Consider the following 112,235-nt stretch of genomic DNA (forward strand, 5'->3'; position numbering starts at 1 on the left):
TCCATGCACCTCCTTGACCACCAGCTCCGGCAAGTGCGCGAGCACGTGCGAGAGTTCGTCGGGCTTGCGGCACTGCCAGGTCGGCACATTGCTCAGGATGGGTTCCTCGGACAGATAGAACGCGATCATGTCCGGCACGAAGGGATAGATGGACTTGTCGTCGGCCACCCCGGTCCCGATCGCGTTGGCCAGCGTGACGCGGCCCGCGCGGTACACGGACAGCAGCCCCGGCACCCCCAGCGCCGAGTCGGCGCGGAAGGCGATCGGGTCGAGGAAGTCGTCGTCCAGCCGGCGATAGATCACATCCACCCGCCTGGGCCCGCGCGTGGTGCGCATGAAAACGGTGTTGTCGGCAACGAACAGGTCGCTGCCCTGCACCAGTTCGACGCCCATCTGCTGCGCCAGGAACGCGTGTTCGAAGTAGGCGGAATTGAAGATGCCCGGCGTCAGCACGACCACGGTGGGATCGTCCACGCCCATGGGCGCGACCGAACGCAGGTTCTCCAGCAGCAGGTCGGGGTAGTGGGCCACGGGCGCGATCCGGTTCTGCACGAACAGCTCCGGGAAGAGCCGCATCATCATCTTGCGGTTCTCCAGCATGTAGGACACGCCCGACGGTACCCGCAGGTTGTCCTCGAGCACGTAGAACGTGCCGTCGCGGTCGTCGCCGGCCTTGACGATATCAACCCCGGCGATATGGGCATAGATGTCGCGCGGCACGTCCACGTCCTGCATCTCGGGCCGGTACTGGGCATTGGTGTAGACCTGCTCGGCGGGCACCACGCCGGCGCGCACGATGTGGCGTTCGTGGTAGACATCGTGGATGAACATGTTCAGCGCGCGCACCCGCTGGGCCATGCCCCGCTGCAGCAACTGCCATTCGTCCGCGGGGATGATGCGCGGGATCAGGTCGAACGGGATCAGCCGTTCCACGTCGCCGGCATCGCCCCCCAGCGCGAAAGTGATGCCGACCCGCCGGAACACCAGATCGGCCTCCGCTCGCTTGCGCGCCATGGTGTCGCCGCTCTGGCGGTCCAGCCAGGCGCAGAACCGCTGGTAGTGCCGGCGCACGACGCCGGTCTCGAATTGCATCTCGTCGTAGGACAGCATGGGCACCTTCGTTCCTGGCCATATCCGAAGCTGCTCAAGCAAGGGCCGTACCGGGATGGCAATGCACGCGCATCGTGCGCGGACACGTGCCGCGGCGGCAGGGCCGCCGGAAAACGCACCATGCGGAAGAACGCGTGCGCCGATCGGAAACCATGCGGCACCAGGGCGGTGCACGGTGCCTCGCCGCGTCGATCGGCGAGCCATATTCTTATTGATATGGTTGATAAGATAATTTCATATCATTTTGCATACCTCGACGCATACAATGGCCCGGACACGGACGCGGGCATGCCGCGCCACCCTGCCAGACACGGAGACCCCATGCTCGACAAGACCGCTCCCGATGCCGCGCGCCGCGCCTATTACGACCGCATCGCGCAGAAGAACCTGAGCCCCCTCTGGGAATCCCTGCACACCCTCGTCCCGCCCCAGCCGCAGCCGCGATGCGTGCCCGCGATCTGGAAGTACGAGAAGCTGCGCGCCGACGTCATGGAGTCGGGCTCCATCATCAGCGCCGAGGAAGCCGTGCGCCGGGTGTTGATCCTGGAGAACCCCGGCCTGAAGGGCCAGTCGGCCATCACCCAGACGCTGTACGCGGGCCTGCAACTGATCCTGCCCGGCGAGATCGCTCCCAGCCACCGCCACACCCAGTCGGCCCTGCGCTTCATCGTCGAAGGCAAGGGCGCCTACACGGCGGTCAACGGCGAACGCACCACCATGCATCCCGGCGACTTCATCATCACGCCGTCCTGGACCTGGCACGACCACGGCAATCCCGCCGAAGCCGAAGGCGGCGAGCCGGTGGTGTGGCTGGACGGCCTGGACATCCCGCTGCTGCGGTCGCTGGATGCCGGCTTCGCCGAGAACTATCCCGAGGCCTCGCAGCCCGTCATGCGTCCCGAGGGGGACAGCTTCGCGCGCTACGGCTACAACATGGCGCCCGTGCGCCACACCTTCAGCGGCACCTCCTCGCCCATCTTCAACTATCCCTACGAACGCTCGCGCGAAGCCCTCGACCAGTTGGCGCGCCGCGGCGAACTCGACCCCTGGGACGGCGTCAAGCTGCGCTACGTGAACCCCGCCACCGGCGGCTACCCCATGCCCACCATGGCGACCTTCATGCAATGGCTGCCGGCCGGTTTCCAGGGCAAGACCTACCGCACCTCGGACTCCACCGTGTTCAGCGTGGTCGAGGGCCAGGGCAGCGTGCGCATCGGCGACGAAGTCTTCCAGTTCGGACCGCGCGACGTGTTCGCGGTCCCGCCCTGGAAGCCGGTGCAACTGGCCGCGCTCGAAGACGCGGCGCTCTTCAGCTATTCTGATCGTCCGGTGCAGGCCGCGCTGGGGCTGCTGCGCGAAGAGCGCATCGCCTGATCTCCTTTCCCATCCCTACACCCAAAGGTTATCCGCCCATGTCGTACGTATTCCAACCCGAAGCGGTCACCACGCTGCCCGTCGCCGGCAGCAACGAACAGTTCCCCGTGCGCCGCGTCTACTGCGTCGGCCGCAACTACGCCGCCCACGCGCGCGAAATGGGCTTCGACCCCGACCGCGAACCGCCGTTCTTCTTCTGCAAGCCGGCCGACGCCGTGGTGGCCGTGCCCTACGGCACGACGCTGGACCTGCCCTACCCGTCCGAGACCTCGAACTTCCACTACGAGATCGAACTGGTCGCCGCCATCGGCAAGTCCGGCTCCAACATCCCCGTCGAACAGGCGCTGGAATACGTCTGGGGCTACGCCGTCGGGCTGGACATGACCCGCCGCGACCTGCAGATCAAGATGCGCGAGGTCGGCCGTCCCTGGGAACTCGGCAAGGCCTTCGACCAGAGCGCGCCCACCGCTCCCCTGCACAAGGCCTCCGACGTCGGCAACATGGACAACGCCGAGCTGTGGCTCAAGGTGAACGGCCAGGACAAGCAGCGCAGCGATACTTCCAAGCTGATCTGGTCCATCGCCGAGACCGTGGCCTACCTGTCCAAGTACTTCCGCCTGGAACCGGGCGACCTGATCTTCACCGGCACCCCCGAAGGCGTGGGCCCGGTGGTCAAGGGCGACCTGATGGAAGGCGGCGTGGCCGGCCTGGGCGAACTGAAGGTCCGCGTGGTCTGAGGCCGGACGAGCCGACATGGAACTCTACAGTTTCTTCAACAGCTCGACCTCGTACCGGGTCCGCATCGCGCTGGGGCTCAAGGGCCTGGCCTACGAATACCGCGGCGTCAACATCCGCAAGCTGGAACACCGCGCGGCGGACTACGTGGCCAGGAACCCCTCGGCCAACGTCCCACTGCTGGTCGACGGCGAGGTGCAACTGGGGCAGTCGCTGGCCATCATCGACTACCTCGACGCCACCTATCCCGAGCCGCGCCTGATCCCCCAGGACAAGATGCGGCGCGCCCGCGTGCTCGAGGTCGCGCTGGCCATCGCCTGCGACATCCATCCGGTCAACAACCTGCGCATCCTGAAGTACCTCACCGACGTCATCGGCGTCACCGAGGAACAGAAGAAGGCCTGGTACGACCACTGGATCCAGGACGGCCTGGCCGCCGTCGAGCGCCTGCTCCAGGCCCACGGCTCCGGCCCGTACTGCTTCGGCGACGCGCCCACGCTGGCCGACTGCTGCCTGGTCCCCCAGGTCGGCAACGCCCAGCGCATGGGCTGCGACACCTCGGCCTACCCCCGGGTGATGGCCGTGTACGAGCACTGCCAGCAGCAGCCGGCCTTCCAGCAGGCCGCGCCGGCCAAACAGCCGGACTATAGTAGTTAGTTACCCCCCCCTACGCCCTTACGGGCGCCCCCCAGGGGGCGATGCGGGTGGACCGGCGGAGCCGGATCCACCGCATCCTGGGTCTAGTAGGACCATCTTGGGTCGTAGCACGGTTGCTATCGCTGGCTGCCAGCGGTAGCAACGGTGTGGCGTACCAAAAAACCGGTACTAGACCCAGGGCGCCGCGGATCCGGCTTTGCCGGTCCGCTAGTGCCGCCCCCTTGAGGGGGAGCGGCCAAAGGCCGCTTGGGGGTGGGCTTCCCTGACCGGCGGAGCCGGATCCACTGCATCCTGGGTCTAGTGGGACCATCTTGGGTCGTAGCACGGTTGCTATCGCTGGCTGCCAGCGGTAGCAGCGGTGTGGCGTACCAAAAAACCGGTACTAGACCCAGGGCGCCGCGGATCCGGCTTTGCCGGTCCGCTAGTGCCGCCCCTTGAGGGGGAGCGGCCAAAGGCCGCTTGGGGGTGGGCTTCCCTGACCGGCGGAGCCGGATCCACCGCATCCTGGGTCTAGTGGGACCATCTTGGGTCGTAGCACGGTTGCTATCGCTGGCTGCCAGCGGTAGCAGCGGTGTGGCGTACCAAAAAACCGGTACTAGACCCAGGGCGCCGCGGATCCGGCTTTGCCGGTCCGCTAGTGCCGCCCCTTGAGGGGCGCGGCCATAGGCCGCGTGGGGTGGGCTCTCCTGCCGGTCCGCCAGTGCCGCCCCCTTGAGGGGGAGCGGCCGAAGGCCGCTTGGGGGTGGGTTTCCCCGACCGGCGGAGCCGGATCCACCGCATCCTGGGCCGTGGGGCGCTACCGCACGGAGTCGAGCGCCTTGTTCACCACGGAAAACAGCACGCCTATCTGCTCTTCGTCGATGATGAGCGGCGGCGAGAACGCCAGGATGTCGCCGGTGAATCGCACCAGCACTCCCGCCTTCAGGCAGGCCAGGAACGCCTCGTAGGCGCGCGCCCCCGGCTGTCCCGCGCGCGGCTCCAGCTCGATCGCCGCCGCCATCCCGATGTTGCGGATGTCCTTCACGTGCGGCGCTCCCCGCAGGCCGTGCACCGCGGACTCGAACGCCGGCTCCAGGCTGGCCGCGCGCGCGAACAGCCCTTCCTTCTCGTACAGGTCGAGCGTGGCCACCGCGGCCGCCGCCGCGGCGGGGTGTCCCGAATAGGTGTAGCCGTGGAAAAGCTCGATCGCGTTGCCCGGCCCCGCCGCCATGATCGTGTCGTGGATCTCCCGCGACACCGCCACCGCGCCCATGGGGATGACGGCATTGTTGACGCCCTTGGCCATCGTCAGCAGGTCCGGCGTCACCCCGAAGCGCTGCGCCGCGGTGGCCGCGCCCAGCCGGCCGAAGGCGGTGATCACTTCGTCGAAGATCAACGGAATGCCATGGCGCGTGCACAGCTCGCGCAGGCGCTCCAGGTAGCCGACCGGCGGCACGATCACACCCGCCGAACCGGCCATGGGCTCGACGATGACCCCCGCCACCGTGGAAGGATCGTGCAAGGCCAGCAGCCGCTCCAGGTCGTCGGCCAGGTGGGCGCCCCAGGCCGGCTGCCCGCGCGTGAACGCGGCCTGGGCGATGTTCAGCGTGGCCGGCAGGTGGTCCACGCCGGGCATCAGGTTGCCCGCATAGGCCTTGCGGTTGGCGCCGATGCCGCCCACCGACATGCCGCCGAAGCCCACTCCGTGATAGCCGCGTTCGCGGCCGATGAAACGGGTGCGCTGGCCTTCGCCGCGCGCGCGGTGGTAGGCCAGCGCGATCTTGAGCGCGGTATCGACCGATTCGGACCCCGAGTTCGTAAAGAAGATGCGGTCCAGCCCCGGAGGCATCAGCGCGGCCAGCCGGCCGGCGGCCTCGAACGCCAGCGGATGCCCCATCTGGAAAGGCGGCGCATAGTCCAGCGCGCGCATCTGCGCGTGCACGGCTTCGATGATCTCCTCGCGCCCGTGCCCGGCGTTGCAGCACCACAGGCCGGCGGTGCCGTCCAGGACCCGGTGGCCATCGGCATCGGTGTAGTACATGCCCTTGGCCGACACCAGCAGCCTGGGCGCGGCCTTGAACTGGCGATTGGCGGTGAAGGGCATCCAGAGGGATTGCAGGTCGGGCAACTCGGCGGGCATGCGGGGCTCCTGGTTGGGCGGCAAGGGTAAACTTGCCGGGATACCCACGAGGATACTCCGCCATGATGCTGACCCTTCCCGACGTGCTGACGGCCGAGCAGGTGGCGCGCTGCCGGCAGGCGCTGGCGGGCGCCTCCTGGACCGATGGCCGAACCACGGCCGGCCACATGGCGGTCCACGCCAAGCACAACCGGCAACTGGCCGCCGACGACCCGCTGGGCGCGCAACTGGGCAACCTGATCCTGGACGCGCTGGGCGCCAATCCGCTGTTCATTTCCGCCACGCTGCCGCTGAAGGTGCTGCCGCCGGCCTTCAATCGCTACGAAGGCGGCGGCAACTACGGCAATCACATCGACAATGCCATCCGCAGCCTGCCCGGCACCGCGCACCGCGTGCGCACCGACATCTCCGCCACGCTGTTCCTGACGCCGCCCGAGGACTACGACGGCGGCGAGCTCGTGGTCGAGGACACCTACGGCGCCCACCGCGTCAAGCTGCCCGCCGGCCACCTGGTGATCTATCCCGGCACCAGCCTGCACCGGGTCACCCCCGTGACCCGCGGCGCCCGCGTCTCGGCCTTCTTCTGGGTGCAGAGCCTGGTGCGCGACGAAATCCGGCGCGAAACTCTGTATCGAATGGACACGGCCATCCAGCAGTTGTCCCGCGAAGTCCCGGGCAGCGATGCCCTGGTCCAGTTGACCGGCATCTACCACAACCTGCTGCGGCAATGGTCGCAGACCTGACCCGGCGCCCGGGAACCGACATGCCGCTGCCTCCCCTGACGCAGATTCCGCCGCAGATCGCCGCCGTGGCCGACTACGAGGACTATGCGCGCGAGCGCATGAGCGATGCCGCCTGGGCCTATCTGTCGGGCGGCGCTGCCGACGAACACACGCTGCGCGCCAACCGCGAAGCCTATGTCCGCGTGCGCATCCAGCCCCGGGTGCTGCGTGACCTGGCCGGCGGCGGCACCGGACTCGATCTGCTGGGCACGCCGCTGCCCTTCCCCGTCCTGCTCGCCCCGGTGGCCTACCAGAAGCTGGTCCATCCTCAGGGCGAACTGGCCAGCGTGCTGGCGGCATCGGCCATGAAAACCGTGATGGTGGCCAGTACGCAGTCGAGCATCGGCCTCGAGGACATGGCGCGGGCGGCCGAGGCGCCGCTGTGGTTCCAGCTTTATTTCCAGCGCGAGCGCGACGATACCCTGCGGCTGGTCCGGCGCGCCGAGGCCGCCGGGTACCGCGCACTGGTGGTCACCGTGGACGCGCCCATCAACGGCGTGCGCAACCGCGAACAGCGGCTGGGCTTCGGCCTGCCGCCGGACGTGGAAGCCGTCAACCTGCGGGGCATGCGCCCCATGGCGGGCGCCGTGGCGCGGGCCGGCGAAAGCGCCATCTTCGGCAGCGGCGCGCTGGACGGCGCCCCGTCCTGGGACGACATCGCCTGGCTGCGCTCGGCCACCCGGCTGCCCCTGGTGCTCAAGGGCATCCTGGCGCCGGCCGATGCCCGGCTGGCGATCGACGCCGGCGCGGCCGCCATCGTCGTGTCCAATCACGGCGGCCGCGGCCTGGACACGGTGCCCGCCACGCTGGAGGCCCTGCCCTGGGTCGCGGCCGAAGTGGCCGGCCGCCTGCCCGTCCTGATGGATGGCGGCATCCGGCGCGGCACCGACGTCTTCAAGGCACTGGCGCTGGGCGCCACCGCCGTGATGGTGGGCCGGGGCTACGTGCATGGATTGGCGGCGGCCGGTGCCGTCGGCGTCATCCACGTGCTGCACATGCTGCGCACCGAGTTCGAGATCGCGATGGCCCTGGCTGGCTGCCGCACGCTGCAGGACATCGGCCGCAACGCGCTCTGGCCCCACCCGGCCATCGCCTGAAGCCTTACATCGGCTCGATGCCCGCGGCCTTCACGAGCTGGGCGTTCGACTCGATTTCATCCTTGATGTAGGCATCGAACTTCTCGGGCGTCAGCACGAAGGCATCGGCGCCCACCGCGGCGAAGCGCGTCTTGACTTCTTCCGTGGCCAGCGCCTTGGCGACCTCGGCCTGCAGCTTGTTGACGATGGAGCGCGGCGTCTTGGACGGCACCATCATGCCTATCCAGAAGTTGAACTCCGATCCCGGCACGCCCGCTTCCGCGGTGGTCGGCACGTCGGGCAGGATGCTGGAGCGGCGCGGCGACCCGACCGCCAGCGGCACCAGGTGGCCTTCCTTGATCTGGCCGATGACCGGCGCCACCGGCGAGAAGTAATAATCGACGCGGCCGCTGATGACCTCGGCGACGGCCTCGGGCGATCCCTTGAAGGGGATGTGCGTGGCATCGATCTTGGCCTGCAGCCGGAAGCGCTCGGCGTTCAGGTGCGTGGCGCTGCCGGTGCCCGACGATGCGTAGTTGAGCGTGCCCGGGCGGCTGCGCGCGGTGGACAGCAGTTGCGACAAGGACTTGATGTTCTTGGACGGCGCGATCACCAGCACGTTGGGCAGCGTCGAGATCGGTGTCACGCCGGCGAAGTCCTTCACCGTGTCGAAAGGCAGCTTGGCGAAGGTGGACGGGTTGACCGTATGCGACGAGGAGTGGATCAGGATCGTGTAGCCGTCGGGCGTGGCCTGGGCGACCTGGGCCGCGCCTATGGTGCCGCCGGCCCCGGCCCGGTTCTCGACCACCACCGGCTGGCCCAGGCTGGCGCCGAGCTTGTCGGTGATGGCGCGGGCGATGATGTCGGTCGTGCTGCCCGCCGTGAACGGCACGATCACGCGGATGGGCTTGGTCGGGTAGGCGGCATCCTGGGCACCGGCCGGCGCGTGGGCCAGGGCGATCAGGCACGATACCGGAGCGAGTGCTGCGGCGCGGACGAAGTTCATGGTTGTCTCCTGGTGCGGTGTCTTTATACGCATGCGACCGGTGCGGCACGAACGCCGGACCAGCCGTTCGCGCTTAATTCACCTTTTGGTGAATTGCAGGAGAATAATGAAACACGGCGCCCCCAACGTCAATCGTTGGCGGGCGCCGTGGGCCTCGGTACATTCCCTAGGGTGGAGGAAACGCGGGCGCGAGCCCGCGTCCAGGACGGTCAGGCGGCCTTGGGCAACTGGCCGTGCGGATCGATGACGAATTTCTTGGGCGCGCCGGCGTCGAATTCGGCATAGCCCTTGGGCGCCTCGTCCAGCGTGATGACTTCCACGCCGACGACCTCGGCGATCTTGATGCGGTCCCACAGGATGGCCTGCATCAGCGCACGGTTGTACTTCATCACCGGCGTCTGGCCCGTGAAGAAGCTGTGCGACTTGGCCCAGCCCAGGCCCAGGCGGATGCTGAGCGAACCGTGCTGGGCGGCCTTGTCGACGCCGCCGGGATCGTCCGTCACGTACAGGCCGGGAATGCCGATCTTGCCGGCGGCGCGCGTGACTTCCATCAGCGAATTGAGCACGGTGGCCGGCGCCTCGTGGCGAGCACCCTCGTGTCCATGCCCCCGGGCCTCGAAGCCCACCGCGTCGACGGCGCTGTCCACCTCGGGTACGCCCAGGATCTGCGCGATCTGATCGCCCAGCGACGCATCCTGCGAGAGGTCCACGGTTTCGAAGCCCACCTTGCGCGCGTGCACCAGCCGCGCGGGGTTCACGTCACCGACGATCACCACCGCCGCGCCCAGCAGGCGGGCCGAGGCGGCGGCGGCCAGGCCCACCGGCCCCGCGCCGGCCACGTACACCGTACTGCCCGGCCCCACGCCCGCCGTGACCGCCCCGTGATACCCGGTCGGCAGGATGTCCGACAGGCAGGTCAGGTCGCGGATCTTGGCCAGGGCCTGGTCGCGGTCGGGAAACTTCAACAGGTTGAAGTCGGCGTACGGCACCATGACGTATTCGGCCTGCCCACCTATCCACCCGCCCATGTCGACGTAGCCGTACGCGCCGCCGGCGCGCGAGGGATTGACGTTCAGGCAGACGCCGGTCTGCTGTTCCTTGCACAGCCGGCAGCGGCCGCATGCCACGTTGAACGGCACCGAGACGATGTCGCCCTTCTTCAGGGTCTCGACGTCGCGCCCGGCCTCGAGCACCTCGCCGGTGATCTCGTGGCCCAGCACCAGTCCCGCCGGCGCGGTGGTCCGCCCCCGCACCATGTGCTGGTCCGAACCGCAGATGTTGGTGGAGAGAACCTTGAGGATGACTCCATGCTCGATGGACTTGCCGGCCGGATTCACCAGTTTGGGGAAGGCGATGCCTTGCACCTCTACCTTGCCTGGACCTACGTAGACGACACCGCGATTGGACGACATGTGAGTCTCCTCTGTGATGACTTCGCGCCGCGGGCCGCGAGCCGGCCCCGCGCGAAGGGTTGCGAAATCAGTGGCGAACCTCCGACCCCAGCCATTGCGCGAGGGCTTCGTTGACCGCGCCGGGTTGCTCCATCGTGGTCATGTGGCCGGCGTCCTCGATGGCGACCAGCGTCGCGCCCGGGATCGCGGCGGCCAGCGTCTCGTGGCGCGACAAGGGGCTCCAGGTGTCCTGCCGCCCGCACAGCACCAGCGTCGGGCAGGCGATGCCCGCCAGTTGGCCCGAGGCGTCGGGCCGGTTCAGCAGGGCATGGATCTGCGCTTCGAACACCTCGGGGGTACGGCGCTCGATCATGTCCAGCACGGCCTCGAACACCGGGCCGTCCAGCCGGTCGGGATGCACCATGCCGCGTGCCCAGACCCGCCCCATTTCGCGCATGCCCGATTCGCGCGCGGTCTTGAGCAGCGCCAGCCGCCCGGCGCGCTCGGACTCTCCCGCGATGCCCTTGGCCAGGCCCTGGTAGCCGGTATCCATCAACGCCAGGCGCAGCACGCGCTGCGGCGCCAGGCGCGTGACCTCCAGGGCGACGCGCCCGCCCATGGAATGGCCGGCCAGGTTGAACCGCTCGGCCGGCGCATGCCGCAGCACGTGCTCGGCCATCGCCGTGAGCGTATCCAGCGTGCCATAGTCGGGCACCTGGCATTCGCACTGCGCGCCGAAGCGCGCGCGCTGCCCTTCCCAGACAGCGGCATCGCACAGCAGGCCCGGCAGCAGCACCAGGGGCGGATTCGACAGACTGCTCATTGCACTTCCTCCAAACCTATCAACGACGCCAGCCGCTCCGGATCGCCGCGCAGATCGGGGCTGGCGCCCTGCCAGACGATGCGTCCCCGATCCAGTACCACGGCGCGCTCGGTCAGGTCCAGCGCCAGTTCGGCATGCTGCTCGACCAGCACGATGGACAGCGCGCCGCCCTCGCGCAGCTTGCCGAACGCCTCGACCAGCGCATCGACGATCACCGGCGCCAGCCCTTCGAAGGGTTCGTCCAGCAGCAGCACCCTGGGGTTGCCGATCAGCGCGCGGCCGATCGCCAGCATCTGCTGTTCGCCGCCCGACAACTGGTAGCCCAGGTTGCGCCGCCGCTGCGCCAGACGCGGAAACAATTCGTACACCCGCTCCAGGGTCCAGGTTCCCGCCGTCGCCGCCACGGTCAGGTTCTCCTGCACGGTCAACGACGGGAAGATCTCCCGCTCCTGCGGCACCAGCCCCAGGCCCTTGCGCGCGCGCACGTGCGCCGGCCAGGCGGCGATGTCCTGGCCCACGTAGCGCACGCTGCCGCCGTGCACCGTGTTCAGGCCCAGCAGGGTGGTCAGCAGCGTGGTCTTGCCCACGCCGTTGCGGCCCAGCAGCGCCAGCGCCTCGCCGGCGTCCACGTGCAGCGACACGTCCTCCAGCACCACGGTCTCGCCGTAGCCGGCGCACAGGTCGCGCAGTTCCAATACTCGTTCAGTCATGATGCCCCCGCTTGCCCAGGTAGACGTCGCGCACGCGCGGATCCGTCCGGACCTCGTCCACGCCGCCCTCGAGCAGTACCGCTCCCTCGACCAGCACGGTGATGCGCCGCGCGAAACGGAACACCAGGCTCATGTCGTGCTCGATCACCAGCACGGCGACGTCCTGCGGCAGGCGCTCCAAGAGTTCGAACAGACGCTTGCCCTCGGTGGACGGCACGCCCGCCACCGGCTCGTCCAGCAGCAGTACCCGGGGCTTGAGCGCCAGGGCCAGCGCGATCTCGATCTGGCGGCGCTGGCCGTAGGCCAGTTCGCTCACCCGCTTGCCCGCCAGGTCGAGCAGCCCCAGTTCGCGCAGGCATTCCACCGCTTCCTGGACGAATGCCGGGCGCGCCGGCAACGGCCGCCCGATACGGCCGTCCAGGCCGCGATGCGCGGACAGCGCCAGGCCGATGTTCTCGGCGACGGTCAGGTGGTTGAACAGCGAGTTGATCTGGAAGGTTCGCGCCAGCCCGAGCTTGACGCGTTTCTCGGCCGGCATGGCGGTGACGTCCCTGCCCTCCAGCAGGACCTTGCCCGCATTGGGCCGGATCACGCCGGTGATCTGGTGCACCAGCGTGCTCTTGCCGGCGCCGTTGGGGCCGATCAGCGCGTGGCGCGCGCCCGCCTCCAGCGTCAGGTTCACGTCGCGGGTCACGCTCAGCGCGCCGTACTGCTTGCACAAGCCCACGAGTTGCAGCGGAGGGTTACTCATTGCGCGCCCCCCCTGCTCGTCCACCGGGCCAGGCAGCCCGACAGCCCGGTGGGCGCGAAGCGCACCACGACGATCAGCAGCACGCCCAGCGCCGCCAGCCAGTTGGTCGGGTCCAGCGCCGCCGCGCGGTCGGCCAGCAGCATGAAGACGATGGCCCCCAGGAAGGCGCCGTACAGCCGGCCCGTGCCCCCCAGCGCAAGCATGACCAGCACGTTGGCCGACATGGTGAAGCCCAGGCTGTCCAGCCCGACGATGTTGTTGACCTGCGCCGACAGCGCGCCCGCGGCCCCGCCCAGCGCGGCCGAGATCGCATACAGCGTCAGCAGGCGCCGGCGCACCGGCACGCCCAGCAGCGCCATGCGCGTCGGGTTCTCGCGCACGCCCTGCGCGGTGAGACCCAGCGGCGAGCTGACCAGGAACTTGCAAAAGACATAGACCAGCACCAGCACGGCCAGCGCATACCAATAGGCGGTGCGGCCTTCGATGTCGAACTGGAACAGGCCCAGCACCGGGGCGATCGAATAGCCGGTCAGGCCGTCGTCGCCCATGGTGAGCGGCTTGGCCACGTTGGCCAGCTCCAGCAGCAGCGTCGCGCAGACCAGGGTCAGCATGATCTGGGTCAGACCCGCGGTGCGCAGCACCGCCAGGCCGGACAGCAGCCCCACGACGGCGGCCGCCGCCATGCCCACGAACAGGCCAGAGATCGGCTCGGACGAGACGTGCATGGCGTACAGGCCGGCGGCATAGGCGCCGGTGCCGAAGAAGGCCGCGTGGCCCAGGGTCTCGATGCCGCCGTAGCCCTGCGCGATGTCCAGCGACAGCGCGAACACGATCATGATCAGCACGGCGGTGGCCAGGGCCAGGTACAGGTCGGCCAGGAAGAAGGTCGCGACCGCCGCGCCCAGCAGCACCAGGTCCAGCAGGTTGTAGCGATGGCGCGAGAACGCGCGCGCGACGGATGAGTTCAGGGAAGGTGTCGTCATGATCAGTTCGCCACGAGGCCACGGGGGCGCACCAGCAGAATCGCCAGCACCGCCAGGTAGATCACGAAAGCGCCCAGCGCGGGCAGGTAGTAGCGGCCCAATGTGTCGATCAGGCCCAGCAGCAGGGCCGCGTACAGCGAGCCGCGCAGGCTGCCCAGGCCGCCCACGGCCACCACGATCAGCACGATGACCAGATACTTCAGGCCATAGTAGGGCTCGAGCGGCAGCATGGGGCTGCCCAGCGCGCCGCCCAGCGCCGCCAGCCCACAGCCGATGGCGAACGTGACCGAGAACACCGCCGGCACGTTGATGCCCACGCAGCGCGCCATGCGCTGGTTGTCGACCGCGGCGCGCAGGCGCGCGCCGAAAGCCGTGCGTTCGATACCCAGCCACAGCGCGAGCGCGACGGCGGCGCTGGCCACGATCAGGAAGGCGCGATAGACCGACAGGTTGAGCGGCCCCACGCTGAAGTTGCCCTGCAGCGAAGATGGTAGCGGCAGGGATTGCAGCTGCGTGCCGGCCAGGTTCTTGACGATGGCCGTGATGACGAAGGTCAGGCCGATGGTCATCAGCAACTGGCCCAGTCCGTGGGTGCCGTAGACCCAGCGGTACAGCGTGCGTTCCAGCAGCGCGCCGATGGCCATCGTGGCCACGACCGCCAGCGGCACGGCCAGGAAGAAATGGACGCCCGCGCGCTGGATGAACCAGAGCGCGATGTAGCCCCCGATCATGGCGAAGGCCGAATGCGTCAGGTTGACCACGCGCATCACGCCCAGCGTGATGGTCAGGCCGACCGAGATGAGGAACAGCATCATGCCGTAGGCGATACCGTCCACGGCAAGACTCAGGAAAGTGGCGAGCGTCGATGTCATGCGTCATCCGGCGCGAGGAAGGGATGGGGCGGACGCGGCGCCGGGGCCGCGTCCGCGCGGGGAATCACTTGTTGATTTCGTGCCAGGGATCTTTCACGGCGGGATAGGTATGGAACACCTTGTTGCCGAGCTTGCCGTCGATCTTCTCGACCTTGCGCATGTAGACGTTCTGGACGATTTCGCGGGTGCGCGGGTCGATGCTGACCGGGCCGCGCGGGCTATCCCACTTGTAGCCCTTGATGGCGGCCATGGCCTTGTCGCCGTCCTTCGCGCCGTTGGTGGCGCGTACCATCTGGTCGATCAGCCGCATGCCGTCATAGGCCGCCACCGACGCCACGCTCGGCAGCTCGTCCTTGCCATACTTGGCCTTGTAGGCGGTCACGAATTCCTTGTTCAGGGGCGTGTCCAGGTAGGGCGAGTAATGCAGCGCCGAGGTCAGGCCCAGCGCCGCGTCGCCGATCGGGGCGATGTCCTCTTCCTGGGCTTCGTTGGTCACCAGCAGCGTGATGCCGGCCTTGTCCAGTTCACGCTCCTTGAAGCTGCGGATCATGCCGGCCGACATGGGGCCCACCGGCATGAACATGAATACGGCCTGCGGCTTGAGATCGCGCACGCGCTGCAGGTAGCTGGAGAAATCGGTGGTGCCCATGGGCACCTTGATCTCGCCCACCACCTTGCCGCCCAGCTTGGTGAAGGTCTGGCCGAAGGCTTGCAGCGCGTCGTGCCCGGGGGCGTAGTCCGCCGCCAGGATCACGGCGTTCTTCATGCCCTGGTCATAGGCCCACTGCACCAGCGGGATGCTGACCGTCCACTGCGTGAAGCCGGCGCGCACGTAGTATTGCGACTTGTCGGTCACGCTGGAGGTGCCCGAGTTCAGGATGACGTAGGGCGTCTTGGTCTGGTTGATGACATCGACCGCGCCCAGTACCGTGGGCGTGAAGACGCCGCCGATCAGGTACTGCACCTTGTCGCGCACCACCAGTTCCTGCGACAACTGGCGCGCGCGCTGGGGATTGGATCCGGCCTCGTCGCGCGACAGCACCGTGACGGTATGTTCGCCGAACTTGCCGCCGTGCTGCGCCAGGTACAGGTCCACGCCGCGCTGATATTCCCGGCCCCACCAGGTGTAGGCGCCCGAGAACTGGCTCAGCAGTCCGACTTTGATCTCCGCCGCGGCGGCCGTTCCCGCCGCCGTCACGGCAGCGGCCGCGCACAGCAGCCCCGCCACGCGTTTCGCGATTCGCATAGTCTCTCTCCTTGGCGCGCTGCGCCTATCGTCGGTGGTGTTGCGATGTAATGGTGTAGCTAAGGCACAGTGGATCCGGCTCCGCTGGTCCGCCAGTGCCGCCCCCACGGGACCCAGCGCCGGGCCGCCCCAAGGCGGGTCCCGGCCCCCTCGGGGGGCTGCCGCGTAGCGGCTGGGGGCTCACCATGCTGGGCGCGCGAAGCGCGTACGGGGGGACCTCTACCTGGCGTCCGGCACCCGTCTCGTCTTCATGAACGCCTCGAAGCTCTCGCCCCGCATGATGGCGTAGATCTCGAGGTTGGTTTTCTTGACGACCCGGCCGAATTTCTCGAGCACGAAGAAGTTCACGCCGTGCCGGATGAGGCCGAGCCAGTCGCGGGCGCGCACCAGCGCCTTTTCCTCTTCCGTGAGCCCGGCCGCATCCATCGTGCCTTCCTCGTCGGCCACGAAGCGGTCACGCCAGTCGGCGCCTATCATGTTCCAGAAGAAGCGGTTGATCTTCAGCGTGCGGTTGCTGACGCGCAGGTCGAACGCGTAGGTGCCCGGGATCTGCTCGATGCCTTCGAGTTGCGGATTCATCGGATGCTCCTCAGGCCACGGCCGCGGCGGCCGGACCGGTCTGCCGGGCGATGGGCTCGCCTTCCTCGTACAGCACCACGGTCATCGCGGTGGTGGTGGCCAGGTAATAGTTCTGGTGCAGCTTGCGCAGCGGGCCGGTGCCCAGCGCGCCCCGCATGGACAGCCACATGATCTGCTCCACGCTCTCGGCGCCGCCCAGGCGTACGTAGTCGGCGTGTTTCATCCGCATCAAGGCTTCGGGATCTTCTTCCAGCAGGCGCAGGAACTCCATGTCCCACTCGGTATTGTTGAAGCCGGTGCGCTCGCCATGGACCTGGTGGGACAGGCCGCCGGTGCCCACCACCACCACCTTCAGGTCCTCGGGATAGGATTCCACCGCGCGGCGCACGGCCTGCCCCAGGCGATAGCAGCGGCGCGCCGTGGGCAGCGGATATTGCAGCACGTTGATCGCGACGGGCACCACGGTGCCCGGCCAGTCGGGCTGGTGCGGCCAGAGCAGCGGCAGCGGCGACGCACAGCCGTGGTCGATGGGCTTGTCCTGGAAGACGGTGATGTCGAACTCGTCGTTCACCAGGGACTCGGCGATGTGGGCCTGGAAATCGACGTTGCCACGGATGGCGGGCAGGTTGCGCAGGCCCGCGCCCTCGTCGGCGATGGGAAAGCGTTCGCCCACCCCCAGCGCGAACGTGGGATACATGTCGAAGAAAAAGGTCGTGCAGTGGTCGTTGTAGAAGAACACCAGCACGTCGGCCTGCTTCTCGGCCAGCCAGGCAGCCACCGGCTTGTAGCCGTCGAACAGCGGCGCCCAGGCCGGATCGTTCTGCTTGCCCTTGTCGTAGGCGACGCCTATGGTCGGCACGTGCGAGCTGCCGATGCCGCCGATGATTCTTGCCATGATGCGTACTCCGTCTTTAGGAAGCCGGCGCGGCCGCATCGCCATGCGCCACCGACCTTTTTATGCGTAGCGGAGATTATATGGGATCCCAAAATAAAGCAATTAGGGGTTTTTTCGAGGCTCGATGCCCGTTTGGGATCCAATACGGGATCCCAAACGGGTCTTATACTTGCATCCACCTCGTCAACCGCGGGGCGGCCGCATCATCACTCAGGGAGCACGCATGCAGCAGACCACGACCATGCTGCATATTCGTGAAATGATCCTCCGGGGCGAACTCGCGCCGGGAGAACGGGTCCGGGAAGCCGACCTGGCCGAACGGCTGGGCACCTCGCGCACGCCCGTGCGCCAGGCGTTGCCCGCGCTCGCCCAGGAAGGGCTGCTGGTGCCGTCCGGCGCCCGCGGCTTCGCGGTGCGCGCCTTTTCCGCCCGCGAAAGCACGGAGGCCCTGCACGTGCGTGCCGCGCTGGAGGGGCTGGCGGCGCGCGCGCTGGCCACCAACGGCGCCAGCGCCGAACTGCTGGCCGAACTCAAGGACTGCCTGGCCCAGGGCGATCGCATCTTCACCGACCGCCGCCTGTCGGACGACGACGAGATCCGCTACGCGGAAATGAACGCGCGCTTCCATACGCTGATCCTGGAAGGCGCCGACATGCCGCTGCTGGCCAGCCTGGTCAGCCGCTGCAACATCGTGCCGTTCACCGACCCGCTCACGCTGGCGTTCGACACGCAGAGCCGGGACATGATGTTCAATTTCCTGTTCTACGCCCACCGGCAGCATCACGCCATCGTCACCGCCATAGAAAGCGGGCAGGCCGACCGGGCCGAGAACCTTTTCCGCGAGCACGCCTATACCCAGGTCCAGAGCCAGGGCGCGGATTTCGAGAAGGAAGCGGGACTGACCTCGGCCGCCGGAGCCCGGCGCCATCGCCCCGGGCCGAGGCTGGTCTAGAGCCGCGCGTAGACCGCCAGCGCACCGCCCACGGCGAACAGCGCGACGACGGCGCGCCGCGCCACCGGATCCAGCGTCCGGCTCTCGACCAGCCGATGGAAGGCGGCGCCGCCGGCCAAGCTGACGAGCACCGCCACCCCCATGCCGAGGGCGTTGATGCCGGCCTGTTCCGGATAGAAGCGGAACACCAGCGCGCTGACCACCAGGCACAGCGGGAAATGCACCAGGAACACCGAATAGGAGATGCGCGCGAGCCGGCTCAGAAAATCCGGCACGCCGACGGTCTCGAGCCAGCCCGCCTGGCGGGCCGCCCCCAGCAGCAGCATGATGGCCGCCGCCACGACGATGCGTTCGCGGAAGTCCGTGGCCAGCGCCGCGGCCACCACCCCCGCCATGGCCACCAGCAGCAGGCCGCCCCTGGGACGGCCGGTCAGCCAGTAGGCGCAGCATCCCAGGCCGTAGTAGGCGAAGAAATAGAGCGCGGTCTCGTCCCAATAGGGATTGCGGTTGAAGACGAACAGCGACGCCAGCGTCAGCCCGCCTATCGCCGCGGCGCCCAGCCACCCCCAGGCGGGGCGGCGCAGGCTGATCCAGCGCGACAGTCCCAGCAGCAGCGCCATGACGCTGAACAGCTGGAAGTCGATGCCCACGTACCAGACGCCTGCCGACAGCGACTCCTGGCGCAGCAGGCCGTTGCTGAGCAGCATGTGGGCCGCCAGTTGCGGCGCCGTGGGCGAGTCCGGGATGGAATCGTGCTGCATCCAGGCCCGCGCCAGCGCGGCGCAGGCCATGGCCAGCACCAGCGCCGCCATGAAGGGCACGGCCAGCCGGAAATACCGCCGCTTGATCACCGCCAGGGGCTGCTCCACCCGTGACACGCCCGCCGGGGCGAAGGCGCGGGCGGCCAGGAATCCCGACACCACGAAGAACGCCATGACGGCCATCCTGCCGTAATGCATCAGCGCATCCAGCACGCGCGGCATGAGGGGGTGGGCGATGTCGGACATGGGGCCGTAGAAGGCCAGGTGATGAAGCACGATGGACAGGCAGGCGACGGCCTTGATCGCATCGATCAGGGGCATGCGGGGAGTGGCGGTGGACATGGCCAAGGGAGTGGCGAACCGGCGTTCGACGCGACGCGTTTGTTCGGAGGTGGCGCGTATCTTAGCGCCGGCGCCCCGCCCGGATCGGCGAAACGGCTTTTTTACAACACTCTTCGGCCCGGCGGCACGGGGCCGGCATGCGGCTTGCGTCCGTAGCGGCTCCCGCACACGATCAGGGAAACGACATGAAACTCCAGGACAAGATAGCTTGGGTGACCGGCGCCGACAGCGGCATCGGCCAGGCCGTGGCCGCGACGTTCGCCCGGGAAGGCGCCGACGTGCTGGTTCACTATCACCGGGACGAGGAAGGCGCGCGCGCCACGGCCTCGCAGGTGCGCGCGGCGGGACGGCGCGCCGAGATCCTGCAGGCGGATTTCTCGAATCCCTCCAAGACGCAGGCCTTCTTCGAACAGGCGTTCGAAAAAATGGGAGGCCTGCACGTGCTCGTGAACAACGCCGGCGCCGGATCCTCGCGCCAGAACTCGCTGGAGATCCCGCCCGACGAGTTCTCGTGGATGCTGAACATTAATCTTGTGTCGCCCTGGCTGCTGTGCCAGGCCGCCGCGCGCCACATGCAGTCCGAGGGAGGGGGCGCCATCATAAATATTACGTCGGTGCATGAAGAAATTTCCCTGCCCGGCAGCGCGTCCTACGACGCGGCCAAGGCGGGCTTGCGCTCGGTCACGCGGACGCTGGCCCTGGAACTGGCGCCGCGCGGCATCCGCATCAACAATGTCGCCCCCGGCATGATCGCCACGCCCATGACGCAGGATCGCCTGAAGGATCCGGCCCAGGCGCGCGAATCGGCTGCGCAGATTCCGCTGGGCCGCCCGGGCGACCCGCAGGAAGTGGCCAACGTCGTCCTCTTCCTGGCCTCGGACGAGGCCAGCTACGTCACGGGCAGCAGCTACTTCGTGGACGGCGGGCTGATGCGCAACATAGGGGGCACCTGATCCCCGGCGGCGCCGGGCGAGCGGTTCAACGGCGTCCGGGCGGCTCGCCGTCTCCGTCCCGCAAGCCGGCCAGCAGGCCATCCAGCACGTCGTAGGCGCGACGCATGGCCTCGACGCCCAGCAGCGCTTCCAGTTCCTGGTACTTGGCTTCCACCTTGGGCGCGATGGCCTTGGCGATGCGCTTGCCCTGCGCGGTCAGGGACACGCGCAGCCGGCGGCGGTCGCCCGGGACCGGCTGGCGCGCGATCAAACCCATCTCCTCCATCCTGGCCAGCACGCCCGTGATGCTCGGGCTGGATATCTGGCAGCACTCGCCCAGTTGCCTGGGTTCGAGCTCGCCGCTGTCGTACAGCGCGCGAACGATGCGCCATTGCTGGTCGGTCAATCCCTGCTCCTGCAGATAGGGCCGGAACTGGGCCATCAGGGCCTCGCGCGCCTGGAGCATCATGAGCGGAAGATTGCGATGGCGGAAAGGGGCTGGCGGCATGCGGTGAAAGGCGCGCGCGAGCGCACACCGGATTGGGGACCAGCCAATGTTATCACCGGGTAAATACGGGTCCCCCGATGACGCGCGCAAATTGACTTCACTAACATGTTAGTGATTAAATCCAGCCATCGGCGATGCGACAAGAACGAAACCAGGGAGACCTCCGCATGAGGCTGTTCATCGAGGACACGCTGTTCCATGCCGCGGGCGCCCCGCTGCCGCTCGACCTTCCCCACGCGCGGGCATGCGATGCCCTGGCCACGGGCGAGCCGGCGCGGCCCCCCATGGCCGGCACGGTCTACGGCGTGCTGCACAACGACCCGGCGGCGCTGGCCGCGATGGGAGACCGGGTCCTGGCCCCGCCCTACAAGGCAGCCCCCAAGGCCCCCGTGCTCTACATCAAGCCTCGCAACACGCACCTGGGCCATGGCCGCGCCATCCCGCTCCCGCCCGGTGCCGAGGCCGTCCAGGTAGGCGCAGCGCTGGGCGCGGTCATCGGCCGCACCGCCTGCCGCGTCGCCCCCGGCGACGCGCTGGACTACGTGGCCGGCTATACCGTGGTCAACGACGTCACCCTTCCCCACCGCGAGTTCTACCGGCCGTCGCTGCGGCTGCGCGTACGCGACGGCTTCTGCCCCATGGGCCCCTGGGTGCGCGCGGCGCGGCAGGTCGGCAATCCGGACGCGCTCGACCTGCGCGTCTGGATAGACGGCGCCCTGCGCCTGCGGTCGAGCACCCGGGGCTTCCTGCGGCCCCTGCCCCAGCTCATCGCCGACGTGACCGACTTCATGACCCTGCAGCCGGGCGACGTCCTGCTGACCGGCCTGCCCTGGCCGGGCGATTTCGACGGACCGCTGGCGCACGACGGGCAGCGCGTGGCCATCGAGATCGAGAACGTCGGCCGGCTCGAGAACCCGGTCGTCCGCGCGTCGGTCCAGGGAGGTTCGGCATGAAGACCGCCCGCGTCGCCTACTCCGGCGCCATCCACACCGCCACGCCTTACGACGACAGCCGGCTGCGCCTGGCGGACGGCCGCATCGTCCTGCACGACGACGTCGTCTGGCTGCCGCCGTTCGAGGCGGGCACCATCGTCGCGCTCGGCCTGAACTACGCGGAGCATGCCAAGGAACTCAGCTTCGGCGCCCAGCAGGAACCGCTGGCCTTCCTGAAGGGGCCGGGCGCGCTGATCGGCCATCGCGGGCACACGCGCCGCCCGGCCGACGCCACCTTCATGCACTACGAGTGCGAGCTGGCCGTGGTCATCGGCCGCAGCGCCGCCGGCGTCCGCCGCGACTGCGCCATGGATTACGTGGCCGGCTACACCGTGGCCAACGACTACGCCATCCGCGACTACCTGGAAAACTGGTACCGCCCCAACCTGCGCGTCAAGAACCGCGACACGTGCACCGTGCTTGGCCCCTGGTTCGTCGACGCGGCCGACGTGCCCGACCCGCATGCGCTGGCGTTGCGCACCCTGGTCAATGGCGTCGTCACACAGCAGGGCAACACCCGCGACATGGTGTTCGACATCCCCGCGCTGATCGAATACCTGAGCGGCTTCATGACCCTGGCCCCCGGCGACGTCATCCTGACCGGCACGCCGGACGGCGTGGTCGACGTCAAGCCCGGCGACGAAGTCATTACCGAGATAGACGGCATCGGCAGCCTGCGCAACACCATCGTGGGCGACGACGTGTTCGGCCGCTGAACTTCCTTTCCGCCGTTCAACAGGACTCCATCATGTCCCTGCACATTTCCCACCTGATCGATGGCCGCGAGGTCGACAGCGACCAGGCCTTCGACACCGTCAACCCGGCCGACCAGTCCGTGCTGGCCACCGTCGCCTCGGGCGGCGAAGCCGAGGTCCGGGCTGCCGTCGCGGCGGCCCGGGCCGCCTTTCCCCGGTGGGCCGCCACTCCCGCCGCCGATCGCGGCCGCATCATGCGCAAGCTGGGAGAACTGATCCAGCGCCACGTGCCCGAGCTGGCCGATTGGGAAACGCGCGACACGGGCCAGGTCATCGCCCAGACCGGCAAGCAGCTGGTGCCGCGCGCCGCCGACAACTTCAGCTACTTCGCCGAGATGTGCACGCGGGTGGACGGCCACACCTATCCCACGCCCACGCACCTGAACTACACGCTCTACCATCCCGTGGGCGTATGCGCGCTGATCTCCCCGTGGAACGTGCCGTTCATGACGGCCACCTGGAAGATCGCGCCGGCGCTGGCCTTCGGCAATACCGCCGTGCTGAAGATGAGCGAGCTCTCGCCCATCACCGCGTGGCGGCTGGGGCAGCTCGCGCTCGAGGCCGGCGTGCCCCCAGGCGTGCTGAACGTGGTGCACGGCTATGGCAGGACGGCGGGCGAGGCGCTGGTGCGCCACCCGGACGTCGCCGCCATATCGTTCACCGGCAGCACCGCCACCGGCAACCGCATCATCCAGTCCGCGGGCCTGAAGAAGTTCTCGATGGAACTGGGCGGCAAGAGCCCCTTCGTCGTGTTCGAGGACGCCGACTGGGAACGGGCCATGGACGCGGCCGTATTCATGATCTTCTCGAACAACGGCGAACGCTGCACCGCCGGCTCGCGCATCCTGGTCCAGCGGTCGATCTACCGCCGCTTCGCGGAGGAGTTCGCGGCCCGCGCCGCGCGCATCACCGTGGGCGACCCGCTCGATGCCGGCACCATCGTCGGTCCCATGATCTCCCGCGACCACCTGGCCAAGGTCCGCCGCTACATCGAACTGGGCCAGGACGAAGGAGCGGAACTCCTGGCCGGCGGGCTGGACGCGCCCGATCTTCCCGCGGAGGTCCGCGCCGGCAACTTCGTGCGCCCCACGGTGTTCGGCAACGTTGGCAACGACATGAAGATCGCGCAGGACGAGATCTTCGGTCCGGTCGCCTGCCTGATCCCCTTCGACGACGAGGCCCACGCCATCCGCCTGGCCAACGACATCCGCTATGGGCTGTCGTCGTACGTGTGGACCCGGGACCTCGCGCGCGCCCATCGCGTGGCGGCGGCCATCGAGGCCGGCATGTGCTTCGTCAACAGCCAGAACGTGCGCGACCTGCGCCAGCCTTTCGGCGGCACCAAGGCCTCCGGCACCGGCCGCGAGGGCGGCACCTGGAGCTACGAGGTCTTCCTGGAGCCCAAGAACGTCTGCGTCTCGATCACCGACCATCACATCCCGCACTGGGGCCGTTGAGTCCCGGCGCACCCACGACAACCAGGAGACGACATGACCCAAGCCCCCCTCCCCGTGTCCCGCCGCGCCCTGCTCCGGCTCGCGGCGGGCGGCGCCCTGTCGGGCCTCGCCCTGCGCGGCGCGCGCGCCCAGCAATCGTCCTATCCGAACCGGGCGGTGCGCATCATCGTGCCGTTCACGCCCGGCGGCACGACCGACGTGGTCACGCGGCTGGTCGCGGCCGAGCTGGGCCGCCAACTGGGGCAATCCTTCATCGTCGAGAACAAGCCGGGGGCCGGCACGGTCGTGGGCGTGGAAGCCGCGGCCAAGTCCGCCCCCGACGGCTACACCCTGATCACCGTGGCCAACAGCTTCTGCGCCAACACCTCGCTGGTGAAAAAGCTGCCCTACGACCCCGCCGACCTGCGTCCGGTGGCGCTGATGGGCATGTCCGAACACGTGCTGGCGGCCAACCCCAAGAGCGGCCTGCGCAATCTGGCGGACCTCGTCGCCGCCGCGCGCAAGGCGCCCGGCTCGCTCAGCTATGCCTCCTTCGGCAACGGCACCTCGGCCCACCTGGCGGGCGAGATGCTCAAGATGCAGGCCGGCATCGACCTGCTGCACGTGCCCTACAAGGGCCAGGCGCCGGCGCTGAACGACCTGCTGGGCGGGCAGGTGACGGTGATGTTCGGCAACTGGCCGGAATTCCGCGGCCACGTGGACGCCGGCCGGCTGGTGGCGCTGGGCATGGCCACGGCCGAACGCTCCGTGTACGCGCCGCAGGTGCCGACCCTGGCCGAACAGGGCGTGCCGCTGGAATCCAATTCGTGGCAAGGCGTGCTGGCGCCGGCGCGCGTGCCGGAGGCCATCGTGGCGCAGCTCAACGGCGCGATCAATGCCAGCCTGCAGGCCCCCAAGGTCCAGGCAACGATGCGCGACGGCGGCATCGCGTCGATGGCGGGATCGGTGGACCGGTTCGACGCCTTCCTCAAGAGCGAGACCGCCCGATACGCCGAGGTGGTGCGCCGCGCGGGCATCACGGTGGACGTCTGACGAGGCCGGGAGCAGATATGGGAACACTCGCCCTGGCCGCCAAGATCACCCACGTGCCGTCCATGTACCTGTCGGAACTGGACGGGCCGCACAAGGGCTGCCGGCAGGCCGCCATCCACGGGCACGTCGAGATCGGCCGGCGGTGCCGCGAACTGGGCGTGGACACCATCGTGGTGTTCGACGTCCACTGGCTGGTCAACAGCGAATACCACATCAATTGCGCGCCGCGTTTCTCGGGCTGCTACACCAGCAACGAGCTGCCGCACTTCATCAAGAACCTGTCCTACGAGTACCCCGGCAACCCCGAACTGGGCCACCTGATCGCCGACGTCGCCAACGAGATGGGCGTGCCTACTCGCGCGCACAGCGCCACCACGCTTGAACTGGAGTACGGCACGCTGGTTCCCATGCGCTACATGAACGCGGACCGGCACTTCAAGGTCGTGGGCATGTCCGGATGGTGCGTCTGGCACGACCTGGCCGCCAGCGCCCGGCTGGGGCTGGCGGTGCGCCGCGCGATCGAGGAACGCTACGACGGCACGGTGGCCATCTTCGCCAGCGGCTCGCTCAGCCACCATTTCGCGCAGAACGGCATGGCGCCCGAGTTCATGCACAAGGTATGGGATCCGTTCCTGGAGCAGGTGGACCGGCGAGTGGTGGAACTGTGGGAACGGGGAGACTGGCGAACCTTCTGCCCCATGCTGCCCATGTACAACGAGAAGTGCTGGGGCGAAGGCGGCATGCACGACACGGCCATGCTGCTGGGCGCCCTGGGCTGGACCGCCTACGACCAGCCGGTGGAGATCGTCACCCCCTATTTCGGCAGTTCCGGCACCGGCCAGATCAACGCCATCTTCCCGGTGACGCCGCTGCCGCCGGATACCTTCCTCGACACGCCCCCGGGAACCTGACATGCCCCACCTCGTCCTGCTCTACAGCCCGGACATCGAGCGCGATGCCGACATGCCCTCACTGTGCCGCAAGCTGGCCGACACCCTGATCGCCCAACGCGACGAGCAAGGCCGCCAGGTCTTCCCCACCGGCGGCACCCGCGTGCTGGCCTATCCGGCGGCGCATGCCGCCGTCGCCGACGGCGCGGGCGACTATGGCTTCCTGTACGCCAACCTGCGCATGGCGCCGGACCGCAGCCCGGCGGTGCACCGGGCGGTGGGCGACGCGCTGGCCGCCACGCTGCGCGATGCGCTGAACCCGCTGCTGGCGCGCCGCCCGGTCGGCATCACGGTCCAGGTCGACGAAAGCCGCGACCAGGTCTACGACGCCAAGCACAGCAGCCTGCATCCCCTGTTCAACCGGAAATGACCCTCCATGATTAGCGAAACCCGCATCGCCGAGCTGGCGGCCGAATTGCACCAGGCCGAGAAAAGCCGCAGCCAGGTCGGACACTTCTCCAAGCGCTTCCCCGACATGACGATCGAGGACGGCTACGCCGTCTCGCGCGCCTGGGTCCGTACCAAGATCCAGGAAGGCCGCGTCGTGCGCGGTCACAAGATAGGCCTGACCTCGCGCGCCATGCAGTTGTCCAGCCAGATCGACGAGCCCGACTACGGCACGCTGCTGGACGACATGTTCTTCCACGACGGCACCGACATCCCCGCCGAACGCTTCATCGCGCCTCGCATCGAGGTGGAGCTGGGCTTCATCCTGGGCCGTCCCCTGCGCGGACCAGGCGTGACGCTGTTCGACGTGATGGCCGCCACCGATTACGTCGTGCCCGCCGTCGAGATCATCGACGCGCGCATCGAACAGTTCGACCGCGACACGCGCGCGCCGCGCAAGGTGGTGGACACCATTTCCGATAACGCCGCCAATGCCGGCATCGTCACGGGCGGGCGGCCGGTCCGGCCCGACGCGGTGGATCTGCGCTGGGTCGGCGCGCTGCTCTACAAGAACGGCGTGATCGAGGAATCGGGCATCGCCGCCGCCGTCCTGAACCACCCCGGCAACGGCATCGCGTGGCTGGCCAACAAGCTGGCTCCCTGGGGCGAGTCGCTGCAGGCCGGACAGATCGTGCTGGCGGGCTCGTTCACCCGCCCCGTGCCCGCCCGGCCCGGCGACGCCTTCCACGCCGACTACGGGCCCCTGGGCTCCATCGCCTTTCGCATCGCCTGATGCCGGGAGCCGCCATGCAACTGCCCATCAATACCTTCAAGCGCGCGCTGCGCGATGGTCCGCCGCAGATCGGCCTGTGGGTCGGCCTGGCCGACGGCTGCGCCGCCGAGATGCTGGCCGGCGCCGGCTTCGACTGGCTGCTGATCGACTGCGAGCACGCCCCCAACGACGTACGCACGGTGCTGTCGCAATTGCAGGCCGTGGCGCCCTACCCGGTCCATCCCGTGGTGCGGCCGGTGACCGGCGATCCCGCGCTGATCAAGCAATACCTGGACGTCGGCGCCCAGACCCTGCTGGTGCCCATGGTCGAGACCGCCGAACAGGCCGCGCGCATGGTGGCCGCCACGCGCTATCCACCGCACGGTATCCGCGGCGTCGGCAGCGCGCTGGCGCGCGCCTCGCGCTGGAACGGCGTGGAAGGCTACCTACACCGCGCCGACGACGAGATGTGCGTGCTGGTCCAGGTGGAATCCAAGGCCGCGCTGGCCAACCTCGAGGCGATCGCCGCCACCGAGGGCGTGGACGGCGTGTTCTTCGGCCCCTCCGATCTCTCGGCCTCGATGGGGTTCATCGGCCGGCCGGGCGAACCGGAGGTCCAGCGGGCCATCGCCGACGGCATCGCCGCCGTGCGGGCGGCGGGCAAGGCCGCCGGCATCCTGTCGGCCGATCCGGTGCTGGCCAGGCGCTACCTGGAAATGGGCGCGCGCTTCGTCGCCGTGGGCGTGGACATCACCTTGCTGGCCCAGGCCGCGCGCCGCCTGGCCGCAGGTTTCAAGACCGGGCAGCCTCCGGCCGCCTCCGCCGATCCGCCGGCGGGCAGCGTGTACTGAGCGCCCCAACCACCAAGGAGACGACAGATGAAATCCCCCCACCGCGCCCGGCGTGGCGCACTATCGAGGGCGATGGCCGGACTTGCGGCACTGCTGCTGACGGCGCCGCTGGCCTGGGCCCAGGACTCGAGGCCCATCGAATGGGTCGTCGGCATGGCACCCGGCGGTGGCACCGACACCGTCGCGCGCGTGCTGGCCGAGGCCATGGGACGCACGCTGCAACAGAGCATCGTGGTCGTCAACAAACCGGGCGCGGCCCACAACATCGCCACCGACTATGTCGTCCGTTCCAAGGACTACGGCCACGTCATGGTCACCGCCGACTACGCCACCCTGGCCACCAACCCCTTCCTGTACAGCAAGCTCACCAACGATGCCGAGCGCGACCTGCGCCCGGTGGGCATGCTGGTCCGCTTTCCGCTCATCCTGGTCGTGCGCGCCGACTCGCCCATCAAGGACTTCAAGGGCTTCATGGCCTGGGCCCGCACCCAGCAACAGGGCGTCAGCTACGGTTCGCCCGGCCCCGGCACGCCGCATCACCTGGCCACCGAACTCCTGCGCGAGCGCACCGGCCTGAACCTCGTGCACGTGCCGTATCGCGGCGCGGCCCCGGCCATCCAGGACATCATGGCCGGCCAGATCCCGTTCATGTTCGTCGAAAGCGGCAGCGGCATCCCCTACATCACCGGCGGCAAGCTGCGTCCGCTGGCCGTCGCCAGCGCCCGGCGCATCGAGTCGCTGCCGGACACGCCCACGCTGCAGGAGGAAGGGCTGAAGGACTTCGTCGCCTTCGCCTGGCAGGGCCTGTCGGTCCCCACCGGCACGCCGCAGGCCACCATCGACCGCCTGAACCAGGCGCTGGTGGGCGCGCTGCAATCGGCGCCGGTAAAAGCGCGCTTCGAGGCCCTGGGTATCGAGGCCATGCCCACCACCCCGGCCGAGATGGCCAGCTTCTCGCACGCCGAGAAGGAGCGCTGGGGCAAGCTGATACGGCAGATCGGGTTGAAGATCGACTGAGCCCGCCCTAGCCAAGCCCCGCCCCAACTGGCAAGATGGGATCGCCGCAGGGGCGTCGGGCGTTCCAGGCATGGGGGCAGGGACAATGGCAAGGACAAGAACGAGGCACCGGGGCCGGCATGGCCACCCCCGGGCGGCGGCGGTCGCCGCCCTTCTTTTGGCCGGTTGCGGTGGCGGTTCGGACGAGGGCGATACGGCCGCGAGCAAGAACCTGGCCGCCACCACCGTGGCCGTCGCCGCACCCGACTGGCGGGCTTGCGAAACGGTCTTTCCGGACGGCACCGTGCCGTCCCGGGTCGACGGCGAACGCTACGACTGCGCCGTGGTCCGGGTCCCGCTCGACTACGCGGACCCCAAGGGCAAGACCCTGGACCTGGCCCTGCGCCGCCGGCCGGCCGACGACGCACGGAACAGGATAGGCTCGCTCGTCATCGAACCCGGCGGACCGGGCGGCTCCGGCGTCGGCGCCGTCCCGGACTTCGCCGGCAAGCTGTCGGCGCAAGTGCGGCAACGCTTCGACATCGTCGGCTTCGATCCGCGCGGCGTCGGCCACACCCGTCCCACCGGCTCGCCGCCGGACGCGCCCGCCTTGCGCTGCGGCGGCGCGCTGGCGACGTACTTCGCCCACGACCTGGGCGACACCACCGCCGTCGGCGCCAAGGCGCTCGACGCCGCCGCGGCCGCCTACGCCCGCACCTGCCGCGACGACCCCGTTTTCCCCCTGATGGGCACGATGAACGTGGTCCGCGACGTCGAAGTGCTGCGCCGCGCCCTGGGCGACGCCAGGCTGACCTACCTGGGCGTGTCCTACGGTACCGAGGTCGGGATCGTCTACGCCGACCTCTATCCTTCGCACATCCGCGCGATGATCATCGACGGCGTCGTCAATCCCGCCCAGTCCGGGACCACGATACTGGTGAACCAGGCAGTCTCCTGGAACCGGGGGCTGGAGCGATTCTTCTCCTGGTGCGCCGGCAACGCCGGGCAATGTCCGATGCGCGACCAGGCCGAAGGGCAGTTCAGGGAAATGCTGGCCCGGGCGCATGCCGCGCCGGCGCGGATGGATTACAAGGGCACGCCCATCCCGCTTTCCACCGGCTGGCTGACGCTGGTCTCCGTGCTGAGCATCTACGAACCGGTGGCCTATCCGTCCCTGGCCGTCGCCATCGGCGCCGCGGCGCAGACGCCGGCGGACTGGGATCCCATGCGGGCGCAAGCCTCCGGACTGGCGAACAGCGAATCGCTCGGCCCGGCGGTCTGGACGACGTGCATGGACCAGCCCCTGCCGCAGGGCGCGGCGTTCGAGGACATCGTGGCGCAAGCCGCCGCCGCGGCGCCGCTGACCGGCGCGGTACAGGCCAACATCAACCGGCCCTGCGCCCACCTGCCCGTGGCGCCCGATCCCGTGCCCACCAACTACCGGGCGCAGGGCTCGCCCCCCATCATGGTGTGGGGCACGACCGGCGACCCCGCCACCCCGTTCCAGAGCTCCAAGGACGTGGTGGCGCAGCTCGCGAACGCATCGCTGTTCGTCTTCGAAGCGGACCAGCACGTGGCCATGGGAGGAGGTCCCGGCAGGAAGGCCTGCGTGGTCGACGTGCAGTCGGACTACCTGCTGACCGCCACGCTGGTGCCGCAGAAGAACGCCTGCCGGGGAGATTGACCCCGCTTCCGGGTGCGGGCGGCACAAGCCGGCCCCTGCCGCCCGCCCCCGGCAAGAGTGACCATTCCAATAGTACTATTATTAGAACGTTTCCCGCGCTTCCTGCCTAGAATGGCTGGCAATCCATCCCGCGCGAACGGACATCCCGGTCGCCTCGATGCGTCGTCCACGTTCTTTCAAAGGGGGCCAGGGTCATGCTCGAACTCATCGAGACGCTTCATTGGGGCGCCGTCTTCCAGATCATCCTGATCGACATCCTGCTGGGAGGCGACAACGCCATCGTCATCGCCCTGGCCTGCCGCAACCTGCCTCACGGACAACGGATAAAGGGCATCCTGTGGGGCACCGCCGGCGCCATCCTGCTGCGCGTCCTGCTGATCGCCTTCGCGCTGGCGCTGCTCAGCATGCCCTTCCTGAAGATCGTGGGCTGTGCGCTTCTCATCTGGATAGGCATCAAGCTGCTGGCCCAGGAGAAGGACGCGCATGGCGACATCGATGGCGGCACGTCCGTCTTCGGCGCCATCCGGACCATCATCATCGCCGACTTCGCCATGAGCCTGGACAACGTCATCGCCATCGCCGGCGCGGCCGAAAGCGCCCACCTCGGGCACCAGCTGTACTACGTGATCTTCGGCCTGTGCGTCAGCGTACCCGTGATCGTCTGGGGCAGCACGCTGGTGCTCAAGCTGATAGACCGCTTCCCCGTGATCGTCACGCTGGGCGCGGGCATGCTGGGCTGGATCGCCGGCGGCATGCTGATCAGCGACACCTTCGTGCTCGAACACGTGGGCGAACCCGGCCCCATGGTCGAACTCGCGGTGCAGATCGTCGCCGCGCTGTCCGTCATCGCGGTGGGCAAGTGGCTGGTCATGCATCGGCGGCACCAGCCGTCCATCGGCTAGGCCGATCGGCGGCTGTGAGCACAGCACGAACCTACAGGTGGAAATCCCCGGCGGCTTCCGGCTGGTAAAGCACTTTCTCGATGCAGATACGGCGGGTGCGGTCCGAAATCCGCCAATCGATGGCATCTCCCTCCTGGTAGCCCAGGATCGCCGCGCCGACGTCGGAGCACACCGACAGCTTCCCGGCACTGCCGTCCGCGTCCTCGGGGTAGACCAGGGCCACCTCCACTTCCTCGTCGTCCAGATGCAGCAAGGCGCGGGAATTCATCGTGACGACGCTCCGCGCCACTTGCCGCGGATCGACGACGATGGCTCGCTCGATCTCGTGCTCGAGATCGACCACGGCCGGCCCCTGCTCGAGCGCGATCAGGCTGCTGAGCCGGGCCTTGTCGATTTCGGTGATATGGATATCGGTGGAATCGCCCACGGCGTTTTCGCGCAAGAGCCGGAGATAGTGCTCGACAGTCATGGAAAACGACTTCAGCGTCGGCGTTTCGCTTTCAGGCAGGAAGCCGCAGCGCAGGAAGGCTTTCAGCGAACGCGCGTTGTCCGGGTGGATCTTGGCGATGAGTTTCTCGGCCCGCATGTCGAAGAAGGCGAGCTTCATGCCTTCGAGGATGGCGCTGGCGCCGAGCTTGCGACCCCAGTTGTCGCGATCCCCGATGACCAGGACTATCTCGCAGTCCGGCCCCGTCTTGACGAGGCGCACGAAGCCCACCGGCACATCGTGCCGGTCGTAGGCCATGAAGAATCGGCCGCCCTGGTTGAACAGATGGGTCAGGATGGGCAACTGGACCCGGCCGATGACCTGTTCGATGAAGCGGGAGACATGGCGCGAATCGCTCAGATAGCGGATGACGCGCTCATCTTCCAACCAGTCCATCAGAGTCAGCGCGTCTGCCCGAGTGATCTCTGGACATAGCGAAATGAAAGGCTTGTTCATCTTCACCACACGTGGCTGCGAATGAAAGCCCTTCATGGCCACGGCCATGACGGTTCTTTCGACAAAAAACGCACAAAAGAAAAACGCCCTAGGCCGCCGGGCGCCTAAGGCGTCTTTCCTTGCTGAATTCTTGGTGGGCTGTGAGTGGCTCGAACACTCGACCTACGGATTAAGAGTCCGCTGCTCTACCAACTGAGCTAACAGCCCTGCAAAGAAGCAAGATTATAACGACTTTTTTCGACTTGTGCGAATCAAGGCCTGCCGCTCCCTTTCCGGCCGGCATCGACTTCCGCGGCCGCCCCCGCCAAGCCGCCCGCGCGGCTGGGTAGAATCGCCCTATCCCCTCTTCAGACCGCCCCCATGCAGACACGACGCCCACGCCCCTGGACCGCCCTCGCCCTGCTGTGCCTGGCCCTCTGGATGTCGCGGCCGGCCGACGCCGCCGCTCCCGACCCCGCGGCCGTGACGCCGGCCCAGGCGCGCCAGGTCCTGGACCTGCTGCGCGACGACGCCCGGCGGGCGGAACTGGAGCAGACGCTGAGCGTCATCGCCGAGGCGACGGAGCAGCAGGCCGCCCCGCCGGCGGCCGCGCCCGCCGCGCCGGAAGCGCCGGTCGCCCTGGAGAAGGACGGGCTCATCGCCCAGGCCTTCACGCAGGCGGGCAAGTGGGTGGACTCGGCGCTGGGCGAACTGCGGCTGACGGGAGCGACGCTGTGGTCGCTGCGGTCGGCGGGCGCCTGGTGGCAGTACTACCTCGGCACGCCGGAGGCCCGCACGGCGACCTTCCAGGGCCTGGGCACGATTCTGTTGATCCTGGCCGTGGCCCTGGGCGTGGAAGCGGGTATCGGGCGACTGCTGCGCCGGCCGCGCGCGATGCTGCTGGCCTACGCGGAACGCCGGTACATCCCGGATACCGTTCCGCCCTCCGCGCCCGACCCCGACACGGAAACGCCCGCCGAGCCCGACCAGCACCTGCGCATCGTGCGCCGGCTGCCCGCCGCGCTGGCGCATGCCATCCTGGCCCTGGTGCCGCTGGCCGGCTTCCTGGTGGTGGCGACGATACTGATGAGGCTGTTCGGCGCGCCGGCCGCCGGCTTCTATCCGTTCATCCTGCCGCTGATCGGCGCCTACCTCGCCATGCGGCTGACGATGACCGCGCTGCGCCTGCTGACCTCGCCGTCGGGTGCCTGCCTGCGCCTGTCCCGGCTGGGCGACGAATCGGCGCGCTATCTGGACACCTGGCTGCGGCGCGTGGTGGCGGTCGGCGCCTTCGGCGTGGCCGCGACCGAGATCGCCTACCTGCTGGGGGCCGGCGACGATGCGCGCAACGCGCTGTCCAAGCTGGTGGGCCTGGCCGTGCACGCGATGCTGATCGTCATGGTGGTCCAGCGGCGGCGCCAGGTGTCGCGCTGGATACGCGGACAGGAACACGAGGGGCTGCGGGCGGTGCTGGCCAATGTCTGGGCGCCCACCGCCATCGCGGTCATCGCCGGACTCTGGGTGGTATGGGCGCTGGGCACGGCCAGCGGGCTGTCGCAGTTGCTGCACTATGTCTGGCGCACGGCGCTGGTCATGCTGGCGGCTACCGTCCTCAGCATGATCCTGCTGGGGGCGCTGGACCGCGCCTTCTACAGCGACGCCCCCGCGGCGGGCGGCGGCCAGCCGGGCCGGCGGCCCTACCAGACGCTGGCGCAGCGTGTCGTGATGATCCTGGTCTTCGTCGCCACCGCGATCGCGCTGCTGGAGGTCTGGGGCGTGCACGCGCTGGACTGGTTCGAGGCCGGCACGGTGGGCCGCAGGCTGGTCTCGGCCACCGCGACCATCGCGGTGGCCTGCGTCCTCGCGCTGGTCGCCTGGGAAGCCGCCAATCTGTCGATCAACCGCCGAATGGAGCGCTGGACCCGGGCCGGCGATCTCGCCCGCGCCACGCGGCTGCGCACGCTGGTCCCCATCCTGCGCACGACGCTGTTCATCGTAATCGCGCTGATCGTGCTGTTCACCGCGCTCAACGAACTGGGCATCAACATCGCGCCCCTGCTGGCCGGCGCCAGCATCATCGGCGTGGCCATCGGCTTCGGCTCGCAAAAGCTGGTGCAGGATTTCATCACCGGCATCTTCCTGCTGATGGAGAACGCGATGCAGGTGGGCGATTCGGTGACGCTGGCGGGGGTATCGGGCACGGTCGAGTACCTGTCCATACGCACGGTGCGGCTGCGCGCGGGCGACGGCGCCCTGCACGTGGTCCCCTTCAGCGCCGTGGGCACGGTCTCGAACAGCAACCGCGGCATCGGCAACGCCTCCGTGCGGGTCAGCGTCAGCGCCGACTCGGACCTGGACGAGGTCATCGCCGCGATCCGCAACGTGGGCGAGGAAATGCGCAACGACCCCGACCTGGGTCCGCTGATGCTGGCCGACCTGGACCTGTGGGGCGTGGACCAGGTGGACGGCGCCTCGGTCACCCTGGCCGGACAGATCCGCACGCTGGATCGCGGCAAGGCCGCGGTGCAGCGCGGCTTCAACCAGCGTCTCTATCGCCGTTTCAAGCAGTTGGGAATACAGTTTGCAAATCCGCAGGCCAGTTTCGTCCGCCGCCTGGACGGCGACGGACGGCAGGCCGCGGCGCCGCAACCGTCGGCGGGCGGCGGCTCGGAGGCTTGACCCCGGGCATGAGTCTTGCCGACTCGACCACGCGACAATTTGCGGGAGCATCGCATGAAGACTGAACCCAAGAACCGTTCGGAGAAGGACTCGAAGGACAAGGCCAAGCAGTCCGACGAGGGGCTGCCGACCTACCAGGAACTGCTGGACGACTCGCTGGAGGACACTTTCCCGGCCAGCGATCCGATCTCGCCCGGGGCCGCCGCGCATGCCGAAAAGGAAGTCCGTACCGGCAAGGACGACAAGGACTGGAAGCTCAAGCCCAGCCATCCCAAGAAATGACCGATCCTCCGGCGGGTCCGTTTCCTGCTGGAGTCCCGGACCGGGCCCGGTGTGGCCCGGTTCATTCGGACTACCCAGGAGACGAAGATGGCCCGAGATGTGACGACAGTACTGAACGACTTGATCGAGACCTGCAAGGACGGCGAGTACGGCTTTCGGCAAGCTGCCCAGGACGCCCACGATCCCGAGTTGAAGACACTTTTTTCCCGGCGCGCGGGCGACTGCTCGACAGCCGCGGCCCAGTTGCAGGAGCAGGTCGCGGCGCTGGGCGACCAGCCCGAGGAAGGCGGTACCGCGGCCGGCGCGCTGCACCGCGGCTGGCTGGGGCTGAAATCGGCGGTGGCGGGGCGTACGGACCTCGCCATCCTGGAGGAATGCGAACGCGGCGAGGACGTGGCCAAGAGCCGCTACCAGGCTGCCCTGCGCGAGGAACTCCCGCCCCAGCTCCTGGCCCTGGTACAGGTGCAATACGAGGGCGTCGTGCGCAATCACGACCAGGTGAAGGAACTGCGCGACCGGATGCGCGCACACGCGTAGCCGTGGACGGAGGGCGGCCTGCCGGCCGCCTTCCCGCTAGCGCCGCTCCAGGAAAGCGGTTCGCGCCAGGTTGTTTATCAATCCGACCAGTTGCGGAAACTCCACCGGCTTGGCCAGGTAGACCTGGAAGCCCGCCGCCAGCGCGCCGATACGGTCCTCGCACCGGCTGGCCGAGGTCAGGGCGACGGCGGGAGTCGGGGTGGGAAAGCGATCGGGCGCGCCGCGCTCGAGTTCGCGGATCCGGGCCAGCGTATCGCTGCCGTCCATGCCCGGCAGGGTCATGTCGCTGACGATGACATGGGGCAGGCCGTCCGAGTCCGCCCTGCGCAGGTACTCCAGGGCCGACCCGCCGGATTCGCACGCGACGACCTCTCCTCCCGCCTGCTTCAAGGAGTCGGCCAGTTCGCCGCGCGCCTCGGCATGCCCCTCGACCAGGAGGATACGCACGTCGTTCAGGGTCGCGGGTGAGGCCGCTCGCGTGCCGGTCCCCGCGGCCGGCCCGGGCGCCTGGCCTTCGCCGGCCAGCGGCAGGTAGATGGAGAAGAGCGCGCCCTGGCCTTCGCCTCCGCTCTGGGCGGCTACCCTGCCGCCCTGCAGCTCGGCCAGATGCCGCACCAGCGTCAACCCCAGGCCCAGCCCGTCGGGACGGCGGGCACGGAAGGCATCGAGCTGGCGGAACGGATCGAACAGATAAGGCATGACGTCGGCCGCGATGCCCTTGCCGGTGTCCCCGACGGCGATCCTGGCCTCGGTCTGCGTCGCCTCGACCCGTACCGAGACCTGGCCGTCGGGCAGGCTGAACTTGATGGCGTTGTCCAGCAGGTGCCCCACCATCTGCTCGATGCGCTCGGCGCTGCCCCAGACCCGGACCTCGCCGGGCGGCAGCTCGGCGCGCAGGTTCACATTGCGTTCGGCGGCCTTCGGAGCGGCCTGCGCGACCGCGCGTTCGACGATGGGCGCCAGCGCTTCCAGCCTCATCGAAAGCTGGAGGCGGCCCGTCATCGCGTGGGTGGCGTCGAGCAATTCGTCGATCAGCCTGACCTGCTGCTGCACGCCGGTCCTGATGCCCGCCAGCGCTCGCGCCACCGTCGGCACGCCGGCGTCGACGCGGCTCTCGAGCACGTGGGCCCAACTCTGGATGCCGTTGAGCGGGGACCGCAGTTCGTGGGAAACCATGGACAGGAACTGGTCGCGTACCCCGATCGCCGTTTCCGCCTGCGTCCGCGCCGCCTGTTCGCGCAGCAGCAGCGTGTCGAGCTCCACCTGGGCGCGCACCCACGCGCTGACATCCACGGTCGCCGCCAAGGCGCGCCCGCCGGCGCCGTCGGCCACGACGCGGACGCGGAAGTGGCGGGTGGAGGATCCGGTGTCTATGCGATAGTCGAAGGTCTGGGCCTTTCCCGTGGCCAGCGCGTCCGCCACCGCCTGCTCGTAGGCCGACGCGATGTAGGGCGCCACGCCGAGCTCGCGCGCGGTCTTGCCGACAAACGCCACCGGCTCGATGCCGAACAACTCGCCGGCCGCCCGGTTGGCGTACAGATAGCGCAAGGATGCGTCGTAGGCGACGAGGGCATGAGGCAGCAGGTCCAGCAGCCGGCCCTCGTCGGCCTGGTTGCCATCAGGCGGGCGCGCCGCGGCGGACTCGCGCGCGGGCAGGCAGGTGCCGCTGAACCCCACGAATTGCCGGTTGGCCTCCAGGCTGGGGTGGGCCAGGGTATGCGCGTCCACCTGCCGCCGTCGGCGGTGGCCACCCGGTGCGCCACGTCGAAAGGAGCCGCATCGGCGGCTCCCTTGGCGACGGCGGCCCGGACCCGCTCGCGCTGGTCGGCCGGCACGCATGCCAGCCAGCCCCAGCCCAGGGCCGCCTCGGCGGATTGCCCCGTCAGGCGGGTCCAGGCGGGATTCACATACACCCACTCCCCCGTCGTGGAAGCGGACCAGAGCACGCCCGGGGCGTGCTCCGCCAAAATGCGATAGGAAGGACCGGACGGCCCGGCCGCCTGCGAAACGCGTCGTGCAACCATGTTCAACCGCGAAAAAGGCGCTGCATGTTCATCGGTTTTTTTGCCCTCCGCGGTCAGCGGGACCATTCGCCCTCATAGCCCTCTTCCGTCTCCTCGGGGGACCGGACGAAGAAGGTGGCCAGGAACGCTCCCAGCGAAACCAGGAACAGGACGAAGGCGATATTGGCGGCACCGGCCGCGAAATCGCCGAGTCCCACGACGGCAACCAGCAAGGGGATCACGAAAAAGATAGTAGCCCAGCGCAACATGGTTCTTCTCCTTGGCTTTCCCGTAAAGACGCGTCCCGCTGACGGCGGGCTCTGTTCGACGCGTTGGACGTCGTGCCGGATGACGAGCACATTCCGTACCATGCCGCGCTTGCCCTTTGAAAAGCCTGTTGCACTGGGTAATCGGGGGGTCTCTTATAAGATTTGCACGGTGCCCTGTCCCGCCTCAGGTAAGAATTACATGTAAATCTTGCAAGCGATCCGCAGGCTGCCTTCTCCGGCTACAAGTTCTACACTGGAGGCTGACCCGGGAGCCCCTCATGGACCTGTCCGACCTCGCCGCGGTGCTGGCGCGCCGCTATGACGATGAACTGATCCCCCTCTTGGCCGACTACGTGCGCGTGCCCGCCAAGTCGCCCATGTTCGATCCCAATTGGGCCGAGCACGGTCACCTGGCCGCGGTGGTGGACGCGGCGGCGAAGTGGGCGCGCGCTCAGCCGGTCACGGGGCTGCAGGTCGAGATCGTCGCCATCCCGGGCCGCACGCCCTGCCTGTATTTCGAGGCGCCGGCCACCCAGGGCCTGGGGGGCGACCGCACCGTGCTGTTCTACGGCCACCTGGACAAGCAGCCCGAGATGACCGGCTGGCGCCAGGACCTGGGTCCGTGGACGCCGAAGATCGAGGACGGCAAGCTGTACGGTCGCGGCAGCGCGGACGACGGCTACGCCGTCTATGCCGCCCTGGCCACGCTGGCCGCGATGGACGCCCAGGACATACCCCGCCCCCGCTGCGTGGGGCTGATCGAGACCTGCGAGGAAAGCGGCAGCTATGACCTGCCCGCCTACCTGGACCTGCTCGCCCCGCGCATCGGTCCGCCGACGCTGGTGGTGGGCCTGGACTCGGGTTGCGGCAACTACGAGCAACTGTGGGTGACGACCTCGTTGCGCGGACTGACCGGCGGCGTGCTGACGGTCGAGATCCTGGACGAGGGCGTCCATTCGGGCATGGCCAGCGGCCTGGTGCCCTCGTCGTTCCGGATCGCGCGCCAGCTGCTCAACCGGATCGACGACCCGGCCACCGGCCGCGTGCTGCTGCCTGAACTGCATGCCGCCATCCCCGGGGAACGCCTGGCCCAGGCCCGTACCGCCGGCGCCATCCTGGGCGACCAGGTGTGGAAGCAGTTTCCCTGGGTAGGATGCTCGCACGGCGCCGACGGCCACGCCCATGCCCTGCCCACCACCACCGACCCGGTCGAGGGCATCCTGAACCGCACCTGGCGGCCGGCGCTGTCCGTCACCGGCGCGGCCGGCCTGCCGTCCATCGACGCCGCGGGCAACGTGTTGCGCCCCAAGACCTCGCTCAAGCTCAGCATGCGCCTGCCGCCCACGGTGGACGCCGACCGCGCGACGCGGGCGATGAAGGCCGCGCTGGAGCAGGACCCTCCCTACCAGGCCCGGGTCCGGTTCGAAAGCGAGGGTGGCGCCGGCGGCTGGAACGCGCCGCCGACCGCGCCCTGGCTCGCACGCGCCCTGGACGCGGCCTCGCAGTCGGCCTTCGGGCAGGGCACGGCGTGGATAGGCGAAGGCGGCACCATACCCTTCATGGGCATGCTGGGCGCGAAATTCCCCGAGGCCCAGTTCCTGATCACCGGCGTGCTGGGCCCCCGGTCCAACGCCCACGGACCCAACGAGTTCCTGCACATTCCCTACGTGAAGAAGCTGACCGCGGCCGTGGCCCACGTCATCGCCCAGGTCCGCTAGCCCCGCGCGCGTAACAGCCAGCTGGCGCAGAACAGCGCGGGAATCACCAGCAGCCCGTATGCCCAGGCATAGCCGGGCTGGCCGGCCTCGCCCGCCAGCGATGCCACGTAGCTGAACAGGGGTTGGCCCACGAGCACCCCGAAATAGGTGAACAGCAGCGTCCCGCCCGTGGCCGCGCCGGCCTGGCCCGCCGGCGAGCGCCGAGCGACCTCGGCCAGGAACACACCGTTCCAGCCTATCGCTGAAGCGCCGAACACGACGGCGACGGCGGCCACCAGGATCCATGGCGTGGACGCCTGGAGGCAGGCGGTGGCGACGCAGCTTCCCGCCATCGTCAGGGCCAGTCCGCCCAGGACCTTGCGTGGCGGGGCCCAGCGATCGGCCACGATGCCCCACAGGATCCGTCCGGCCACGCCGGCCACCTGGGACAAGGACAGGATGACGCCCGCCGCGATCAGGGTCCATCCCAGCGACAGGTTCAGGTAGGTCACCAGATAGGCGGTGATCGCCAGCTGGATGAAGGAGAACAGCAGCGAACACACGGCCATGAGGCGCAGCGCGGGCGTGCGCCAGACCAGTCCGACCGGCCGCGCCAGGTCTTGCCAGCGCCACGGTGCGGCGGCCTCGCCCGGCGCGTCCAGGCTGCGCCGCACGCTCTGCGCGACCAGCATGCACAGCAGGCAGGCCGCGGCGCATACCCCCAGCGCCCACCGCCAGCCCAGCACGTGCTCGATCTGCGGACTGACGAGCGCGGCCAGCACGCCGCCCAGCGGCACGCCGGTCTGCTTGATCGAGAACACCAGCGACATGCGGTGGGCGGGCGTGCTGCGCATCAAGAGGTAGGAACTCGATGGCGTGATGGGCCCATACCCGGCGCCGATGACCAGGGCCCCGAGGGCGGCGGCCGCGGGTCCGCCGCTGCACAGCAGGCCCATGCCCAGGCCGCACAGCAGCAGGGCCGCCTGGCTGCATCGCACCGCGCCCAGGCGGTTGACCAGGGTGCCGCCGACCACGCTGGTGAACATGGCGCCCAGGTAGACCAGGGCCATGTAGAAACCGATGGCGCTCGAGGGCAGGCCGAGTTCGCGCGTGGCCACCGGGCCGACCACCGCCGGCGCGATGGTCGCCGCCGAGGCCAGGGACTGGATCGCCAGCGTGACGGCCAACACCCACGCCGTGGAAGGTTGGCGCGGGCTATGCTTCATCCATGGCCTTCACGATGTGTTCCAGGACCTTGACCCGGGCGGTGCGCTTGTCGTCGTCGGCGATCACGATCCAGGGCGCGTGCGCGGTGTCCGTGCGCGCGATCATGTCGCGCGCGGCCGACATGTAGTCGTCCCACTTGCGCCGGTTGCGCCAATCGTCCGGCGTGAGCTTGAAGTTCTTGAAGGGGGAATCGCGGCGCTCCTTGAAGCGGCGCAGTTGCTCCTGGCGCGAGACCGACAGCCAGAACTTCAGCACCACCGCGCCGCCGCGGCGCAACTGGTCCTCGAAATCGTTGATCTCGTCATAGGCGCGCCGCCACGTGGCGGGCGGGATCAGGGACTCGACCCGCTCGACCAGCACCCGGCCATACCAGGAGCGATCGAAGATGCACACCCGGCCATGCAGCGGCAGGTGGCGCCAGAACCGCCACAGATACGGATGGGCCAGCTCGTCGTCGCTGGGCGCGGAGATGGGGACGATATCGAAGTCACGCACGTCCAGCGCGTGCGAGACGCGCCGGATCGCGCCGCCCTTGCCCGCGGCATCCACGCCCTCGAACACCAGTACCAGCGAGCGCTTGCGAAAGCGCTTGGCGCGGACCTGCTCCGACAGGCGCGCCTGCCAGCGGGCCAGTTGCCTTTCGTAATCGACCTCGTCCAGCTTGCTGCCGCCCGGCGCGGGCTCCAGCATCGCCCTGGACCGGTCACCATGGCGCGCGGCCTGCAGCGGCGGCCGGCGCGGCGCGCGCGGCAACGGCTCGCGCATCGCCTGCAATACCGCCGCAGCGGTCTCGACGGCGCGCAGCCGGGCATCGGCGCTCGGCACCACCCGCCAGGGCGTATAGGCCGCGTCGGTGGCGCCCAGCACGATCTCGCCAGCCGTGCGCAGCCGGTCGAATTTTTTGCGGACCTTCAGGTCGGCCTCGGACACTCGCCAGGCCGTGGCGGGGTCGGCCAGTTGCGCATCGATGCGGGCGATCTGCGCGCCGCGCGACAGGTGATACCAGAGCTTGAGCATCCGCACCCGCTCGCTGGCCAGCATGGCCTCGAAGCGCAGGATCTCGGCGGCCATCGCCCCGATGCGGTCCATGTCGGGCTTCTTGCGCGCCGCCTCCTTGAAAAGCGGCGCATACCAGGAACCGAAGACGATGCCGGTCTGTCCCAGCGCGGGCAGCGCGTTCCAGTAGCGCCACATGGCCGGCCGCTGTGCCTCGTCCACGCTCGGATCGCCGAAGGCCAGGGTACGGATGTGGCGCGGGTCCATCCACTCGTTGAGCAGGTTGATCGCCGACCCCTTGCCCGCGCCATCGATCCCCGCCACCACGATCAGCACCGCACGGTCGCGTTGCTTCAGGAGCTCGTACTGCTGTTGGAGCAGTTCCGTCCTGAGCACGAGCTCGCGCCGCTCGTACTCCCGCTCGTCCATGGACGGGTCCCGCTCGGCTCGTTCGAACACGAAAAGCTCCCTGGTTCTGGCATCGCTCATCCTTTACCACAGTCGCTTGCAGGGACACAAGCCGATGCGCGCAAGGCTTCTGCTAACCTGGAATCATCCAGGCCCGCAGGCCGGGCCGGGCAGGCAAGGAGATGAACATGCAAACCCGAGTTGAAAAGGACACCTTCGGTCCGATCGACGTTCCCGCCCAGCATTTATGGGGCGCCCAGACCCAGCGATCGCTGCAGTTCTTCGCGATCTCGCACGAGAAGATGCCCGCGCCGCTGATCACGGCCCTGGCCCAGGTCAAGCGCGCCGCCGCCCGCGTCAACGCCGAACTGGGCCTGCTCGACGGCCGTGCGGCCCACGCCATCGAGGCGGCGGCCGACGAAATCATCGCCGGCCGCTGGCCGGACGAATTCCCGCTTAGCGTCTGGCAGACCGGCTCGGGCACGCAGACCAACATGAACGTCAACGAGGTACTGGCCAACCGGGCCTCGGAACTGCTGGGCGGCGAACGGGGCGAGGCGCGCCTGGTCCATCCCAACGATCACGTCAACCGCGGCCAATCCTCCAACGACGTGTTTCCCACGGCCATGCACGTGGCGGCGGCGTTGCAGATCCACGCCCGCCTGCTGCCCGCCCTGGCGCGGCTGCGCAAGACGCTGGGGGACAAGGCTCGGGCCTATGCGGACATCGTCAAGATCGGCCGTACCCACCTGCAGGATGCCACGCCCCTGACCCTGGGGCAGGAACTGTCGGGCCACGAGGCCCAGCTCCTCCTGGCCGAAGAACAGATCCGCCATGCCCAGCGCAGCCTGCTGCAGCTGGCCATAGGCGGCACCGCGGTCGGCACCGGCCTGAACACCCATCCGGAATTCGGCGCGAAGGTGGCCGCCGAACTGGCCCGCGAAACCGGCCTGCCGTTCGAGTCGGCGCCCAACAAGTTCCAGGCGCTGGCCTCGCACGAGGGCCTGCTGTTCTCGCACGGGGCCCTCAAGACCCTGGCGGCCGGCCTGATCAAGCTGGCCAACGACGTGCGCTGGCTCGCCAGCGGCCCGCGCTCCGGGCTGGGCGAGATCAGCATCCCCGAGAACGAGCCCGGCAGCTCCATCATGCCCGGCAAGGTCAACCCGACGCAGTCCGAGGCCCTGACCATGCTCGGCGCCCAGGTCCTGGGCAACGACGTCGCCATCAACATCGGCGGCGCCAGCGGCAACTTCGAGCTGAATGTCTTCAAGCCCATGCTGATCCACAACTTCCTGCAGTCGGTACGCCTGCTGGCCGACGGCATGGAAAGCTTCGAGAAGAACTGCGTGGCCGGCCTGGAACCCAACCGCGACCGCATCGCCGAACTGGTGGAACGCTCCCTGATGCTCGTCACCGCCCTCAATCCCCACATCGGCTACGACAAGGCCGCCCAGATCGCCAAGAAGGCCCACAAGGAAAACCTGTCCCTGCGCGAATCCGCGCTGGCCCTGGGCTACGTGACGAACGAGCAGTTCGACGCCTGGGTCGTCCCGAAAAACATGGTGTAGAGGCGAAGCCCCCCCTACGCCCTTCGGGCGCCCCCCAGGGGGCGAAACCGGCGGACTGGCGGAGCCAGATCCGCGGTTTCCTGGGTCTAGGGAAACTGTCTTGGACTGAATCACCGGTGCTTCACTGGTAGCCAGCGAAGCACCGGCGCCACAACCCAAGACAGCGGTACTAGACCCAGGATGCGGTGGATCCGGCTTTGCCGGTCCACCCGCATCGCCCCCTTGAGGGGGCCCGCGCAAGCGGGTAGGGGGTGGGTTTCCCTTGCGCGCGTCAGCGCGTAGGGGGGGGCTCCCGCCTTCCGCTGACGGCGGAGCCGGCGTTGGCGGAAAGACGGCGGAAGAAAATCACGGACATCATCATCGTGATGCCGATGACCAGGAAGCCGGGGATCACGTCGTAGGCATCGAGCGTGGAGGTGCCGCGCGCGGCCATGCTGACCTTGAGGGCGAAGGCGGCCACGGCCACGCCCAGGCTGATAGCCAGTTGCTGGACCGCGCTGGCCATGCCGGTGGCCCAGCCCATCTGCTCGGGGCCGATGTCTGCATAGGCGAGCGAATTGACGCCGGTCAGCTGTAGCGACCGGAAGAAACCGCCCAGCAGCAGCACGATGATGATGACGGCGTGCGGGGTGGCCGAGGTGAACAGCACGCAGCCGATGATGGACACCCCGGTCAGGAAGGCGTTGACCACCAGGGTACGGCGGAATCCGAAGCGCTTGATGATGGGACTGGCGCTCATCTTCATCATCAGCGCGCCCAGCGCGCCGGCGAAGGTCAGCATCCCCGCGGCGAAGGGCCCCATGCCGAACGCCACCTGCAGCTGCATGGCCAGCAGGAAGGGCACGGCGCCGACCGCCAGCCGGCAAAGGTTGCCGCCCAGCAGCGCGATGGAGAAGGTCGGGATCTTCAGCAGGCGGAAGTCCAGGATGGGATGCGGCGACCGCCCCGCATGCCTGACATACAGCAATCCGCATACGCCCCCCAGCGCCAGCATCGCCAGCACCATGGGCGTCGACAGCACGCCGTGGCCCACGGCCTCGAAGCAGAACACCAGCGTGCCCAGGCAGACGGCGGTCAGCAGGAAGCCGATGATATCCAGCGGCTGCGGCTGGCCCGCCTCGGTATCGTGGATGTAGCGCAGCGCCAGGATCACGCCCAGGACGCCGATGGGCAGGTTCATGAAGAAGATCCAGCGCCAGGATCCGTATTCGACCAGGAAGCCTCCCACGGCCGGCCCGAAGATGGGCCCCAGCAAGGCGGGCATGCTGAGGAAGGACATGGCGCGCACCAGTTCCGACTTGGACACGGTGCGCAGCAGCACGATGCGTCCCACCGGGACCATCATCGCGCCGGCGAACCCCTGCAGCATCCGGCCCGCCACCATCTGGCCCAGGGTCTGCGACAGGCCGCACAGCGTGGAGCTGAGGGTGAACAGGACGATGGCGGAGGCGAACACCTGGCGCGCGCCGAACCGGTCGGCGGCCCAGCCGCAGATGGGCACGAACACGGCGGCGCTGAGCAGGTAGGCGGTGATCGCGACGTTGAGCCTGACCGGATCCTCGCCGAAGGAATGCGCCATCGAGGGCAAGGCCGTGGCGATGACGGTGGAGTCCAGCATCTGCATGAACAGCGCGCAGCCGACGATGAGCGGCACGACCATGGGCCCGAGCCGCTGCGTGATCCGGGCGATGAACGGGGAGTGATCGTTGGTGGACAAGGCCATGTCTTTCACTCCCCAAGGTGCTGCAGGGCTTTGGCCGCGCGGCCAAGCGCGGCGCGGTCGTCGGGATCGAGCTTGGCGATGCGGCCCGCCAGCCAGTCGGTGCGGCGCTTGCGCACCTCGGCCACCAGCCGGCGTCCCTCCGGGGTCACGGCCAGTCCCACGCGGCGCTTGTCCGCGTGCAGGGTCTGGTCGCGCTGGATGTAGCCGGCGGCCTCGAGCTGCTTGATGTGGTTGCTCATGCTGGCGGCGCGCATGTTCTCGCGATTGGCCAGGTCGTTGACGCCTATGCCCGGCTCCTTGTCGATGGCCGACACCAGCATGACCATGAGCGGCGATACGCCGAAGGTCTGGGTCTCGCGCCGCAAGAGCCTGTTCAGCCGCAGGATGGCCGGCCGCAATTGCGCGGCCAGGTCGATCGATTCGTTACCGGTGGGGTCCAACATGATCCTGGCGGGGGCGCACGCATGGGCGCCGCGCCCAATAAGTTAGTTAGTTGAACTAACTATATAGGCGCAGGCCGGCGATTGCAAGTCCCGCCGCGGACCAAGGTCCGCGCCGCGTCACATGACCGAGGAGGCTCCGCCGTCCAGGTTGACGCTGGAGCCGGTCACATAGCTGGCCGCGCCGGAGGCAAGGAAGACGATGACGTTGGCGGCTTCCTCGGCTTCGCCCACCCGTCCCAGAGGAATGTCCTGAGCGAATTCGCGGTACAGGTCGTCGGCATCCCGGCCCTTGGAGGCGGCGGCGCGCTCGTGCTGTCCGGCCTTGATCTTGCCGATGCAGACGGCGTTCACCAGGATGTTGTCGGCCGCGAACTCGCGCGACAGCGCCTTGGTCAGGGCCAGTCCGGCCGCGCGGGAGACCGAGGTCGGCATGGACGTGGCGGCGGGCTGCTTGCCGCCTATGGTCGAGATGTTGACGATGCGGCCGCCCCCTTGTTTCTTCATGTGCTGGACGGCCAGGCGCGAACAGCGGATCGCCCCGTACAGCTTCAGTTCGAGATCGGCATCCCAGTCGGCGTCGCTGACCTTCAGGAACGGGCCGCGCATCGAGGTGCCGGCATTGTTGACCAGGATGTCGATGCGGCCGAAATGATCCGCCACGGCCGTGAAGAAACGCTCGATTTCCTCGGGCCTGGAGATGTCCGTGGCCAGCCCGAAGACGTCGCCGCCCTTGGCGCGCAACAGTTCCACGGTGGCCGCCAGCTTGTCCGCGCTGCGGGCGCAGATCGCCACCCGGGCGCCCTCTTCCACGAATTTCAGCGCGGACGCCAGGCCTATGCCGGCCGTCGCGCCCGTCACCACCGCCACTTTTCCTTTCAATCCCAGATCCACTTGTCGCTCCGTCACATAGAATCCATACAGGACGCGGCACCGCCGCGCCTTGCTCTCTTTCGTTCACCACCGCGGTCCGCACCGCCATCCAGGCCCCAAGCCATGCAGGCAGACTTCCACGACACCGGCATCATTCGCGCATTCCATGCCCATGTCTACTACGACCCCGCCACCACCCGCGACGTCGCCGCGATCGTGCGCGAGGAAGCCGTCGCGCGCTTCCCCCTGCGCGCCGGCCGCTGGCACGACGTACCCGTCGGCCCGCATACCCAGGCCATGTACCAGTTGCTGTTCGACCCCGCCGTCTTCGCCTCGCTCGTACCCTGGCTCATGCTGAACCGGCGCGGCCTGGACGTACTGGTGCATCCGGACACCGGACTTCCGCGCCGCGACCACCTAGTGCATGGGTTCTGGCTGGGCAGGGTGCTGCCGCTGAAGGCCGAGCGCCTGCCCGAGCGGGACGATTGACCCCCCTCACGCCGCGTTTTCCATCCACCCCAGCCGAGCTCCCGCGGCGGCGGTGATCTCGAACGATCGCAGGCGCGCGGCGTGGTCGTAGACCTGCGCGGTCACCATCAGCTCGTCGGCCCCATGCCGGCGCGCGAACTCGTCCAGTCCGGCCTCGACGTCCTCCGACGTTCCCACCACCGCGCAGGACAGCGAGCGCTCGATGTGCGCCTTCTCGGCCCCGCTCCAGATCTCCTCGATGTTGTCCACGGGGGCGTTCAGCTTGCCGGGCGTCCCCCGGATCAGGTTGACGAATTGCAGTTGCAGCGACGTGAACAGGCGGCGCGCCTCGCCCCGGGTGTCCGCGGCGAACACGTTGATGCCCAGCATCACATAGGGTTGGCGCAAGGCCTCGGAAGGCTGGAAGCGCGTGCGGTAGAGGTCCAGCGCCGCCGTGAGGTAGCCCGGCGCGAAGTGCGAGGCGAAGGCGAAGGGCAGCCCCATCTGCGCCGCCAGCTGCGCGCTGAAAAGACTGGATCCGAGCAGCCACAGCGGCACGTCCAGACCGCCGCCGGGCACGGCCTGCACCGCCTGCCCCGGGCTCGGCGCCCGGAAATAGTGCTGCAGCTCGGCCACGTCCTGGGGAAAGCGGTCGGCGGTATCGCCCTGCCCCCGGCGCAGCGCGCGGGCGGTGGCCTGGTCCGAGCCGGGCGCGCGGCCCAGGCCGAGGTCGATGCGGCCCGGGTATAGCGAGGCCAGCGTGCCGAACTGTTCGGCGATGACCAGCGGCGCATGGTTGGGCAGCATGACGCCGCCCGCGCCCACCCGCATGTGCCGCGTCCCGGCGGCCACGTGGGAAATCACGAGGGCCGTTGCGGCGCTGGCGATGCCGGGCATGTTGTGATGCTCGGCCAGCCAGTAGCGGCGATAGCCCCAGCGTTCGGCATGCTGGGCCAGGTCGAGGGTGTTGCGGAACGCGTCGGCGGCGGTGCCGCCGGCGCAGATGGGTGACAGATCCAGTACGGACAGTGCGGTCATTTCGTTCTCGTGCAAGGAATGCGCCCGGCGGGAAAGCGGGCGGTGGCCACGCTGCGTTAACCGAAGGTTGACGAGGCTTGAAAAGACGTCGCTCGTCAGGCGGACAGGCGCTCAATACACTCATCGTACCCTTCACCCCGGACTCCCTTCGATGAAAACCTTACCCGCCATAAGCCTATGGGCCGCGCTGGCCATCGCCCTTGCCCCGGCCGCCCACGCGCAATCCGGCGCTTATCCCTCCCGTCCCGTCAAGATGGTGGTCGGGTGGTCGCCCGGCGGCGCGACCGATCTGCTGGCCCGCATGGTTTCCACGGAACTGAGCCAGCAGCTCGGCCAGCAGGTGGTGGTGGACAACCGGCCCGGCGCCAACGGCACGATCGGCCACGCCCAGGTGGCGGCCGCCCCGGCCGACGGCTACACGCTGATCCTGGCCACCAACAGCACCTACGCCATCGCCGAGCACCTGTACAAATCGCTGCCGTACCGGCACGAACGCGACCTCGCCCCGATCTCGCTGCTGGCCTCGAGCCCGCTTATCCTGGCGGTACGCCCCACGCTGGAGGCCGGCGGCGTGAAGGAATTGCTGGCCCTGGCCCGCAAGCAGCCCGGCCGCCTGAACGTCGCCTCGGGCGGCAACGGCTCGACCAGCCACCTGGCGGCCGAGCTGTTCATGAGCCTGACGGGCATTTCCATGACGCATGTCCCCTACAAGGGCGGCGGTCCGGCCAACAACGCGGTGGCCGCCGGAGAAGTCGACGCGGCCTTCCTGGACCTGGGCGTCGCCCTGCCCTTCGCTTCCGCCGGCCGCCTGAAGGCCATCGCCGTGACGGGCACCGCCCGCTCACCCTTGCTGCCCGAGGTTCCCACCGTGGGCGAATCGGGCGTGCCCAGCTTCGAGTCGACGACCAACTTCGCGCTGTTCGCGCCCGCGGGAACGCCGCGCCCGGTCATCGACCGCCTGCACCAGGCCGTGCACAAGGTGCTGGCGGGCAGCGACCTGCGCGACAAGCTGCGCCGGCAGGGCGTGGAGATCGTCGACAGTTCGCCCGACGAGCTTCGCCGCGCCGCGGCCGCGGAAAGCGCCAAGTGGGCCCGCATCATCCGCGAACGCCACATCTCCCTGGACTAGGATGGCCTCGCATTCCCACCCCGCGCTCGACGTCGCAGTCGTCGGCGCCGGGCCCATCGGCTGCGCCACCGCAGCCTATCTGCTTCGTCACGGACACCGTCCCTTCCTGTGGTCTCCCACCGCATCGCAGCTCGAACGCCGCGGCGGCATGGCGCGCATCGCCTGCACCGGCGCCCTGGACGGCGACGTGGAGATCGAGCTGCTGGCCGCGCCTGAACGGCTGGCCGGGTTCGATACCGTCATCGTCTGCCTGCCGGGCAACGCCTATGCCGACGTGCTGGGACGGCTGGCACCGCTGTGGCGCGACGGCCAGACCGTCATCGTCAGCGGCGCGCTCAGCCTAGCGCCGCTCTGGCTGCGCGAGCGCGCGGCGCGGCGCGGCTGCGAGCTGCATGCCGCGGGCTGGGCCACGACGCCCACGACCGCCCACTTCCTGCCCGACGGCCGGCTGCACGCGAATCCGCTGCGCCATCGCATCGACATGGCCTCGACCGGAGATGGCGGCCGCATCCTGGCGCTTTGCGCCGCCTTGCTGGGCGAGCGCTTCGTCGACGCCGGCGACCTGCTGGCGCCGACGCTGGCCAACATCAACCCCATCGCCCACGCCGCCGAGGTCATCCCCAACCTGACCCGCATGGACCGGGGCGAGGACTGGCCACTGTTCGGCTGCTTCACGCCGGTGGTCGGCCGCCTGGCCGAAGGGCTCGATCGGGAACGCCTGGCCACCGCCGCGGCGCTGGGCTTCGCCCTTCCCACGCTGGCCGAGCATTACAGCCGGTCCTACCATATCGAAGCCGGGCCGCTGCACGAGATGGCCGCGGCCATCCAGGCGCGCGGCATGGGTCCATCGGGCCCCGCCCGCCTGGACCACCGCTACGTGCTGGAGGACGCCCCCTTCGGGCTGGTGTTCCAGGAAGCGCTGGCCCGGGCCGCGGGCGTGGACACGCCGCTGCTGTCGGCCTGCATCGACATCCTGGAATCCGTCTATGCGCGCAACTTCCGGGCCGAGAACTTCCTGGTGGACGAACTGGGACTGGCCTCGGGCGGCGTGGCCGCGCTGCGCAGCCGCTGCGCCGCCTCGCGCAGCGCCGACACGCCCCCGCGATGAGCGCCGCTGAAGCGGTAGACCATCGCGATCGGTACCGGCGCGGGCAGGTCTTCCATGCCGATCTCCACCAGGGTGCCGCGCCGCAGGCGATCCTCGATCACGCAACGCGCCGCCAGGGTCACGCCCAGCGCCTGTTCGGCCAGTTGCAGGTTGGTGATGGCATTGGTGGATTCGATGCGAGGCACGATGGGCGCCAGGCCGTGCTGCAGCATGACCTGCTCGACCATCATGCGGGCATTGGTCGGCCGGGGCGGCAGGATCCACGCTTCGTCGCGCAACGACCGCCACGCGTGGCGCCGCCGGCGGTCCGCGGCCAGCGGATGCTTGGGCGCGCACACCACGGTCCACTCCTCGACTCCTATCTGCTCGATGACGAAACCGTCCGGCCTCAGCCCGCCAAGCTCGGACGGCGTGTTCATCGTGACCAGCACGTCGAGGTCGCCGGCCTCCAGCTTCTGGCACATGTCGGCCAGCCGGCCCTCGACGATGCGCACGGGCGGCAGGCCCCCATGGGCCGCCAGGTCACGCAGCAGCCTGGGTACCAGCGTCCAGGCGATGAAGGGCGGCGCGCCCAGCCGCATGCCCTGGTCGGCCGGCATGCCATGCGCGGCCAGTTCGTCCGCCAGCTGGGCCACCTCGCCCAGCAGCACCCGCGCACGCTGGACGATCAGGTCGCCGGCCGCGGTCGTGACCACGCCGCGCGGCAGGCGATGGAAGATGGCCGTGCCGAACAGCGCCTCCACTTCGCGCAGCCCCTTGCTGACCGCGGCCGTGCTCAGATGCAGCCGCTGGCCCGCCGCCCGCATGTTGCCGGCATCGGCCAGGGTACTGATGAGTTCGAGCTGGCGCATCCTGAGCGCGGCCAGCAGGCGGTGTGTCGCATCGTGCATACGGATAGTCCTGGCAGGGGGGCGCGACTGCGCGTCCCCACGCGAGCATACTCCGCGGAGGCCGCATGACGCGCCGACCCGCCTCCGTGCGCATCGTGGCCACCGGCGGCACCATCGCCGGCGCCGCGCCATCGCCGCGGGACACCAGCGGCTACCGCGCCGGCGCCCTTCCGGCCGCCGCGCTGCTGGCCGACCTTCCCCTTCAGGACGACATCCGCCTGGATGCGCGGCAACTGGCTTCGCTGGACAGCAAGGACGCGCTGCCCGAGTTATGGCAAATGCTGGCGCGGGAACTGGAGCAGGCACAGTCGGACCCCGGCGTCGATGGCGTGGTGCTGACCCACGGCACCGACACCCTGGAGGAGACGGCCTGGTTCCTGCACCTGACCCTGGCCCTGGCCAAGCCGCTGGTCATCACCGGCGCCATGCGCCCCGCCACCGCGATCTCCGCCGACGGTCCCATGAACCTGCTGCAGGCCGTGCAGGTGGCGGCGTGCCCGTGGGTGGCGCGGCACGGCGTCGTTGCCGTCCTGAACGGCCGGGTCCACCACGCCCGCCATCTGCGCAAGGCGCACACGCATCGCGTGGACGCCTTCGATAGCGGGGAAGCCGGCGCCGCCGGCTTCGTCCAGGATGGCTACGTGGGCTGGCTCTCGCCGCCCCGCCGCCGGCCGCCACGTTTCCCGCCGGACACGCCGCTGGCGCCCGTGGACATCCTGTTCGACTACCCCGGCATCTCCACCTCGATGGTCGATGCGGTCCTGCGCGCCGGCGCGCGCGGGCTGGTCTGGGCCGGCTACGGCAACGGTTCCATCAGCGGCCGCATCGAGCCGCTGTTGCGCGAGGCCGGACGCCGCGGCCTGGCGATCGTGCGCGCCACCCGTACCGGCGCCGGCCGGGTGGCACATCCGGGCACCGGCGATTTCATCCAGGCCGCCGGCCTGGACCCATACAAGGCGCGCATCGCGCTGATGCTGGCGCTGGGCGCCGGCACGCCGCCGGCGGCCTTGCAAGCGCTGTTCGACACCCTGTCCTACGAATGAATGAAGCAAGCGGCGCGCCCGGGGTTTTCCCCCAGCGCGCCATCGTTGAAAGCGGCAACTTGTTACGGTATAGTTGATAAAATCCATAGTTGATTTAAGCAACAATCTGGCTTTTCCCCGGCAAGGACGAGAAGTCCTCCGGACAGCCGCCATCGAGGAGACAGCATGAAGACCCGTTTCGCCCTCCGGCTGGGAGCCGTCGCGGCTGCCTTGGCGACGACGCTGCCCGCATGGGCGCAAAGCGAATCCGCGGCCAATTATCCGTCGCGGCCGATACGCATCATCGTTCCCTACACGCCGGGCGCGATCAATGACGTACTGGCGCGCCGCATCGCGCAGCAGTTGTCCGAAGCGCTCAAGCAATCGGTCGTCGTGGAGAACAAACCCGGCGGCGGCACCGTCATCGGCACCGAATACGTCGCACGCGCCGAACCCGACGGCTACACGCTGCTGCAGACGGCAGCCTCGCACTCGATCAATCCGAGCCTGGTTCCCAAGCTGCCCTACGACTCCATCAAGAGCTTCAGCTTCATCACCCTGGTGGGAACCTCCCCCTACGTGATGACCGCCACCCCCAGCCTGCCCGCCAACACGCTCCCCGAGCTGATCGCGCTGGCCAAGTCGCAACCGGGCAAGATCTCGTACGCCTCGACCGGCAACGGCGGCAGCGCCCACCTGATGGGCGAGCTGCTCAAGGACATGGCCCAGATCGACCTGATGCACATTCCCTACAAGGGCCTGGCGCAAGGCCTGAACGACGTCGCCAGCGGACAGGTGCAACTGACGTTCAGCACCTATACGGGCGCGATGGCCTACCTGCAGCCCGGCCGCGTGAAGGCGATTGCCGTCACGGGCAAGGAACGCATGTCGGTGCTGCCCAACGTGCCCACCATCGCCGAAACCCTGCCCGGCTACGATGCCTCGGGCTGGTGGGGCTATGTCGCGCCGGCCGGCACGCCCAAGCCCATCGTCGACAAGCTCAATCGCGAGTTGAACAAGATCGTGCAATCGGCCGACTTCAAGGAGCACTTCAAGTCCCAGGGGGTCGAGATGCTGGGCACCACGCCTGACGAGTTCCGGACCCACGTCGAGCGCGAGATGGAAACCTGGCGCAAGCTGATCAAGAAAGCCAACATCACGATGGGCTGACCCCCTGCCATGAAGATCGCCCGCTGGTCGCTGGACTTCTACCACCTGGCCTATCGCCGCCAGGTGGTCTGGGCCAACGCGATCGAGGACGCCGGCGTCTACGCCCTGCTGCGCATCGAGTCGGACGACGGCCTGGCCGGCATGGCCGAAGGCACAGTCAAGGCGACCTGGTCCGGCGTCTCGCCGGCCTCGCTGGCCGCGGCCTTCCGCGACCTGGTGATGCCTGCGGCGGCGGGCCTGGACGTATCCGACCCGGCCGCGCTGCGCCAGGCGCTGGCTCCCCTGCCGGAGAATCGACTGGCCAAGGGCATGCTGGAGACCGCCTGCTGGATGCTGCGCGCCGCCCGCGCCGGGCAGCCGCTGTGGCAATTCTGGGGCGGCACGCCCGAGGTCGAGGTGACCTGGACCGTGACCCGCCAGCCTCCGGAGGTCATGGCCCGCGAAGCCGCGGGCGCGGCCGAGCGCCATGGCATCCGCGCGTTCAAGATCAAGGGCGGACAGGGGATGGACGTCGACCGGCGGGCGCTGCGCGCCATACGGCGGGCCGTGGGCGACGGCGCGGTCTTCAACGTGGACGCCAACTCGGCCTACGCGCCGGACGAGGCCGCGGCCTACCTGCGCCTGCTCGAGGACGAAGGGGTCGAGACCGCGGAAGATCCCTGCCCGCTGCGCCCGGATGCCCATTTCGAGGCCTTGCAGCGGGGCACCGCCCTGCCCATCCTGGTGGACAGCCCCTGCGCCACGGTCGCCGACGCCGCGCTGTTCCTGGAACGGGGCGCGCGCTCGCTCAGCGCCAAGCCCGGGCGCATAGGCATGACCGAGACGCTGGCCATCGGCGACCTGGCGCGCAAGTACGGAGCCCGGATCGCCACCGGCATCTATGCGGAAAGCGCGCTCGGTACCCTGATCAACCTGCAACAAGCCGGGGCCGTGCCTGCCGCCGACTGCGCCTTCGCCGCGGAACAGACTTTCTTCCTGACCCTGGCCGAGCAGGTCGTGCCGGCCGAACCCGTCATCCGGCGCGGCCGCGTGGCGCTGCCGCCGTCCCCTTGCGTGGACGACTGGATAGACCGCGAGCGGCTGGAGCGGTACCGCCTGCCCGTGTCCGCGTCCTGAGGGATGCGGTCTGCGCCTGCAGCCAGGCGCGAAAATCCGCCAGCACCGGGTCGCCGGCGTTCTCGACCGGATAGGCGAAGTAGTAGGCGCCTTCGCTGCGCACGGCCAGGTCCGACAACACCTTGAGCTTGCCCGAGCGCAGCTGGTCGCCGATCAGGAAACGCGGCAGCAGCGCCACGCCCAGGCCGGCGCAGGCGGCGCTGATCAGCATGGACTGGATCTCGAAGCGCGGCCCCCGCATGACGTTGACGTCGGGCAGGCCAGCCGCCGAGCACCAGTGGCGCCAGGCCTCGGGGCGGGTCATCAGGTGCAGCAGCCGGCAGCCTACGATGTCTCGCGGACCGGGCGCGGCGGCGCCCCGCAGCAATGCCGGGCTGCCCACCGGCAGCAGCACCTCGTCGAACAAGTGGTCGATCCCCGCGCCGGGCCAGTCGGGCGCGCCGAAATACAGGGCGCCGTCCAGCGCGCTTTCGCTGAAGAAGAAGCGCGTGCTGCGCGCGCTGACGTGCACGGTGGCCCCGGGCTGGTCGTCGTAGAACGAGGCCAGCCTGGGCACCAGCCATTGCGATCCCACGGTCGGCAGGGCGGCGATCTCGAGCACCACGCCGCCTCCCTCGTGCCCCATGACTTCCTGCGTATCGCGCTCGATGCGTTCGATGGTCTGCATCACCCGCTCGCCATACATGGCTCCCGCACGCGTGAGCGAGATGCGCTTCTTGATGCGGTGGAACAGCCGCACGCCGAGTTGTTCCTCTAACAGCGAGATCTGGCGCGACACGGCGCTTTCGGTCAGTGACAGCTCGGCCGCCGCGCGGGTGATGCTGAGGTGGCGCGCCGCCGCGTCGAAGGCGGTCAACGCACCGATGCTGGGCAGCCTGCGTCGCATTGGGTCATTCCAAAAACTCAAGATGTCTCCAGAATAAATCGTTTGTCGGACCGCGGACAAGACTCCTAGGATGTGTCCCGTTCCTCCACATTCCTGCATGCCATGACCGCAAACAACGAACGAGTCCTGATCGCCGGCGCCGGCCCCGTGGGCCTGGTGGCCGCCAACGTGCTGGCGGATGCCGGCATCCCCGTGACGGTGTTCGAGGCCGAGGCCAGCCTGCCGCAGACCTTGCGCGCCTCGACCTTCCAGCCTTCCACGCTGGACCTGCTCGCTCGCCTGGATATTTCGAAATTACTCATCAACATGGGCCTGGTGGCCCCGCGCATGCAGTACCGCGACCGCCAGGGCTGGGTGGCAGAGTTCAACTTCGGCGCCATCGGCGACGAGACCGCGCACCCCTATCGCCTCCAGTGCGAGCAGTTCAAGCTGAACGGCCTGCTGGTCGAACGCCTGGCGCGCATCCCGCATGCCGAGGTCCGCTTCGACGCGCGCGCGACCGACGTCCGGCAGGATGCGGACGGCGTCACGCTTACGCTCCAGGGCGCCGACGGCGCCACGACGACGGAACGCGGCACCTGGCTGATCGGCGCCGACGGCGGCCGCAGCGCGGTGCGCGACCTGCTGGGCGTGGTGCTGGAAGGCTTCACCTGGACCGAACGCTTCCTGGTGGCCAGCACCCCTTTCGATTTCGCCGACGTCATCCCCGGCCTGGCCGAAGTCAGCTACTTCGCCGATCCCGAGCAGTGGTTCTTCCTCTTGCGCGTGCCCGGCCTCTGGCGCGTGATGCTGCCGGTGGGCGCGGACGAGACCGATGCCGACATCCTGTCGGACGCCAGCATCCAGCGCCGCCTGCAATGCGTGCACCCGAACCCGGCCGGCTACGCCATCGAGCACCGCACCATCTATTCCGTGCACCAGCGCGTGGCGCCGCGATACCGGGTGGGCCGGGCCTTCCTGGCGGGCGACGCGGCCCACCTGAACAATCCGCTGGGCGGCATGGGCATGAACGGTGGCATACATGATGCTTTCAATCTTGCCGACAAGCTGGCCCGCGTCTGCCTGGGGCAGGCCGGCGAGGCCCTGCTGGACAGGTACGAGGCGGAACGGCGGCCCGTGGCGCTCGACTACGTGAACAAGATCACCATCGCCAACAAGAACAACCTGGAGACGCGGGACGAGGCGCGGCAGAAGACCTGGCGCGAAGAAATGACCCGCACGGCCGGCGACGGGCAACTGGCCAGGGAGTACCTGTTGAAGGTGTCCATGATCAGCAGCCTGCGGCGGCCGGAGATGCACCAGGGCGCGTGACCCGCAGTATGCGCTCCCCTTCCCTACCATCCTCCATCGGGAGTTCAGCATGTTCAGCAAATTCGCACTAGGCAGTATGCTCGCGCTGGTGTCGGCCACGGCTCCGGCCTGGGCCGACTCTTATCCCAGCCGTCCCATCACCATCGTGACGCCGTTCCCCCCGGGCAGCACCAGCGATATCATTCCCCGCCTGCTGGCCCCCCATGTCTCGAAGGCCCTGGGCGCCACGGTGGTCGTCGAGAACCGCGCCGGCGCCAACGGCTCGCTGGGCGCCGCGAAAGTGGCGACCTCGCCGGCCGACGGCTACACGCTGCTGATGGCCACGACCGGCGTGCTGGCCATCAATCCCTGGGTGTACGGCAAGCTGTCGTACGCCCCGGCCAAGGACTTCGATCCCGTCATCAACGCCGCGTCCACCCCCAACCTGCTGGTGGCCCACCCCGGCATCGCGGCCTCCAACCTGAAGGAACTGGTCGACCTGGCGCGCAAGCGTCCCGGCGAGCTGACTTTCGCCTCGGCCGGCAACGGCAGCACCAGCCACCTGTGCGGCGAATCGCTGAAGGCGGCCACCGGCGTGGACCTGGTGCACGTGCCCTACCAGGGACCGGCCCCGGCCATGCAGGACGTCCTGAGCGGCCGCGTCAGCCTGATGTGCGACAACCTCTCGAACGTCCTCCAGTACGTCAAGAGCGGCCGCCTGAAGGCCATCGCGCTGACCGGCAAGGAACGCAGCCCGCAGGCGCCCGACATCCCGACCTCGGCCGAGGCCGGCTACCCCGACGTGCAGGCCGGCAACTGGTACAGCTTCGTCGCGCCCGCGGGCACGCCGCGCTCCATCGTCGACCGGCTGAACACCGAGTTCGCCAAGGCCTTGCACGACCCCGCCGTCACCTCCCGGCTGGAATCGCTGGGGCTGACCATCATCGCCGACAAGCCCGACGAGTTCCGCGCCTTCATCGCGCAGGAATCGGCCCATTGGCAGAAGGTGGTCAAGGCCGCCAATGCCAGGCTGGACTGACGGCCCGCCCGATCCGGCCGCCATGTCCGCATGCGCGGCCGCCACGTTTTCCGATGGATACACGATGCTCCTGAACTTCATCACCGGCGCGGGCACCGCCTCGCGCGACACCGCCATCTCGCACGCAGTCATCGCCGGCTGGACCGGCCGCGACCGCGAGGCCATGGAGAAACACATCGCCGAGCTGGAGGCCCTGGGTGTCCCGCGCCCGGCCGCCACCCCCATGTACTACCGCGTCGCGGCCTCCCGCCTGACCACACGCGACCGCATCGAGGTCTGCGGCACCGACTCCAGCGGCGAGGTCGAGTTCGTCATGCTGCGCGCGGGCGGGCGGTTGTGGGTAGGCATAGGCTCGGACCACACCGACCGCAAGGTCGAGACCATGGGCGTGGCGATCTCCAAGCAGTTGTGCGAGAAACCCGTGGGCGCTGACTGGTGGCTGTTCGACGATGTGGCCGCGCACTGGGACCGGCTGCTGCTGCGCGCCTTCATCGAGGAAGACGGCCGGCGCGTGCCCTACCAGGACGGCCCGGTGACGGCCATGCGCCATCCGCTCGAGCTGATCGCCGGCTATGCCGACGGCGGTGGCGCCCTGCCCGAAGGCGGCGCGATGTTCTGCGGCACGCTGCCCGCCCACGGCGGCATCCGCCACTCGGCCCGCTTCGATTTCGAACTGCACGACCCCGTGCTGGACCGCACGCTGCGCCACGGCTATCTCGCCGAGTCGCTGCCCGTGGCCGGCTGATTCCCTTTCATATCAGGAGTCCCTTTTTATGCCCGTGAACAAACTGCACGACGAATTCCATAACGTGGACATGGAGAACGGCTGGCAATTGCCCGAAGGCTACGACCCCGCCTCCGGCGCCCGCGAGAAGATCCTGGCCGGCGCGCTGGACGTCCTGAACAAGCGGGGCAGCCGCACCCGCCTCCTGCGCTTCCCGCCCGGACTCCACACGCGGGAGGCCATCGTCCATGACCATTGGGAGGAAGTCTTCCTGGTCTCCGGCGACCTCACGGTGGGCAACGACGCCGACGGCAACGGCGGCACGCCGTTCTCCGGCTACACCTACGCGGTGCGCCCGCCCGGCGCCTGGCACGGCCCGTTCAAGTCCAACGGCGGCTGTCTCCTTCTGGAAATACACTACTACGACCCTGCCTGAGGCCCACCCCTACGCCCTTCGGGCGCCCAGCACGCATGGATGATTGATATGACTCCGCCCGACAAGTCCCTAGAACACCTGAGCGCCGAGCTGGACGCCGGCCGCGTCACCAGCCGCGCGCTGGTGGAAGACTGCCTGGCGCGCATCGCCGACCCCTCCGGCGAAGGCGCGCGCGTCTATACCCTGGTGGACGCCGATGGCGCGCGGCGGGCCGCCGACGCGATCGACGCGGCGCGCGCGCGAGGGGAAAGCACCCGGCGCCTGGCGGGTATTCCCATCTCGATCAAGGACTTGTTCGACATCGAAGGCCAGGTCACGACGGCGGGCTCGCGCGTGCTGGCCGAGGCCCCGCCCGCCGCGCGCGACGCCGAGGCGGTCGCCCGCCTGCGCGAGGCGGGCTTCGTCGTCATGGGCCGCACGAACATGACGGAGTTCGCCTATTCGGGGCTGGGACTCAATCCCCACCACGGCACGCCGCTCAACCCCTACGACCGCAAGACCGGCCGGATTCCCGGCGGCTCGTCCTCGGGCGCGGCGGTGTCGGTCACGGACGGCATGGCGGCCGTGGGCCTGGGCACCGATACCGGAGGCTCGTGCCGCATCCCCGCCGCGCTGACCGGCCTGACCGGCTTCAAGCCCACCGCCGCGCGCGTACCCGCCACCGGCGCCTTCCCGCTGTCGACCACGCTGGACAGCATAGGCGGCATCGGCCGCACGGTGAATTGCTGCGCCATCGTCGACGCCATCCTGTCCGGCGATCCGGTTTACCCGAACGAGCGTGCGTCCCTGGCCGGACTGCGCATGGGCGTGCCGCAGACACTGGTGCTGGACGGCATGGACCATGACGTGGCCTCGGCCTTCCAGGACGCGCTGCGGCGGCTGTCGCAAGCCGGCGCGGCCATCGTGGACGTGCCCTTCGCGGAGTTCGCGGAACTGGCCGCCATCAATGCCAAGGGCGGCTACACGGCCGCCGAGTCCTATCCGCTGCACCGGGACATGATGGCCCGGCATGGCGACCTGTACGACCCGCGCGTCAAGGTGCGCATCGAGAAAGGCGCGCAGCTGACCGCGCAGGACCTCGCCGAATTGCACGCCCGCCGCGCCGACTGGATACGGCGCACGAGCCGCCACTTCGAGACGCTGGACGCCATCGCCTGCCCCACGGTGCCCGTGATCGCGCCGGCGCTGGGTGAACTGGCCGACGACGAGGCCTATGGCCGGACCAACCTGCTGGTGCTGCGCAACCCGACCTTCATCAACTTCCTGGACGGGTGCGCCATTTCGCTGCCCTGCCACGCACCGGGCACGGCGCCGGTCGGCCTCATGCTGGCCGCGCCGGGCGGCCAGGACCGCCGCCTGCTGGCGGTGGCGCGCGCCGTCGAGGCCCTGCTCGCGGCGCGCTGAGCCGGCGGCCGCTACTTGCGCCGCGCGAACTCCAGGTACTCCGGGTCGAAGCTCATGCCCCATCCCGGCGCGGTCGGCAGCGTGTAGAACCCATCGACGAACGGCCGGGCCGGCTGGTTCGCGATCAGCTTGTAGAAGAACGGATCGCGCCAGGGAAGCATGACTTCGGCATAGCGGCCGTTGACCACGCCCGCCGACATCATCAGGCCGATCTGCGGCTCCAGGTGCTGCATGACCGAGACGTTGAAGGCCGAGGCCAGCATCGCCACGCGCCGCCACTCGGTCGGACCGCCGCCCCAGCTCGCATCGAAGTTGCAAATGTCGATGGCGCCCGCCGTCAGCAGGTCGCGGCAACCGAAGCGCGACAGCTCGCTCTGCCCCGCGGCCACCGGCACGCCGCCCACGGTCCGCACCACCGCCATGTCGGCGCGGTCGTTGTCCCAGCGGCAGGGCTCCTCGAACCAGGCCAGGTTCAGGTCGCGCGTCCGGCGCACGAACTCCAGCGCCTCTTCGCGGCTCCATCCCTGGTTGGCGTCGCAAGCCAGCACGAAGCCATCGCCGCCGGCCCGGCGCACGGTCTGGGCGCGCAGGGCGTCCTCGGCGGGCGTCTTGCCCCCCAGCTTGAGCTTCAGGCCATGGATGCCGAAGGCCTTCAGTTCGGCCACTTCGTCCGCCAGGGCCTCCAGGTCGCCGCTCTGGCGGTAGTACCCGCCCAGCGCGACCACCGGCACCCGCTCGCGCGCGCCGCCCCACAACAGGTGCAGCGGCAGGCCGGCCAGCTTGCCCACGGCATCGTGCAGCGCGCTGTCCACGCAGGCCTGGGCCCGCAGCGCCACCCGGCGGTCGCGCAGGAAAGGCTCGGTCGCGCGCCGCGTGGCGGCCCAGGCGTCGTCGATGGCCGCCACGCGGCGGCCCTTGAGCAAGGGCTCCAGTTCATCGTGGATCAGCCGGATGATGGCCGGCTGAAGTTCGTCGTCGTTGCCGTTGAAGCACTCGCCCACCACGCCGGCGTCGGTGTGCACGCGCGTGACGATGGTGCAGCGATGGGTCAGCTTCAGGGTCGAACCCGTGGCCGGCCGCTCCAGCTCCACCCTCAGCGGAATGGTCTCGATGCGGGTGATGCGGGCGTCCACCAGGGCAGGCACGCCGCCTTGTCTGATTGCGGAAGTCATATCGCTCCTAGGCCGGGTTCGAGTACGTAGATCCGTTCGCACATGACCCGGCGCGTGTTCTGGAAATGCGGGCGCACGCGGCTGCTCCAGCCGGTCGCGCGCACCGCCAGCCAGGCGGGATCCTGCTGGATGGCGGGCGTGGTCAGGTCGTAGCAGGCCAGCGAGCGCTGGCTGCCGTCGGGATTGTCCGCCACCAGCCGGCGCGCGCGCACGTTGCCCGTCACGGCGGCCAGCCCGGGCAGGTGTTCCTGCCCATACCAGTTCGACAGATCCTCGGCCACATCGGGACGCACGTCGGTCTCGACCACGTAGTGGTGCGTGACCGGCTGGCCCTGCGAGACGCCGGGCAGGTCCTGCACCGGCGACAGCAGCAGGACGTCAGGCGCCTGGCCGGGCAGCAGCCTGCCGGCCCGCTCGGCGATGGCGCCGGCCAGTTCCAGGCCGCCGGGCCGCGCCGACCAGAAGTACAGGTACAGATGGGAGCCATCCAGCGCACGGTTCGCGTCCACGCGCTCGAAGCATCCGGGGTGGGCGGCCACCACCTCGGCCGCCAGTCGTTCGATGGCCGCCAGGTCGGCGGGCACCGGGGAATACCGCAATAACACCGCGGCGGGTCTGCTCATAGATGCATCTTCCAGAAATTGCCTGCCGGACGCGTCAATCGGCCTGGATGCCCAGCCGCTTGATCAGCTCCGCCCACTTGGTCGTCTCGCCGGCCATGAACTTGCCGAAGGGCTCCGGCGACAGATAGGCCACCGACGCGCTCTCGGCCTCCAGGCGCTGGCGCATGTCCGGCTCGGCCAGGATGTCGCCGATGGCCTTGCTCAGCTTGTCGACGATGGCCGGCGGCGTGCCGGCCGGCGCCAGGATGCCCCACCAGTTGTCGCCGTCGTAGCCGGCCAGGCCCGCTTCCTGGACCGTGGGCACCTCGGGCAGCACGGGTTGGCGCTTGGAACCGCTGACGGCCAGCGGCCGCAGGCGGTTGGCCTTGACGTGCGGCAGGGCCTGCAGCACGGTGCCGACGGACACCTGGGCATGGCCCGCGGCAACGTCGGTCAGGGCGGCGCCGGCGCCCTTGTAGGGCACGTGCGTCATCGAGATGCCGGCCCGGATCTCGAACAGTTCGCTGACCAGGTGCTGCGAGCTGCCCACGCCGGACGACACGTAGTTGAGCTTGCCGGGATTGGCCTTGGCGTAGGCGATCAGGTCCGACAGCGTCTTCACGGGCAGGCCCGGATAGACCGAGATCAACAGCGGCGCGGTCGCCAGCCGGGCAACGGGCGAGAAGTCCTTGGCCGGATCGTAGGGCAGCTTCTTGTACAGCGTCGAATTCGCCGTGTGCGGCGTCGAGATCAGCAACAGCGTATAGCCGTCCGGACGGGACTTGGCCACCACTTCGGTGCCGATGGTGCCGCCCGCTCCGCCCCGGTTGTCGACGATGAACGGCTGCCCCAGGCGCTTGGTCAGCTCCTCGCCGATCAGGCGGCCGACGATGTCATTGCTGCCACCGGGCGCGAACGGGATCACGATGCGCACCGGCCGGGCGGGGTAGTCCTCGGCGCGCGCGGCGCCGAGCGTGGAAGCCAGCGCCAGGGCAACGGCCGGGACCAGGAACTTGCGGGACATCTGCATGGGGTCTCCTCGTGCATGCCGCCTTGGCGGAATCCCGCTGGCGGCGTTTAGTCAAGAGGCGGCATTGTGCGCACGCGTGCCATTTTCATCAATAAAATAGCTTCTACATCTGATATCCATAAATCAAATACCATGGACCTGCAGCAGCTGGAATCCTTCGTGCGCGTGGCCGAACTGGGCAGCCTGACCCGCGCCGCGCTGGTGGCGGGCGTCTCCCAGCCCACGCTCAGCCGCCACATCCGCCTGCTGGAACTCGAGCTGAAATCCCATCTGCTGGTCCGCACCGGCCGCGGCGTGGAACTGACCGAATCCGGCAAGTGCCTGCTTTCCTACGGCAACGCCATCCTGAAGCTGACACGGCAGGCCCGCGCCGACATCCAGGCGCTGCGCGAACAGCCCACCGGCAGGCTGACCGTGGGCCTGCCTCCGCGCATCGCGCATGTGCTGACGCCGGAACTCGTCAAGCAATTCCGCCAGCGCTATCCCGAGGCATCGATTTCCGTTTCCGAGGGCCTGAGCGTCGCGCTGCGCGAGGACCTGATACTGGGCAAGATCGAGATCGCGCTGCTGTTCGATCCTCCGCCCAGCCCCCGGCTCGAATACCGCAGCCTGTATCGCGAAGACATGGTGCTGTGCGGCCGCCCCAAGCCCGCCTTTCCGCTGCCGGCGCGGCTGGCGGCACGGGAGCTGGAGCGCTATCCGGTCCTGGTGCCCAGCATTCCGAACGCCGTGCGCAACGTGATCGAGGCCGGCTGCCGGCCCCATGGCATCAAGCTGAACGTCGTGGCCGAGGTCGACGCCGTGCATACCCTGCTCAAGCTCGCGCTGAGCGGACAGGGCTATGCCATCGTGCCGCGCAGCGCGGCGCCCATCGCCAGCACGGTCGAAGGCGGCCCGTTCAGGATCTCCGCCATCGGCTCGCCCCGCATGCGCAACAACCTCGTATTGGCCACCGCCCGCGAGCGGCCGCTGTCGCAGCTCGCGCAGGGAACGGTGGAACTGCTGGCGGCACAGGACATCGGCCGCCTGCTGGACGCCGGGCGGCGCATCAACGGATAGGCATGCCCTAGCGGATGCGTCCCGCCCCGGGTTTGTGGGCCACCACGTCGCCGAACTCTTTCGATTCGAGTATGGCCAGCCGCGCGTCGTCGATGGCGGCGGCATGCTCGCGGGCGCGGCGCCGGCGCTCCAGCAGGATCAGTCGCTTGGTCTGCGCCACCGCCGCCGCGGAATTCGACGCGATGCGCCGCGCAAGCGCCATCGCGGCCGCGAGGCTGTCGGGCACGACCTCGTCCACCAGCCCGATGCGCAGCGCTTCCCGCGGTTCGATCAGCCGGGCCGTCAGCATCAGGTCCAGCGCGCGCGGTTCGCCCACCAGCCCCGGCAGCGTGACGGCGCTGACGCCCGAGAGCATGCCGTGCTGGACTTCGGGGAATCCCAGCTTGCCGGTCTCGGCGGCGATGCGGAAATCGGCATGGATGGCCAGGGTCAGCCCCATGCCTATGGTGAAGCCGTGCAGCGCCGCCACGACCGGCTTGTGCAGCTCCACGCCTATGCCGGGAATCGCGTCCATCAGCGTCGGCGTGTCGACCATGGTGCCGGTCGCCTGCATCTCCTTGATGTCCGAGCCGGCGCAGAAGGCCTTCTCGCCGGCTCCGCGCAGCACCAGTACCGATACGGCGGGGTCCTGCGCCGCGTCGCGCCAGATGCGGCCCAGTTCCCGCTTCGCGGGCACGTCCAGCGCGTTCATGCGCTCCGGGCGGTTGATGACGATCTCGTGGATGCCGCCCTCGAGCGGACGATAGTCGATACCCATGCAGGCCTCTTCCGTTGAATGACGCCGGCGACACGTTGACAGGCCGGTGCCGGCTATGCAAACTATACCGCATATGTGTAAATAGTAAACATTATGTGCATATAATGCACAAACCTAGGACACACCTACTCATGAAAGCCGTCATCCTTTCCGCCTTCGGCGCACCCGATACCCTGGAAATCCGCGAGGTTCCCACCCCCTCCCCCGCGGCCGGCGAAGTGCTGGTCCAGGTCAGGGCAGCCGGCATCTGTCACCACGACGTCCTGCACCGCGCCGGCAAGCTGCCGGGCGCGCGCGCCGGCGTCGTCCTGGGCCACGAGACCGCGGGCGAAGTCGTCGCGGTAGGAGACGGCGTGATCACGCATCGCGTAGGCGACCCCGTGGTCATCTACCAGCGCCAGTTTTGCGGCCTGTGCCGCAACTGCCTGCGCGGCCGGCAGGACATGTGCCGTGCCCTGGGCCTGCCGGCGGTCGATACCGTGGGCGGCTACGCCGAATATGTCTGCGTGCCCGCGCCCATGGCCATTCCCGTGCCGCGCGGCCTGCCCTGGGAGGCCGCGGCGCTGTCGTGCTGCCCGATAGGCACCAGCCTGCGCGCGCTGCGCATCCTGGCCGGCACCAGTCCCGGCGACACGGTCCTCATCACTGGCGCAAGCGGCGGCCTGGGCATGCATCAGATCCAGATCGTGCGCGCCCTGGGTGCCCGCTCCATCGCCGTCACCTCGAGTCCGGCCAAGGCCGCGCACCTGAAATCGCTCGGAGCGGACGAGGTGATCGTGTCGCCCGACCTGAAATTCAGCGCCCAGGCCTGGCAGCTCACCGGCAAGCAGGGCGTGGACATCGCCATCGACAACCTGGGCCTGTCCCTGCCCGAGACCCTGCGCAGCATGGCCCAGGGCGGCACGGTGGTGGTGCTGGGCAACATCGACGGCCAGGCGGTGGACGTGCTGCCCGGCCTGTTGATCGGCCGGCGGATACGCGTCATGGGATCGGGCAGCGGCACGCTGGAGGACATCCGCCAGGCGCTGGCGATGCTGGCTTGCGGCCAGATCCGCCCCGTCATTTCCGCCACCCTGCCCTTCGACGAGATCCGCCGCGCGCACGAGCTACTCGACACCAAGGCCGTGGAGGGCCGCGTGATCATGCAGGGCTGGCTATGAACATCGGTGCCCTGCTTCAACGGTGCGCGCAGCACTGGCCCGGCCGGCCCGCGATCGTGGACGCGCGCGACGGCGGCGTCCTGGACTTCCGCGCATTCGCCGCGCGCGTGTTCGGACTGGGCCACGCGCTGCGCGCGGACGGGCTCGGCGACGGCGACCGCGTCGCCATCCTGGGGGACAACACGCCCGCCTACCTCTTGTGGGACTACGGCGCGATGTCGGCGGGACTGGTCCGCGTGCCGCTCGATCCGGCGCTCAGCGCCGATGAACAAGCCGCGCAACTGATCGACGCCCAGGCCCTCATGCTGGCCCACGGGGCCGAATATGCCGATCGCGCGCGCGAACTGGCCGCCCGCGTGCCGGGCCTGCGGCTGCGCCCGTTGGAGACCGACGCCGGCAGCCGCGAGACCCCGGCGGCCACCCCCGCCGCCCAGGCCATGGCCTCGCTCAACTACACGGGCGGCAGTACCGGGACGCCGAAAGCGGTGGTCATCACCCATGGCAGCCTTACCTCCGCCTTGCAGAACATCGTCTTGGCCCGAGGCCAGCACCCCGGCGACGTCATGCTCAACATGCGGCCACTGTGGCCGATCGCCGCCATCATCGTGCTGGCCCAGCTGGCCGCGGGGGGCACCGTCGTGCTGGCCGGCCGCTTCGAGCCGACGCGCTTCCTGGAGCTGCTGGCGCACTACCGCGCCACGTCCACGTCCCTGGTCCCCACGCACCTGGTGCGGCTGCTGAAGGAAACCCGGCCCGCCGACCACGACCTGGGCGCGCTGCGCAGCATGGACGTAGGCGCCGCCGCCATTCCGCCCGATACCTTCCTGGCCGCCATCCAGGCGTTCGGACCTCGCTTCGGCATTCTGTACGGGCTGACCGAAGCCTCGTGGAGCTGCTACCAGCCGCCACAGGTGCTGGCCGATCCGGCCACCCGGGCCCAGGCCATACGCAGCGTGGGCCGTCCGCTGTTCGGCTGCGAAATCCGCATCGAAAGCGAGGGGGAAACCGCGCCGGCAGGCACCGAAGGCGAAGTGCTGATACGCGGCGCCCACGTCGCGGCGGGCTACTGGCGGCAACCGGAACTGACCGCCGGGGTCTTCCGCGACGGCTGGTTCCGCACCGGGGATCTCGGCATCCTGGATGCCTCGGGCGTGCTGCGCATCACCGGCCGCCTGAAGGAAGTGATACGCAGCGGCGGCAAGTCCATTCTGCCGGACGAGGTGGAGCGCGCGCTGTGCAGCCACCCGGCCGTGGCCGAAGCGGCCGCCGCCGGCCTGCCCGATCCCGAGTGGGGCGAGATCGTCGGCGCCGCCGTCGTGCTGCGCGCGGGCGCGGCGGCCACGGCCGAGGAACTGATGGAACACTGCCGCCGGTCGCTCTCGGGCTTCAAGAAGCCGCGCGTGATCCGCTTCGCTCCGGCCATCCCCAAGTCCCACTACGGCAAGGTGCAGCGGGCCAAGGTACGGGCCTTGCTCGCGGAGCCGGCCTGAGAGCCGGACTTCCCGTCACTGCTCGGCGATGTTGGCCAGCTTCACGATCTCGCGCGACTTGGCCGTTTCCTGGTCGATGAAGGCCCGGAAGCGGGCGCCCGACACGCCCGAAGGCTCGAGCCCCTGGCGCTCGAACCAGGCGCGCGTGTCGGGCTCCGCCACGAAGCGCTTGACGGCGGCCTCCAGCTTGTCCACCACCGAGGCCGGCAATCCCGCCGGCCCCCACAAGCCATACCAGGTCGAGAAGTTGACCTCGGGATAGCCCGCTTCGGCGAACGTCGGCACGTCGGGAGCCAGCGCGCTGCGCTTGCTCCCCGTGATGGCCAGCGCCTTGAGCTTGCCGGCCTTGACCGGCGGCAGCGACGACAGCAGCGGATCGATCATGCCGCTGACCTGGCCGCCCATCAGGTCGACCAGCGCCGGCCCGGTGCCCTTGTAGAGCACGGTGGGCACGGCCAGGCCGGCCCGGTACTTGAAGGACTCCACCGCCAGGTGGCCCGCCGCGCCGAAACCGCCTACCGCGAAGCTGAACCGGTCGGGCGTTGCCTTGACCTTGGCCACGAAATCCTGGACCGATTCGGCCGGCGCGGACGCGGGCGTGACGAACAGCAGCGGTCCGGACGCGACCAGCGCCAGATGCGTCAGGTCCCTGGCCGGATCGAAAGGCGGCTTGTCCTTCATGATCAGCGGATTGACGACCAGGGTCGAAGCCGTGAACAGCAGCGTGTAGCCGTCGGCCGGTGCCCTGACCACCGCCTCGGCGCCGATGTTGCCCGAGGCGCCGGCGCGGTTCTCGACCACCACCTTCTGCGAGAACTGTTCGGACAGCCGGAGCGCCAGCGTACGCGCGACCGCGTCCACCGCGCCGCCGGCCGCGAAGGGCACGACCAGCCTGACCGGCCGGGAGGGATATCCATCCGCCGCGGCGGCGGAGGCCGTAGCCAGCAGGAGAAACGACGCAAACCAGGAAACACGCAGGGACGACATGGCGACAACCTCTCATGACCGTTGGTTATGTGCATATTACGCACATAAAGCTTGTAATACGCACTTGGAGATTAGCGATACCATGTCGCGACGTCAACGATTCCCGCGACCTTTTCCATGCCCCGCCCGTCCATCCCTTCCGCAGCTCCGCCCGGCAATCGGGTGCAGGTCATCGACCGGGCCATGCTCCTGCTCGACGTGCTGATGCGGATGCCGCGAGGCGCGACGGCGCTCGAACTGGCACAGGCGACGGAACTGGACCGCACCACGGTCCATCGCGTGCTCCGCACCCTGGCCTTCTGGGGCATGGTGCAGGCACGGGAAGGGGTCTATGCGCTGGGACCCAAGTGCCTGGTGCTGGGAACGGCCCAGCACGACCGGCTCGGCATACGGCGCGCCGCCCTGCCGCATGCGATCGAGCTCCAGGAAAAAGGCGTGGGCAAGCGCCGCGCGATCGTCTCCATCTCCGTGCCGGCGCTGGACGAGGTGGTCATCATCGAACGCATCTGGGCTCCGTCGGTGCCGCTGAACATCATCACCGACATCGGTACCCATTTCCCGCTGGACGCCAGCGTGAGCGGGCGCGCCATCCTGGCCGCGTGGCCGCGCGAACAGGGCATCGCGCACGTGGGCGAGGAACGCTACGCGGCCGTCTCGGAACGGCTGGAAGCGATACGCGCGGCCCGGGGCCTGTCGTTCGGCCTGAGCGAGATGCGGCCGGGGGTGGGCACGCTCGCCTGCCCGGTGTTCGGCCGTGGCGGCGAAGCCGTGGCCGCGCTGATCGTGGCCGGGCTGGCGCTGGAAGAAGAACTGGATCCGGAAGCCCCGCTGGCCCAGCACGCGCTGCGCAGCGCGGCCAGCATCTCGGCCGTGCTGCGCGCGAGCTGACCGCGCACCGTCCTGCCGGGAAAGCCCCTCCTTTTCGGGTTAGTATTTCGGGCTCATGACCGTACTGACCTTTCTGCTATTCCTCGCCTGCGTGGGCCTGTCGGCCTACTGCCAGAACCTCACCGGCTTTGCCTTCGCCCTGCTGCTGCTCGGCATGGTCGGCGCCTTCGGCCTCATGCCCATTCCCGAGGCGGCCAATGTCGCCAGCGTCCTGAGCCTGGCCAACGCCTGGGCCTACTGGCGCTACAACCGGGTCACCTTCGACTGGACGCTGCTGCGGCCCATACTGACCAGCAGTCTCCTGGGCGTGCTGGGCGGCGTCGCGCTGCTGGCCTGGCTCAGCACGAATGCGGTGACGACGCTGCGGCTGCTGCTGGGGGTGGCCATCATCGGCTGTTCCGTCCTGCTGCTGGTGCAGAGCGCCCCCCGCGCCCAGCCGTCGGGCAAGCCGGCGCTGTGGTTCTTCGGCGTGCTGTCGGGCCTGCTCGGCGGGCTCTTCTCCACGTCGGGACCGCCCATGGTCTATCACCTGTACCGGCAGCCCCTGGATCGCAACCTGGTGCGCGAATGCCTGTTCATGATGTTCGCCGCCAGCGCCGCCCTGCGCCTGGTACTGGTGGCCGCCAGCGGCCATTTCGAATGGAGCTCGCTGCTGCTGGGCGTCTGCGCCGTTCCCGTCGTCGCGGGCGTGTCGTGGTGGCAGGCCCGCCATCCGCCTCCTATTTCCCGGCGCGCCATCAAATGGCTGGTCTGCGGGCTGCTCATGCTGGCGGGCGCCAGCCTGATATGGGCCAGCCTGGGCGGTTGAAACCGCCCATTGTGCAACGCACAACAAAAATCGGGCCTTAACCCCTTTTTCCCCTCAGTTGTAAGCAACTTCCCGTCCAGACGTGCGAATCTGGTGTCACCGCTGCGATATCCGCAACGGCCATACCGTCCCACTCTTACAAGGAAGTCCAAATGTCTTACGACAACACTCTGTCCACCCGGTCCGGCCTGCTGCTGCCGCTTTCCGAGCAAACCCCGGAGAACCTGCCCTTCACCGTCCGCATCGCGCGGGACGGCGAGGCGATGGAAAAAGCCATCACCATGCGCCAGTCGGCCTATGGCCGCCACGTGCCGGAAATCGCCCGCAACCTGGGCGAGCCGGAACTGCACGACACCGATCCCGGCTCGGTCGTGCTGCTGGCCGAATCCAAGTTCGATGGCGCGCCGCTGGGCACCATGCGCGTCCAGACCAACATGTGCGGCCCGCTGTGGCTGGAACAGTCGGTCACGCTGCCCGATTGGCTCTCGGGCTATGCGCTGGCCGAGGCCACCCGGCTGGGCGTGGCCAGCGAACGCATGGGCCGCGTGGCGAAAACCGCCCTTTTCAAGGCCTATTTCCTCTTTTGCGTGCAGGCTGGCATAGACTGGATGGTCATTGCCGGACGGTCCCCGCTCGACCGCCAGTACGAGGCGCTGATGTTCCGCGAAGTGTTCCCCGGCCAAGGTTTCATGCCGATGCGGCACGCCGGCAACATTCCCCACCGCGTGCTGGCCTTCGAGATCGCGACGGCGGAAAAGCGGTGGCGCGAGGGCAGCCATCCTTTGTATCAGTTTGTGTTCAAGACCCATCATCCGGACATTCGCATCGATGGGAATTTGATTAACATTGACGCGCTGCGCAGCGCTTCGCGGGAACGGGAAGAACTCCTCCAACCGCAGGCCTGATACGGCACGATCAGCGGCCCATCCGGGGGGGCGGGCCGCCCGCGGACCGACAAGCCCCCCCTCCTTCACAAGGCGAACATGCAGCCCCCTTCGGCGGAACCCTCTACCCGCATAGCCTGGGTTACAGCCAAGATCGACTGGTTCTTAAGCAACTTCTCGTACTACCTCGTACCGGCCGCGATCTTCGTCTTCTCGCTGGTGGCGCTCACGCTGGAACACAGCATCTACGACACCAACGACAATCGCACCCTGCCCTTCGCGGTGGTCGCCGACAAGAACGGCCAGACCCCTTCCGAAGCGCTGGCCGCCCTTGCGTCCGCGCCCGCGGTCCGGTTCCACGACACCCGCCTGGCCGAGACGCCGTTCTGGTTCCGCTTCACCGTTCCCCCTTCGAACACGCCGCAAAGCGTCGAGCTCCCCTCTCGCCATGCGCAGGAAATCTCGTGCTGGAACGCCGCCGGGCTGGCCCCCGTGGGCGCGGCCACGCGCAGCGGCACGTCGGGCATCCTGCAATCGGTGAAGTCCGGTTTCGCGCTGGACCTGGGCGTGCACGCCCAACCCCGCGACCTGCTGTGCCGCGCCCACTTCTCGGGCCCCGCCCGCATCACCGTCGAGGCCTGGCCGGAATCCGAGCTGGCCCTGTCGCATCTCGCCTACCACCACGCCACCGGCGTGCTCGAGGGCGGGCTGCTGACCCTGGCCGTCCTGACGCTGATGACGGCGCTGATCAACCGCGATGCGCGCTACCTCTTGTTCGCGATCTGGCTGGTCGGCAACCTGCGCCTGGGCGGCATCACCATGGGGTTCGACACCCAATGGCTGGAGCGCGCCATCCCCAACGAATGGATGGCGATGACCCGCAAGCTGACCATTGCCGCCTACTACATCGTCACCTACACGCTGTTCGCCCAGTTCATGCGCACCGAGCTCAGCCGCGTGGGCTATGCCTGGCTGCTGCGCGCCGGCGCGCGCGCCGGCCTGGTGCTGCTGGTCCTGGCCCTCTTCCTGAGCTTCGCCGCCTTCCTCCCCGCCATGTGGGTGGTGGCCTCGTTCGGCATCTTCGTCGTCATCTTCTTCCTCGCCCGCATCGTCATCGTCACGCGTTCGCGCATCGCGCTCTGGTACGCCGCGGCGCTGGGCATTGTGCTGTTCTCCACCTTCTCCGAGGTCATCGCCGCGGCGTTCGACTTCAAGGCCCTGGTCGGCGCCCTCAACAGCGTCACCGCCGCCCTGGCGTCCAGCCTGGTGGCCGCGTTCGCGTTCGCCGAGCAGATACGCGTGGAACGGGTCGAGCGCGAACATGCCGAGGCCGAACTGCAACGCGCCTATGAAGTCACGCCCGTGGGGCTGTTCACGCTGGAACCCGATGGACGCTTCGTGCGCGCCAATACCGCCATGCAGGAGAAGCTCGGCCTGGAAGGCCGGCCGCTGCACGAATTGCGCTGGCAGAACTACTTCGAGCCGGGCGCGCTGGCCCGGCTCAAGGAGATCGCCGACCGCGGCGGCGAGGCCGAAATCCAGGCCCAGCCCATAGGCGGCATGGAGCCGCGCTGGTACCTGGCCAAGGCCACGCTGGCCCACACCCGCATCGAGGGCTCGCTGCAGGACATCACCGAACGGCGCAAGGCCACGGAACGGCTGCGCTTCCTGGCCAACAACGACACCCTGACCGGCGCGCTGAACCGCCGCGGCATCGAACACATCCTCGAAACCTCGCTGAAGCACTTCGATCCGGCCCATCCCATCGCCCTGGCCTACCTGGACCTGGACCGCTTCAAGCTGATCAACGACCTGTACGGCCACCAGACCGGCGACGAAGTCCTCAAGCAGGTCTGCCAGCGGGTCAAGTGGTCGCTGGGAGACCACCACCACATCGGGCGCATCGGCGGGGACGAGTTCATCCTCGTACTGCGCGACACCGCCATGCTGCCGGCCACCGACCTGTGCCGCCGCATCATCAGCGACATCTGCGACATGCCCTTCCAGTTGCGCCGGCGTTCGTTCCAGGTCAAGGTATCCATCGGGCTGATCGAGATCACGCCCGAGATGCGCGTCCAGGATGCCGTCTCGGCGGCCGACCGCGCCTGCCGCGAAGCCAAGAAGGGCAAGCACGGCCACCTGGTCATCTACAAGGAAAACGCGCCGGCCTTCCAGGAACGCGCCGAAGAGCTGCGGCTGATCGAGGAACTCGGCAGCACCTTCACGCCCACCGGCCTGTCGCTGGTCATGCAGCCCATCATGTCGCTGCGCGCGCCCGAGGCCTCGCTGGATTTCGAAGTGCTGATCCGCATGCAGGACTCGTCCGGCGCGATGGTGCCGGCCGGCAAGATCATCGCGGCGGCCGAGGCCAACGGCACCATCGGTGAACTGGACAAGTGGGTGCTGACCTCGACGCTGGTGTGGCTGACCGAGAACCTGCCGCGCCTGCCCAACACGCGCTTCGTCTGCGTCAACCTGAGCGGCGCGTCGCTGAACGACGAGGCTTTCATCGAGGACACCTTCCGCATCCTCTCGCGCTTCGGACCGGTGGTGAAGTACCTGTGCATGGAGATCACCGAAAGCGTGGCCCTGCACGACATCGCCAACTCCCGCCGCTTCATCGACCGGCTCAAGTCCTGCGGCGCCAAGATCGCGCTCGACGACTTCGGCGCGGGCTACACCTCGTTCTCGTACCTGAAGGAGTTCGCCGCCGACGCGCTCAAGATCGATGGCGGTTTCATCAAGCGCATGCACGAGCATCCGGCCAACTATGCCATCGTCGAGGCCATCGTCGAGCTGGCGCGCAACCTCGGCATGCGCAGCATCGCCGAATGGGTGGAGGACTATGCCACGGTGGAAGCGCTGGCGGAGCTGGGGGTAGACTATGTACAGGGCTGGGCCATCGCCAAGCCCATGGCGCCCGAGGACATCCTGCGCGCCAGCTCTGCCGCGAGCTTCATCACCGACGAACAGGTCCGGGCCTTCATCGCCGGCGGTTCCCAGCCGGGGCTGCCGGACGGCATGTCCGCCTGGGGCCCGCATTGACGCGGACAGGAAACCGTATGTTCCGACTCTTGCTCAACTCGACCTGGCCGCTGCTGGCGGCCTTCTGCGTGGCCTGCACGCCCGCGCCGCGATCCCCGTCCGATTCCGCCCAAGGCGGCAGCGGCATCAGCGTCTATGGCACCATAGACGCGGGCGTGGTCGTCAACCGCTAGAACCGTTCCTAGGCCCGCCGGGCCGGCGCCAGCGCGGCATCGTCGCGCCCGATGTGGTGCGCGGCCCGGTGCAGGTGGGTGATCAGGTGCCGCATCAGCGGCGAGGGCAGCGAATCGCTGCGCAGCATGGCGCCCACCGTCAGGTCGTAGCCCTTCTCTTCCACGTCGATCACCGACATGAACTGGGACGCCAGCGGCTGCATGGCGATCTGGCGCGGCATCAGGCCCACATAGTCGCCCGCCGCCAGCAAGGACAGCAGCGCCAGGGTCGAATTGGCCACCGCGGCCACCGCCGGCGGTTCCAGCCCGTGCTGCTCGAACAAGGGCCGGGCATAGCCCGATTCCCCGTCGGCACCGGTGAACACCCAGCGGGCGCCCTGCAGATCGGCCAGCGTGCGCGCCTTCAGCCACGGGCTGCCCCGGCGCGCGGTGGGTACCATGGTCGTGCGGATCAGCGGCTCGATATGGAAACTCGCCCGCCGACAGGTCTTCCGGTATCCCCCCCAGGGTCACGTCCACCTCGTGGGCCCGCAGTTTCTGCAATTGCGCGACATAGAGCTCTTCGCTCACGCGCAGCCGGATGCCGGGGAATTCCTGGCCGAAGGTCCTCAGCGCCTCGGGCACCAGCAACATGACCGCCACCGGCACCGCGCCCAGGTGCAGCTCGCCCACCATGGAGCCGGACATCTGCCGGATCTCGTCCACCGCCAGGTTCAGTTCGCGGCGTGCCTTGACCGAGCGTTCGTACAGGACGCGGCCCTGGGCCGTGGGCACGACGCCGCGCGAGGTCCGCTGCAACAGCGTCACGCCCAGTTCGAGCTCCAGTTCCCTGACCATCTTGGTCAATGCCGGCTGCGACGTGCCCACCCGCCTCGCCGCTCCGCGCAGACTGCCTTCTTCCACCGCCGCGACCAGCGCGTTCAGGGTCGTGAGCTTCACCAAATCTCCCTATGGCGATCCGCCGTGCAGGCCACGGGACATGCAGGCGGCTTGCCGGTATTTTGCACCCGGAGGCCGCCGCCCTTCCAGTGCGCGAGCGGCCGGCTCGCCGCTACGGGGTCTGCCCGGGAAACAAGCTCTTCAGGAAGCGCAGTACCGGCGCGCTCAGCGACTCGTCGCCGGTGTTCACCGAATAGACCTGGCTCAGGTGGTTGTGCCCCCGCACGACATTGAGTTCCGGCGCGAAGCCGTGCCGGGTCACCAGCCGGGCGAACAGTTCGCCGGCCTGCACCTGCATCTGCATGGGGTCCATCTCGGCGTAGCTGATCAGCACCGGAAAGGGCGCCGCGTCGACCAGGTCCACGGTCGACATGGCACCCCATTGCGCGCGGTCCGGCCCGAAGTACGCCTCGTTGCGGGGATCCGGCGTCGGGATGCCGAACTGGCGCCGCGCCATTCCCTCCAGCCGTGCATCGTAGACGCCCGAGATGAACACCGCGCCGGCGATTCTGAGTCCTTCGGCGGGATGGAACCGCCGGACCAGCGTCGCAGCCGCGGCATGGGCCGCCCCCGCCGACTCCCCCATCAGCACGATGCGTTCGGGGTCGCCGCCGAGCCCGGCCGCGTGGGTCCTGGCCCAGGCCAGTACGGACGAGATGTCCTGGGCGCCGGCCGGCCACCGGTGGGCGGGCCCGAGCCGGTAGTTGGGCACCACGACCACGTAGCCCTGGCGCGCATAGAAATAGCCCTGGTTGGCGCTGTCCGACTTGTCGCCCCGGACGAAGCCGCCGCCGTGGACGAACACCAGGACGGGCCGGCGCGAGGCGGCCTCGGCCGGCGCGTAGACGTCCAGCCTGTGCCGCTCGTCCGGGCCGTAGGGAAGACCGGCCTCGACCTTGACCCCATCGCGCGGTTGCGCGGCCAGCAGCGGCTGGTACAGCCCCTTGGTCGCCGGCACGTCGATGACCGGCCCCATCTGCCGCAACCTGGCCTGCAATTCGGGCGGCACGCCCCCCTCCGCCGCCAGGACCGGTCCCGCGCCCAGCGGCAGCATGCCGCAAGCCACCGCGCACCACCAGCGTTGCCAGAAACGATTCATTGCCGTCCCTCCGGGGATTTGTGGAACCGGCCATCCTTCATGATCGCGGACAGCCGGGACTTGTCCTGCAGGATCGCCACATCCTGGCACGGATCGCCGTCGACCAGCAACAGGTCGGCCAGGAAGCCCTTGCGCACCATCCCCAGTTCGCCGTCCAGGCCCATGATCTGCCCGCCAAGCATGGTCGCCGCCGACAACGCTTCGGCGGGGGTATAGCCCAGGTGGCGCACGAACAGCTCCAGGTCGCGCGCGTTGCGTCCATTGGGATTGAAGGGGAAACCGTAGTCGCCTCCCGGCAGCACCCGCACGCCGCGCCGCCGCAACTCCGGCACCAGCCGTCGCTGGCGCTCCAGCACGATGGCGGCATCCTCCTTCATGTGGCGCATGTCGAAATGCGGCGGCGGCACGGCATCCAGTGTCGCCTGCACGATGCCCAGCGTGGGCGCGACGAATATCTCGTCCTTGCGCGCCTCCATCATGTCCAGCGCCTCCTCGTCCGCGTAGGTGCAGTGGTACAGCACGCGAAAGCCATGGCGCAGGCCCATCTTCACCGCCTCGGCGGCGTGCGCGTGGGCGGTCAGCCAGACGTCCGACTCGCGTGCCTGCTCGCCCGCCGCCCGCGCCTCGTCCTCGGTGTAGAGCAGCTCCATGGAGGCGCCGGGCTTGAGCGCGCTTTCCCCCGACAACAGGAACTTGAGCGATTTCGCGCCCAGCGCCGCGCAGCCCTTCACGAAGGCACGGACCGCCTCGGGCCCTCGCCCGTGTTCGTCCACCTTGCCCGGGTCCATCATCGCCGACTCGATGGGCGGCTCGCGCTCGACCGAGGAAGGAACCAGGCGCGGCCCCGGCATGCCCCCCGCGTCGATGGCCGCCTTGAGCGTGATTTCCACGGTCCTGTCCAACGCCCCCGCCGAATAGGCGCTGGTAAAGCCATGATCGAGCAGGATGCGGGCATTGCGCGCGGTATTGAGCACGAGGTCCTGTTCCGGCAGGGACATGCCGGGCACGAAGCGCTCCACCGACGTGGGCCAGGACAGATGGGCGTGGGCCTCGACCAGGCCCGGCATCAGCACGCCGCCGCGGCCGTCGACGATGCGGGCGCCTTCGCGCGGCACCGCCGCCTCGCGCGCCACCTGGACGATGCGCTCGCCCTCGACCCGGACCTCGGCCGGGAATGGCGGCGTACCCGAGCCATCGAAGACACGGACGCCGGTGAATACGGTTGCACTCATGGAGATCTCTCTTTTCTCAGAATCGTTGCAGGTCGCTGGCGATGCGCACCGGCCCCATGAAGGCCGGCTGAATGCCGCGGACATAGCCGGACAGGTCGCGCTCCCCATCCTCGCCCGGGGCCAGGTGCGTGAGCACGACTTCCTTGACCCCCGCCGCCGTGGCCAGCTTGCCGATCTCGACGGGCGTCAGGTGGTTCTGCTCCATGTGCCTGATCATGGAAGGCAGCATCGCCGGTTTCAGGTCCGGGGCGCGCTTGAGAATTCCGACCATGCTGTCCAGGTTGATCACTTCGCTCACCAGTACGTCTGCCCCCCGCGCCAGGCGCTCCACGTTCTTGGACGGGCCGGTATCGCCCGTGAAGACATAGACCCGTCCGGGCGTCTCGATGCGGAAGGCATACGACCGCGAGAACGCCGCCTGCGGACTGCCTGGCGGGAAGTGATAGTGCGTGTTCGTCACGGCCAGCACGCGGAGGTTGGCGTCGCGATAGATCTCGGCCGGCTCGTCCATCTCGGCGTCCAGGTCCGCCGCCTTGACCGTCGAAGCCAGCGGCGGCTTGCCGCCGGGGCCGCCGCCTATGGGCGCCAGTTCCACCGTACGGGCGGCGGCGACCAGGTCGGCCACCATGCGCGCGGTGCCCGGCGGCCCGATCACCGGCAACGGCTGGTAGCTGTTGAACATCCAGCGGCTGGCGAGGATCTGGCCCAGGTCGGCGTTGTGATCGATATGGTGGTGGGAAACGAAAACGGCCTTGACCTTGTGCATGGACAGCCCCGCCGCCACCATCTGGCGCTCGGTGCCCGCCCCCACGTCGAACAGATAGACGCTGTCGCCCACCACCACCGCATTCGCCGGTTCCGCGCGTTCACGCCGGATGACCGGACCTCCGCCCGTCCCCAGCGTCACGAATGCAGCCGCCGGCGCGACATCCGCGGCCAGGACGGCGGGAGGCACGGCCGCGGTCACCATCGCGGCGGCCATCATCCAGAGAATCTTCATCCCTTTCTCCATGTTCAGAAACGATCCAGATCGCGCGCCACGAAGACGTCGCCGCCGAAGGTCGTCCGGGCACCGGCCGCCAGCGCCGGCGCGGACTGCTGGAACGCCGCGGCGATGCCCAGGTGCGTGAAGACCAGGCGCCGCGCGCCCGCCTCGGCCGCGATGGCGCCGGCCTGCGCCGGTGTCAGGTGATGCTTCTTCAGGTGGTCGATCAAGGCGGGCCGCACCTGCGGCGGCATGGGCGAAGCCGGGCCGTTGAGGTTGGCGACGATGCCGTCCAGGTCGATGACCTCGCTCACCATCAGCTCTACCCCCTTGAACAGCCGAGCGACCGCGGCGCTCTCGCCGGTATCCCCCGTGTAGCCGATGCCCTGCCCATCCAGGTCGAAGCGCAGCGACAGCGACTCGGTGCCTATCCTGGCCACCGGGCCGTCGAAATGGGAATTGCGCGCCGCGCGCACGCCCTCCACGTCCACGTCACTGCCGTCCTTCAGAATCACCACCCTGACGGTATCGGCCGGCGTACGCGCGCCCCGGCCGCCGCCCACATCCTCGGCGCTGACGAGGTGGGACGGCTGCAAGGAGCGCAGGATGCCGTCGACCACTTCATCCGTGCCCGGCGGACCGTAGATGGTCAGCGTTCCCGGCGCCACCTGCATCCAGCGCAGGCCGATCACGCCTTGCAGGCCGCCGACGTGGTCCTGATGCAGATGGCTGATGAATACCGCCCCCACCCGGGAGGGCTGGTAGCCCGCGGCGGCCAGGCGCTCCAGCGCGCCATCTCCGCAATCGACCAGCCAGACCCGCTGGCCGGCGGTCAGCAGATTGGCGGGCTGCGAACGGTCGGCGTGGATGATGGGGCCGCCCGCCGTGCCCAGGGTCGTCCAGGCCATGGGCCGCTCCGCCCGCGCATCGGCGGCAGCCGCCCATTGCGGCGCGCCGCTGGCCAATGCGGCGGCCAGCAAGAACACAAAGGGAAATTTCATGGGTGTCTCCGTAGGAAATGTTCAGGTGCGCGCCAGCGTGCGCGCGGAAGGCAGGCGGCGGCAGGCCAGGTGGAAGGCGAGCACCGCCGCGCCGGCGATGCCCACCGCCGCCCAGCCCAGCGCGCCATAGCCGGCGGACTTGACCAGCGTGCCGCCCAGGAAAGGCCCGATGGCCGAACCGGTCATCAGCATGGCGGGGGTGGCGGCCACCAGCCGGCCGCTCGGTTCCAGCCGGGCCAGCACGCCGAAGGCAAAGGTATGGGTGAAGATCATCGCCGCCGAGAAGAACAGGGCTCCGGCCGCGTAGGGCGGGAACGCCGTGCCCTGCGCGATCAGCAACGCCAGCGACGCCTGGACCAGCGGCCCCCAGCACAGCACAGCCCGGGCCGGCCAACGCTGCTCCAGCACCGCGGCCAGCGGAGCGGGAAACAGGTTCACGATGCCCAGCGCGATCAACACGGCGGTCACCGCGCCGGCGCCGAATCCCCGGTCCATGCCCATGCGCTCCAGGAAGCTGAAGACCATGGCTTGCACCAGGGCCATGGCGGCCACGCCCGCCGACAGGCCGGCGCGGCGATAGGTCAGCAGGGCCGCCCGGGTATGCCTGGCGGTACCGGGACCGACGACTTGCGGCGCGCCGGGATTGGGGGCCACCGGGGCGTTCTCGCCCGATGCGAACGCCAGGGCCAGCGCGAAGCCGCCCACCGTCGGCGACCAGTAGCTGGCCACGTTGTCCAGCGATGTCTGGCTGAGATCCGATAGTTGCATCGCCAGCGCCGGCGAATACGGCGAGAAATGATCGGGGTCGTAGGGCGCCAGCGCCCCCTGCATCAGGGACAGCTGGCGCCCCAGCCGCACTTCCCCCCATTGCCGCGAGCCCAGGCCCACATAGGCGGAGCGTCCGAACATGCGGCCACCCTGCAGCAGGCTGCCGCTGTCCAGGCCCAGGCCGCTTTCCAGTTCGAAACGCGCCTGCATGCCGTTGCCGAGGTCTTCCCTGCCGCGCAACCCCACCCGCGACGGCACGTGGCCGGTCTGCTTCATCAGCGACGCGTGCTGTCCCGTGCTGGAACGCAGGTGCTCCACGGCGGTATCCAGCACGCCATAGATCTCCACCGCCGACCGTGCCGGCGCCGCTCCGACCGCGCCACCCAGCCCGATCATGGCGGCAGCCAATGTCGTCATCTTCATGTTCTTCGTTCGTCTCCTCGTATGGACGCCGGCTTCTCCCGCGCATCGCGTCGCCCCCATGCACGGTTGAACGCATCCCGCGCCGCGCCTGGCACAGGCACACGCATGAAACACATGGGGAAGGAATACCCGCCGCTCAGGCGGGAAGCGCGGGGCGGGCCCTCAGGGGCTCGCTGGGTGCGAAGGGCAGGCTGGCATCCGGGTCTCCTGCGAGCCGGCTTTCTTTTGCGAGACGCAGTTTATGATCGGGTTCTCCATTTCTCCAGATTATTCAGCCAATACACTGCATCCAAAAAATGGATTGGAAAGCCATAGACCTGAATCTGCTGGTCGTATTCCAGGCCATCCTGGACCAGCGCGGCGTGACGCGTGCCGGCGAGAAGCTGGGATTGAGCCAGCCCGCCATGAGCGCGGCGCTGGCGAGGCTGAGGGACCTGTTCGGCGACCCGCTGTTCGTGCGATCCGGCCTGGAGATGAGGCCGACGCCGCGCGCGCTGGAGCTGGCCGGGCCGGTCGGAAGCGTGCTGGCCTCGATCGCGACGGACGTCCTCCAGCGCGCCGGCTTCGATCCGGCCACGACCCGGAAGACGTTCACCATCGTCACGCCCGACGTGGGCGAAGTGCATTTTCTTCCGCCGCTCCTGGCCAGGATGTCGCGCGACGCTCCCCACGCCAGCCTGCGCACGATCGCCCGGCCCGCCGTAGAGACCGCGTCGGCGCTGATATCCGGCGAAGCCGACCTGGCGCTGGGCTATTTCCCCGACCTGCACAAGGCCGGTTTCTTCCAGCAGAAGCTGCTGGAGATCCCCGTCGTCTGCCTGGTCCGCAAGAACCATCCCACCATCGGCCAGCGCATGACGCTGAAGGAATACCTGTCCGCGCCGCATGCGCTGGTCCGGCCGGACGGACGCGGCGAGGAACTCGATCGCATGTTCGCGCCGCGGCATACGCCGCGCCGGGTGGTGGTGGAGGTCTACCACGTCATGAGCCTGCTGCCCATACTCGAGTCCTCGGACCTGATCGCGGTCGTGCCCCGCGATGTGGCGCACACCTGTGCGCGCTATGCGAACCTGCGCATCGTGGAGTTGCCTTTCGCCGGCCCTTCCATCACGGTGCACCAGTTCTGGCACGAGCGCTTCCACAAGGATCCCGCCAATTGCTGGCTGCGCAGCGCGATCCACGAGATGTGCGCGGCGCTACGCGACTGACCGGCCCTATTCCCGCGCGGCCTTGATCTTGCGCCACAGCGTGGTACGGCTGATGCCCAGCCGCCGCGCGGCTTCCTGGTGGTTGCCCTCGCACTCGGCCAGCACGGCGCGGGCATGGGCGGCCTCCTGGCTGGCGCGCACCGCCGACAGGCTGCGCGCCGCGGGCGCCTGGCGCCGGGCCGGCGCGTCGGCCAGCATGGCCCGCACCTCGCGGCGCGACAGCGGCCGGCCCTCGGTCAGGCAGGCCATGGTCAGGCGCTCCGAGACGTTTTCCAGTTCCCGGACGTTGCCACGCCATGCGCCTTCCTTGAGCACCGGCAACGCCGCCTCCAGCATGGGGGCCACGGCCTCCTGCAAGCCCGCGCGCCCCAGCGCCGCCGGCAGCAGCCGCCGCGCCAGCGCCTCGATGTCCTCGGGCCGGTCGCGCAGCGGCGGCACCACCACCTGCAGGATGTTCAGGCGGTAGTACAAGTCCTCGCGGAAGGCGCCCGCCCTGACCATCGCCAGCAGGTCGCGATGGGTGGCGGCCACGATGCGCACGTCCACCGGAATGGTATCGACGCTGCCCACGCGCGTGATTTCCTTCTCCTGCAAGGCGCGCAGCAGCCGGGTCTGCAGCGGCAGCGGCATCTCGCCGATCTCGTCCAGGAACAGCGTGCCTTCGTTCGCCGACTCGAACAGGCCCGGCTTGCCCTGCCTGCGCGCGCCGGTGAAGGCGCCCTCGTCATAGCCGAACAGCTCGCTCTCCAGCAGCGTCTCGGTAAAGGCGCCGCAGTTGATGGCGATGAAGGGATGCCGGCGCCGCCGGCTCGCGTTGTGCAGGCCCTGGGCCAGCAGTTCCTTGCCGGTGCCGCTTTCGCCGTGGATCAGCACGGCCGCGTCGCTGTGCTCGGCGAATACCCGGCACTGCGCGATCACCTGGCGCATGGCGGCGGACTCGGCCACCACGTCGTCCAGCCGGTACCGGGCCACGCGCGAGCGCCGGTGCGTATGCGCCCGCAGCTTGCTGACGGCGCGCTCCAGCTCGCTGGATGCATGCAGCGTGAAGATGGCGCCGGTCTGCATGCCTTCGTCCAGCAGCGGGACGCGATCGACCACGACCGACTTGCCGCCCATCTCCTGTACCGTCCCGATCTCGCCCGCTCCGCGCGTCATGACCTGCCCCGGCTCGAGGTCGGGCAGCACCTGGCGCAGCGGCTGGCCCAGGGCCTCGCGCACGCGGCGTCCGGTCAGCTTGTCCACCGACGGATTGGCGGCGACGATGCGGCCGGCCATGTCCACCGCGATGACGCCGTCGTTCAGGTGATACAGCACCGAATCGAGCTGGGTGCGGCGCGATTTCTCGGCCTTCTGCGCGGCTGCGATCTCGATCGCGTCGTCGAAGGCGGCGCGCACCGAATCCAGCGAATAGACCAGGATGCCCGTCAATCCGGCCTCGTCGGCCAGGTTGGCGATCAGGCCCGGACCGACCACCACCTCGATGCCGGCCGCGGCCAGTTCCTGGATGCAGTGCCGGGCGTCCTCGGCGGTCTGGTAGGCACGGATCTGCATGGGCAGCGAGAACAGCGTCGCGAAGCGGTTCAGCGCGGGCGGCACGCGCCGGTGCATGACCATGGCGATACGGTCCGAGAACTGCCGCGCCTTGCAGATCGCCGCCATCAGGTCGAAGCCCCCCACCTTGACGAAGGCCACGGGAATGCCGACGTTCTGGCGCAGATAGGCGCCATGGGCGCCCGCCGCGACGATGACGTCGCAGGCCCGCTTTTCGCTGCGCCGGGCGATCTCGGCGATGGCGTCGTCGAAGCCTTTGTCGATGATCTCGATGGCGGCGCGGTCGGCCAGCTCGGGGCTGACGGTGCGGAAGACCTCGGTCAGCCGGTGGGCGCTGATGGCCCAGATCAGGGGCCGGCGGTCATCGGATGCGGCGATGCTCATGTTCACTCCTTTTCAATATTGAAACATGAACACGCACCAGGTGAAACACACGCCTCCCATCGCCTTGCGGCGCCGCGGCCCCCATCGATCGCGCCCGCTGGCATGCGCCTTGCAAGAAGCGGCCATTCCACTCGGAGACTTCGATGCCTCAAGCAGCCTATCCTGCCGTCTACATGCGCGGCGGCACCAGCCGCGCCCTGGTCTTCCACGACCGCGACCTGCCCGCCGGCCGCGACGCCCGCGACCGCATCTTCCTCGCCACGCTGGGCAGCCCCGATCCCGGCAAGCGGCAACTGGACGGGCTGGGCGGCGGCATCTCGTCGCTGTCGAAGATCGCCGTGGTGGGCGCGCCTTCGCGCGCCGATGCCGACGTGGACTACACCTTCGGCCAGGTCGCGATCGACGCGCCGCTGGTCCAGTACCGGGGCAATTGCGGCAACATCTCGGCGGCCATCGGCCCCTACGCGGTGGACGAAGGGCTGGTGCGGGCATCGGGCGACCACGCATCGGTCCGCATCCACAACACCAATACCGGCAAGATCATCGTAGCCGACTTCGCCCTCAGCGACGGCCGCGCCGCGGTCGCCGGCGATTTCGCGCTGCCCGGCGTGGCCGGCACCGGCTCGCCCATCCGGCTGTCCTTCCTGGACCCGGGCGGCGCCACGACGGGCAAGCTGTTCCCCACCGGCGCCGCCCGCGACACCGTGACGATCCCGGACGTCGGCACGATCGAGATCTCGTGCGTCGACGTCTCCAACCCGACCGTCTTCGCGCGCGCCGCGGACTTCGGCCTGTCCGGCACGGAGTCGGCGGCGCAGATCGACGCCCGGCCGGACGTGGTCCGGCAATGCGAGGAGCTGCGCGTCGCGGCCGCCGTCCTGATGGGGCTCGCCACCGAGGACGAAGCGCGCACCCGCCTGCGCAACCTGCCGCTGGTCTGCTTGCTGTCGCCGCCCGCGGACGTGGCGTTTGCGTCGGGCGCCTCGTTGCGGGCCCAGGACGTGGACATCACCGCCCGCATGTTCTCGGCGGGCCAGCCGCACCGGGCAACGCCGCTGACGGGCGCGATGTGCCTGGCCGCCTGCGTGCGCCTGCCCGGCACCCTGGGCGCCGAACTGGGCCGCGTCCCCACGGACGGCCGCGACATCGTCATCGGCCATGCCTCGGGCTCGCTGCCCGTGGGCGCCGCCGTCGGCGGCGGGCAGCAGCCGCGCGTGGAAAGCGCCACCGTCACGCGCACCGCGCGCCGGCTGATGCGCGGCGAGGTCTATGCCCCCACCGGACGGTGACGCCGTTTCGTAGAAACGCGTTACATTATTGAAACACCACCAGTGTTCCGACGCGCGGCCGCCCGACGGTCGCGCCTGGAAATCCTCATACGAATCAATGGCTTGGATCGGGATCCGCGATAGCACCCGCCGCATGGCACGCACCTTGCTCGACAGTCCTCCATTCAGACACAAGAACCGTCCCCGGAGACCCCCATGACGTACCCCCTTACGCCTCGCGCCGGCTCGGCGTTCAAGGCCTTCCGCCGCACCCTCCTGTCCGCGATCGTGGGCACGCTGGCCGCCGCTTCCTGGCAGGCCGCGCAGGCGTCCGACTATCCGACCAAGCCCATCAAGCTGATCGTGCCCTTCGCCCCCGGCGGCGGCAACGACGCCATCGCCCGCACCCTGGGCCGGCGCCTGGGCGACGCGCTGGGCCAGCCGGTGGTGATCGAGAACCGCGCCGGAGCCGGCGGCAAGCTGGGCGTGGAAGCCGGCGTGAAGGCCGACCCCGACGGCTACACGCTCACCCTCATTTCCAACAGCTATTCGGTCAACCCCAGCCTCTATCCCATCAAGTTCGACCCGATCAAGGACATCACGCCCATCGGCATGATCGCGCGCGGCCCGCTCCTGATCTCCGTGCCGACCACGCTGCCGGTCAACAACCTGGCCGACCTGATCCAGCTCGCCAAGACCAGGAAAGGCGGGCTGACCTACGCGTCGTCCGGCCAGGGCGGCATCTCCCACCTGGCCACGGAACTGTTCCAGCGCACCGCCGGCATCGAGATGACCCACGTGCCCTATCGCGGCACGGCTCCAGCCCTGACCGACACCGTCGCGGGCCAGACCGACGTCTTCTTCAGCACGGCCGGCGCCGCCTTTCCCTACATGAAGAGCGGCCGGCTGAAGGTCGTGGCCGAGACGCTGCCCAAGCGCATCCAGGCCGAGCCGTCCATCCCCACCGTGGCCGAGGCCGGCGTGCCCGGCTATGAAGTGATCGTCTGGTACGGGCTGATTGCCCCCAAGGGCCTGCCCGCCGACATCCAGCAACGGCTGAACAAGGAAATGAACATCGCGCTGGCCCTGCCTGAAACCGTGGAGCAGTTGAAGGCCAACGGCGAGGAGCCCGCCGTCGGCAAGCCCGAACAGTTGATGGCGCAGATCCAGAAGGAGTTGACCCTCTGGAAACGCGTCGTGACCGATGCCAAGATCCAGGTGGAATGACCATGCAGACGAAAATACCGTGCGTCATGATGCGAGGCGGGACCTCGCGCGGACCGTTCTTTCTTGCCTCCGACCTTCCGGCCGATCCGGCGCGGCGCGACGAGGTGCTGCTGGCCGCCATGGGGTCGCCGCATTCCTACCAGGTGGACGGCATCGGCGGCGCCACGCCGTTCACCAGCAAGGTCGCCATCATCAGCCCCTCGCGGCGTCCGGGCATAGACGTCGACTATCTGTTCGCCCAGGTCCTGGTGAACGAACGCATGGTCGACACGCGCCCGAACTGCGGCAACATCCTGGGCGCGGTCGGCCCGTTCGCCATCGACGCCGGACTGGTGCCGGCGCAGGGCGACGAGACGACGGTGCGCATCTTCAACGTCAACACCCAGGCCGAAGTCCACGCCATCGTACAGACGCCGGGCGGCTCGGTGACCTACTCCGGCGACGCGGCGATCGACGGCGTGCCCGGCACCGCCGCCCCGGTCAAGCTGAATTTCCGCAGCGCCATCGGTTCCATCACGGGCAAGCTGCTGCCCACCGGCCGGCCGCTGGACGTGATCGACGGCATCGAGGTCAGCTGCGTGGACGTCGCCATGCCCATGGTGCTGTTCTCGGCGACGCAACTGGGCAAGACCGGCCATGAAAGCGCCGAGGAGCTCGATGCCGACACCGCCCTGATCGCCAGGATGGAAGCCATCCGGCGCAAGGCGGGCGAATTGATGGGCCTGGGCGACGTCAGCGGATCGGTCGTGCCCAAGATCGGGCTGCTGGCCGAACCGCAGCACGGCGGCACGATATCGTCGCGTTACTTCGTGCCCTATTCCTGCCACCGCGCGCACGCCGTCACCGGCGCCTTGTGCGTGGCCTCGGCCTGCGCCGTGCCGGGCACCATCGCGTCCCGGCTCTCGGGCCTGGACAGCGCACCGCCGCAAGGCGTGGTGCGCATCGAGCATCCGTCCGGCACGATCTCCATCGACCTCGACGTGGACCTGGTCAGCGCCACGCCGGTCATCCGCCGCGCCGCGGTGATACGCACCGCCCGCCGGCTGTTCGAGGGCAGCGTGCTGATTCCGTCCGAGGTCTGGCAGGACGGTTGACCGCGCGCGTCCGCGCGCACGGCCCCGCCTGAAGGTCCCCACGGGGCCCTGCCGGCGGGGCCGTTTTCATTTCGTGGTGGTACAGTCCACATATCTGCAACATCGTGTTACCGCCCGTGCCCCGGCGCGCAGTCCGGGGCACGCCGCGCCGCTTCACCATGACCGATCTTCCCCTTTCCGCACCGGTCCTCGTCGTCGAAGACGAGCCCTCGATGCGACAGCGGATCCTGCGTCTCCTGACCGGGCTCGGCTACCCCTCCGGCACGCTGGTCTCGTGCGCTTCGCTGGCAGAGACCCGCTTCCACCTCGACAGCGACGTCCGCTTCGCGCTCGCGCTGATCGACCTCGGCCTGCCCGACGGCAACGGCCTGGACCTGATCGAGGCGCTGCACGCGCGCGGCCATGGGACCGCGATCCTGGTGATCTCGGCCTGCTCCACCGAAGACATGATCCTGGCCGCACTGAAGCTGGGCGCCACCGGCTACGTCCTCAAGGAACGCGACGACCAGGAAATCGCGATGTCCCTGCGCAGCGCGCTGCGGGGCGGCGCGCCCATCGACCCGTTCATCGCCCGGCGCCTGCTGGCGCTGCTGCCTGCCCCCGCGTCGCCGCCCCGGGCCCAGGCCGAGGCGACGCTCAGCAAGCGCGAGCTGGAAATCCTCGAACTGGTCGCCCAGGGCCACACCAATCGAGAGATCGCCGAGCAGTTGTTCGTCTCCCCCCACACCGCCGCATGCCACATCAAGAACATCTACCGGAAACTGGCGGTCACGTCCCGCACGCGCGCGATCCACGAAGCACGTTCGCTTGGCTTGCTGTAGTCCTGGCGCTCTGGCTGTGCCTGCCGGAGACGGCCCGCGCGGACGCATGCCGCCCGGCGATTTCCTCCATCAGCGCCGCCCGCGCGAACGAGTCCCCGGACACGCCGCCCGCCACGGGCTGGGAGGCCGTCGCCCTGCCCGACATCTGGTCGACGCGCTGGCCCGGCCACGACGGCACGGTCTGGTACCGCGTCGAATGGACGCATTGCCCCGGCCAGCCCGTGGCGCTGTTCCTCGAATATCTTTCGATGGCGGGCGCGGGACGGCTCAACGACGACCCGCTCTGGGCAGACGCCAGCCTGGTCGAACCCCTGACGCGCAGCTGGAACCTGCCGCGCTATTCCCTGCTGCCGCCCTCGGCGCTGCGCGCCGGCATCAACACCTTGTGGATCAGGGTGGCGGGCTACGACCTCTACAGTTCCGGGCTGGGCGGGGTGCACATCGGCCCGCCCGACGAGGTCCGTCCGCGCTACGAACGAGAATGGCTGCTGCGGCGCGTCCTGCCGCAGGCCAACCTGATCATTTCGATCACGCTGGGCTGCTTCTTCCTGATGGTCTGGCTCCTGCGGCGCAACGAGCAGGCCTACGGATGGTATGCGCTGACGTCGCTGGCCTGGCTGCTGTTCGGCCTGAACTCGGCCGTCACCTCCCCCTGGCCGTTCGCCACCACGCACGGCTGGTCCACGTGGATCACCCTGGTCTTCACCATCTATTGCAGCGCCTTCTCGATGTTCGCCTGGCGGTTCGGCGGCCAGCGCTTCCCCCGCCTGGAAAAGGCGCTGTGGACCGTCACGGGAGCGGTGTGCGCGGCGCTGCTGGCACTGGGGCCGGCCCAGCCCAAGGCCGTGTTCTACCTGGTGGCGGTGGGCTATGCCGCCGTGTTCGTCGGAACCTGCGTGCAATTCCAGTTCCGCGCCGCGCGCACGCGCCAGCCCGAGCACCTGTTCCTGGCGGCCTGCATGCTGGGTTTCCTGGTGGCTGCCATCCACGACATCCTGGCCTTCCTGCGCATCATCGACGACGTGCACGGCTACACGGCCGCCACCGCGCCGCTGATCATGATAGGCATGGCCCTGGTCCTGGCCTGGAGCTTCACCTCCACCCTCGGGCGCGTGGAGCGGTTCAATCGTGAACTGGCCGACCATGTCGAGGAAGCCCGGCGGGAACTCGCCCATACGCTGGGCCGGCAACACGAGCTGGAAGTGGCCAACGCCCGGCTGAGCGAACGGCTGCGGATTTCCCACGACCTCCACGACGGCCTGGGCAGTTCGCTGGTACGGTCCATCGTCATGGCGGAAAAGGGCGACGCCACGCTGCCGCCGCAGCACTACGTGTCGGTCCTGAAAAGCCTGCGGGACGACCTGCGACAGGTCCTGGACCACAGCTTCGCGGCGGTCGCGGCGACGGCGGCCTCGCCCGCCGACTGGATCGCGCCGTTGCGCCGCCGCTTCGGCGACCTCTTCGACGATCAGGGCGTCCGGTGCGTCTGGCGAGTCGCCCCGGAATGGCCCGCGGAACCGGATACGGCCCGCCTGCTCGCGCTGGCCCGCTTCCTGGAGGAAGCCTTGACCAACGTGATCAAGCACAGCCGCGCGAATACGGTCGCCGTGACCCTGGCCGATGCCGGCAACGGAGCCCTGGAACTGAGCGTCGAAGACGACGGCGCGGGATTCGACGTCGAGCTGGCGGACCGGTCGATGGCCGGCATCGGGCTGCGCAGCATGCGGGCGCGCATCGCGCGCATCGGTGGGCGTCTGGCGGTCGAATCGGGCATGGGCGGCACCCGCCTGCGAGCCCACCTGCCTGCGGCGGCTCCATAGCTTTTTCCACTGCGCCCCATTCACATATACGATTTTCCAAACCCCGGCGGCGCTCTTAACATCACGTCTGCAACAGTCCAAGGAGACCCGCGCATGTTGTGGAAGCGCCTATCCATCCATCTCGGGGTCGCGGCGGCCCTGCTGGCCTGGCTCTCGTCGCCGGCGAACGGCGCCAGCCTGGATGCCCGGCTGCGCGCCGCCGCCGAACGCGGAACCGCCGCCGAGATCCGGGCCCTGATCAGCCAGGGAGCGGACATCGAAGCGCGCGATGCCGCGGGCGCCACACCCCTGCTCGCCGCCACCCACCGCAACAACGTGGACGCTGCCCGCGCTCTGATCGAAGCGGGCGCCGACGTCAACGCCAAGGACAAGATCAACGACAGCCCCTATCTGTATGCGGGCGCGCGGGGACACGACGAGATCCTGCGAATGACGCTGGCGCACGGTGCCGACCTGAAAAGCACCAACCGCTACGGCGGCACGGCGCTGATCCCCGCCGCCGAGCGCGGCCACGTCGAGACGGTCCGCACGCTGATCGAGGCGGGCGTGGACGTGAACCACGTCAACAACCTGCACTGGACCGCGCTGCTCGAAGCCATCATCCTGGGCACGGGCGGCGCCCGCCACACGGACATCGTGCGCCTGCTGGTGGATGCGCATGCCGACGTGAACCTGGCCGACGGCAACGGCGTCACCCCGCTGCAGCATGCCCGCCAGCGCGGGTTCACCGCCATCGAACGCATCCTGCTGCAGGCCGGCGCGCGCTAGCCGCGCCGGTCAGAACTCGGTCTGCCGGCCCGGATCCGGCACGTCCCGGCGCATGCCGGCGCTGGCCTGGCGCACCGCCGCCAGGAAGCGCCCATGCGTGTCGTTCTCGCCGCTGTCCTCGCGCACGATGGCCGCGATGGGCGGCAGGCTCCAGGCGATGGAATACGGAACGATGGCCACGCCCGCCACGTGCACCAGTTCCTCAGCGATGTCGGCGGGCAGCAGCGAGACCGCGCGCTCGGAAGCGGCGATGATCTCGCCGATGAGCTTGGCGGAATAGCCCTCGGTGACAGGCACGGGTGGCGTCACGCCCGCCTGGATGAACAGGCCGGCGACCTGCTCGCGCAGCGCGGTGCGGGGCTCTCCCAGGACCCAGTCGAGTTCGGCCAGCCGCGGCCATGATAGCGGCGCCCGGCCCAGTTGCGCCGCCAGGCGCCGGTTGCTGATCAGCCGGGCCTGCTGGCGGTACAACGGCTCGAACACCAGGCCTTGCAGGTCCAGCGTGGGGCTCGCCCGCGCGATGACCACGTCCAGCGCATGATCGCGCAGTTCCCGCAGCAGGCTTTCGCTCGTGCCGTCGTGGATACGCACGGCCAGCCGCCTCGGCCCCGCCTGGACGGCGGATACGGCTTCGGCCACCAGCCGCCCGGAGACGAAGGGCGTCACCCCCACGTGCAGGCGGGCGGCCAGGCCCGCGCCGGACGCTTCCATGTCGCGCACCAGATGCCCCAGGTCCTGCAACATGGCCCGCGCCCGCCCCGCCACGACCCGCCCGATGTCGGTGGGCGCCATGCCCCGCGCCGTGCGGACGAACAGCGGCACGCCGAACATGGACTCCAGTTCCGACAAGGCGTTGGTCACCGCCGGCTGGCTGGTCGCCATCAGTTCGGCCACCCGCGTCAGGGAGCCGAGCCGGTGGACCTGCACGATCAGCTGCAGGTGGCGCATCTTCAGCCGCGAAACCAGCCGGCGGACGACGTCATCGGAGGGAAATGCGGAATCCGGCATATCTGCGGCAGCCAAGATATCAGCTAAACATTATGGATACATCGTCAATCAGAATATTTCAATGATAACCGCCGCCTAGAATGCCTGGATCTTGACGCAACCCTGTGCCCGCTGGCACGGAAGGACAGGAAGATGAGCACCACGATTCGCCAGGCCGCCCTCGACTATCACGAGTTCCCCGTTCCCGGAAAAGTGTCGGTCTACCCGACCAAGCCGCTGGTCACGCAGCGCGATCTCGCCCTGGCCTATACCCCGGGCGTCGCCGCCGCCTGCGAGGAAATCGTCGCCGACCCGGCCAACGCCTTCCGCTACACCGCGCGCGGCAACCTGGTGGGCGTGATCTCCAACGGCACCGCCGTGCTGGGCCTGGGCAACATCGGCCCGCTGGCCTCCAAGCCGGTCATGGAAGGCAAGGCCGTGCTGTTCAAGAAATTCGCCGGCATCGACGTGTTCGACATCGAGATCGACGAGACCGACCCGGACAAGCTCGTGGACATCATCGCCTCGCTGGGTCCGACCTTCGGCGGCATCAACCTCGAGGACATCAAGGCGCCCGAATGCTTCGCCGTCGAGCGCAAGCTGCGCGAGCGCATGACGATCCCGGTCTTCCACGACGACCAGCACGGCACCGCCATCACGGTCAGCGCCGCGTTCATCAACGGCCTGAAGGTGGTCGGCAAGGACATCGCCCAGGTCAAGGTCGTGACCTCCGGAGCGGGCGCCGCGGCGCTGGCCTGCCTGGAACTGATGCTGGACCTGGGCCTGCCGCGCAAGAACATCTGGGTCACCGACATCGAAGGCGTGGTGTACGAAGGGCGCACGGTGCTGATGGACGAACAGAAGGCGGCCTTCGCGCAGCGGACGGACGCCCGCACGCTGGCCGAGGTCATCGCCGGCGCGGACGTGTTCCTCGGACTGTCGGCTGGCGGCGTGCTCAAGCCCGGCATGGTGGCGTCCATGGCCCCCCGGCCGTTGATCCTGGCGCTGGCCAACCCCACGCCCGAAATCCTGCCCGATGCGGCCCACGCCGTGCGCGACGACGTGGTCATGGCCACGGGACGCTCGGACTTCCCCAACCAGGTCAACAACGTCCTGTGCTTCCCCTACATCTTCCGGGGCGCGCTGGACGTGGGCGCGTCCACGATCACGCGCGAGATGGAGAAGGCCGCGGTCCACGCCATCGCCGCCCTGGCCGAGGAAGAACAGAACGAGGTGGTGGCTGCCGCGTACGGCACCTACGACCTGCGCTTCGGCCCCGACTACCTGATCCCCAAGCCCTTCGACCCGCGCCTGATCGTTCGCATCGCGCCCGCCGTGGCGCGCGCCGCCATGGACTCCGGCGTGGCCACGCGGCCGATCGCCGACATGGACGCGTACGCCGAGCAACTGCAGCAGTTCGTCTACCGCTCCGGCGCCTTCATGAAGCCGCTGTTCGCCAACGCCAAGCGCTTCGTGCGCGACGGCGGCAAGGCACGCATCGTGTTCACCGAGGGCGAGGACGAACGCGTGCTGCGGGCCGTGCAAGTAATCGTGGACGAGGGCCTGGCCAGGCCCATCCTCGTCGGCCGGCCCGCGGTGCTGCTCGCGCGGATCGAGAAATTCGGGCTGCGCCTGCGGCTGGGGCAGGACGTCGAGGTGACCAACCCCGAGTTCGACGAACGCTTCCACCAGTACTGGACGACGTATTGGGAAAAGATGTGCCGCCGCGGCATCACCAAGGAAATGGCCCGCGTGGAGATGCGTCGCCGCATGACGCTCATAGGCGCCATGATGGTCCACCTGGGCGATGCCGACGGCATGATATGCGGTACCGTCGGCGCCTACCACGACCACCTGCGCTTCGTGGACGAGGTCATCGGCCGGCGGCCCGGACACGGTGTCTACGCCGCGATGAACATCCTGCTGCTGAACGAACGGACCATCGCGCTGGTGGACACGCACGTCAACGACGACCCCAGCGCCGAACAGATCGCCGAATACACGCAGGCGGCGGCCGAGGCGATGCGCCGGCTGGACCTGGTCCCCAAGACCGCGCTGCTGTCGCGCTCGAACTTCGGCTCGGGCAGCTCGGCCTCGGGCGGCAAGATGCGCCGCGCGCTGGAACTGCTGCGCGAACAGGCCCCCGACCTGGAGGTCGATGGCGAAATGCACGGCGACTGCGCGCTGGACGAGGCCCTGCGGCTACGCATCCTGCCGTCCTCCACGCTGAAAGGCGAGGCCAACCTGCTGGTCTGCCCCAACGTGGACGCGGGCAACATCGCCTACAACCTGCTCAAGACCGCGGCCGGCGGCAACGTGGCCGTGGGGCCCTTCCTGCTGGGCGTGAACGCGCCGGTGCACATCCTGACGTCCAGCGCGACGGTCCGCCGCATCATCAACATGACCGCCCTCGCGGTGCTGGGCGCCAACGCCGGCCTGGGCTAGCGTACCGGCCGCGGGCCTGGAGCCTTATCGGGCCAGGGGCGCGGCGGCCAGTACCGGCCGCCGCCAGAACCCCCTGAACACCACCAGCGCCGCCCCCAGCAGCAGCATCGCGCTGGCCGCAAAGACGCCGTGCGCGCCTCCCGCGTCGAACACCACGCCGCCTGCGGCCGCGCCTACGGTGATGGCCAGTTGCACGGCCGCCACGATCAGCCCGCCGCCGCTCTCGGCCTCGTCGGGCACGACCCGCGTCAACCAGGTGGACCAGGCCACCGGTACCGCGCCGAAGGCCATGCCCCACAGCGCGACCAGCACGGCCGCGATCCAGGGCAGCGTCCCCGTGGCGGCCAGAACCAGGCCGATGCCGCCCATCGCCAGCGGCATCAGCAGCAGCGTCATGCGCAGGCTGCGCTGCAGCAGCAGGCCCGACAGCGACGTGCCGACGAAATTGGCCACGCCGAATCCCAGCAGCATGGCCGACAGGCCGTTGGGCGGACAGGCCCGCGACACGCTGGCCAAGGCCTTGTCGGGTCCCGGGGAGGCGCCCGCCGCCAGCAGCGCGGCCGAAGGCATGGCCCGGGCCAACGCGCGCCGCATCACCCGCTACGAAAGCAACAACTGGACGATCTCGGGCGCGCGCACCGCGTCGGGCAAGCCCATCCTGTCCAACGATCCGCACCGGGCCCTGTCCATGCCCTCGCTGCGCTACATGGTGCACCTGAACTCGCCGGGCTGGAACGTCATCGGCGCGGGCGAGCCGGCGCTGCCCGGCGTGTCCATCGGCCATAACGAACGCATCGCCTTCGGCCTGACCATCTTTTCCTTCGGCGACGAGGAAGACCTGTACGTCTACGAGACCAACCCCGCCAACCGCGACGAATACCGCTATCAAGGCAAGTGGGAAAAAATGCGCCTGGTCGAGGAGACGATCAAGGTGCGGGGCCAGGCCGACGTGAAGGCGACGATCAAGTTCACTCGCCACGGCCCCGTGCTGCACGAGGACGCCGCCCGGGGCAAGGCCTACGCCATGCGCGCGGCCTACCTGGAGTTTCCCGGCACCGCCGCCTACCTGGCCAGCCTGCGCCTGAACCAGGCGCGCAACTGGGACGAGTTCACCGCCGGCATGGCCCGCCACTACACCCCCGGCGAGAACATGGTGTATGCCGACGTGGACGGCAACATCGGCTGGTTCGGCGGCGCGCTCGCCCCCATCCGGCCCAAGGCCGGATGGTCGGGACTCCTGCCCGTCCCGGGCGACGGCAGCTACGAATGGGACGGCATCCTGCCGGGCGCCTCGCTGCCGCGCGTGCTGAACCCGGCCAAGGGGTTCTACGCCACGGCCAACGAGTACAACGTGCCGGACGACTATGCGCGCAAGGACATGTCGGCACGCGAATGGTCCGATCCCAACCGGGTCCAGCGTATCGGCGAAGTCCTGGGCGGCGCGCGCGGCCTGACCGTGCAGGACACCGTCAAGCTGCAATACGACGACCTGTCCATCCCCGCGCGCGACCTGATGGGCCTGGCCGCATCGTTGTCCTCGCCCGAGGCCGAGGTGGCCGACGCGCTGCAGCGGCTCAAGGCCTGGAACCATCGCATGTCGGCCGATTCGGTGGCCGCCACCATCTATGAGTTCTGGCAGTACGTCATCGTCGCCAAGGTCTCGGACCTGTACGTGCCGGCCGCCAGCCGGGCCACGTTCGGCGACCTGGACAAGCGGCTGGTGATGAACAAGCTACGGGCACCGGACGCGGCCTTCGGCGCCGAACCGGTAAAGGGCCGCGACACGCTGCTGCTCGATGCGCTCAAGGAAGGACTGGCCAATCTGAAGGAGATCCTGGGCAACGATCCCGCCGGGTGGAAGTGGGGCGACCTGTTCCACATCAAGTTCGACCACCAGCTGGCGGCGCTGCTGCCGGCCGACCAGCGCGCCGCGCTGGCGACCGAGCGGTATCCGATGAGCGGCAACATCGAGACCGTCTACCTGGGCGCCTATGGCGCCGACTTCCGCAAGATCCACGGCGCGTCCTACCGGCAAGCCATAGACGTGGGCAACTGGGACAACTCGCTGGCCATGAACGTGCCGGGCCAGTCGTCGGATCCCTCCAGCCCCTACTACAAGAACCTGCTGCCGCTGTGGGTCAAGGGGGAGCTCTTCCCCATGGCATTCAGCCGGCAAAAGGTCGAGAGCCTGAAGGCGGAGAGCGTCACGCTGCAGCCGGCGCGTTGAGCGGCACGGGGCGCGGCCGCCACGGCCGCGCCCGCGGGGCTTTCCTCGTCGCCAGGAACCGGACTCCTCGGCACATCCCATCAGGAGGCCGTGCGGCTGTGAACCGCCAGCAGGTGGCGCACCGAGGGCCGCTCCGGTCCCCGGTGAAAGCGCAGGGCTTCCTCCTGGACATCGGCATCGGCCTTCGAAACCCGCTTGTGCTGGCGCAGATGCTCGGCCCATGACTCCACCTGGAACCATTCCAGCATGAGCCCCGGCCGGGCCGCATCCTCGGTCACGCCCCAGGCATAGGCGCCATCGCGCCGCCGTTCGGCCGACAGCCGCTCCAGCGCGCGCAGGAAAGCCGCCCGGTCCGCGGGATCGATCCGGTATTCGACCAGGATCAGCACCGGCCCCCTGTCGTTCTCCACCGGTGCGGCCGTCAAGGGCTCGGGCCAATGGTTCGAGGGCACGAGGTCGGCCTCGCCCTTGGGCAGCTTGAGCAGATGCGACACCACGCCCACGATCACCAGTCCCGCGGCGCCCGCCAGCAGGGCGGCGGGCACGCCCACCCATTCCGCCACGGCGCCCCAGGCCAGGCTGCCCGCGGTCATCGCGCCGTTGAACACGGTCAGGTAGACGGCCAGCGAACGGCCGCGCACCCAGTTCGGCAGGATGGCCTGCGCCGTGCCGTTCAACGTGGTCAGCGCGGTGATCCACGCCGCCCCCAGCACCAGCAGTCCGACCACCGCCAGCCACTGCGGCGGCGCGAAGGACAGGCCCGCCATGACGGCCGCCGTCACCAGCGCCGCGGCCAGCAGCAGGCCATCGGCGTCCAGCCTGTCGCGCAGCATGGGCATGACCACGGCGCCGCCTATCGCGCCCAGGCCCACGGCCCCCAGCAGGATGCCGTAGAACCCCGCCCCGCCGCCCAGCAGCCCGCGCGCCACCAGCGGCAGCAAGGCCCATACCGAACTGGCCAATGCGAAGAAGCAGAACGCGCGCACCAGCACGACGTGCAGTTCGCGGCTGGCCCGCGCATAGCGCAATCCCGCCCGGAACGCGCCCAGGAACTGCTCCGACAGTTCGTCGCGCGGCGTGGGTGGCCGGCGCCACCACAGCAGCGCGGCGATCACGAAGGCATAGCTGATGACGTCCACGCCATAGGTCACCGCGCCGCCCAGGCTCGCCAGGATCAGGCCGCCCAGCGCGGGACCGATGGCGCGCGCGATGTTGATGCCGAGCGAGTTCAGCGCCACGCCGTTCTTGATGTCCTTCTTGTCCACCAGCTCGGGCACGATGGCCTGCCACGTGGGCCCCATCAGCGCCGCGCCGATGCCGCCGAGGAAGGTCAGCGCGACCAGCGAGCCGATCGTCTGCATGCCCCAGGCCGTCAGCAGCATCAGGCCGACACTGACGCAGGCCAGCAGAACCTGGATCGCGATCAGGAATTTGCGCCGGTCCAGGATGTCGGACAGCACGCCGGCCGGGATCGCCAGAAGGAAGATGGGCAGCGTGGCGGCGGCCTGCACCATGGCGACCGCCGTGGGCGAGGTCGACAGGTCCGTCATCAGCCAGGCACTGGCCACGTCACGAATGAAGCTGCCGGTGTTGCCGATGATCGTCGCGCCCCACAACACGGCGAACAGCTTCTGCTTCAGGGGCCCGAAGCCGCCCCGGGAAGTGCTCTTGACCGCTTCGCTCACGTCGCGTCCTCCTCAGACCGCCCAGCAGGAACAGCCCAGCGCTCCGAAGAAGCCCCGGGCATCGGACACGGGCAGCTTCGATGCCCAGGCCCTGGCATGCTCGTGCCCATGCAGGCCGCAGGCTTGCGCGCAGCCGCACGCGGCCACCCGGCGGTAGCCCAGCGAATGGCGGCCGGCGCCCTCGGGCTCGGCCCAGGCGGCATAGCCGCCGAACAGGCGAGTGGGAGACCAGTCCGGCATCGGCGGCGGCAGGGGATTGTCGTCCAGGCCGGCGAATCCGCCCGCGCCGTACACGACACGGCCGCCCACCATGGTCAGCTCCGAGGTCAGGAAGGAAATCTCGTCCTCGGCGCAGGCGAAGAAATCCTTGTCGAGCACGATCAGGTCTGCCAACTGCCCTGGGGCGATGCGGCCCCGCCGCCCTTCCTCGTTCGAGAACCAGGCCACCTTCTCGGTCCACATGCGCAGCGCCGTCTCGCGATCCAGGCAATTGCGCCGGGGATACAGCGACAGCCCACCCACCGTCTTGCCGGTGATCATCCAGGCCAGCGACACCCAGGGGTTGTAGGACGCCACGCGCGTGGCGTCGGTGCCCGCCGACACCTTCACCCCCTTTTCCAGCATGCGGGCGATGGGCGGCGTGGCCTCGGCCGCCGCGGCGCCGTAGCGTTCGACGAAATACTCGCCCTGGTAGGCCATGCGATGCTGCACGGCGATCCCGCCGCCCAGCGCGGCGATGCGGTCGATGGACCGGTCCGAGATGGTCTCGGCGTGATCGAAGAACCAGTTCAATCCCTTCAGCGGGATCTCGCGGTCGACCTTCTCGAACACGTCCAGCGCGCGCGAGATGGTCTCGTCGTAGGTCGCATGCAGGCGCCAGGGCCAGCGATTCTGCGCCAGGATGCGCACCACCTCCTCCAGGTCGCCTTCCATCTGCGGCGGCATCTCGGGACGATGCTGGCGGAAATCCTCGAAGTCGGCGGCCGAGAACACCAGCATCTCGCCCGCGCCGTTGTGGCGGAAATAGTCGTCGCCCTGCTTGTACTGCACGCTGGAGGTCCAGTTCAGGAAATCCTCCTTTTCGTGCTTCGGCTTCTGCGTGAACAGGTTGTAGGCCAGGCGCACCGTCAACTCGCCGTCGTCGGCCAGCTTCCGGACCACCGCGTAGTCGTCGGGGTAGTTCTGGAAACCACCGCCGGCGTCGATCACGCCCGTCACCCCCAGGCGGTTCAGCTCGCGCATGAAATGCCGCGTGGAATTCACCTGGTAGTCGAACGGCAGCGTCGGGCCCTTGGCCAGCGTGGCATACAGGATCTGCGCGTTCGGCTTGGCCAGCAGCAGCCCCGTCGGATTGCCCTGGGCGTCGCGGGTGATTTCTCCCCCCGGGGGCTCGGGCGTATCCTTGGTATAGCCCACCGCGCGCAGCGCCGCGGCGTTCAGCAGCGCGCGGTCATACAGGTGCAGCAGGAACACCGGTGTGTCGGGCGCCGCCGCGTTGATCTCGGCGATGGTCGGCAGGCGCTTCTCGGCGAACTGGTGCTCGGTGAAGCCGCCCACCACGCGCACCCACTGCGGGGGCGGCGTGATCGCGACCTGCCGACGCAGCATGTCCATCGCGTCGGCCAGCGAACGCACGCCGTCCCAGCGCAGTTCCATGTTGAAGTTCAGTCCGCCGCGTATCACGTGGGTATGGTTGTCGATCAACCCGGGCAGCACGCTCCGGCCGCCCAGGTCGATGATGCGGGTCGCCGGCCCGGCCAGGGCCATGACTTCCCGATCGTCGCCCACGGCCAGGAAGCGCCCGTCCTTGACCGCGACGGCGGTAGCCGACGGATTGGCCCGGTCCAGCGTGGTGATGCGGCCATGCCGCAGGATGACATCGGCGGTGGTGGCGCTCATGATTGCTCCTCGGTGGTGGACCTGGGTGACCGCCGTGCGCGGCCGGGAGCCGGCACACGCGCGGAGGTTTACCTGGCCGGGTTGGGACCGATCCGCTCGCCGTGCTGGACGCGCTCCGCGCCATTGTGCACGTGGGTGATGGCATAGTCGATGCCCATGCCGTAGGCGCCCGAATGTTCCTTCACGATGCCGGTCACGGCGTCATAGGTCTCCTTGCGGGCCCAGTCGCGCTGCCATTCCAGCATGACCTGCTGCCAGGTCACCGGCACCGCACCCGCCTGCACCATGCGGTCCATCGCGTACTTGTGCGCATCCAGCGACGTACCGCCCGAGGCATCGGCCACCATGTAGATCTCATAGCCGCCCTCCTTCATCGCGCACAGCGCGAAGGTGGTGTTGCAGACCTCCGTCCAGAGCCCCGACACGACGATCTTCTTGCGCCCGCTGGCGGCCAGCGCGTCGCGCACGTTCTGATCGTCCCAGGAGTTCATCGAGGTGCGTTCGAGAATCTTGTTCTGCGGAAACACCGCCAGCAGCTCGGGATAGGTGTTGCCCGAGAAGCTGTCGGTTTCCACCGTGGTGATGGTGGTGGGGATATCGAAAACCCTGGCCGCCTTGGCCAGCGCCACGACGTTGTTCTTCAGGACCTGGCGGTCGATCGACTGCACGCCGAAGGCCATCTGCGGCTGCTGGTCGATGAAGATGATCTGGCTGTTCTGCGGGGTCAGGACGTCTAGATAATGAGACATGGCGGTTCTCCGTTGGGGAAACGATCAGGAAATGTGTCAGCCGGCCACGTCCACGAGGACGAGTTCGGTATCTTCGATGGCGGTCAGGCGTATCACGTCCTCGTCCCGGATCGCGGCGCCGTCCCGCGCCCGCAACTCCACGCCGTTGACGTCCACGCGGCCCGTGGCCGGCACCAGGTAGCCGTAGCGGCCGGCTCCCAAGCGGTACTCCGCGGTCTCGCCCGCCTTCAGCGTGGCGCCGGAAACCCGCGCATCGGCACGAATGGGCAGGGCATCCTCGTCCCCCTGCATACCGCTGGCCAGGGCGACGAACTGACCCGAACGGTCGCCCTTGGGAAACGGCTTGGCACCCCAAGACGGCTGGCCGCCACGGCTGTCCGGAAAGATCCAGATCTGGAAGATGCGGGTCACGCCGGGCTCCAGGTTGTATTCCGAGTGCCGGATGCCCGAGCCCGCGCTCATGACCTGGACGTCGCCCGCCTCGGTACGGCCGCGGCTGCCCAGGCTGTCCTGGTGGGTGATGGCGCCTTCCCGGACATAGGTGATGATTTCCATGTCGGCATGCGGATGCGGCGGGAAGCCGGTGCCCGGGGCGATGGTGTCATCGTTCCAGACGCGCAGCGCGCCCCAGTTCATGCGGGCCGGGTCGGCATAGCCGGCGAACGAGAAGTGGTGCTTGGCATCGAGCCATCCGTGGTTGGCACCACCCAGGCTCTCGTAGGGACGACGTTCGATCATGATGTTCTCCGCTTTCGTTGCTTCGATGAAGAGAACTATAGAAACTTGCCGACATGATTGAAATAGAATTAATTGAAAACCATACTTTCCATTTTTTAGGTCAACATATCCACACGCCGGAAACGCATCCATGAGCCGACTCCCCGACCTGGAAGCCTGGGCCATCTTCGCCAAGGTGGCCGAAACCGGTTCGTTCGCCCGGGCCGCGGCCGAACTGTCGCTGTCGCAGGCCACCGTCTCCAAGGCCGTCTCGCGCCTGGAAGGGCGGATGAAGACCGTGCTGTTCCATCGCACCTCGCGTCGCATCTCGCTGACGGAAAGCGGACTGGCCGCCCTGGAACGCGCCTCGCGCATTCTGGAAGAAGGCGAGGCCGTCGAATCCGAAGTGACCGAGCAGTCCAGCAGCCCGCGCGGACCGATACGGATGACGGCCCCCATGTCCTTCGGCATCTCGCACGTGGCGCCGGTGCTGCCGGCGTTCATGGCGCGCTATCCCGAGGTCACCCTGGACGTGCACTTCAGCGACGAACAGGTCGACCTGATCGAGAAGCGCTTCGACCTGGCGCTGCGCATCTCCACGCTGGCCGACTCCAGCCTGCTGGTGCGCCGGCTGTGCACCGTGCGCATCCTGCTGGTCGGCTCCCCCGCCTACTTCGAGCAGCACGGCCGGCCCCGGCACCCGCGCGAACTCGCCGGGCACCGCGCCCTGCAGTACGCCTACGCGCGCGGCGGATCGAGCTGGCGCTTCCGCCATGCCCGTCATGGCGAATTCACCCAGGCCATGCCCACGCCGCTGCGGGTGAACAATGCCGAGGCGCTGGCGCCCGCCTTGCGCGCGGGCGCCGGCCTGGCCCTGCAGCCGGAATTCCTGGCCTGGCAGGACCTGCAGTCGGGCGCGCTGGAAACGGCCATGGACGACTGGCAGGTGGACCCCATCGCGCTGCACCTGGTCACGCCGCCCGGACGCGGCAGGCCGGCACGCGTGCAGGCGCTGATGGAGTACCTGACGGCGCACTTCGTCGGCGAACCGTGGGCACGGGCCATCGACTGACCCGGCCCGCCGCGTCATCGGCCCAGGCGGCCGACACATGCCTGACACACGCGCCGACGATCATTCCCGCGGGCGCGAGGTCCATACAAAGGAGAAAACCATGGCATGGCTGAAGATCGCGGCGCTGGGCGCGGCGTGGGCGGTGGTCGGAGCGGCGCAGGCCGACGTCCCGACATCGCGGGAATACAAGGTGTTGCTCAAGCCCGCATTGTTCGCGGACCACCCCAAGAACGCATCCAACGCGTACCTGGCCGACCTGAAGGCCGCGCTGGCCTCCGCCGGCTTCGACCGCAGCATCGACGGCAGCTTCGCCAAGGACAAGGAGCGCACCGTGCGCTTCTACGACTCGCCGGGCAGCTGCCAGCTGCGTGCGCAGTCCTATTCCTTCCGCGAACGCGTCAGCGACAAGCGCGAATCCACGCTGAAGTTCCGCTCGACCTCCCAGTCCGCGGCCGCGGGCGTCACCATCACCGGCAGCGAATCCGGCGCCGACTCCAAGTTCGAGATGGACAAGACCGCCTCGGCCACGGCCTATTCCCGCTCGACCAAGCAGAACTTCTCGAGCGGCAAGAACCTGAACAAGATGAAGGACGTCACCGACCTCTACCCCGTCGCGACCGGCCTGGACATCGTGCGGGACGACCCGCTCGTCGTCGTGGGTGGCCTGTCGATCTGGGAAAAGACCTACGACGGCCCGGACAGCGACCTCGGCCAGCAAGGGGCCGATTTCACCGTCTCGCTCTGGTACCTCAACGAGAGCGACACCACGCCCGTCGTGGCCGAAGCCTCGTTCACGGTCGAGGCCAGCGGCGGCGACTTCACCAACAAGGTCACCCAGCGCTCCGAGCTCATCTTCAACACCATGACCCAGATGAGTTCCTGGACGGCGCCCACCGCCATTCCGAAGACGAACTGGGTCTATCAGTACAACCCGTCGTTCTGCTCGAGCGGCCAGGGCGCGGAAATCGAAGCGTCGGCCACGGCGCAGCCGTTCTGATTGCCGGCGCCCCGGCACGAACCGGGGCGTCCGAGCTCGCGCGCAACGATGTACCGGCCGCGGCGGCTCCGGCTGCGGCAAGCTCGGCCGGCCAGCCCGAGGGGAGACGCTGACCGGCCACGGATCGGCGCTCAGCGCCCGCGCGGACAGGTCATCGACGCCCGGTTGTCGCCGTTGAACACCAGGTCCAGTTGCGGCACGCCGGTCTGCTTCACCGCATAGCGTCCGCTCGCGTTGGACAGCGGCCCGGTGAAGCTGACGCGTCCGTCCTTCAACTGATAACTGCCGCCCTTGGCACCCACCGCGTACTGGCCGCTCTTCTGCACCACGACGTCGGTATACGCGTAGTTCAGCTGACCGGCATCGAAGGTGTAGCAGGTGTACTTGCCGGGGGCGATGTCGGCGGCCTGCGCGGGAGGAGGCGCGCTCTGCGCCGGGGCCTGGACCGGGGCGGGCCGCCAGCCACGGCGCATGTCGTCCAGCGACTTGACGATGACCGGCGCCTGCTTGTCCAGCGTATCGAGCGTCGCCGCCGGGCAGGCCCCCTGGGAAAAACCTTTCTGGTTCGCGATGCCGGCGATGCGGGCCGATTCGTCGCGCATCGCCTGTTCGTAAGCGCGCCGCAGTTTGTCACGCTGCGACGAGGACAGGCCGGCCGCCCCTATCAATCCGTCCAGTGCCCGGACGACCGGGCCCGCATCCCGCTTGCAGAAGTCCAACGCCGCCTGGACCTGCGCGGTCTGCGTATTGGCGCTTTCGAGCATGCCCAATGGGTCGGGATCCGCCGCCAGGCTGGCTCCGGCCATGGCCAGGCCACAGACTAGCGGGATGATGCGAGGAAAAACGTTCACGGGAAGTCTCCGCAGTTCTTGTTGGCATATGGCCGGCAAGTCCGTGCATCGATCTTCCATGCTCCCCCGCACGGTCGGACTCCGGCCGCGGGCAAGCGTACCATCACCGTGCCGGGAACCGAAGCGCGCAACCGCCAGGGACTGGTAGACTCCCTCATCCTCCGGTCTTCCCAGGAGCCGTTCCATGCGCCAGGCCATCTTCGGCGGGGTGCTCGTCCTCATCGTGCTTGCCGCCTGGGCCAGGCAGCAAGGCTGGATCGCGCTGCCCGACAGTCTCATGCAGGCCCTCCTGCTATGCCTGCCGCTGGCGTTTCTTCCTCTGTACCTGCAAGGGCTGCGCGAGGGGGAACTCGTCATTCCGCCGCGCACCATCCGGCGCCGGGAAACGCCCCTGCTGTTCTGGTTCGTGGCTGTGTTCCAGGCCGTCCTCGTGCTGACACTGCTGGCGTACCTGGCCGTCCAGTTGCTGGACAGCCTGGCGGCTGGATGAGCCGGCGGGATGCCGGCTCGGACCTTCCTTCTGTCCTACTCTCGCGGCACCGTGGCGGCCGGTATCCGGACCTCCACAGGCTGGGCCTGCCCCGACCCATTCGGGACCTGCAGCGTCACCGTACCGCCGGCCGGCCGCATCCGCCGCGCCCGCTCCACCAGATCGGGACTCGATGACTTCTGGGCCAGCCCAGCCAACCGGGGCATCGGCGAGGCCACCGCTTCGACGAAGGTCACTTCGCCGTCGTAGCTCTTGAGGCCCGGTGGAATGGCCGTCGCATCCGGCATCAGGATCTCGGTCGCCTTGGCCGTGAGCGTGGTCGTGGCCCGCGCCGGGCCCAGCACCTTGAAGCGGATGTTGCCCAGCGGCACGGTTCCGATGGGCTGCGTGAGCGACGTGCCGTTGACCATCACGATGTGCAGGACGTTGCCGTCCTTGCGCCATTGAACCGCCGGCGTGACGCGGCCGGCCGCGACGGGATCGATGGCCAGGATCTCCAGCGCCGCCGGATCGTAGGTAACCGTGGCATGGGCCGCCCCTACCGCGTGGGTGCCGGAGAACACGGCCACTTGTATGGCGCCTTCGGCGCCGGTCACGGCCGTCACCGAAGGATCGACGAAGAAGGCATCGCCGACGAACTGGGCATGCGCGGTGCCACTCATGGCTGCCGCCAGCGGCAGACCGGCCAACAGGGACCGGAGGATGAACGAACGAATACGCATGTCATTGCACCTCGATGATGAATCGCTTGGTCACGCCCGGGGTCAGGTCGCTGCCGGACAGGGAATCCCCGCCCACCACCCTCGCATTACTGCTGAAGGTGATGAAATAGGTGCCGACTCCGTCCGGCGCGGCCAGGCCGCGCATCAGCACTTCGGTCTGCCCCCCCGGGATCGGCACCGAAGCGGAAACGCTGCGCACCGGCGCACTGCTGGTCAGTACCGTCTGGCCGGCGACGATGACCTCGAAGATGTCGTCCAGCGCTGAACCGTTGTCTCCCATGGTGATCAGGACGTCCGACGTGCTGCACCCGACGATCTCGGTCGCCTTGCCCAATCCGTCGCACATCGGCCACGACGCCTCCAGCGTGGCCGTGCTGACCGACGTGGGCGACGCGCTCGGGCAGTTGTAGTTCGCCGTCCCGTCCGAGTTGAAGCTGTAGCTGCCCTTGTCCGCGCTCAACGGCATCAGGACGCGATTCGCCGGCATCGTGGCCCGGCCCGCCGGCACCACCGCGCAGCGGTTGGTCACGAAACTCTCGATTGCGCCCATTACGCCGGCGGCGTCCAGCGCATTGCCGGCGGCATCGGCCAGGCCATCCAGCAGCTTCACGTAGAGATCCTCCGCATATTTCGCGAAGAAATCCGCCAGCGTGCGAGCCGCCGTATTGCTGCGCAGGATGCCCGCGACCACGCGCTTGCCGATGATCTGCTTGACCAGGTACCCCGCCCCCTGGCTGGCACCCATGCCGCACAGATGCTGCAGTCCGATGAAAGCCACTTCCGGCTTGACCAGCGCCGACTCGCCCGGCTTCAGGCTGAGCGGACTCACGGTCAGGTACAGCTTGGGATCGATGGGCTTGACGATCTCGCCCAAGGTGGACGCCACCGACAGCGTCGCGCTGATCGGCACGCAGAACTTCACGAACGCCGCCACGGCGCCGATCTCGATGGCGGGACCGTCGGCGGGGATCACCGCGCCCGCGATGAAGATGGTGGCGGTGACCGCGCTGCAAGCCGCGCTGGCGATCGACGAGGCCTCGCCCAGCATGTCGGCGGTCTTCTTCAGCCGGCAAAGCTCGGGCAGCACGAAGTCGCAGATCTGGTCCGGCGAGATGGCGGCCGCCATGGGGCCGGCCGCGGCGTTCGCGGACACCTTGCCCAGCACCTCCTGGCTCTGGGCCTGGAACTCGCGCATGCCGTTGGCCAGCAGCGCTTTCTGGAACACCTTGGCCAGCGTGTCGCCATTGGGCCCGGCCAGCACGCGCTCGAGCTCCAGCCTGGCGTTGCCGAAGGCGCTGCGGCCGGCGGCCGCGACCTTGCGCAGCTGCTCGGCGTCCTGCGCGCTCAGGCCGCTCGGCTCGGCCACGATGGCATCGTGCTGCGCCTGCATCAGGCGATCGATCCGATCGAAGAAAGCGCGAACGTCCTGGGCCGCAGGCACCGCCGGCTGGAGCGGCGCCAGCAAGTCCAGCGCCAGGGTCTCGCTGGCCGCGCCGTTGACCGACACGACGACCTGCGCCTGCGCGTTGCGTGCCAGGCCGGCCGGAACGAGGAACGACGCGTAGCCCGGCAGCATGCGGAATACCTGGGGCGAGGCGACGCCGTCCACCTTGATGGCCACCTGGGCTTCCGGATCCAACAGCGCCGGCGACACCATCGCCACCACGGCTCCCGGATAGGCCTGGGGATTCAGCAGGGCCGACGGCAGTTCCTGGCCGGCGGCGGCCGCCTGCATGGCCAGCGCGACATCGGCGTCGTCGACCTTGCCGTCCAGATTGATGTCGGCACGCGCGACCTGGATCTCGTCCAGCGTGTTCAGGCCCCCGACGTACTGGCCCAGGCGCATGGCGTCGACCAGGCCGGGCTTCGCATTGCCGGCGATGTTGCCGATCTTCGAGGGAATGCCGAATTCGGCATACGGCGAGTTACCGGCATCCATCACCACGACTGCGGCGCTGGCCTCGGCCACGGACTGACCGCCCGAGATGGCCTGCACGGTGGCCGTTACCGGGCCCGCCTTGCCGAAGGACGCCGAGACGCGCTGCCCCGTGGCTCGCTGTCCATCGCTGAACGTCCAGCGGTATTGGTCGATCTTCGTGCCGTCCGTCACGGCGGCGACACTGAAGCCTACCGGCTTGCCCACCGACACATTGCTGCGATCGGCTTGAACTTCGATCACGGCCTTGCTGCTTGATGCCGGAGGCGGCTCCTCGCCGCCCGGCTTGGCGCCGTCGCCGCCGCAGGCGGCCAGCGTCAGCACGATACTACCCGCCAGCGTCCACCATAGACGGCGAACGCCGGTGCTCATCGATCCCTTCATAGGATCCCCCCGGTATGTGTTGCGGTTTGTTTTCGGTGTTCTGGCAATACCCCTGCCATCGCACGTAAAAGTACCCGCTTTCTCGTAACTCTTTGAATTTAGATGCTACAAGAGGTAGCAAGCGCTAACACGCATGAATGAAGTAGGATCGAGGAGACTTTCTCTCACGCGCCCCCGGCCAGCCCTCGCTTGGCAGCCGCCTGCGCCGTGGGATTCGGCGTGGGCTCGCCGATCTTGCGCAGCGTGTTCCGGTCGGTATGGTGGAACGGCTCCGCCTGGCCGGGGATGACCAGTATCGTGTCCTGCTCGTAGGACCAGGTGCCGTCGTCGTTGATCGTGACCGTGATGGTGTAGCTCTCGGTCTTGAATGCGTATTCCAGGAACGGATTCGACACGATCCCGTTCGTCAGCGAACCCCGCACGGCATGGAGCGTGAAGCGCCGCGCGTCGGGTGAGGCCTGGCCCACCGCCATCGCCGTCTGCCCTCGCGGGATCGACAGCGTCTGCATCACCGCCCCCGTCGCGGGCTCCCACAGCCAATAGCCCACCTGGTCGTGGAAAGTTTCGACGTCATCCGGCTTGACGATGCGGGTGTGATAGCGCAACCCGTAGAACAATTGCGGACCGTTGGTCTGCGCATCGATGGGCTGGAGCTCCATGTGCTCGATGAACGCCTGCTTCTCGGGGCCGTCCGCCTTGGGGTTGATGTCCAGCCCGCGCGCGCCCGTCCAGATGCCGGCCATGCCGGTCAGCGGCCCGAGGTTGGCCAGCGTGTGAACATCCGGTTCCGGCTCGGTATAGATGTCCTTGGGATAGTTTTCCATGGTGGGTCCAGGGGGTGGGGATGAAAGATATCAGCTCAGCACGATGGTGTCCGACCGGTCGGCTTCGGGCGGCAGCTTCTCGCCCAGCATCTCGCGCAGGGTCGATTCGATCATGCCGGACATCGCGTCCAGGGCGAGGTCGTTCGGCTCCAGGCCGAAAGGCTCTTCGATCTCGGCCGCCAGGGCTTCCAACGCGAAGAACGTATAGGCGATGAAGGCCACGATCACCGGCGTCATGGCGCCGATGGCATCGATCAGGCCGAACGGCAGCAGCAGGCAATACAGATAGATGGTGCGATGGATCAGCACCGCGTAGGTGAAAGGGATGGGCGTCGACGCGATCCGCTCGCAGCCGCCCAGCGCCTCGCTCAGCTTGCGCAGCGACGCTTCCATCGGTGGCACGAGCACGGGGTCCAGGGAGCCGTCGCGGCGCCGTTCACCCACCCAGCGTCCGGCCTGTAGCAACAGCATGGCGGGCTTGTAGCGAGCCTGGCCGATGAAGGCCGCGCCCTCGTCGCCCAGCAGGCGCCGCAAATCGCCGCCGGCATCGCTGTTCCGCAATTGATGACGCAAGGCGTGCACAAAGGCCGCCAGGCACATGGCGAACTCGCGCGCCTTGTCCGGCGCGTCGGCCAGGGTCAGGGCCTGCCGGACCAGCGAGCGCGTCTCGTTCAGCAGCGTGCCCCACAGGCTGCGGGCCTCCCAATAACGCGCGTAGCTGGTGCTGTTGCGAAAGCCGAGAAAAATGGCCAGCGTCAACCCGATCAGCGAGAACGGCACGAAATTGAGCTGCACCTTCCATTCGAAGACCTGGCCGTGCAGCACGGTGACCAGGACGGCGAACAGCGTCGCCGCTGCCAGTTGCGGCAGGATGCCGGGCAGCACCGAGCCGCGCACGATGAACAGCATGCGCAGCCAGTGCGGGCGGGGCCGGATGATCATGCGTGCTCGCCGTCGAAGATCAACAGAACAGAATGGGCGGATTATACGTAGGTCGGAAGACCCGCCCGTACATGGGCCGTCCCCAGGCGCCCGTTGCCGTGTCGATCTGCCGCTCTTGCTACCCCCGCAGCTGGCGGCCGGTCCCCCTCCCCGTCACTGCTGCTCGATGCCCGCCGCCTTGACGAGCTTCGTCCATCGGGCGATTTCGACTTTCTGGAACTCCGCCAGCTCCTGGCGGGTTCCCGCAATCGGCTTCCATGCGTTGTCGCCGAAGTACCGGGCGGCCTCCTGCGATCGCATGATGGGAACGATGAGCGCGTTGAGCTTGTCGGCGACGTCGTCCGGGGTACCCTTGGGCGCGAACACCGCCAGCCAGCCGCTGGCCTCGTAGCCGGGAACGCCCTGCTCGGCTATCGTCGGAATGTCCTCATAGCCGGGCATGCGCGTGGGCGTGGACACGCCCAGGGCCTTGAGCTTGCCCGCGCGCACGTGCGGCATCACCGCCGGCGCGTCGCCGAACACGATGTCGATCTGCCCCCCCATCACGTCCGTGACGGCCAACGGCAGCGTCTTGTACGGCACATGCAGGATGTCGATGCCGGCAAGCTCCTTGAGCACTTCGCCGCCGGCCCTGGACGAGGAATTGCCGGAGCCGAACGTCAGCTTGCCGGGATTCTTCCGGGCCGCGGCGATCAGCTCCTGCACGTTCTGGTAAGGCGCGCCGGGCGCGACCGTCAGTACCACGCCACCCACGATCATCGCGGTGATGGGCACGAAATCCGCCACGGGGTCGTACGGAAGCTTCTTGAAGAGCGCGAGGTTCGCGGCATGCGTCGTATTCGTCCCGACGACGATGGTGTATCCGTCCGCGGGCTGGCGCAGGACGTGTTGCAAGGCGATGAATCCGCTGGCGCCGGGCTTGTTGTCGACGATCACCGGCTGCTTGGTGATCTCGGTGATGTGCTTGCCGAGGAAGCGGGCAGCCAGGTCCGTCGTCGTGCCGGCGCCGAACGGCACGACGATGGTGATGGGCTTGCTGGGGAAGTTCCCGGCCTGGGCCTGCGCCTGCGGCGAGGCGGCCAGGGCCAGCGGCCCCGCCAGCACGAGCGCCTGCAATTTCTGGATCGTTCTCATGTCGTGTCTCCTTTGGTGTCCGTCCGTGCACGTCCGGCGGGTGACCGCCCGGACCGCATCCCGGCAGTCACATGCGCATCGCCTTGGCGATGATGCTGCGCTGGATCTGGGAAGTTCCCCCGCCTATGGTCGATTGCATGCCCTCGCGGAAATAGCGCTCCATGTCGGACTCGGGCAGCATGCTGTGTCCGCCCAGGATCTGCATGCCCTGGCGCGTCACCGTCTGCAGGGTCTCGGACGCCATCAGCTTGGCCATGCTGACTTCCCGCGAGCAAGGCAAGCCCCGCGAGGCCATGTCGGCGGCGCGATACACCATCAGGCGCGACGCGTCGACCGCGGTCTGCATGTCGGCCAGCATGTGGCGGATCACCTGGAAGTCGTATATCGGCTGGTCGAACTGGATGCGCTCGTGCGCATAACGCAGGGCATCGCTGACGGCCTGCTGCGCGTTGCCGACGTAGGCGGCCGACACGGCTATCCGCTCGAGCTCCAGATGATCGGTGATGATGCGCCAGCCGTCCCCCGGCTCGCCCAACATGTTGGCATCGGGCACCCATGCGTCGTCCACGAATATCTCGGTGGTACCGGTGGCGCGGCGCGCCATCGTCGGCAGGCGCCGGATATCCAGCCCCTTCGTGTCGTTGGGCACCAGCAGCACCGACAGGCCCTTGTGCTTCTTCGCTTCCTTGTCTGTGCGCACCAGCATCGCGATCACCACGTTCCTTGCCGCCGCGCCGGAACACCACAGCTTCTGGCCCCGGATCACCCAGCCCTGGTCGCGCGGCTCGGCCCGCGTGCGCGTCGA

The 112,235-nt window shown here is 68.8% G+C and carries 101 protein-coding genes, 1 tRNA gene and 5 pseudogenes (2 of these 107 running past the window's edge); 54 read left to right on the forward strand and 53 right to left on the reverse strand.

From position 1 onward, the window contains the following. On the reverse strand, window positions 1-1,110 hold the 5' portion of the coding sequence (locus CDO46_RS06435) for a circularly permuted type 2 ATP-grasp protein (RefSeq protein ID WP_087837736.1). 342 nt of this gene lie to the left of the window's left edge; the window shows 1,110 of its 1,452 coding nt (coding positions 1-1,110); the start codon lies at window positions 1,108-1,110; the stop codon falls past the left edge of the window. Window positions 1,111-1,431: 321 nt separating this feature from the next. Here CDO46_RS06435 and gtdA point away from each other — a divergent pair, with 321 nt between their 5' ends. From gtdA to maiA, 3 genes are read left to right on the forward strand one after another with little or no spacing between them, the layout of a single operon-like run. Then, complete coding sequence (gtdA, locus tag CDO46_RS06440) at window positions 1,432-2,484, forward strand: gentisate 1,2-dioxygenase (RefSeq protein WP_087837737.1); 1,053 nt, start codon at window positions 1,432-1,434, stop codon at window positions 2,482-2,484. Window positions 2,485-2,522: 38 nt separating this feature from the next. After that, complete coding sequence (locus CDO46_RS06445; protein ID WP_087837738.1) at window positions 2,523-3,221, forward strand: fumarylacetoacetate hydrolase family protein; 699 nt, start codon at window positions 2,523-2,525, stop codon at window positions 3,219-3,221. 16 nt (window positions 3,222-3,237) lie between these two features. Then, window positions 3,238-3,876, forward strand: a complete 639-nt coding sequence (maiA, locus tag CDO46_RS06450; RefSeq protein ID WP_087837739.1) for a maleylacetoacetate isomerase — start codon at window positions 3,238-3,240, stop codon at window positions 3,874-3,876. A 796-nt stretch (window positions 3,877-4,672) separates the two neighbouring features. Here the strand turns inward: maiA and CDO46_RS06455 are convergent. Then, entirely contained in the window at window positions 4,673-5,995 is a 1,323-nt protein-coding gene (locus tag CDO46_RS06455) for an aspartate aminotransferase family protein (RefSeq protein ID WP_087837740.1), read from the reverse strand. Between the two features lie 62 nt (window positions 5,996-6,057). On the opposite strand from CDO46_RS06455, the gene CDO46_RS06460 reads away from it, so the two are divergent. Together CDO46_RS06460 and CDO46_RS06465 are read left to right on the forward strand one after the other, a co-directional pair. Continuing rightward, a complete protein-coding gene (locus CDO46_RS06460; RefSeq protein WP_087837741.1) occupies window positions 6,058-6,738 on the forward strand; it encodes a Fe2+-dependent dioxygenase in 681 nt (226 codons plus the stop codon). A 20-nt stretch (window positions 6,739-6,758) separates the two neighbouring features. Further along, window positions 6,759-7,874 carry an alpha-hydroxy acid oxidase gene (locus CDO46_RS06465; RefSeq protein ID WP_087837742.1) on the forward strand — a complete coding sequence of 372 codons (1,116 nt, stop codon included), beginning with the start codon at window positions 6,759-6,761 and terminating at the stop codon, window positions 7,872-7,874. Between the two features lie 4 nt (window positions 7,875-7,878). Here the strand turns inward: CDO46_RS06465 and CDO46_RS06470 are convergent, their stop codons facing one another. The 10 genes from CDO46_RS06470 to CDO46_RS06515 form a co-directional block, all read right to left on the reverse strand. Beyond that, entirely contained in the window at window positions 7,879-8,859 is a 981-nt protein-coding gene (locus CDO46_RS06470) for a tripartite tricarboxylate transporter substrate binding protein (RefSeq protein ID WP_087837743.1), read from the reverse strand. A 209-nt stretch (window positions 8,860-9,068) separates the two neighbouring features. Then, window positions 9,069-10,271 (reverse strand): formaldehyde dehydrogenase, glutathione-independent, encoded by a 1,203-nt coding sequence (gene fdhA, locus CDO46_RS06475; protein WP_087837744.1) that lies wholly within the window; start codon window positions 10,269-10,271, stop codon window positions 9,069-9,071. 67 nt (window positions 10,272-10,338) lie between these two features. Beyond that, on the reverse strand, window positions 10,339-11,064 hold the full coding sequence (locus CDO46_RS06480) for an alpha/beta fold hydrolase (RefSeq protein WP_087837968.1): 726 nt from the start codon (window positions 11,062-11,064) through the stop codon (window positions 10,339-10,341). A 5-nt stretch (window positions 11,065-11,069) separates the two neighbouring features. Then, window positions 11,070-11,783, reverse strand: a complete 714-nt coding sequence (locus CDO46_RS06485) for an ABC transporter ATP-binding protein (RefSeq protein ID WP_087837745.1) — start codon at window positions 11,781-11,783, stop codon at window positions 11,070-11,072. Continuing rightward, on the reverse strand, window positions 11,776-12,534 hold the full coding sequence (locus CDO46_RS06490) for an ABC transporter ATP-binding protein (protein WP_087837746.1): 759 nt from the start codon (window positions 12,532-12,534) through the stop codon (window positions 11,776-11,778). Before CDO46_RS06490 ends, CDO46_RS06485 begins: the two co-directional genes overlap by 8 nt. Then, window positions 12,531-13,517, reverse strand: a complete 987-nt coding sequence (locus CDO46_RS06495; protein WP_087837747.1) for a branched-chain amino acid ABC transporter permease — start codon at window positions 13,515-13,517, stop codon at window positions 12,531-12,533. Before CDO46_RS06495 ends, CDO46_RS06490 begins: the two co-directional genes overlap by 4 nt. A gap of 2 nt (window positions 13,518-13,519) precedes the next feature. Then, complete coding sequence (locus CDO46_RS06500; protein WP_087837748.1) at window positions 13,520-14,389, reverse strand: branched-chain amino acid ABC transporter permease; 870 nt, start codon at window positions 14,387-14,389, stop codon at window positions 13,520-13,522. Between the two features lie 64 nt (window positions 14,390-14,453). Further along, window positions 14,454-15,635, reverse strand: coding sequence for an ABC transporter substrate-binding protein (locus tag CDO46_RS06505; RefSeq protein ID WP_087837749.1), 1,182 nt, complete (start codon window positions 15,633-15,635; stop codon window positions 14,454-14,456). 219 nt (window positions 15,636-15,854) lie between these two features. Then, window positions 15,855-16,214 carry a protocatechuate 3,4-dioxygenase gene (locus CDO46_RS06510; protein ID WP_087837750.1) on the reverse strand — a complete coding sequence of 120 codons (360 nt, stop codon included), beginning with the start codon at window positions 16,212-16,214 and terminating at the stop codon, window positions 15,855-15,857. A gap of 10 nt (window positions 16,215-16,224) precedes the next feature. Further along, complete coding sequence (locus tag CDO46_RS06515) at window positions 16,225-17,109, reverse strand: gallate dioxygenase (protein WP_087837751.1); 885 nt, start codon at window positions 17,107-17,109, stop codon at window positions 16,225-16,227. A gap of 223 nt (window positions 17,110-17,332) precedes the next feature. On the opposite strand from CDO46_RS06515, the gene CDO46_RS06520 reads away from it, so the two are divergent. Continuing rightward, window positions 17,333-18,061 (forward strand): GntR family transcriptional regulator, encoded by a 729-nt coding sequence (locus CDO46_RS06520; RefSeq protein ID WP_087837752.1) that lies wholly within the window; start codon window positions 17,333-17,335, stop codon window positions 18,059-18,061. Here CDO46_RS06520 and CDO46_RS06525 read toward each other — a convergent pair. Continuing rightward, window positions 18,058-19,164, reverse strand: a complete 1,107-nt coding sequence (locus tag CDO46_RS06525) for an acyltransferase (RefSeq protein ID WP_087837753.1) — start codon at window positions 19,162-19,164, stop codon at window positions 18,058-18,060. The genes CDO46_RS06520 and CDO46_RS06525 overlap by 4 nt on opposite strands. Window positions 19,165-19,349: 185 nt before the next feature. On the opposite strand from CDO46_RS06525, the gene CDO46_RS06530 reads away from it, so the two are divergent. Further along, the gene (locus CDO46_RS06530; protein WP_087837754.1) at window positions 19,350-20,117 is read left to right on the forward strand and encodes an SDR family oxidoreductase; all 768 of its coding nucleotides are present in this window, start codon (window positions 19,350-19,352) and stop codon (window positions 20,115-20,117) included. A gap of 25 nt (window positions 20,118-20,142) precedes the next feature. On the opposite strand, the gene hpaR is transcribed toward CDO46_RS06530, so the two are convergent. Next, the gene (gene hpaR / locus CDO46_RS06535) at window positions 20,143-20,565 is read right to left on the reverse strand and encodes a homoprotocatechuate degradation operon regulator HpaR (protein ID WP_243724536.1); all 423 of its coding nucleotides are present in this window, start codon (window positions 20,563-20,565) and stop codon (window positions 20,143-20,145) included. A gap of 206 nt (window positions 20,566-20,771) precedes the next feature. Here hpaR and CDO46_RS06540 point away from each other — a divergent pair, with 206 nt between their 5' ends. The 11 genes from CDO46_RS06540 (at window position 20,772) to CDO46_RS06590 (ending at window position 31,382) form a co-directional block, all read left to right on the forward strand. Further along, window positions 20,772-21,557, forward strand: coding sequence for a fumarylacetoacetate hydrolase family protein (locus tag CDO46_RS06540; RefSeq protein WP_176400669.1), 786 nt, complete (start codon window positions 20,772-20,774; stop codon window positions 21,555-21,557). Next, entirely contained in the window at window positions 21,554-22,312 is a 759-nt protein-coding gene (locus CDO46_RS06545) for a fumarylacetoacetate hydrolase family protein (RefSeq protein ID WP_087837757.1), read from the forward strand. Before CDO46_RS06540 ends, CDO46_RS06545 begins: the two co-directional genes overlap by 4 nt. A 38-nt stretch (window positions 22,313-22,350) precedes the next feature. Continuing rightward, the gene (hpaE, locus tag CDO46_RS06550) at window positions 22,351-23,808 is read left to right on the forward strand and encodes a 5-carboxymethyl-2-hydroxymuconate semialdehyde dehydrogenase (protein ID WP_087837969.1); all 1,458 of its coding nucleotides are present in this window, start codon (window positions 22,351-22,353) and stop codon (window positions 23,806-23,808) included. A gap of 33 nt (window positions 23,809-23,841) precedes the next feature. Then, a complete protein-coding gene (locus CDO46_RS06555) occupies window positions 23,842-24,840 on the forward strand; it encodes a tripartite tricarboxylate transporter substrate binding protein (protein WP_087837758.1) in 999 nt (332 codons plus the stop codon). A 17-nt stretch (window positions 24,841-24,857) separates the two neighbouring features. After that, window positions 24,858-25,751 carry a 3,4-dihydroxyphenylacetate 2,3-dioxygenase gene (gene hpaD, locus CDO46_RS06560; protein WP_087837759.1) on the forward strand — a complete coding sequence of 298 codons (894 nt, stop codon included), beginning with the start codon at window positions 24,858-24,860 and terminating at the stop codon, window positions 25,749-25,751. Between the two features lies 1 nt (window position 25,752). Then, a complete protein-coding gene (locus tag CDO46_RS06565) occupies window positions 25,753-26,160 on the forward strand; it encodes a 5-carboxymethyl-2-hydroxymuconate Delta-isomerase (protein ID WP_087837760.1) in 408 nt (135 codons plus the stop codon). A 6-nt stretch (window positions 26,161-26,166) separates the two neighbouring features. Further along, complete coding sequence (hpaH, locus tag CDO46_RS06570) at window positions 26,167-26,970, forward strand: 2-oxo-hept-4-ene-1,7-dioate hydratase (protein WP_087837761.1); 804 nt, start codon at window positions 26,167-26,169, stop codon at window positions 26,968-26,970. A gap of 14 nt (window positions 26,971-26,984) precedes the next feature. Beyond that, window positions 26,985-27,800 carry a 4-hydroxy-2-oxoheptanedioate aldolase gene (hpaI, locus tag CDO46_RS06575; protein WP_087837970.1) on the forward strand — a complete coding sequence of 272 codons (816 nt, stop codon included), beginning with the start codon at window positions 26,985-26,987 and terminating at the stop codon, window positions 27,798-27,800. Between the two features lie 27 nt (window positions 27,801-27,827). After that, a complete protein-coding gene (locus CDO46_RS06580; protein WP_087837762.1) occupies window positions 27,828-28,817 on the forward strand; it encodes a tripartite tricarboxylate transporter substrate binding protein in 990 nt (329 codons plus the stop codon). A 157-nt stretch (window positions 28,818-28,974) separates the two neighbouring features. Further along, complete coding sequence (locus CDO46_RS06585) at window positions 28,975-30,480, forward strand: alpha/beta fold hydrolase (RefSeq protein ID WP_176400670.1); 1,506 nt, start codon at window positions 28,975-28,977, stop codon at window positions 30,478-30,480. Window positions 30,481-30,674: 194 nt separating this feature from the next. Continuing rightward, the gene (locus CDO46_RS06590; RefSeq protein WP_087837764.1) at window positions 30,675-31,382 is read left to right on the forward strand and encodes a TerC family protein; all 708 of its coding nucleotides are present in this window, start codon (window positions 30,675-30,677) and stop codon (window positions 31,380-31,382) included. A gap of 31 nt (window positions 31,383-31,413) precedes the next feature. On the opposite strand, the gene CDO46_RS06595 is transcribed toward CDO46_RS06590, so the two are convergent. After that, a complete protein-coding gene (locus CDO46_RS06595; RefSeq protein WP_087837765.1) occupies window positions 31,414-32,373 on the reverse strand; it encodes a bifunctional GNAT family N-acetyltransferase/nucleoside diphosphate kinase regulator in 960 nt (319 codons plus the stop codon). 83 nt (window positions 32,374-32,456) lie between these two features. Continuing rightward, a tRNA-Lys gene (locus tag CDO46_RS06600) sits at window positions 32,457-32,532 on the reverse strand. Window positions 32,533-32,685: 153 nt separating this feature from the next. On the opposite strand from CDO46_RS06600, the gene CDO46_RS06605 reads away from it, so the two are divergent. The 3 genes from CDO46_RS06605 to CDO46_RS06615 all read left to right on the forward strand — a co-directional run bounded on the left by CDO46_RS06605 (window position 32,686) and on the right by CDO46_RS06615 (window position 35,802). Further along, entirely contained in the window at window positions 32,686-34,983 is a 2,298-nt protein-coding gene (locus tag CDO46_RS06605; protein ID WP_140416836.1) for a mechanosensitive ion channel domain-containing protein, read from the forward strand. A 54-nt stretch (window positions 34,984-35,037) separates the two neighbouring features. Next, entirely contained in the window at window positions 35,038-35,265 is a 228-nt protein-coding gene (locus CDO46_RS06610; protein ID WP_087837767.1) for a hypothetical protein, read from the forward strand. A gap of 87 nt (window positions 35,266-35,352) precedes the next feature. Next, a complete protein-coding gene (locus CDO46_RS06615) occupies window positions 35,353-35,802 on the forward strand; it encodes a PA2169 family four-helix-bundle protein (protein WP_087837768.1) in 450 nt (149 codons plus the stop codon). 36 nt (window positions 35,803-35,838) lie between these two features. Here CDO46_RS06615 and CDO46_RS06620 read toward each other — a convergent pair whose 3' ends face one another. The 3 genes and pseudogenes from CDO46_RS06620 to CDO46_RS06630 form a co-directional block, all read right to left on the reverse strand. Further along, window positions 35,839-37,530, reverse strand: a complete 1,692-nt coding sequence (locus CDO46_RS06620; RefSeq protein ID WP_087837769.1) for an ATP-binding protein — start codon at window positions 37,528-37,530, stop codon at window positions 35,839-35,841. Window positions 37,531-37,544: 14 nt separating this feature from the next. Further along, window positions 37,545-37,892, reverse strand: a pseudogene (locus CDO46_RS28805) (PAS domain-containing protein); the annotation flags it as partial. Further along, on the reverse strand, window positions 37,880-38,074 hold the full coding sequence (locus CDO46_RS06630) for a DUF1328 domain-containing protein (RefSeq protein WP_087837770.1): 195 nt from the start codon (window positions 38,072-38,074) through the stop codon (window positions 37,880-37,882). The pseudogene CDO46_RS28805 and the gene CDO46_RS06630, both read right to left, overlap by 13 nt. A gap of 278 nt (window positions 38,075-38,352) precedes the next feature. Here CDO46_RS06630 and CDO46_RS06635 point away from each other — a divergent pair, with 278 nt between their 5' ends. Further along, complete coding sequence (locus CDO46_RS06635; RefSeq protein WP_087837771.1) at window positions 38,353-39,792, forward strand: M20 family metallopeptidase; 1,440 nt, start codon at window positions 38,353-38,355, stop codon at window positions 39,790-39,792. On the opposite strand, the gene CDO46_RS06640 is transcribed toward CDO46_RS06635, so the two are convergent. Further along, complete coding sequence (locus CDO46_RS06640) at window positions 39,789-40,997, reverse strand: MFS transporter (RefSeq protein WP_087837772.1); 1,209 nt, start codon at window positions 40,995-40,997, stop codon at window positions 39,789-39,791. The two genes, CDO46_RS06635 and CDO46_RS06640, sit on opposite strands and share 4 nt — an antisense overlap. Continuing rightward, window positions 40,987-42,453: a polyphosphate:AMP phosphotransferase gene (gene pap / locus CDO46_RS06645; protein ID WP_087837773.1), complete on the reverse strand. Its 1,467-nt coding sequence runs from the start codon at window positions 42,451-42,453 to the stop codon at window positions 40,987-40,989. Before pap ends, CDO46_RS06640 begins: the two co-directional genes overlap by 11 nt. Before the next feature lie 137 nt (window positions 42,454-42,590). Between pap and fumC the strand changes: the two genes are divergently transcribed. Beyond that, window positions 42,591-43,970 (forward strand): class II fumarate hydratase, encoded by a 1,380-nt coding sequence (gene fumC, locus CDO46_RS06650; protein ID WP_087837971.1) that lies wholly within the window; start codon window positions 42,591-42,593, stop codon window positions 43,968-43,970. A gap of 271 nt (window positions 43,971-44,241) precedes the next feature. Here the strand turns inward: fumC and CDO46_RS06655 are convergent, their stop codons facing one another. The 3 genes from CDO46_RS06655 to CDO46_RS06665 all read right to left on the reverse strand — a co-directional run bounded on the left by CDO46_RS06655 (window position 44,242) and on the right by CDO46_RS06665 (window position 47,042). After that, the gene (locus tag CDO46_RS06655; RefSeq protein WP_243724541.1) at window positions 44,242-45,630 is read right to left on the reverse strand and encodes a DHA2 family efflux MFS transporter permease subunit; all 1,389 of its coding nucleotides are present in this window, start codon (window positions 45,628-45,630) and stop codon (window positions 44,242-44,244) included. A 68-nt stretch (window positions 45,631-45,698) separates the two neighbouring features. After that, window positions 45,699-46,136, reverse strand: a complete 438-nt coding sequence (locus tag CDO46_RS06660) for a MarR family winged helix-turn-helix transcriptional regulator (RefSeq protein WP_087837775.1) — start codon at window positions 46,134-46,136, stop codon at window positions 45,699-45,701. A 117-nt stretch (window positions 46,137-46,253) separates the two neighbouring features. Beyond that, complete coding sequence (locus CDO46_RS06665) at window positions 46,254-47,042, reverse strand: SDR family NAD(P)-dependent oxidoreductase (protein ID WP_243724534.1); 789 nt, start codon at window positions 47,040-47,042, stop codon at window positions 46,254-46,256. Window positions 47,043-47,129: 87 nt separating this feature from the next. Between CDO46_RS06665 and CDO46_RS06670 the strand changes: the two genes are divergently transcribed. Further along, entirely contained in the window at window positions 47,130-47,495 is a 366-nt protein-coding gene (locus CDO46_RS06670; RefSeq protein WP_087837777.1) for a DOPA 4,5-dioxygenase family protein, read from the forward strand. A gap of 6 nt (window positions 47,496-47,501) precedes the next feature. On the opposite strand, the gene CDO46_RS06675 is transcribed toward CDO46_RS06670, so the two are convergent. After that, window positions 47,502-48,512 carry an LLM class flavin-dependent oxidoreductase gene (locus CDO46_RS06675; RefSeq protein WP_087837778.1) on the reverse strand — a complete coding sequence of 337 codons (1,011 nt, stop codon included), beginning with the start codon at window positions 48,510-48,512 and terminating at the stop codon, window positions 47,502-47,504. Window positions 48,513-48,663: 151 nt separating this feature from the next. Here CDO46_RS06675 and CDO46_RS06680 point away from each other — a divergent pair, with 151 nt between their 5' ends. Next, window positions 48,664-49,641 (forward strand): tripartite tricarboxylate transporter substrate binding protein, encoded by a 978-nt coding sequence (locus tag CDO46_RS06680; protein WP_165963176.1) that lies wholly within the window; start codon window positions 48,664-48,666, stop codon window positions 49,639-49,641. A 1-nt stretch (window position 49,642) separates the two neighbouring features. After that, window positions 49,643-50,749 carry an NAD/NADP octopine/nopaline dehydrogenase family protein gene (locus tag CDO46_RS06685; RefSeq protein ID WP_087837779.1) on the forward strand — a complete coding sequence of 369 codons (1,107 nt, stop codon included), beginning with the start codon at window positions 49,643-49,645 and terminating at the stop codon, window positions 50,747-50,749. Between the two features lie 20 nt (window positions 50,750-50,769). Here the strand turns inward: CDO46_RS06685 and CDO46_RS28590 are convergent. Beyond that, window positions 50,770-51,771 (reverse strand): annotated as a pseudogene (locus tag CDO46_RS28590) (LysR family transcriptional regulator); the annotation flags it as partial. Here CDO46_RS28590 and CDO46_RS06700 point away from each other — a divergent pair. The 3 genes from CDO46_RS06700 (at window position 51,705) to CDO46_RS06710 (ending at window position 54,947) form a co-directional block, all read left to right on the forward strand. Next, complete coding sequence (locus CDO46_RS06700; RefSeq protein WP_087837780.1) at window positions 51,705-52,682, forward strand: asparaginase; 978 nt, start codon at window positions 51,705-51,707, stop codon at window positions 52,680-52,682. The pseudogene CDO46_RS28590 and the gene CDO46_RS06700 sit on opposite strands and share 67 nt — an antisense overlap. A 165-nt stretch (window positions 52,683-52,847) precedes the next feature. Further along, window positions 52,848-53,831 carry a tripartite tricarboxylate transporter substrate binding protein gene (locus tag CDO46_RS06705; protein ID WP_087837781.1) on the forward strand — a complete coding sequence of 328 codons (984 nt, stop codon included), beginning with the start codon at window positions 52,848-52,850 and terminating at the stop codon, window positions 53,829-53,831. A 9-nt stretch (window positions 53,832-53,840) separates the two neighbouring features. After that, the gene (locus tag CDO46_RS06710) at window positions 53,841-54,947 is read left to right on the forward strand and encodes a mandelate racemase/muconate lactonizing enzyme family protein (RefSeq protein WP_087837782.1); all 1,107 of its coding nucleotides are present in this window, start codon (window positions 53,841-53,843) and stop codon (window positions 54,945-54,947) included. Here the strand turns inward: CDO46_RS06710 and CDO46_RS06715 are convergent. Beyond that, window positions 54,844-55,833 (reverse strand): LysR substrate-binding domain-containing protein, encoded by a 990-nt coding sequence (locus tag CDO46_RS06715; RefSeq protein ID WP_087837783.1) that lies wholly within the window; start codon window positions 55,831-55,833, stop codon window positions 54,844-54,846. The genes CDO46_RS06710 and CDO46_RS06715 overlap by 104 nt on opposite strands. Window positions 55,834-55,935: 102 nt before the next feature. Here CDO46_RS06715 and CDO46_RS06720 point away from each other — a divergent pair, with 102 nt between their 5' ends. The 5 genes from CDO46_RS06720 (at window position 55,936) to CDO46_RS06740 (ending at window position 60,726) form a co-directional block, all read left to right on the forward strand. Further along, window positions 55,936-57,144 (forward strand): NAD(P)/FAD-dependent oxidoreductase, encoded by a 1,209-nt coding sequence (locus CDO46_RS06720; RefSeq protein ID WP_087837784.1) that lies wholly within the window; start codon window positions 55,936-55,938, stop codon window positions 57,142-57,144. A gap of 49 nt (window positions 57,145-57,193) precedes the next feature. Continuing rightward, on the forward strand, window positions 57,194-58,162 hold the full coding sequence (locus CDO46_RS06725; RefSeq protein ID WP_087837785.1) for a tripartite tricarboxylate transporter substrate binding protein: 969 nt from the start codon (window positions 57,194-57,196) through the stop codon (window positions 58,160-58,162). Between the two features lie 64 nt (window positions 58,163-58,226). Continuing rightward, window positions 58,227-58,907 (forward strand): DUF2848 domain-containing protein, encoded by a 681-nt coding sequence (locus tag CDO46_RS06730; RefSeq protein WP_087837974.1) that lies wholly within the window; start codon window positions 58,227-58,229, stop codon window positions 58,905-58,907. A gap of 28 nt (window positions 58,908-58,935) precedes the next feature. Further along, window positions 58,936-59,322 carry a cupin gene (locus CDO46_RS06735; RefSeq protein WP_087837786.1) on the forward strand — a complete coding sequence of 129 codons (387 nt, stop codon included), beginning with the start codon at window positions 58,936-58,938 and terminating at the stop codon, window positions 59,320-59,322. Between the two features lie 48 nt (window positions 59,323-59,370). Then, a complete protein-coding gene (locus CDO46_RS06740; protein ID WP_087837787.1) occupies window positions 59,371-60,726 on the forward strand; it encodes an amidase in 1,356 nt (451 codons plus the stop codon). Between the two features lie 11 nt (window positions 60,727-60,737). Here CDO46_RS06740 and CDO46_RS06745 read toward each other — a convergent pair whose 3' ends face one another. Genes CDO46_RS06745 through CDO46_RS06755 form a run of 3 tightly spaced genes read right to left on the reverse strand, consistent with a single transcriptional unit; the run spans window position 60,738 to window position 63,530 of the window. Next, on the reverse strand, window positions 60,738-61,898 hold the full coding sequence (locus CDO46_RS06745) for a mandelate racemase/muconate lactonizing enzyme family protein (protein ID WP_087837788.1): 1,161 nt from the start codon (window positions 61,896-61,898) through the stop codon (window positions 60,738-60,740). After that, window positions 61,895-62,521 carry a hypothetical protein gene (locus CDO46_RS06750; RefSeq protein ID WP_132979894.1) on the reverse strand — a complete coding sequence of 209 codons (627 nt, stop codon included), beginning with the start codon at window positions 62,519-62,521 and terminating at the stop codon, window positions 61,895-61,897. Before CDO46_RS06750 ends, CDO46_RS06745 begins: the two co-directional genes overlap by 4 nt. A 34-nt stretch (window positions 62,522-62,555) precedes the next feature. Beyond that, complete coding sequence (locus CDO46_RS06755) at window positions 62,556-63,530, reverse strand: tripartite tricarboxylate transporter substrate binding protein (RefSeq protein ID WP_087837790.1); 975 nt, start codon at window positions 63,528-63,530, stop codon at window positions 62,556-62,558. Between the two features lie 132 nt (window positions 63,531-63,662). Between CDO46_RS06755 and CDO46_RS06760 the strand changes: the two genes are divergently transcribed. Continuing rightward, window positions 63,663-64,589: a LysR family transcriptional regulator gene (locus tag CDO46_RS06760; protein ID WP_087837791.1), complete on the forward strand. Its 927-nt coding sequence runs from the start codon at window positions 63,663-63,665 to the stop codon at window positions 64,587-64,589. A 7-nt stretch (window positions 64,590-64,596) separates the two neighbouring features. Here CDO46_RS06760 and CDO46_RS06765 read toward each other — a convergent pair whose 3' ends face one another. Continuing rightward, window positions 64,597-65,346 (reverse strand): enoyl-CoA hydratase/isomerase family protein, encoded by a 750-nt coding sequence (locus CDO46_RS06765; RefSeq protein WP_087837792.1) that lies wholly within the window; start codon window positions 65,344-65,346, stop codon window positions 64,597-64,599. Between the two features lie 131 nt (window positions 65,347-65,477). On the opposite strand from CDO46_RS06765, the gene CDO46_RS06770 reads away from it, so the two are divergent. Both CDO46_RS06770 and CDO46_RS06775 read left to right on the forward strand, forming a co-directional pair. Next, on the forward strand, window positions 65,478-66,506 hold the full coding sequence (locus tag CDO46_RS06770; RefSeq protein ID WP_087837793.1) for an alcohol dehydrogenase catalytic domain-containing protein: 1,029 nt from the start codon (window positions 65,478-65,480) through the stop codon (window positions 66,504-66,506). Beyond that, on the forward strand, window positions 66,503-67,996 hold the full coding sequence (locus tag CDO46_RS06775) for a class I adenylate-forming enzyme family protein (protein ID WP_087837794.1): 1,494 nt from the start codon (window positions 66,503-66,505) through the stop codon (window positions 67,994-67,996). Before CDO46_RS06770 ends, CDO46_RS06775 begins: the two co-directional genes overlap by 4 nt. A gap of 15 nt (window positions 67,997-68,011) precedes the next feature. Here CDO46_RS06775 and CDO46_RS06780 read toward each other — a convergent pair whose 3' ends face one another. Then, window positions 68,012-68,983 carry a tripartite tricarboxylate transporter substrate binding protein gene (locus CDO46_RS06780; RefSeq protein ID WP_087837795.1) on the reverse strand — a complete coding sequence of 324 codons (972 nt, stop codon included), beginning with the start codon at window positions 68,981-68,983 and terminating at the stop codon, window positions 68,012-68,014. 117 nt (window positions 68,984-69,100) lie between these two features. Here CDO46_RS06780 and CDO46_RS06785 point away from each other — a divergent pair, with 117 nt between their 5' ends. The 5 genes from CDO46_RS06785 (at window position 69,101) to CDO46_RS28315 (ending at window position 74,781) form a co-directional block, all read left to right on the forward strand. Continuing rightward, entirely contained in the window at window positions 69,101-69,871 is a 771-nt protein-coding gene (locus tag CDO46_RS06785; protein WP_087837796.1) for an IclR family transcriptional regulator, read from the forward strand. A 55-nt stretch (window positions 69,872-69,926) separates the two neighbouring features. Then, window positions 69,927-70,679, forward strand: a complete 753-nt coding sequence (locus tag CDO46_RS06790) for a TSUP family transporter (RefSeq protein ID WP_087837797.1) — start codon at window positions 69,927-69,929, stop codon at window positions 70,677-70,679. 152 nt (window positions 70,680-70,831) lie between these two features. Further along, entirely contained in the window at window positions 70,832-71,584 is a 753-nt protein-coding gene (locus CDO46_RS06795) for a hypothetical protein (RefSeq protein ID WP_087837798.1), read from the forward strand. Window positions 71,585-71,662: 78 nt separating this feature from the next. Beyond that, complete coding sequence (locus tag CDO46_RS06800) at window positions 71,663-74,608, forward strand: EAL domain-containing protein (RefSeq protein WP_087837799.1); 2,946 nt, start codon at window positions 71,663-71,665, stop codon at window positions 74,606-74,608. Between the two features lie 17 nt (window positions 74,609-74,625). Next, window positions 74,626-74,781: a hypothetical protein gene (locus CDO46_RS28315; protein WP_165963175.1), complete on the forward strand. Its 156-nt coding sequence runs from the start codon at window positions 74,626-74,628 to the stop codon at window positions 74,779-74,781. Window positions 74,782-74,789: 8 nt separating this feature from the next. Here the strand turns inward: CDO46_RS28315 and CDO46_RS28595 are convergent, their stop codons facing one another. The 7 genes and pseudogenes from CDO46_RS28595 to CDO46_RS06830 all read right to left on the reverse strand — a co-directional run bounded on the left by CDO46_RS28595 (window position 74,790) and on the right by CDO46_RS06830 (window position 81,228). After that, a complete protein-coding gene (locus CDO46_RS28595) occupies window positions 74,790-75,221 on the reverse strand; it encodes a LysR substrate-binding domain-containing protein (RefSeq protein WP_254914565.1) in 432 nt (143 codons plus the stop codon). A 97-nt stretch (window positions 75,222-75,318) separates the two neighbouring features. Next, window positions 75,319-75,720 (reverse strand): annotated as a pseudogene (locus CDO46_RS28600) (LysR family transcriptional regulator); the annotation flags it as partial. Window positions 75,721-75,832: 112 nt separating this feature from the next. Beyond that, window positions 75,833-76,819, reverse strand: coding sequence for an alpha/beta hydrolase (locus CDO46_RS06810; protein WP_243724532.1), 987 nt, complete (start codon window positions 76,817-76,819; stop codon window positions 75,833-75,835). Beyond that, window positions 76,816-78,051, reverse strand: coding sequence for an amidohydrolase family protein (locus CDO46_RS06815; protein WP_087837801.1), 1,236 nt, complete (start codon window positions 78,049-78,051; stop codon window positions 76,816-76,818). The genes CDO46_RS06810 and CDO46_RS06815 overlap by 4 nt, the downstream gene beginning before the upstream one ends. A 16-nt stretch (window positions 78,052-78,067) precedes the next feature. Then, window positions 78,068-79,051, reverse strand: coding sequence for an MBL fold metallo-hydrolase (locus tag CDO46_RS06820; RefSeq protein ID WP_165963174.1), 984 nt, complete (start codon window positions 79,049-79,051; stop codon window positions 78,068-78,070). A 14-nt stretch (window positions 79,052-79,065) separates the two neighbouring features. Continuing rightward, window positions 79,066-80,037, reverse strand: coding sequence for an MBL fold metallo-hydrolase (locus CDO46_RS06825; protein ID WP_087837803.1), 972 nt, complete (start codon window positions 80,035-80,037; stop codon window positions 79,066-79,068). A 21-nt stretch (window positions 80,038-80,058) separates the two neighbouring features. After that, a complete protein-coding gene (locus CDO46_RS06830; protein ID WP_176400672.1) occupies window positions 80,059-81,228 on the reverse strand; it encodes a porin in 1,170 nt (389 codons plus the stop codon). A gap of 296 nt (window positions 81,229-81,524) precedes the next feature. On the opposite strand from CDO46_RS06830, the gene CDO46_RS06835 reads away from it, so the two are divergent. Next, the gene (locus tag CDO46_RS06835; RefSeq protein ID WP_087837804.1) at window positions 81,525-82,436 is read left to right on the forward strand and encodes a LysR family transcriptional regulator; all 912 of its coding nucleotides are present in this window, start codon (window positions 81,525-81,527) and stop codon (window positions 82,434-82,436) included. A 6-nt stretch (window positions 82,437-82,442) separates the two neighbouring features. Here the strand turns inward: CDO46_RS06835 and prpR are convergent, their stop codons facing one another. Next, window positions 82,443-84,371, reverse strand: a complete 1,929-nt coding sequence (gene prpR / locus CDO46_RS06840) for a propionate catabolism operon regulatory protein PrpR (RefSeq protein WP_087837805.1) — start codon at window positions 84,369-84,371, stop codon at window positions 82,443-82,445. Between the two features lie 143 nt (window positions 84,372-84,514). On the opposite strand from prpR, the gene CDO46_RS06845 reads away from it, so the two are divergent. The 6 genes from CDO46_RS06845 (at window position 84,515) to CDO46_RS06870 (ending at window position 91,369) form a co-directional block, all read left to right on the forward strand. Further along, window positions 84,515-85,660 carry a 2-methylaconitate cis-trans isomerase PrpF family protein gene (locus CDO46_RS06845; RefSeq protein WP_087837806.1) on the forward strand — a complete coding sequence of 382 codons (1,146 nt, stop codon included), beginning with the start codon at window positions 84,515-84,517 and terminating at the stop codon, window positions 85,658-85,660. Window positions 85,661-85,855: 195 nt separating this feature from the next. Continuing rightward, window positions 85,856-86,866, forward strand: coding sequence for a tripartite tricarboxylate transporter substrate binding protein (locus tag CDO46_RS06850; RefSeq protein ID WP_087837807.1), 1,011 nt, complete (start codon window positions 85,856-85,858; stop codon window positions 86,864-86,866). A 2-nt stretch (window positions 86,867-86,868) separates the two neighbouring features. After that, window positions 86,869-87,960 (forward strand): 4-oxalomesaconate tautomerase, encoded by a 1,092-nt coding sequence (locus CDO46_RS06855; RefSeq protein WP_087837976.1) that lies wholly within the window; start codon window positions 86,869-86,871, stop codon window positions 87,958-87,960. Between the two features lie 158 nt (window positions 87,961-88,118). Beyond that, complete coding sequence (locus CDO46_RS06860; RefSeq protein WP_087837808.1) at window positions 88,119-88,781, forward strand: response regulator transcription factor; 663 nt, start codon at window positions 88,119-88,121, stop codon at window positions 88,779-88,781. Then, on the forward strand, window positions 88,694-90,601 hold the full coding sequence (locus tag CDO46_RS06865; RefSeq protein ID WP_087837809.1) for an ATP-binding protein: 1,908 nt from the start codon (window positions 88,694-88,696) through the stop codon (window positions 90,599-90,601). The genes CDO46_RS06860 and CDO46_RS06865 overlap by 88 nt, the downstream gene beginning before the upstream one ends. 93 nt (window positions 90,602-90,694) lie before the next feature. Continuing rightward, window positions 90,695-91,369 (forward strand): ankyrin repeat domain-containing protein, encoded by a 675-nt coding sequence (locus CDO46_RS06870; RefSeq protein WP_087837810.1) that lies wholly within the window; start codon window positions 90,695-90,697, stop codon window positions 91,367-91,369. Window positions 91,370-91,378: 9 nt separating this feature from the next. On the opposite strand, the gene CDO46_RS06875 is transcribed toward CDO46_RS06870, so the two are convergent. After that, complete coding sequence (locus CDO46_RS06875) at window positions 91,379-92,377, reverse strand: LysR substrate-binding domain-containing protein (protein ID WP_087837811.1); 999 nt, start codon at window positions 92,375-92,377, stop codon at window positions 91,379-91,381. 132 nt (window positions 92,378-92,509) lie between these two features. Between CDO46_RS06875 and CDO46_RS06880 the strand changes: the two genes are divergently transcribed. Continuing rightward, the gene (locus tag CDO46_RS06880; protein ID WP_087837812.1) at window positions 92,510-94,801 is read left to right on the forward strand and encodes an NADP-dependent malic enzyme; all 2,292 of its coding nucleotides are present in this window, start codon (window positions 92,510-92,512) and stop codon (window positions 94,799-94,801) included. A 24-nt stretch (window positions 94,802-94,825) separates the two neighbouring features. Here CDO46_RS06880 and CDO46_RS28605 read toward each other — a convergent pair. After that, a pseudogene (locus tag CDO46_RS28605) lies at window positions 94,826-95,287 on the reverse strand (MFS transporter); the annotation flags it as partial. On the opposite strand from CDO46_RS28605, the pseudogene CDO46_RS06885 reads away from it, so the two are divergent. Further along, window positions 95,283-97,028, forward strand: a pseudogene (locus tag CDO46_RS06885) (penicillin acylase family protein); the annotation flags it as partial. The pseudogenes CDO46_RS28605 and CDO46_RS06885 overlap by 5 nt on opposite strands. 80 nt (window positions 97,029-97,108) lie before the next feature. On the opposite strand, the gene CDO46_RS06890 reads toward CDO46_RS06885, so the two are convergent. The 4 genes from CDO46_RS06890 to CDO46_RS06905 all read right to left on the reverse strand — a co-directional run bounded on the left by CDO46_RS06890 (window position 97,109) and on the right by CDO46_RS06905 (window position 102,099). Continuing rightward, on the reverse strand, window positions 97,109-98,713 hold the full coding sequence (locus tag CDO46_RS06890; protein WP_087837814.1) for an MFS transporter: 1,605 nt from the start codon (window positions 98,711-98,713) through the stop codon (window positions 97,109-97,111). 12 nt (window positions 98,714-98,725) lie between these two features. Then, the gene (locus CDO46_RS06895) at window positions 98,726-100,612 is read right to left on the reverse strand and encodes an amidohydrolase (protein ID WP_087837815.1); all 1,887 of its coding nucleotides are present in this window, start codon (window positions 100,610-100,612) and stop codon (window positions 98,726-98,728) included. Between the two features lie 68 nt (window positions 100,613-100,680). After that, window positions 100,681-101,361: a hydrolase gene (locus CDO46_RS06900; protein ID WP_087837816.1), complete on the reverse strand. Its 681-nt coding sequence runs from the start codon at window positions 101,359-101,361 to the stop codon at window positions 100,681-100,683. A gap of 36 nt (window positions 101,362-101,397) precedes the next feature. Then, entirely contained in the window at window positions 101,398-102,099 is a 702-nt protein-coding gene (locus CDO46_RS06905) for a pirin family protein (protein ID WP_087837817.1), read from the reverse strand. A 130-nt stretch (window positions 102,100-102,229) separates the two neighbouring features. Between CDO46_RS06905 and CDO46_RS06910 the strand changes: the two genes are divergently transcribed. Together CDO46_RS06910 and CDO46_RS06915 are read left to right on the forward strand one after the other, a co-directional pair. Beyond that, the gene (locus tag CDO46_RS06910) at window positions 102,230-103,150 is read left to right on the forward strand and encodes a LysR family transcriptional regulator (protein WP_087837818.1); all 921 of its coding nucleotides are present in this window, start codon (window positions 102,230-102,232) and stop codon (window positions 103,148-103,150) included. 100 nt (window positions 103,151-103,250) lie between these two features. Continuing rightward, window positions 103,251-104,147, forward strand: coding sequence for a hypothetical protein (locus CDO46_RS06915; protein ID WP_087837819.1), 897 nt, complete (start codon window positions 103,251-103,253; stop codon window positions 104,145-104,147). 131 nt (window positions 104,148-104,278) lie between these two features. Here CDO46_RS06915 and CDO46_RS06920 read toward each other — a convergent pair whose 3' ends face one another. Next, window positions 104,279-104,998 carry a hypothetical protein gene (locus CDO46_RS06920; RefSeq protein WP_087837820.1) on the reverse strand — a complete coding sequence of 240 codons (720 nt, stop codon included), beginning with the start codon at window positions 104,996-104,998 and terminating at the stop codon, window positions 104,279-104,281. A 184-nt stretch (window positions 104,999-105,182) separates the two neighbouring features. On the opposite strand from CDO46_RS06920, the gene CDO46_RS06925 reads away from it, so the two are divergent. Further along, window positions 105,183-105,488, forward strand: a complete 306-nt coding sequence (locus tag CDO46_RS06925) for a hypothetical protein (RefSeq protein WP_087837821.1) — start codon at window positions 105,183-105,185, stop codon at window positions 105,486-105,488. 35 nt (window positions 105,489-105,523) lie between these two features. Here CDO46_RS06925 and CDO46_RS06930 read toward each other — a convergent pair whose 3' ends face one another. From CDO46_RS06930 to CDO46_RS06955, 6 genes are all read right to left on the reverse strand, one after another. After that, window positions 105,524-106,210, reverse strand: a complete 687-nt coding sequence (locus CDO46_RS06930; protein ID WP_087837822.1) for a cohesin domain-containing protein — start codon at window positions 106,208-106,210, stop codon at window positions 105,524-105,526. Between the two features lies 1 nt (window position 106,211). After that, entirely contained in the window at window positions 106,212-108,518 is a 2,307-nt protein-coding gene (locus CDO46_RS06935) for a PKD domain-containing protein (protein WP_087837823.1), read from the reverse strand. Between the two features lie 176 nt (window positions 108,519-108,694). After that, the gene (locus tag CDO46_RS06940; protein ID WP_087837824.1) at window positions 108,695-109,354 is read right to left on the reverse strand and encodes an FABP family protein; all 660 of its coding nucleotides are present in this window, start codon (window positions 109,352-109,354) and stop codon (window positions 108,695-108,697) included. A 30-nt stretch (window positions 109,355-109,384) separates the two neighbouring features. Then, window positions 109,385-110,296 carry a bestrophin family protein gene (locus CDO46_RS06945; RefSeq protein WP_087837825.1) on the reverse strand — a complete coding sequence of 304 codons (912 nt, stop codon included), beginning with the start codon at window positions 110,294-110,296 and terminating at the stop codon, window positions 109,385-109,387. A 153-nt stretch (window positions 110,297-110,449) separates the two neighbouring features. Beyond that, entirely contained in the window at window positions 110,450-111,430 is a 981-nt protein-coding gene (locus CDO46_RS06950; protein WP_087837826.1) for a tripartite tricarboxylate transporter substrate binding protein, read from the reverse strand. A 67-nt stretch (window positions 111,431-111,497) separates the two neighbouring features. Further along, window positions 111,498-112,235, reverse strand: the 3' portion of a protein-coding gene (locus CDO46_RS06955) for an acyl-CoA dehydrogenase family protein (RefSeq protein WP_087837827.1). 402 nt of this gene lie beyond the right edge of the window; only the last 738 of its 1,140 coding nucleotides appear in the window; its start codon lies off the right edge, out of view — the gene reads right to left on this strand; it ends in the stop codon at window positions 111,498-111,500.

This window comes from Pigmentiphaga sp. NML030171, assembly GCF_002188635.1.
Classification (GTDB): domain Bacteria; phylum Pseudomonadota; class Gammaproteobacteria; order Burkholderiales; family Burkholderiaceae_B; genus Pigmentiphaga; species Pigmentiphaga daeguensis.

What these genes read in the sequence shown, in the direction of transcription:
- CDO46_RS06630 (WP_087837770.1), bottom strand. Translation starts at nt 38,074, where the DNA reads ATGTTGCGCTGGGCTACTATCTTTTTCGTGATCCCCTTGCTGGTTGCC.
- CDO46_RS06685 (WP_087837779.1), top strand. Translation starts at nt 49,643, where the DNA reads ATGGCCTCGCATTCCCACCCCGCGCTCGACGTCGCAGTCGTCGGCGCC.
- CDO46_RS06820 (WP_165963174.1), bottom strand. Translation starts at nt 79,051, where the DNA reads ATGAAGATTCTCTGGATGATGGCCGCCGCGATGGTGACCGCGGCCGTG.
- CDO46_RS06705 (WP_087837781.1), top strand. Translation starts at nt 52,848, where the DNA reads ATGAAGACCCGTTTCGCCCTCCGGCTGGGAGCCGTCGCGGCTGCCTTG.
- CDO46_RS06520 (WP_087837752.1), top strand. Translation starts at nt 17,333, where the DNA reads ATGCAGCAGACCACGACCATGCTGCATATTCGTGAAATGATCCTCCGG.
- CDO46_RS06495 (WP_087837747.1), bottom strand. Translation starts at nt 13,517, where the DNA reads ATGACGACACCTTCCCTGAACTCATCCGTCGCGCGCGCGTTCTCGCGC.
- CDO46_RS06750 (WP_132979894.1), bottom strand. Translation starts at nt 62,521, where the DNA reads ATGAGCAGACCCGCCGCGGTGTTATTGCGGTATTCCCCGGTGCCCGCC.
- CDO46_RS06895 (WP_087837815.1), bottom strand. Translation starts at nt 100,612, where the DNA reads ATGAGCGCCACCACCGCCGATGTCATCCTGCGGCATGGCCGCATCACC.
- CDO46_RS06875 (WP_087837811.1), bottom strand. Translation starts at nt 92,377, where the DNA reads ATGCCGGATTCCGCATTTCCCTCCGATGACGTCGTCCGCCGGCTGGTT.
- CDO46_RS06950 (WP_087837826.1), bottom strand. Translation starts at nt 111,430, where the DNA reads ATGAGAACGATCCAGAAATTGCAGGCGCTCGTGCTGGCGGGGCCGCTG.
- CDO46_RS06880 (WP_087837812.1), top strand. Translation starts at nt 92,510, where the DNA reads ATGAGCACCACGATTCGCCAGGCCGCCCTCGACTATCACGAGTTCCCC.
- fumC (WP_087837971.1), top strand. Translation starts at nt 42,591, where the DNA reads ATGCAAACCCGAGTTGAAAAGGACACCTTCGGTCCGATCGACGTTCCC.
- CDO46_RS06710 (WP_087837782.1), top strand. Translation starts at nt 53,841, where the DNA reads ATGAAGATCGCCCGCTGGTCGCTGGACTTCTACCACCTGGCCTATCGC.
- CDO46_RS06945 (WP_087837825.1), bottom strand. Translation starts at nt 110,296, where the DNA reads ATGATCATCCGGCCCCGCCCGCACTGGCTGCGCATGCTGTTCATCGTG.
- CDO46_RS06540 (WP_176400669.1), top strand. Translation starts at nt 20,772, where the DNA reads ATGAGGCTGTTCATCGAGGACACGCTGTTCCATGCCGCGGGCGCCCCG.
- CDO46_RS06730 (WP_087837974.1), top strand. Translation starts at nt 58,227, where the DNA reads ATGCTCCTGAACTTCATCACCGGCGCGGGCACCGCCTCGCGCGACACC.
- CDO46_RS06485 (WP_087837745.1), bottom strand. Translation starts at nt 11,783, where the DNA reads ATGACTGAACGAGTATTGGAACTGCGCGACCTGTGCGCCGGCTACGGC.
- CDO46_RS06605 (WP_140416836.1), top strand. Translation starts at nt 32,686, where the DNA reads ATGCAGACACGACGCCCACGCCCCTGGACCGCCCTCGCCCTGCTGTGC.
- CDO46_RS06855 (WP_087837976.1), top strand. Translation starts at nt 86,869, where the DNA reads ATGCAGACGAAAATACCGTGCGTCATGATGCGAGGCGGGACCTCGCGC.
- CDO46_RS06460 (WP_087837741.1), top strand. Translation starts at nt 6,058, where the DNA reads ATGATGCTGACCCTTCCCGACGTGCTGACGGCCGAGCAGGTGGCGCGC.
- CDO46_RS06905 (WP_087837817.1), bottom strand. Translation starts at nt 102,099, where the DNA reads ATGATCGAACGTCGTCCCTACGAGAGCCTGGGTGGTGCCAACCACGGA.
- CDO46_RS06715 (WP_087837783.1), bottom strand. Translation starts at nt 55,833, where the DNA reads ATGCGACGCAGGCTGCCCAGCATCGGTGCGTTGACCGCCTTCGACGCG.
- CDO46_RS06865 (WP_087837809.1), top strand. Translation starts at nt 88,694, where the DNA reads ATGCCACATCAAGAACATCTACCGGAAACTGGCGGTCACGTCCCGCAC.
- CDO46_RS06465 (WP_087837742.1), top strand. Translation starts at nt 6,759, where the DNA reads ATGCCGCTGCCTCCCCTGACGCAGATTCCGCCGCAGATCGCCGCCGTG.
- CDO46_RS06915 (WP_087837819.1), top strand. Translation starts at nt 103,251, where the DNA reads ATGGCATGGCTGAAGATCGCGGCGCTGGGCGCGGCGTGGGCGGTGGTC.
- CDO46_RS06615 (WP_087837768.1), top strand. Translation starts at nt 35,353, where the DNA reads ATGGCCCGAGATGTGACGACAGTACTGAACGACTTGATCGAGACCTGC.
- maiA (WP_087837739.1), top strand. Translation starts at nt 3,238, where the DNA reads ATGGAACTCTACAGTTTCTTCAACAGCTCGACCTCGTACCGGGTCCGC.
- CDO46_RS06555 (WP_087837758.1), top strand. Translation starts at nt 23,842, where the DNA reads ATGACCCAAGCCCCCCTCCCCGTGTCCCGCCGCGCCCTGCTCCGGCTC.
- CDO46_RS06790 (WP_087837797.1), top strand. Translation starts at nt 69,927, where the DNA reads ATGACCGTACTGACCTTTCTGCTATTCCTCGCCTGCGTGGGCCTGTCG.
- CDO46_RS06925 (WP_087837821.1), top strand. Translation starts at nt 105,183, where the DNA reads ATGCGCCAGGCCATCTTCGGCGGGGTGCTCGTCCTCATCGTGCTTGCC.
- CDO46_RS06445 (WP_087837738.1), top strand. Translation starts at nt 2,523, where the DNA reads ATGTCGTACGTATTCCAACCCGAAGCGGTCACCACGCTGCCCGTCGCC.
- CDO46_RS06910 (WP_087837818.1), top strand. Translation starts at nt 102,230, where the DNA reads ATGAGCCGACTCCCCGACCTGGAAGCCTGGGCCATCTTCGCCAAGGTG.
- CDO46_RS06830 (WP_176400672.1), bottom strand. Translation starts at nt 81,228, where the DNA reads ATGAAGATGACGACATTGGCTGCCGCCATGATCGGGCTGGGTGGCGCG.
- CDO46_RS06510 (WP_087837750.1), bottom strand. Translation starts at nt 16,214, where the DNA reads ATGAATCCGCAACTCGAAGGCATCGAGCAGATCCCGGGCACCTACGCG.
- hpaD (WP_087837759.1), top strand. Translation starts at nt 24,858, where the DNA reads ATGGGAACACTCGCCCTGGCCGCCAAGATCACCCACGTGCCGTCCATG.
- gtdA (WP_087837737.1), top strand. Translation starts at nt 1,432, where the DNA reads ATGCTCGACAAGACCGCTCCCGATGCCGCGCGCCGCGCCTATTACGAC.
- CDO46_RS06760 (WP_087837791.1), top strand. Translation starts at nt 63,663, where the DNA reads ATGGACCTGCAGCAGCTGGAATCCTTCGTGCGCGTGGCCGAACTGGGC.
- CDO46_RS06740 (WP_087837787.1), top strand. Translation starts at nt 59,371, where the DNA reads ATGACTCCGCCCGACAAGTCCCTAGAACACCTGAGCGCCGAGCTGGAC.
- CDO46_RS28315 (WP_165963175.1), top strand. Translation starts at nt 74,626, where the DNA reads ATGTTCCGACTCTTGCTCAACTCGACCTGGCCGCTGCTGGCGGCCTTC.
- CDO46_RS06940 (WP_087837824.1), bottom strand. Translation starts at nt 109,354, where the DNA reads ATGGAAAACTATCCCAAGGACATCTATACCGAGCCGGAACCGGATGTT.
- CDO46_RS28595 (WP_254914565.1), bottom strand. Translation starts at nt 75,221, where the DNA reads ATGGTACCCACCGCGCGCCGGGGCAGCCCGTGGCTGAAGGCGCGCACG.
- CDO46_RS06660 (WP_087837775.1), bottom strand. Translation starts at nt 46,136, where the DNA reads ATGTTGGACCCCACCGGTAACGAATCGATCGACCTGGCCGCGCAATTG.
- CDO46_RS06675 (WP_087837778.1), bottom strand. Translation starts at nt 48,512, where the DNA reads ATGACCGCACTGTCCGTACTGGATCTGTCACCCATCTGCGCCGGCGGC.
- CDO46_RS06455 (WP_087837740.1), bottom strand. Translation starts at nt 5,995, where the DNA reads ATGCCCGCCGAGTTGCCCGACCTGCAATCCCTCTGGATGCCCTTCACC.
- CDO46_RS06745 (WP_087837788.1), bottom strand. Translation starts at nt 61,898, where the DNA reads ATGACTTCCGCAATCAGACAAGGCGGCGTGCCTGCCCTGGTGGACGCC.
- CDO46_RS06785 (WP_087837796.1), top strand. Translation starts at nt 69,101, where the DNA reads ATGCCCCGCCCGTCCATCCCTTCCGCAGCTCCGCCCGGCAATCGGGTG.
- CDO46_RS06700 (WP_087837780.1), top strand. Translation starts at nt 51,705, where the DNA reads ATGACGCGCCGACCCGCCTCCGTGCGCATCGTGGCCACCGGCGGCACC.
- prpR (WP_087837805.1), bottom strand. Translation starts at nt 84,371, where the DNA reads ATGAGCATCGCCGCATCCGATGACCGCCGGCCCCTGATCTGGGCCATC.
- CDO46_RS06720 (WP_087837784.1), top strand. Translation starts at nt 55,936, where the DNA reads ATGACCGCAAACAACGAACGAGTCCTGATCGCCGGCGCCGGCCCCGTG.
- CDO46_RS06655 (WP_243724541.1), bottom strand. Translation starts at nt 45,630, where the DNA reads ATGGTCGTGCCGCTCATCGTCGGCTGCGCGCTGTTCATGCAGATGCTG.
- CDO46_RS06930 (WP_087837822.1), bottom strand. Translation starts at nt 106,210, where the DNA reads ATGCGTATTCGTTCGTTCATCCTCCGGTCCCTGTTGGCCGGTCTGCCG.
- CDO46_RS06680 (WP_165963176.1), top strand. Translation starts at nt 48,664, where the DNA reads ATGAAAACCTTACCCGCCATAAGCCTATGGGCCGCGCTGGCCATCGCC.
- CDO46_RS06670 (WP_087837777.1), top strand. Translation starts at nt 47,130, where the DNA reads ATGCAGGCAGACTTCCACGACACCGGCATCATTCGCGCATTCCATGCC.
- CDO46_RS06580 (WP_087837762.1), top strand. Translation starts at nt 27,828, where the DNA reads ATGAAATCCCCCCACCGCGCCCGGCGTGGCGCACTATCGAGGGCGATG.
- CDO46_RS06900 (WP_087837816.1), bottom strand. Translation starts at nt 101,361, where the DNA reads ATGTCTCATTATCTAGACGTCCTGACCCCGCAGAACAGCCAGATCATC.
- CDO46_RS06515 (WP_087837751.1), bottom strand. Translation starts at nt 17,109, where the DNA reads ATGGCAAGAATCATCGGCGGCATCGGCAGCTCGCACGTGCCGACCATA.
- CDO46_RS06725 (WP_087837785.1), top strand. Translation starts at nt 57,194, where the DNA reads ATGTTCAGCAAATTCGCACTAGGCAGTATGCTCGCGCTGGTGTCGGCC.
- CDO46_RS06870 (WP_087837810.1), top strand. Translation starts at nt 90,695, where the DNA reads ATGTTGTGGAAGCGCCTATCCATCCATCTCGGGGTCGCGGCGGCCCTG.
- CDO46_RS06800 (WP_087837799.1), top strand. Translation starts at nt 71,663, where the DNA reads ATGCAGCCCCCTTCGGCGGAACCCTCTACCCGCATAGCCTGGGTTACA.
- CDO46_RS06850 (WP_087837807.1), top strand. Translation starts at nt 85,856, where the DNA reads ATGACGTACCCCCTTACGCCTCGCGCCGGCTCGGCGTTCAAGGCCTTC.
- CDO46_RS06500 (WP_087837748.1), bottom strand. Translation starts at nt 14,389, where the DNA reads ATGACATCGACGCTCGCCACTTTCCTGAGTCTTGCCGTGGACGGTATC.
- CDO46_RS06545 (WP_087837757.1), top strand. Translation starts at nt 21,554, where the DNA reads ATGAAGACCGCCCGCGTCGCCTACTCCGGCGCCATCCACACCGCCACG.
- CDO46_RS06845 (WP_087837806.1), top strand. Translation starts at nt 84,515, where the DNA reads ATGCCTCAAGCAGCCTATCCTGCCGTCTACATGCGCGGCGGCACCAGC.
- hpaR (WP_243724536.1), bottom strand. Translation starts at nt 20,565, where the DNA reads ATGATGCTCCAGGCGCGCGAGGCCCTGATGGCCCAGTTCCGGCCCTAT.
- CDO46_RS06810 (WP_243724532.1), bottom strand. Translation starts at nt 76,819, where the DNA reads ATGAATCGTTTCTGGCAACGCTGGTGGTGCGCGGTGGCTTGCGGCATG.
- CDO46_RS06775 (WP_087837794.1), top strand. Translation starts at nt 66,503, where the DNA reads ATGAACATCGGTGCCCTGCTTCAACGGTGCGCGCAGCACTGGCCCGGC.
- hpaH (WP_087837761.1), top strand. Translation starts at nt 26,167, where the DNA reads ATGATTAGCGAAACCCGCATCGCCGAGCTGGCGGCCGAATTGCACCAG.
- CDO46_RS06815 (WP_087837801.1), bottom strand. Translation starts at nt 78,051, where the DNA reads ATGAGTGCAACCGTATTCACCGGCGTCCGTGTCTTCGATGGCTCGGGT.
- CDO46_RS06610 (WP_087837767.1), top strand. Translation starts at nt 35,038, where the DNA reads ATGAAGACTGAACCCAAGAACCGTTCGGAGAAGGACTCGAAGGACAAG.
- CDO46_RS06735 (WP_087837786.1), top strand. Translation starts at nt 58,936, where the DNA reads ATGCCCGTGAACAAACTGCACGACGAATTCCATAACGTGGACATGGAG.
- CDO46_RS06525 (WP_087837753.1), bottom strand. Translation starts at nt 19,164, where the DNA reads ATGTCCACCGCCACTCCCCGCATGCCCCTGATCGATGCGATCAAGGCC.
- CDO46_RS06835 (WP_087837804.1), top strand. Translation starts at nt 81,525, where the DNA reads ATGGATTGGAAAGCCATAGACCTGAATCTGCTGGTCGTATTCCAGGCC.
- CDO46_RS06490 (WP_087837746.1), bottom strand. Translation starts at nt 12,534, where the DNA reads ATGAGTAACCCTCCGCTGCAACTCGTGGGCTTGTGCAAGCAGTACGGC.
- CDO46_RS06795 (WP_087837798.1), top strand. Translation starts at nt 70,832, where the DNA reads ATGTCTTACGACAACACTCTGTCCACCCGGTCCGGCCTGCTGCTGCCG.
- CDO46_RS06595 (WP_087837765.1), bottom strand. Translation starts at nt 32,373, where the DNA reads ATGGCCGTGGCCATGAAGGGCTTTCATTCGCAGCCACGTGTGGTGAAG.
- CDO46_RS06780 (WP_087837795.1), bottom strand. Translation starts at nt 68,983, where the DNA reads ATGTCGTCCCTGCGTGTTTCCTGGTTTGCGTCGTTTCTCCTGCTGGCT.
- CDO46_RS06470 (WP_087837743.1), bottom strand. Translation starts at nt 8,859, where the DNA reads ATGAACTTCGTCCGCGCCGCAGCACTCGCTCCGGTATCGTGCCTGATC.
- CDO46_RS06755 (WP_087837790.1), bottom strand. Translation starts at nt 63,530, where the DNA reads ATGCAGATGTCCCGCAAGTTCCTGGTCCCGGCCGTTGCCCTGGCGCTG.
- CDO46_RS06765 (WP_087837792.1), bottom strand. Translation starts at nt 65,346, where the DNA reads ATGGGTATCGACTATCGTCCGCTCGAGGGCGGCATCCACGAGATCGTC.
- CDO46_RS06505 (WP_087837749.1), bottom strand. Translation starts at nt 15,635, where the DNA reads ATGCGAATCGCGAAACGCGTGGCGGGGCTGCTGTGCGCGGCCGCTGCC.
- hpaI (WP_087837970.1), top strand. Translation starts at nt 26,985, where the DNA reads ATGCAACTGCCCATCAATACCTTCAAGCGCGCGCTGCGCGATGGTCCG.
- CDO46_RS06860 (WP_087837808.1), top strand. Translation starts at nt 88,119, where the DNA reads ATGACCGATCTTCCCCTTTCCGCACCGGTCCTCGTCGTCGAAGACGAG.
- CDO46_RS06565 (WP_087837760.1), top strand. Translation starts at nt 25,753, where the DNA reads ATGCCCCACCTCGTCCTGCTCTACAGCCCGGACATCGAGCGCGATGCC.
- CDO46_RS06825 (WP_087837803.1), bottom strand. Translation starts at nt 80,037, where the DNA reads ATGAAATTTCCCTTTGTGTTCTTGCTGGCCGCCGCATTGGCCAGCGGC.
- CDO46_RS06935 (WP_087837823.1), bottom strand. Translation starts at nt 108,518, where the DNA reads ATGAGCACCGGCGTTCGCCGTCTATGGTGGACGCTGGCGGGTAGTATC.
- CDO46_RS06635 (WP_087837771.1), top strand. Translation starts at nt 38,353, where the DNA reads ATGGACCTGTCCGACCTCGCCGCGGTGCTGGCGCGCCGCTATGACGAT.
- CDO46_RS06590 (WP_087837764.1), top strand. Translation starts at nt 30,675, where the DNA reads ATGCTCGAACTCATCGAGACGCTTCATTGGGGCGCCGTCTTCCAGATC.
- fdhA (WP_087837744.1), bottom strand. Translation starts at nt 10,271, where the DNA reads ATGTCGTCCAATCGCGGTGTCGTCTACGTAGGTCCAGGCAAGGTAGAG.
- CDO46_RS06640 (WP_087837772.1), bottom strand. Translation starts at nt 40,997, where the DNA reads ATGAAGCATAGCCCGCGCCAACCTTCCACGGCGTGGGTGTTGGCCGTC.
- CDO46_RS06770 (WP_087837793.1), top strand. Translation starts at nt 65,478, where the DNA reads ATGAAAGCCGTCATCCTTTCCGCCTTCGGCGCACCCGATACCCTGGAA.
- CDO46_RS06530 (WP_087837754.1), top strand. Translation starts at nt 19,350, where the DNA reads ATGAAACTCCAGGACAAGATAGCTTGGGTGACCGGCGCCGACAGCGGC.